Origin of the sequence: Cellulomonas sp. APG4 (genome assembly GCF_009996735.1) — a bacterium.
In the GTDB taxonomy this organism is placed as follows: Bacteria; Actinomycetota; Actinomycetes; order Actinomycetales; family Cellulomonadaceae; genus Actinotalea.
Genome location: NZ_JAACYI010000002.1, coordinates 170,751 through 256,614, shown reverse-complemented (window position 1 = coordinate 256,614; position 85,864 = coordinate 170,751). Strand labels below are relative to the sequence as shown.

Annotated in this window: 79 protein-coding genes and 3 rRNA genes; 70 read left to right on the top strand and 12 right to left on the bottom strand. The window is 72.5% G+C overall.

The window, feature by feature from the left end; genetic code table 11:
- The 20 genes from GXB85_RS03275 to GXB85_RS03180 form a co-directional block, all read left to right on the top strand.
- The coding region (locus GXB85_RS03275; protein ID WP_237727922.1) for a hypothetical protein at window positions 1-414 on the top strand (414 nt) is incomplete at its 5' end.
- Between the two features lie 134 nt (window positions 415-548).
- A complete protein-coding gene (locus tag GXB85_RS03270; RefSeq protein ID WP_202627480.1) occupies window positions 549-2,537 on the top strand; it encodes a penicillin-binding protein 2 in 1,989 nt (662 codons plus the stop codon).
- 41 nt (window positions 2,538-2,578) lie between these two features.
- On the top strand, window positions 2,579-4,153 hold the full coding sequence (locus GXB85_RS03265) for a UDP-N-acetylmuramoyl-L-alanyl-D-glutamate--2,6-diaminopimelate ligase (RefSeq protein ID WP_370523975.1): 1,575 nt from the start codon (window positions 2,579-2,581) through the stop codon (window positions 4,151-4,153).
- Entirely contained in the window at window positions 4,150-5,556 is a 1,407-nt protein-coding gene (gene murF, locus GXB85_RS03260) for a UDP-N-acetylmuramoyl-tripeptide--D-alanyl-D-alanine ligase (RefSeq protein WP_161916185.1), read from the top strand. The genes GXB85_RS03265 and murF overlap by 4 nt, the downstream gene beginning before the upstream one ends.
- Window positions 5,553-6,635, top strand: coding sequence for a phospho-N-acetylmuramoyl-pentapeptide-transferase (mraY, locus tag GXB85_RS03255; RefSeq protein WP_161916184.1), 1,083 nt, complete (start codon window positions 5,553-5,555; stop codon window positions 6,633-6,635). The genes murF and mraY overlap by 4 nt, the downstream gene beginning before the upstream one ends.
- Entirely contained in the window at window positions 6,620-8,086 is a 1,467-nt protein-coding gene (gene murD / locus GXB85_RS03250) for a UDP-N-acetylmuramoyl-L-alanine--D-glutamate ligase (protein ID WP_370523974.1), read from the top strand. The genes mraY and murD overlap by 16 nt, the downstream gene beginning before the upstream one ends.
- 2 nt (window positions 8,087-8,088) lie before the next feature.
- Window positions 8,089-9,351 (top strand): putative lipid II flippase FtsW, encoded by a 1,263-nt coding sequence (gene ftsW / locus GXB85_RS03245; protein ID WP_161916183.1) that lies wholly within the window; start codon window positions 8,089-8,091, stop codon window positions 9,349-9,351.
- 88 nt (window positions 9,352-9,439) lie between these two features.
- Window positions 9,440-10,546, top strand: coding sequence for a glycosyltransferase (locus tag GXB85_RS03240; RefSeq protein ID WP_161916220.1), 1,107 nt, complete (start codon window positions 9,440-9,442; stop codon window positions 10,544-10,546).
- A complete protein-coding gene (gene murC / locus GXB85_RS03235; protein WP_161916182.1) occupies window positions 10,543-11,961 on the top strand; it encodes a UDP-N-acetylmuramate--L-alanine ligase in 1,419 nt (472 codons plus the stop codon). Before GXB85_RS03240 ends, murC begins: the two co-directional genes overlap by 4 nt.
- 281 nt (window positions 11,962-12,242) lie before the next feature.
- Complete coding sequence (locus tag GXB85_RS03230; RefSeq protein WP_370523973.1) at window positions 12,243-12,986, top strand: cell division protein FtsQ/DivIB; 744 nt, start codon at window positions 12,243-12,245, stop codon at window positions 12,984-12,986.
- Between the two features lie 186 nt (window positions 12,987-13,172).
- A complete protein-coding gene (ftsZ, locus tag GXB85_RS03225) occupies window positions 13,173-14,480 on the top strand; it encodes a cell division protein FtsZ (protein WP_161916180.1) in 1,308 nt (435 codons plus the stop codon).
- Between the two features lie 7 nt (window positions 14,481-14,487).
- Window positions 14,488-15,222: a polyphenol oxidase family protein gene (locus GXB85_RS03220; protein ID WP_161916179.1), complete on the top strand. Its 735-nt coding sequence runs from the start codon at window positions 14,488-14,490 to the stop codon at window positions 15,220-15,222.
- Window positions 15,223-15,334: 112 nt separating this feature from the next.
- Window positions 15,335-15,808 (top strand): cell division protein SepF, encoded by a 474-nt coding sequence (locus GXB85_RS03215; protein WP_161916178.1) that lies wholly within the window; start codon window positions 15,335-15,337, stop codon window positions 15,806-15,808.
- 3 nt (window positions 15,809-15,811) lie between these two features.
- Window positions 15,812-16,096, top strand: coding sequence for a YggT family protein (locus GXB85_RS03210; RefSeq protein WP_161916177.1), 285 nt, complete (start codon window positions 15,812-15,814; stop codon window positions 16,094-16,096).
- A 142-nt stretch (window positions 16,097-16,238) separates the two neighbouring features.
- A complete protein-coding gene (locus GXB85_RS03205) occupies window positions 16,239-16,928 on the top strand; it encodes a DivIVA domain-containing protein (RefSeq protein ID WP_161916176.1) in 690 nt (229 codons plus the stop codon).
- A 132-nt stretch (window positions 16,929-17,060) separates the two neighbouring features.
- Window positions 17,061-17,531: a TraR/DksA family transcriptional regulator gene (locus GXB85_RS03200; protein ID WP_161916175.1), complete on the top strand. Its 471-nt coding sequence runs from the start codon at window positions 17,061-17,063 to the stop codon at window positions 17,529-17,531.
- A 2-nt stretch (window positions 17,532-17,533) separates the two neighbouring features.
- Window positions 17,534-18,103, top strand: coding sequence for a signal peptidase II (locus GXB85_RS03195; RefSeq protein WP_370523972.1), 570 nt, complete (start codon window positions 17,534-17,536; stop codon window positions 18,101-18,103).
- The gene (locus tag GXB85_RS03190) at window positions 18,100-19,032 is read left to right on the top strand and encodes an RluA family pseudouridine synthase (protein WP_161916174.1); all 933 of its coding nucleotides are present in this window, start codon (window positions 18,100-18,102) and stop codon (window positions 19,030-19,032) included. The genes GXB85_RS03195 and GXB85_RS03190 overlap by 4 nt, the downstream gene beginning before the upstream one ends.
- A 42-nt stretch (window positions 19,033-19,074) precedes the next feature.
- A complete protein-coding gene (dnaE, locus tag GXB85_RS03185) occupies window positions 19,075-22,620 on the top strand; it encodes a DNA polymerase III subunit alpha (protein WP_161916173.1) in 3,546 nt (1,181 codons plus the stop codon).
- Window positions 22,617-23,069, top strand: coding sequence for a pyridoxamine 5'-phosphate oxidase family protein (locus tag GXB85_RS03180; RefSeq protein WP_161916172.1), 453 nt, complete (start codon window positions 22,617-22,619; stop codon window positions 23,067-23,069). The genes dnaE and GXB85_RS03180 overlap by 4 nt, the downstream gene beginning before the upstream one ends.
- A 37-nt stretch (window positions 23,070-23,106) precedes the next feature.
- On the opposite strand, the gene GXB85_RS03175 is transcribed toward GXB85_RS03180, so the two are convergent.
- The gene (locus tag GXB85_RS03175; protein ID WP_161916171.1) at window positions 23,107-23,328 is read right to left on the bottom strand and encodes an RNA-binding S4 domain-containing protein; all 222 of its coding nucleotides are present in this window, start codon (window positions 23,326-23,328) and stop codon (window positions 23,107-23,109) included.
- A 78-nt stretch (window positions 23,329-23,406) separates the two neighbouring features.
- On the opposite strand from GXB85_RS03175, the gene hisD reads away from it, so the two are divergent.
- Window positions 23,407-24,735, top strand: a complete 1,329-nt coding sequence (hisD, locus tag GXB85_RS03170; protein ID WP_161916170.1) for a histidinol dehydrogenase — start codon at window positions 23,407-23,409, stop codon at window positions 24,733-24,735.
- Window positions 24,736-24,789: 54 nt separating this feature from the next.
- Here hisD and GXB85_RS03165 read toward each other — a convergent pair whose 3' ends face one another.
- Entirely contained in the window at window positions 24,790-26,988 is a 2,199-nt protein-coding gene (locus GXB85_RS03165; RefSeq protein WP_161916169.1) for a RecQ family ATP-dependent DNA helicase, read from the bottom strand.
- Window positions 26,989-27,032: 44 nt separating this feature from the next.
- Between GXB85_RS03165 and GXB85_RS03160 the strand changes: the two genes are divergently transcribed.
- From GXB85_RS03160 to GXB85_RS03125, 8 genes are all read left to right on the top strand, one after another.
- Window positions 27,033-27,878 carry a S9 family peptidase gene (locus tag GXB85_RS03160; RefSeq protein ID WP_161916168.1) on the top strand — a complete coding sequence of 282 codons (846 nt, stop codon included), beginning with the start codon at window positions 27,033-27,035 and terminating at the stop codon, window positions 27,876-27,878.
- Between the two features lie 139 nt (window positions 27,879-28,017).
- On the top strand, window positions 28,018-28,650 hold the full coding sequence (locus GXB85_RS03155) for a YgjV family protein (protein ID WP_161916167.1): 633 nt from the start codon (window positions 28,018-28,020) through the stop codon (window positions 28,648-28,650).
- 93 nt (window positions 28,651-28,743) lie between these two features.
- Complete coding sequence (locus GXB85_RS03150; RefSeq protein WP_161916166.1) at window positions 28,744-29,844, top strand: histidinol-phosphate transaminase; 1,101 nt, start codon at window positions 28,744-28,746, stop codon at window positions 29,842-29,844.
- Window positions 29,841-30,473, top strand: a complete 633-nt coding sequence (gene hisB, locus GXB85_RS03145) for an imidazoleglycerol-phosphate dehydratase HisB (RefSeq protein WP_370523971.1) — start codon at window positions 29,841-29,843, stop codon at window positions 30,471-30,473. The genes GXB85_RS03150 and hisB overlap by 4 nt, the downstream gene beginning before the upstream one ends.
- Entirely contained in the window at window positions 30,470-30,949 is a 480-nt protein-coding gene (locus GXB85_RS03140) for a hypothetical protein (RefSeq protein ID WP_161916165.1), read from the top strand. The genes hisB and GXB85_RS03140 overlap by 4 nt, the downstream gene beginning before the upstream one ends.
- Window positions 30,950-31,008: 59 nt before the next feature.
- Window positions 31,009-31,650, top strand: a complete 642-nt coding sequence (hisH, locus tag GXB85_RS03135) for an imidazole glycerol phosphate synthase subunit HisH (protein WP_161916164.1) — start codon at window positions 31,009-31,011, stop codon at window positions 31,648-31,650.
- A complete protein-coding gene (gene priA, locus GXB85_RS03130; RefSeq protein ID WP_161916163.1) occupies window positions 31,650-32,384 on the top strand; it encodes a bifunctional 1-(5-phosphoribosyl)-5-((5-phosphoribosylamino)methylideneamino)imidazole-4-carboxamide isomerase/phosphoribosylanthranilate isomerase PriA in 735 nt (244 codons plus the stop codon). The genes hisH and priA overlap by 1 nt, the downstream gene beginning before the upstream one ends.
- Window positions 32,381-33,106: an SseB family protein gene (locus tag GXB85_RS03125; protein WP_161916162.1), complete on the top strand. Its 726-nt coding sequence runs from the start codon at window positions 32,381-32,383 to the stop codon at window positions 33,104-33,106. The genes priA and GXB85_RS03125 overlap by 4 nt, the downstream gene beginning before the upstream one ends.
- A 36-nt stretch (window positions 33,107-33,142) precedes the next feature.
- Here the strand turns inward: GXB85_RS03125 and GXB85_RS03120 are convergent, their stop codons facing one another.
- From GXB85_RS03120 to GXB85_RS03095, 6 genes are all read right to left on the bottom strand, one after another.
- A complete protein-coding gene (locus GXB85_RS03120) occupies window positions 33,143-33,547 on the bottom strand; it encodes a spore germination protein GerW family protein (protein WP_161916161.1) in 405 nt (134 codons plus the stop codon).
- A gap of 26 nt (window positions 33,548-33,573) precedes the next feature.
- A complete protein-coding gene (locus tag GXB85_RS03115; protein WP_161916160.1) occupies window positions 33,574-34,317 on the bottom strand; it encodes a S1C family serine protease in 744 nt (247 codons plus the stop codon).
- Window positions 34,314-35,252, bottom strand: a complete 939-nt coding sequence (locus GXB85_RS18040) for a hypothetical protein (protein WP_237727921.1) — start codon at window positions 35,250-35,252, stop codon at window positions 34,314-34,316. The genes GXB85_RS03115 and GXB85_RS18040 overlap by 4 nt, the downstream gene beginning before the upstream one ends.
- A gap of 41 nt (window positions 35,253-35,293) precedes the next feature.
- Window positions 35,294-35,644: a DUF1844 domain-containing protein gene (locus GXB85_RS03105; protein WP_161916159.1), complete on the bottom strand. Its 351-nt coding sequence runs from the start codon at window positions 35,642-35,644 to the stop codon at window positions 35,294-35,296.
- Window positions 35,645-35,703: 59 nt separating this feature from the next.
- Window positions 35,704-37,209, bottom strand: coding sequence for a catalase (locus GXB85_RS03100; protein ID WP_161916158.1), 1,506 nt, complete (start codon window positions 37,207-37,209; stop codon window positions 35,704-35,706).
- 64 nt (window positions 37,210-37,273) lie between these two features.
- Window positions 37,274-37,726, bottom strand: coding sequence for a Fur family transcriptional regulator (locus GXB85_RS03095; protein WP_161916157.1), 453 nt, complete (start codon window positions 37,724-37,726; stop codon window positions 37,274-37,276).
- Window positions 37,727-38,003: 277 nt separating this feature from the next.
- Here GXB85_RS03095 and infC point away from each other — a divergent pair, with 277 nt between their 5' ends.
- The 7 genes from infC (at window position 38,004) to pheT (ending at window position 44,839) form a co-directional block, all read left to right on the top strand.
- Entirely contained in the window at window positions 38,004-38,708 is a 705-nt protein-coding gene (gene infC, locus GXB85_RS03090; RefSeq protein ID WP_370523970.1) for a translation initiation factor IF-3, read from the top strand.
- 87 nt (window positions 38,709-38,795) lie between these two features.
- Window positions 38,796-38,990 carry a 50S ribosomal protein L35 gene (rpmI, locus tag GXB85_RS03085; protein ID WP_161916156.1) on the top strand — a complete coding sequence of 65 codons (195 nt, stop codon included), beginning with the start codon at window positions 38,796-38,798 and terminating at the stop codon, window positions 38,988-38,990.
- A 64-nt stretch (window positions 38,991-39,054) separates the two neighbouring features.
- On the top strand, window positions 39,055-39,435 hold the full coding sequence (gene rplT / locus GXB85_RS03080; RefSeq protein WP_161916155.1) for a 50S ribosomal protein L20: 381 nt from the start codon (window positions 39,055-39,057) through the stop codon (window positions 39,433-39,435).
- 79 nt (window positions 39,436-39,514) lie between these two features.
- Window positions 39,515-40,369: a TrmH family RNA methyltransferase gene (locus tag GXB85_RS03075; protein ID WP_370523969.1), complete on the top strand. Its 855-nt coding sequence runs from the start codon at window positions 39,515-39,517 to the stop codon at window positions 40,367-40,369.
- 1 nt (window position 40,370) lies between these two features.
- Window positions 40,371-40,982 carry an RNA 2',3'-cyclic phosphodiesterase gene (thpR, locus tag GXB85_RS03070; protein WP_161916154.1) on the top strand — a complete coding sequence of 204 codons (612 nt, stop codon included), beginning with the start codon at window positions 40,371-40,373 and terminating at the stop codon, window positions 40,980-40,982.
- Between the two features lie 189 nt (window positions 40,983-41,171).
- On the top strand, window positions 41,172-42,236 hold the full coding sequence (gene pheS / locus GXB85_RS03065) for a phenylalanine--tRNA ligase subunit alpha (protein WP_161916153.1): 1,065 nt from the start codon (window positions 41,172-41,174) through the stop codon (window positions 42,234-42,236).
- Entirely contained in the window at window positions 42,236-44,839 is a 2,604-nt protein-coding gene (pheT, locus tag GXB85_RS03060; protein ID WP_161916152.1) for a phenylalanine--tRNA ligase subunit beta, read from the top strand. The genes pheS and pheT overlap by 1 nt, the downstream gene beginning before the upstream one ends.
- A gap of 63 nt (window positions 44,840-44,902) precedes the next feature.
- On the opposite strand, the gene GXB85_RS03055 is transcribed toward pheT, so the two are convergent.
- Window positions 44,903-45,889: a quinone oxidoreductase gene (locus GXB85_RS03055; RefSeq protein WP_161916151.1), complete on the bottom strand. Its 987-nt coding sequence runs from the start codon at window positions 45,887-45,889 to the stop codon at window positions 44,903-44,905.
- Window positions 45,890-45,969: 80 nt separating this feature from the next.
- Between GXB85_RS03055 and argC the strand changes: the two genes are divergently transcribed.
- The 26 genes from argC (at window position 45,970) to GXB85_RS02930 (ending at window position 75,986) form a co-directional block, all read left to right on the top strand.
- A complete protein-coding gene (argC, locus tag GXB85_RS03050; RefSeq protein ID WP_202627479.1) occupies window positions 45,970-47,025 on the top strand; it encodes an N-acetyl-gamma-glutamyl-phosphate reductase in 1,056 nt (351 codons plus the stop codon).
- The gene (gene argJ, locus GXB85_RS03045) at window positions 47,022-48,185 is read left to right on the top strand and encodes a bifunctional glutamate N-acetyltransferase/amino-acid acetyltransferase ArgJ (protein ID WP_161916149.1); all 1,164 of its coding nucleotides are present in this window, start codon (window positions 47,022-47,024) and stop codon (window positions 48,183-48,185) included. The genes argC and argJ overlap by 4 nt, the downstream gene beginning before the upstream one ends.
- Window positions 48,182-49,174 (top strand): acetylglutamate kinase, encoded by a 993-nt coding sequence (argB, locus tag GXB85_RS03040; protein ID WP_161916148.1) that lies wholly within the window; start codon window positions 48,182-48,184, stop codon window positions 49,172-49,174. The genes argJ and argB overlap by 4 nt, the downstream gene beginning before the upstream one ends.
- On the top strand, window positions 49,171-50,403 hold the full coding sequence (locus GXB85_RS03035; protein ID WP_161916147.1) for an acetylornithine transaminase: 1,233 nt from the start codon (window positions 49,171-49,173) through the stop codon (window positions 50,401-50,403). Before argB ends, GXB85_RS03035 begins: the two co-directional genes overlap by 4 nt.
- Window positions 50,400-51,335 (top strand): ornithine carbamoyltransferase, encoded by a 936-nt coding sequence (gene argF, locus GXB85_RS03030; protein ID WP_161916146.1) that lies wholly within the window; start codon window positions 50,400-50,402, stop codon window positions 51,333-51,335. Before GXB85_RS03035 ends, argF begins: the two co-directional genes overlap by 4 nt.
- Entirely contained in the window at window positions 51,332-51,868 is a 537-nt protein-coding gene (locus tag GXB85_RS03025) for an arginine repressor (protein ID WP_161916145.1), read from the top strand. The genes argF and GXB85_RS03025 overlap by 4 nt, the downstream gene beginning before the upstream one ends.
- A gap of 62 nt (window positions 51,869-51,930) precedes the next feature.
- Window positions 51,931-53,172 (top strand): argininosuccinate synthase, encoded by a 1,242-nt coding sequence (locus tag GXB85_RS03020; protein WP_161916144.1) that lies wholly within the window; start codon window positions 51,931-51,933, stop codon window positions 53,170-53,172.
- A 3-nt stretch (window positions 53,173-53,175) separates the two neighbouring features.
- Window positions 53,176-54,603, top strand: a complete 1,428-nt coding sequence (gene argH / locus GXB85_RS03015) for an argininosuccinate lyase (RefSeq protein ID WP_161916143.1) — start codon at window positions 53,176-53,178, stop codon at window positions 54,601-54,603.
- The gene (locus GXB85_RS03010; RefSeq protein WP_370523968.1) at window positions 54,600-55,154 is read left to right on the top strand and encodes an AAA family ATPase; all 555 of its coding nucleotides are present in this window, start codon (window positions 54,600-54,602) and stop codon (window positions 55,152-55,154) included. Before argH ends, GXB85_RS03010 begins: the two co-directional genes overlap by 4 nt.
- Window positions 55,151-55,831 carry a DNA-3-methyladenine glycosylase gene (locus GXB85_RS03005; protein WP_161916142.1) on the top strand — a complete coding sequence of 227 codons (681 nt, stop codon included), beginning with the start codon at window positions 55,151-55,153 and terminating at the stop codon, window positions 55,829-55,831. The genes GXB85_RS03010 and GXB85_RS03005 overlap by 4 nt, the downstream gene beginning before the upstream one ends.
- A gap of 45 nt (window positions 55,832-55,876) precedes the next feature.
- A complete protein-coding gene (gene tyrS, locus GXB85_RS03000) occupies window positions 55,877-57,139 on the top strand; it encodes a tyrosine--tRNA ligase (RefSeq protein WP_161916141.1) in 1,263 nt (420 codons plus the stop codon).
- 525 nt (window positions 57,140-57,664) lie between these two features.
- Window positions 57,665-59,185: ribosomal RNA gene (locus GXB85_RS02995) — 16S ribosomal RNA — on the top strand.
- 347 nt (window positions 59,186-59,532) lie between these two features.
- Window positions 59,533-62,640: ribosomal RNA gene (locus GXB85_RS02990) — 23S ribosomal RNA — on the top strand.
- Window positions 62,641-62,714: 74 nt separating this feature from the next.
- Window positions 62,715-62,831: ribosomal RNA gene (gene rrf / locus GXB85_RS02985) — 5S ribosomal RNA — on the top strand.
- The 16S, 23S and 5S rRNA genes sit together here, the layout of an rRNA operon.
- 755 nt (window positions 62,832-63,586) lie before the next feature.
- Window positions 63,587-64,036: a hypothetical protein gene (locus GXB85_RS17765; protein WP_202627478.1), complete on the top strand. Its 450-nt coding sequence runs from the start codon at window positions 63,587-63,589 to the stop codon at window positions 64,034-64,036.
- Complete coding sequence (locus tag GXB85_RS02975) at window positions 64,033-65,037, top strand: HAD-IIA family hydrolase (protein WP_161916140.1); 1,005 nt, start codon at window positions 64,033-64,035, stop codon at window positions 65,035-65,037. The genes GXB85_RS17765 and GXB85_RS02975 overlap by 4 nt, the downstream gene beginning before the upstream one ends.
- 136 nt (window positions 65,038-65,173) lie before the next feature.
- Window positions 65,174-65,356, top strand: coding sequence for a hypothetical protein (locus tag GXB85_RS17760; protein ID WP_202627477.1), 183 nt, complete (start codon window positions 65,174-65,176; stop codon window positions 65,354-65,356).
- Window positions 65,353-66,216 (top strand): TlyA family RNA methyltransferase, encoded by an 864-nt coding sequence (locus tag GXB85_RS02970; RefSeq protein WP_161916139.1) that lies wholly within the window; start codon window positions 65,353-65,355, stop codon window positions 66,214-66,216. The genes GXB85_RS17760 and GXB85_RS02970 overlap by 4 nt, the downstream gene beginning before the upstream one ends.
- The gene (locus GXB85_RS02965) at window positions 66,213-67,130 is read left to right on the top strand and encodes an NAD kinase (RefSeq protein WP_161916138.1); all 918 of its coding nucleotides are present in this window, start codon (window positions 66,213-66,215) and stop codon (window positions 67,128-67,130) included. The genes GXB85_RS02970 and GXB85_RS02965 overlap by 4 nt, the downstream gene beginning before the upstream one ends.
- Window positions 67,127-68,848: a DNA repair protein RecN gene (recN, locus tag GXB85_RS02960; protein ID WP_161916137.1), complete on the top strand. Its 1,722-nt coding sequence runs from the start codon at window positions 67,127-67,129 to the stop codon at window positions 68,846-68,848. Before GXB85_RS02965 ends, recN begins: the two co-directional genes overlap by 4 nt.
- 6 nt (window positions 68,849-68,854) lie before the next feature.
- Complete coding sequence (gene steA / locus GXB85_RS02955; protein WP_161916136.1) at window positions 68,855-70,045, top strand: putative cytokinetic ring protein SteA; 1,191 nt, start codon at window positions 68,855-68,857, stop codon at window positions 70,043-70,045.
- Window positions 70,046-70,079: 34 nt separating this feature from the next.
- Window positions 70,080-71,213, top strand: coding sequence for a copper transporter (locus tag GXB85_RS02950; protein WP_161916135.1), 1,134 nt, complete (start codon window positions 70,080-70,082; stop codon window positions 71,211-71,213).
- Complete coding sequence (locus GXB85_RS02945; RefSeq protein WP_161916134.1) at window positions 71,210-72,058, top strand: hypothetical protein; 849 nt, start codon at window positions 71,210-71,212, stop codon at window positions 72,056-72,058. Before GXB85_RS02950 ends, GXB85_RS02945 begins: the two co-directional genes overlap by 4 nt.
- Window positions 72,043-73,686, top strand: coding sequence for a murein biosynthesis integral membrane protein MurJ (murJ, locus tag GXB85_RS02940; protein WP_370523967.1), 1,644 nt, complete (start codon window positions 72,043-72,045; stop codon window positions 73,684-73,686). The genes GXB85_RS02945 and murJ overlap by 16 nt, the downstream gene beginning before the upstream one ends.
- Window positions 73,687-73,725: 39 nt before the next feature.
- The gene (locus GXB85_RS02935) at window positions 73,726-75,393 is read left to right on the top strand and encodes a CTP synthase (protein WP_161916133.1); all 1,668 of its coding nucleotides are present in this window, start codon (window positions 73,726-73,728) and stop codon (window positions 75,391-75,393) included.
- Window positions 75,390-75,986, top strand: a complete 597-nt coding sequence (locus tag GXB85_RS02930; protein WP_161916132.1) for an NUDIX domain-containing protein — start codon at window positions 75,390-75,392, stop codon at window positions 75,984-75,986. Before GXB85_RS02935 ends, GXB85_RS02930 begins: the two co-directional genes overlap by 4 nt.
- A gap of 21 nt (window positions 75,987-76,007) precedes the next feature.
- Here GXB85_RS02930 and GXB85_RS02925 read toward each other — a convergent pair whose 3' ends face one another.
- The 3 genes from GXB85_RS02925 to GXB85_RS02915 form a co-directional block, all read right to left on the bottom strand.
- Complete coding sequence (locus GXB85_RS02925) at window positions 76,008-76,958, bottom strand: heme A synthase (RefSeq protein WP_370523966.1); 951 nt, start codon at window positions 76,956-76,958, stop codon at window positions 76,008-76,010.
- A 79-nt stretch (window positions 76,959-77,037) separates the two neighbouring features.
- Complete coding sequence (locus tag GXB85_RS02920; protein WP_370523976.1) at window positions 77,038-77,847, bottom strand: ABC transporter permease; 810 nt, start codon at window positions 77,845-77,847, stop codon at window positions 77,038-77,040.
- Between the two features lie 2 nt (window positions 77,848-77,849).
- Window positions 77,850-78,821: an ATP-binding cassette domain-containing protein gene (locus GXB85_RS02915; RefSeq protein ID WP_370523965.1), complete on the bottom strand. Its 972-nt coding sequence runs from the start codon at window positions 78,819-78,821 to the stop codon at window positions 77,850-77,852.
- Between the two features lie 280 nt (window positions 78,822-79,101).
- Between GXB85_RS02915 and GXB85_RS02910 the strand changes: the two genes are divergently transcribed.
- From GXB85_RS02910 to GXB85_RS02875, 8 genes are read left to right on the top strand one after another with little or no spacing between them, the layout of a single operon-like run.
- A complete protein-coding gene (locus GXB85_RS02910; protein ID WP_370523964.1) occupies window positions 79,102-79,920 on the top strand; it encodes a helix-turn-helix transcriptional regulator in 819 nt (272 codons plus the stop codon).
- Window positions 79,917-81,347: a Fe-S cluster assembly protein SufB gene (sufB, locus tag GXB85_RS02905; protein WP_161916130.1), complete on the top strand. Its 1,431-nt coding sequence runs from the start codon at window positions 79,917-79,919 to the stop codon at window positions 81,345-81,347. Before GXB85_RS02910 ends, sufB begins: the two co-directional genes overlap by 4 nt.
- 56 nt (window positions 81,348-81,403) lie before the next feature.
- The gene (gene sufD / locus GXB85_RS02900; RefSeq protein WP_161916209.1) at window positions 81,404-82,636 is read left to right on the top strand and encodes a Fe-S cluster assembly protein SufD; all 1,233 of its coding nucleotides are present in this window, start codon (window positions 81,404-81,406) and stop codon (window positions 82,634-82,636) included.
- A complete protein-coding gene (locus GXB85_RS02895) occupies window positions 82,633-82,971 on the top strand; it encodes a non-heme iron oxygenase ferredoxin subunit (RefSeq protein WP_161916129.1) in 339 nt (112 codons plus the stop codon). The genes sufD and GXB85_RS02895 overlap by 4 nt, the downstream gene beginning before the upstream one ends.
- Before the next feature lie 9 nt (window positions 82,972-82,980).
- Complete coding sequence (gene sufC / locus GXB85_RS02890; protein ID WP_161916128.1) at window positions 82,981-83,742, top strand: Fe-S cluster assembly ATPase SufC; 762 nt, start codon at window positions 82,981-82,983, stop codon at window positions 83,740-83,742.
- Window positions 83,742-85,040 carry a SufS family cysteine desulfurase gene (locus tag GXB85_RS02885; RefSeq protein ID WP_161916127.1) on the top strand — a complete coding sequence of 433 codons (1,299 nt, stop codon included), beginning with the start codon at window positions 83,742-83,744 and terminating at the stop codon, window positions 85,038-85,040. Before sufC ends, GXB85_RS02885 begins: the two co-directional genes overlap by 1 nt.
- Window positions 85,037-85,507: a Fe-S cluster assembly sulfur transfer protein SufU gene (sufU, locus tag GXB85_RS02880; protein WP_161916126.1), complete on the top strand. Its 471-nt coding sequence runs from the start codon at window positions 85,037-85,039 to the stop codon at window positions 85,505-85,507. The genes GXB85_RS02885 and sufU overlap by 4 nt, the downstream gene beginning before the upstream one ends.
- Window positions 85,504-85,845 (top strand): metal-sulfur cluster assembly factor, encoded by a 342-nt coding sequence (locus GXB85_RS02875; RefSeq protein ID WP_161916125.1) that lies wholly within the window; start codon window positions 85,504-85,506, stop codon window positions 85,843-85,845. The genes sufU and GXB85_RS02875 overlap by 4 nt, the downstream gene beginning before the upstream one ends.
- Window positions 85,846-85,864: the final 19 nt, after the last annotated feature.

The following is an 85,864-nucleotide window of genomic DNA, read 5'->3' as shown; positions in this document are numbered from 1 at the left end:
GGTGTCGATGTGGCGGTAGCCCCCCTCCCGGCCCGGGCCCCCCCCGCCCCCGGCCCGGCCCCTGCGGCGCGCCCACGCCTCGCCGTCGTGCACGCGCCGCGGCCCGCGCGCACGCGCGCACCGTTCGTCCTGATGTGCATGGCGCTGCTCGCCGCGAGCCTGCTCGGCGCCCTCGTCCTGAACACCTCGATGGCCCAGGGCGAGTACGACAGGTACGAGCTCCAGTCGACCCTCGCGCGCTCGGCGCAGCAGCAGCAGGAGCTGACCGAGCAGCTCGACCGCGCGAGCGCCTCACCCGCGCTCGCGCAGCGGGCGACCGAGCTCGGCATGGTGCCCGCGGGCAATGGTGGCTACCTCCGTCTCTCCGACGGGGCGGTGCTCGGCGACCCGCGGGCCGCGGAGGCGGACGGATGAGCCCGCGCGAGCCCGTGGCGCGCGAAGGCGTCGGGACGGGCTCGCCGCGGACCCAGGGACGGACCGGGACCGGCGGCACGGGTCCGTCGGCGCGCCGCACGCGCCCGCGGGGCCAAGCCGGGCAGGCTCGCCCCATGTCCGACACGGCCTCCTCGCGTGCGGGTGTGCGGCGCGCGTCGGACTCCCCGCAGCGCCGCCCGGCCGCCGGGGCCACGGCTGCCGGACCGGGAGCGCGCGCCGCAGGAACCCGGGTCGGCCGTGGAGGGGTCCCGGACCGTCCGGGCGCGACCACCGCGCCCCGTGGCGTCGTCCCGCGTCAGCGCACGCGTGCCGGGCTCGGCCCTGCGCGGCCGGGCCCGCCGCGTCCCGAGGGCCCGGCGTCGCCGCGGGTCCCGCCGCCCCAGCGACGCCAGGCGATCGTCCTCGTGGCGGTGCTCGCGCTTCTCGCGGTGCTCGCCGGCCGCCTCGTGCAGGTCCAGGTCGTCGACGGGCCGAGCCTCGCGGCACGCGCGTTCGAGAAGCGGCTCGAGACCGTCACCATCCCGGCGGAGCGCGGGGACATCGTGGACGCCGACGGCGTGGTGCTCGCGACCTCGGTCGAGCGGTGGAACATCTATGTCGACCAGGTGCAGCTCGCCGAGGCCCAGCTGCCCGCGGCGCGCGTCTCGGAGGCGGCGGAGGTGCTCTCCGGGCTCCTCGGCGTGCCGGCGGCCGAGCTCGGTGCGCGCCTCGTGGGTGGCGACGAGCCGCGGCGCTTCGTCTACCTCGCCAAGGGCGTCGTCCCGGGGGTCCGCGACGAGGTGCTGGCCCAGCGGATCCCGGGGGTCGCGGGCGAGCGGACGTCCGACCGCGTCTACCCCGCGGGCGCCACGGGCGGCAACGTGCTCGGCTTCGTCGGTGCCGAGGGCTTCGGCCAGGCGGGGCTCGAGCTCGTGCACGACGAGCTCCTTGCGGGGGAAGCCGGTTCGGAGACCTTCGAGCGCGGCGCCAAGGGCCAGCGCATCCCCGCGGGAGAGCACGAGGCGGATCCGGCGGTGCCGGGCCACGACCTCGTCCTGACGCTCGACCGCGACCTGCAGTACATGGTGCAGAGCGCCCTCGACGCCCAGGTCCGCGCGACGGGCGCGCAGTGGGGTGTGGTCGAGGTGCGTGACGTGCGCACGGGCGAGGTCCTCGCCCTGGCCGACTCCGACGCGGTCGACCCGAACGAGCCCGGGGCCACGGAGCCCGGTCTGCGCAACAGCCGCGCGGTCCAGGTCGTGTACGAGCCCGGCTCGACCGCGAAGGTGATCTCGATGGCGGCCGTCCTCGAGCAGGGACTCGCGACCCCGACGTCCCAGTACGTGGTCCCCGACCGGTACGAGGTCGCCAACGGCCAGGTGTTCAAGGACTCGCAGGACCACCCCGACCAGCACCTGACGCTCGCGGGCATCCTCGCGCAGTCGTCGAACACCGGCACCGTCATGGTCGGCCAGGAGCTCCCGCGCCAGGTGCGGCACGACTACCTGCGCAAGTTCGGCTTCGGGAGCAGCACGGGCATCGGCCTGCCGGGCGAGTCGGCGGGTCTCCTGCGGGACGCGGAGGACTGGGACGGCCGCTCGGAGTACGCGGTGCTGTTCGGGCAGGCCGTCGGCTCGACGACCCTGCAGAACACCGGTGTGTTCGCGACCATCGCCAACGGCGGCGTGAGCGTCCCGCCGACCCTGGTCAAGGGCACCCGTGGGCCGGACGGCACGATGCACCCGACCGAGCCCGCCGAGACCGAGCAGGTCATCAGCCCCGACGTCGCCGACACGCTCGTGCGGATGCTCGAGGGCGCCGTGGCCGAGGGGACCGGCGGCAACGCCGCGGTCCCGGGCTACCGGGTCGCCGGCAAGACCGGCACGGCGCAGGCGTTCGAGCCGGGTGGCGGCATCAAGATCGTCGCGTCGTTCATCGGCATCGCGCCCGCGGACGACCCGCGGCTCGTGGTGAACGTCGCCCTGTACGACCCCAAGACGTCCGAGTACGGCGGCGTCGTGGCGGCGCCGGTGTTCAGCGAGGTCATGGGCCACTCGCTGCAGCACCTGGGCATCCCGCCGAGCGGCGTCCCGGCCGACCTGTTCCCCACCGAGGTCGGCTGACGGCGCGGCAGGACGCGCGACGGACGGTAGATTCATCGCCTGTGACGTCGCCCCACGGCCGGATGCGCCCGCTCCATCGCACCCCCCGAAGGCTCGGTGACCTCGCGGACCACCTCGAGCTCTCCCTCACCGCGGGGGCCGACGTCGAGGTGACGGGCGCGGCCGTCGGGTCGGCCGACGTCGAGCCCGGCGACCTCTTCGGTGCCCTGCCGGGGCGGCACGCCCACGGTGCGGACTTCGCCGTCGACGCGGTCGCCGCGGGGGCGGTCGCGATCCTGACCGACGAGTCCGGCCTCGAGCGCGTCCGTGCCGCCGGCGTCCTCGTGCCGGTGCTCGTGTGCCCCGACCCTCGACGCACGCTCGGCACGGCGTCGGCGTGGATCTACGGCCACCCGTGTCGCGGCCTCACCGTGGTGGGCATCACCGGGACCAACGGCAAGACGACGACGTGCTACCTGGTCGACGCGGCGCTGCGGGCGGCCCACCCGACGACGGCCGTGGTCGGCACGGTCGAGCTCAAGGTGGGCGAGACCTCGATCGAGAGCCCACGGACCACCGTGGAGTCCCCGGTGCTGCACGGCCTCTTCGCACTCATGGTCGAGCGGGGCGCCACGGCGTGCGCGATGGAGGTGTCCTCGCACGCCCTCGCGCTGCACCGCGTCGAGGGCGTGGAGTTCGACGTCGTCGGCTTCACCAACCTCCAGCGCGACCACCTCGACTTCCACGGCGACATGGAGACCTACTTCAGCGAGAAGGCGCGCCTCTTCGAGCCCGGTCGCGCGCGTCGCGGCGTGGTGTGCGTCGACGACGCCTGGGGCCGCAGGCTCGCGGCCGAGTCCCGGATCGACGTCGACACCGTGGCGACGCTCGGGGCGGGCGACGACGTGGCGGACGCCATGTGGCACGTGCGGGACGCGCGCATCGGGCTCGACGGCGTGGGTTCGACCTTCGTGCTGACCGGTCCCGCGGGGGAGCGCGTCGAGGCCGCGAGCCCGCTGCCCGGACGGGTGAACGTCTCCAACGCGGCCGTCGCGCTGGTGCTCGCGTACCGCGCTGGCGTGCCCCTCGCGGACGCGGCGCGTGCCGTCGCGGCGGCGCCCGGCGTGCCCGGCCGCATGGAGCGCGTCGTCGAGCGCGACGAGCGCCGTCCCCTGTGCCTCGTGGACTACGCGCACACGCCCGACGCGCTCGAGCTCGCGCTCGGTGCGGTGCGACCCATCACCCCGGGGCGGCTCGTGATCGTGTTCGGCTCCGACGGCGACCGGGACCGGGGCAAGCGACCGATGATGGGCGAGATCGCCGCGCGTCTCGCCGACGTGCTCGTCGTGACCGACGAGAACCCGCGCTCCGAGGAGCCCGCCGCGATCCGTTCGGCCATCCTCGAGGGCGTGCGTCGTGTGCGCCCCGACGCGCTCGACGTGCACGAGGTAGAGCCGCGCGCCGCGGCCGTCCGCCGGGCACTCGAGCTCGCGCGCCCCGAGGACACCGTCATCGTCACCGGCAAGGGGCACGAGCCGACCCAGGAGGTCGCCGGCGTGTTCCACCGCTACAACGACCGCGACGTCCTCCTGGACGCCGTGGCCGGCCCCCACGACACCACGGAGAACCCCGCGTGATCCCCCTCACCGCCGCCGAGGTCGCCGCCGTCACCGGTGGTCGCCTCGTGGGCCCAGCGCACGACGACGTCACGGGCGCCGTCGTGACCGACTCACGTCTCGTCGAGCACGGGAGCCTGTTCGTCGCGCTGCCGGGCGAGCACGTGGACGGCCACGACTTCGCGGCCGGGGCGGTCGATGCGGGCGCCGCCCTCGTGCTGGCCTCGCGTGAGGTCGAGGGCCCCCGCGGCGCGCTGCCCACGGCGGTCGTCGACGACGTCCCTGCCGCGCTCGGCGAGCTCGCGCGCGAGGTGCTCGCACGGCTGCGCGCCGACGGCGGGCCGACGGTGGTCGCGGTCACCGGGTCGGTCGGCAAGACCAGCACCAAGGACCTGCTCGCACAGCTGCTCGCCGCGGACGGGCCCACGGTCTGGCCCGAGAGGTCGTTCAACAACGAGATCGGCCTGCCGCTGACGGTGCTCCGCGCCGAAGCGACGACGCGCCACCTCGTCCTGGAGATGGGCGCGAGCGGCCTCGGCCACATCGAGCACCTCACGCGTATCGCGCCTCCCGACGTCGCCATCGTCCTCGTCGTCGGCCGCGCGCACGTGGGTGAGTTCGGGGGGATCGAGGCGGTCGCCCGCGCCAAGGCCGAGATCGTGCGTGGCCTGCGGGCCGGGGGGACGGCCGTGCTCAACGCCGACGACTCGCGCGTGCGCGCCATGGCCGTCGACGCACCGGGCCCCGTGGTGCTCTTCGGCGAGGGGCCCGAGGCGCAGGTCCGCGCCGAGCAGGTGCGGCTCGACGACGAGGGCCGTGCCTCCTTCGACCTGCGCACGGCCGGCGGCGGCGCGCGGGTGGGGCTGCAGCTCGTGGGCGAGCACCACGTCCACAACGCCCTCGCGGCCGCGGCGGCGTGCCTCGCGCTCGGCCTCGACCCGACCGTCGTCGCCGAGCGCCTCGGGCAGGCCACCCCGCTGAGCCCGCACCGCATGGCCGTCGTCGAGCGGCCCGACGGCGTGACGGTGATCGACGACTCCTACAACGCCAACCCGGACTCGGTGCGCGCGGCTCTCAAGGCCCTCGCCGTGCGCGCCCGGGGGCGCCGCAGCATCGCGGTGCTGGGCGAGATGGGCGAGCTGGGACCCGAGTCGCTGCAGGCGCACGACGAGATGGGCCGCCTCGCGGTCCGTCTCGACGTGAGCCGCCTCGTCGTCGTGGGCGAGGGCGCGCGCGCGATGCACCTCGGCGCGCTCCAGGAGGGGTCGTGGGGTGAGGAGTCCCGCCTGGTGCCCGACGTCGACGCCGCGGCGGCCTGGCTCGAGGACGAGCTCCGGCCCGGGGACGTCGTCCTGGTCAAGGCGTCCAACTCGGTGGGCCTCTGGCGTCTCGCCGACCAACTCACGGGAGGTGCCGCGCGATGAGGGCCGTCCTGATCTCGGGCGGCCTCGCGCTGCTGATCTCGCTGCTGGCCACGCCCCTGTTCATCCGCCTGCTGGTGCGCAAGCAGTACGGCCAGTTCATCCGGCAGGACGGTCCCACCGCGCACTTCACGAAGCGTGGCACCCCCACGATGGGTGGCGTCGTCATCATCGGGGCGACCCTGCTCGGCTGGGCGGGTGCCAGCGTGCTGACCGGCAACGTGCCGAGCGCCTCGGCCGTCCTCCTGCTCTTCCTCATGACCGGGCTGGGCCTGGTCGGGTTCCTCGACGACTACATCAAGATCTCGCGGCAGCGCAGCCTCGGACTGCGGGCCCGGTGGAAGATCATCGGCCAGGGACTCGTGGGCGTGACCTTCGCGGTCGCGGCGCTGCAGTTCCCGAGCGAGAACTTCCGCACGCCCGCGTCGACGAAGATCTCGTTCATCCGGGACACCAACCTCGACCTCGCGTTCGCGGGCGTCACGGTAGGCCTCATCCTCTTCGTGATCTGGGCGAACTTCCTCATCACGGCATGGTCCAACGCGGTCAACCTGACCGACGGCCTCGACGGCCTCGCGACGGGCGTCTCGCTCATCGTGTTCGGGGCCTACGTCATCGTCGGGGTCTGGCAGTTCAACCAGCGCTGCACCTCGATCACGGGCGCCGGCCCCCGGTGCTACGAGGTGCGTGACCCGCTCGAGCTCGCCGTGGTGGCGGCCGCGATCACCGGCGCCTGCTTCGGCTTCCTGTGGTGGAACGCCTCTCCCGCGAAGATCTTCATGGGCGACACGGGGTCGCTCGCGCTCGGTGGCGCCCTCGCCGGCCTGTCGATCCTCTCGCGCACCGAGGTCCTCGCCGCGATCATCGGCGGCCTGTTCGTGCTCGTGGTGCTGAGTGACGTGATCCAGATCGGCTTCTTCAAGCTGACCGGGCGCCGCGTGTTCAAGATGGCGCCGCTGCACCACCACTTCGAGCTCTCGGGCTGGGGTGAGGTCACCATCGTGATCCGCTTCTGGATCATCGCCGGTCTGTTCGTCGCCGTCGGCGTCGGGATCTTCTACGCCGAGTGGGTGGCCGGCTAGTGGTGGACCTCGCCCGGGCGCGCGTGCTCGTCGCGGGGCTGGGCGTGTCGGGTCGGGCCGCCCTCGCCGCGCTCCGCACGCTGGACCCCCCGCCCGACGTCGTGACGTACGACGAGCGGGCGGGCGACGCCGACCACGACGACGTGCCCGACCTCGCGGGGTTCGACCTCGTCGTCGCCTCTCCCGGTCTCGCGCCCGGTGGGGTGCTGCTGCGCGCGGCGCGGGAGGCGGGGGTCGAGGTCTGGAGCGAGGTCGAGCTCGCGTGGCGCCTACGCGTCGACCGCGCTGCGGGCGACGGGCCCGCGCCCTGGCTCGTGCTCACGGGGACCAACGGGAAGACCACCACGGTGGGCATGCTGGCGGCGATCCTGGCCGCGGCGGGCCTGCGCACCGAGGCGGTGGGCAACGTCGGCACGCCCGTCGTCGCGGCGGCCACCGACCCTGCTCTCGACGTGCTCGCCGTCGAGCTGTCGAGCTTCCAGCTGCACGCGACGTCGTCGATGGCGCCGCGCGCGGCCGCGGTGCTCAACCTCGCACCCGACCACCTCGACTGGCACGGCTCGATGGAGGCCTACGGCGCGGCCAAGGCGCGCATCTACGCAGGGGTCGAGCGCGCCTGCGTGTACCCGGTGGGCGACGAGGTCGTCGAGCGGATGGTGCGCGAGGCCGAGGTCCAGGAGGGTGCGCGCGCCGTCGGGGTGGGCACGGGCACGCCACGCGCCGGGGAGATCGGGATCGTGGAGGGCCTGGTCGTCGACCGCGCCTTCCACGCCTCCGACGACGACCCGGCGCGTCAGGGGGCGGCCGAGGAGCTCGCGACGCTCGACGACCTCGCGCACCTCGCCGGTCCCGACGGGCGGCTCGCGCGGCACGTGGTCCTCGACGCGCTCGCGGCGGCCGCCCTGGCGCGTGCGCAGGGTGTGCCCGCACGCGCGGTCGGGGCGGGTCTGCGGGCGTACCGTCCGGGAGCGCACCGCAGCGAGCTGGTCGCCGTGGTCGACGGCGTGAGCTGGGTCGACGACTCCAAGGCGACCAACGCGCACGCGGCCGCCGCGGCTCTCGCGGGCCTGGCCCCGGGCTCGGTCGTGTGGGTCGCGGGCGGTCTCGCGAAGGGTGCGCGCTTCGACGAGCTGGTCGCGAGCCGGGCCGATCGGCTGCGCGCGGTGGTCCTCATCGGCGTCGACACCGAGCCCTGGGACGACGCGCTGCGCCGACACGCGCCCGCAATCCCGGTGGTGCGGGTCGATCCCACGGACACTGGGACCGTGATGGCCCGGGCAGTCGACTCCGCGCGCCGCCTCGCGCCTGCGGGCGCGACGGTGCTGCTCGCTCCCGCGTGCGCGTCGATGGACCAGTTCCGCTCGTACGCCCACCGTGGTGAGGAGTTCGTGGCCGCGGTGCGTGCCCTCGACCCCTCCGGGGACCGCGGGGCCGACGGCTCGGGGCGCTGACCGTGGCCGCGGGCACCCCCGTCGACGTCCCCACCGCCGAGCGCCGTCCCTCCGCGCTCGGCAACTGGGACAGCGCCGTCACGAGCTACTACCTCATCGTCGGCGCGACCGCGCTCCTGGTCGCGATCGGCCTCGTCATGGTCCTGTCGAGCTCGAGCGTCGACGCGCTCTCGCGGGACGAGTCGCCCTACGCGGTGTTCGTGAACCAGGCGCGGTTCGCGCTCATCGGCATCCCGCTCGCCTGGACCGCGAGCCGCGTGCCCCCCGCCACCTACAAGCGGCTGGCCTGGCCCCTCCTCGGGGCCGCCGTCCTGCTCCAGCTGCTCGTCTTCGTGCCCGGCCTCGGGAAGACGGTCAACGGCAACAGGAACTGGCTCGTGCTCGGTGGACAGTCCATCCAGCCGTCCGAGATGGTCAAGCTCGCGCTCGCGGTGTGGCTCGGGGCCGTCCTCGCGCGCAAGCGGCACCTGCTGCACCGATGGCTGCACGTGCTCATCCCCGGCGTCGTCGTCGCAGGTGCCGCCGTCGGTGCCGTGCTGATCGGGCACGACCTGGGCACCGCGATGATCATGCTGATGCTGGTGGCTGGGGCCCTGTTCGTCGCGGGCGTCCCGCTGCGGATGTTCGCGGTGGCAGGAGTCGCGGCGACGTTGCTGGTGGTGCAGCTCGCGCAGCAGAAGAGCAGCCGGCTCGACCGGATCGAGGCGTTCTTCAGCGACGACTGCGACGTGCTCGGGGCGTGCTACCAGACCGCGCGCGGCATGTTCGCGCTCGGCTCGGGTGGTCTGACGGGCATCGGGCTGGGGGAGAGCCGCGAGAAGTGGTCCTACCTCCCCGAGGCCCACAACGACTTCATCTTCGCGATCCTCGGCGAGGAGCTCGGTCTGCTCGGCACGGTGCTCGTGCTCCTGCTCTTCGGCGTGCTCGCGGTCGCGATGACCCGTGTCGTCCGGCGGCACACGGACCCTTTCGTGCAGATCGCGACGGCCGGGATCGGTGCCTGGATCCTCGGCCAGGCCTTCACCAACATCGCCGTCGTCATCGGGCTGCTCCCCGTGATCGGCGTCCCTCTCCCGCTCGTCTCGGCCGGCGGCTCGGCGCTCATCACGACGATGACGGCCCTCGGGGTCGTCCTTTCCTTCGCGCGCAGCGAACCCGGCGCCGCGGAAGCCCTCGCCGCGCGGCCGGGCGTCGTGCGGCGCTCGCTCGCAGTGGTCGGCGTCCCCGCGCGCCCCGCCCACAGAACCCGGAGACCCCGTGACTGACTCACCCGACGTCCCGAGCACCGACGAGCCGCGCGCCGAGGAGGGCCAGGGTCCCCGGTCCGCTCGTCCCACCGGGCGCGTCTCGGTGCTGCTCGCGGGCGGTGGCTCGGCCGGCCACGTGAACCCGCTGCTCGCCGTCGCGGACGAGCTCGTGGCCCGCGACCCGGATCTCGTCGTCACGGTGCTGGGCACCGAGCAGGGTCTCGAGTCGGAGCTGGTGCCCGGACGGGGCTACCCGCTCGTCCACGTCCCGCGCGTGCCCTTGCCCCGTCGGCCCACCCTCGACTGGTTCGCGCTGCCGGCGCGGTTGCGCGCGGCCGTCGATGCGGCCGGTGCCGCGATCGACGAGGCCGGTGCGCAGGTGGTCGTGGGTTTCGGTGGCTACGTCGCGACCCCGGCCTACCTCGCGGCGCGTCATCGCGGGATCCCGGTCGTCGTGCACGAGCAGAACGCACGGCCGGGTCTGGCGAACCGGCTGGGTGCGCGCTGGGCCGCGGCCGTCGCGGTGACGTTCCCGGGCACGCGACTGCCCGGCGCCGTGGTGACGGGCCTCCCGCTGCGACCCGAGCTCGCGGACCTCGTGGCCGAGCGGGCGACGGACGCACGGGCAGCACGGACCCGCGCCGCGGCCGAGCTCGGCCTCGACCCCGACCTGCCGACGCTCGTCGTGACCGGAGGCTCGCTCGGCGCCGTGAGCCTCAACCTCGCCGCCGCCGGCGCCAGTGGCGCGTTGCTGGCCGCGGGCGCCCAGGTGCTCCACCTGACGGGCGCGGGCAAGGCTGACGCCGTCCGCGACCTCGTGCGCGACGGCGTGCAGGGTGCCGGCCTCCCTGGCCGTTACCAGGTCCGCGAGTACCTCGGTCGCATGCAGCTCGCGCTCGCGGTCGCGGATCTCGTGCTGTGCCGCTCGGGCGCGGGGACGGTGAGCGAGCTGGCCGCGCTCGGTCTGCCCGCGGTCTACGTGCCGCTGCCGGTCGGCAACGGGGAGCAGCGCCTCAACGCGCGTCCGGTCGTCGATGCGGGAGGCGGGGTCCTGGTCCCGGACGTCGAGCTGGACGCGGCCTGGGTCCGTGAGCGTCTGGTGCCGATGCTCACCGACGCGAGCGCGCTCGCGGCGATGGGTGCGGCGGCCGCGGGCGTGGGTCGCACCGACAGCGCCGCACGCGTGGCGGACCTGGTCGAGGGCGTGCTGTGAGCGCACCCGTACCGACGGCACCGCAGCTCGGGCGCGTCCACCTCGTCGGGGTGGGAGGGGCCGGCATGTCGGCCGTCGCCCTGCTGCTCGCGCAGCGCGGACTCGCGGTCTCCGGGTCGGACGCACGTGAGTCCGGCGTCCTGACGGCTCTCCGCGACGCGGGCGTCGCGGTGCACGTGGGGCACGACGCCGCGCTCGTCGACGGCGCCGACACGGTCGTGGTCTCGACGGCGGTGCGTGCGACCAACCCCGAGCTGGTGCGCGCGCGCGAGCTCGGCCTGCGCGTGCTGCACCGGTCCCAGGCGCTCGCCGCCCTCATGGTCGGACGACGCGCCGTCGCGGTCGCGGGCGCCCATGGCAAGACGACGACGTCCGCCATGGTCGCGGTCGCGCTCGCGCACGCGGGGCTCGACCCGTCCTGGGCGATCGGGGGTACGGTCCGGACCGCCGCGGGTGCGCAGACGGGCCCGGGGGCGCACACGGGCGCGGGCGACGTCCTCGTCGCCGAGGCCGACGAGTCCGACGGTTCGTTCCTCGCGTACCGCCCGTTCATCGCCGTCGTCACGAACGTGGAGCCCGACCACCTCGACCACTACGGCACGAGTGAGGCGTTCGACGCGGCGTTCGCGGACTTCGCGATGCGGGTCGAGCCGCGTGGCTGCCTCGTCGCGTGCGCGGACGACCCGGGCGCCCGCGTGCTCGCGGAGGCGGTGCGTGACCGTGGTCGTCGGGTGCGCACGTACGGGACCGCCGACGACGCGGACGTGCGCGTCGCCGGGTGGCGGCCCACCGACGACGGCGGGGCGTTCACCGTGACCGCGGACGGCGCCCCCGGGGTCGAGGTGCGCGTCGCCGCCCCCGGCGTGCACAACGCCCTCAACGCCGCGGCGGCCTGGACCTCTGCGCGGCTCCTGGGCGTCGACGCCGCGACCGCCGCTGCGGGCATCGGCGCGTTCCGGGGGACCGGGCGGCGCTTCGAGCACCGGGGCGCGGCCCACGGTGTGCGCGTCGTGGACGACTACGCGCACCACCCCACCGAGGTCGCCGCGCTCCTGCGGGCCGCGCGTCCCGTCGCGGGCGACGGTCGTCTGCTGGTCCTGTTCCAGCCCCACCTGTTCTCCCGCACGGTGACGTTCGCGGACGAGTTCGCGAACGCCCTCGCGCTCGCGGACGAGGTGGTCGTGACGGACGTCTACGCGGCGCGTGAGGACCCGGACCCGTCGGTCACGGGGGCGCTCGTGACCGACCGCATGGCGGCGCTGGGGGCGCGCGCGAGCTTCGTGCCGGACCGTCACGCGGCGGCCCGCGCGATCGGTGCGGCGGCGCGCCCGGGTGACCTCGTCCTCACCGTGGGCGCCGGTGATGTCACCGAGCTCGCCCCCGAGGTGCTCGCCGCCGCGGGGGAAGGGCCGTGAGGCCGCCCGTCCGCCCGCGCAGGACGGCGCCCCTGTCGGCCCCGCCCCGTCCGGCCGTGCGTCACCCTGCCGCGCACAGCCCCTCCGCGCAGAGCCCTGCCGCGCAGACCCCCGCCGCGCAGGGCCCGGCCGCGCAGGCCCCCGCAGGGCAGGGTCCGGCCACACGGAGCCCGGCGGCACGGAGCCGGTCCGCGGACGGCGCGCCGTCGACGGGGGGCGGGGAGGGCGACGGGCGTCCCAGCCGCCCCTTGGCGGCCTGGGCACCCGCCCGGCCCCCGGTGGTGTCGACCGGGTCGGCCGCGAGGTTCGCCGAGCGCGTCGCGCTGCGCAGGCGCCTGGCTCGCCGCAAGGTGGGCTGGGCCGCCGCGGTCGTCGCGGTGCTCGCGGCTGCGGGGTGGCTGCTGCTGCTCTCGCCCGTCCTCGCGCTCGACGCCGCCCGCATCGAGGTGAGCGGTGAAGGGACCGTGGTGGACGCCGCCGTCGTCCGCGAGGTCGTCGCGCGGCACGACGGCACGCCCCTGCCGCGCTTGGACACGGTCGCGCTGCGGCGCGAGGTCCTCGACGTCCCCGGGGTGCGCGCTGCCGAGGTCGCGCGGCTGTGGCCGCACGGGGTGAGTGTCACCGTCGTCTCGCGCGAGCCGGTCGCGGCGGTACCGCACGCAGACGGGGGAGTCGCGTTGCTCGACGCCGACGGCGTGCAGGTCGGTCGGTCGGACGCAGCACCCGAGGGCCTGCCGCTGGTGGAGGTGCCGCTCGACGAGCCGGGGGCGCGCACGCTCACCGCGGTCCTCACGGTGCTGCGCCAGCTCCCGGAGGCTCTGGCGGCCGAGGTCGTCGCGGTCTCTGCGCGGACGCAGGACACGGTGCGTCTGACGCTCGACGACGGCGCGGTCGTCGAGTGGGGGAGCGCGGACCAGGGCGCCCTCAAGGCGCGCGTGCTCGAGACGCTGCGCGCCGCCGAGGCGAGCGCGGGGGTCAGCGTCTACGACGTGTCCGCGCCTACGTTGCCGATCACGCGTTCCTGAGGACCCGTGGTGCGGCACGTGGCCCAGCTCGACCGCCGGGCCGCGGGGAATCGGCGGCGACACGCGCCCAGGTGTTTGATGCGCGAGGCCCGGCGACCTAGCGTCGCTCCCGACAGCATCTGACATAACTCTAACCTTCAGGTAGAACCTGAAGGTTGAGCGAGCAGCAGGACGAGAGGCACCGACGTGGCAGCTCCGCAGAACTACCTGGCGGTCATCAAGGTGGTCGGCATCGGCGGCGGCGGCGTCAACGCCGTCAACCGGATGATCGAGGTCGGCCTCAAGGGTGTCGAGTTCATCGCGATCAACACGGACGCGCAGGCCCTGCTCATGTCCGACGCGGACGTCAAGCTCGACGTCGGTCGCGAGCTCACGCGCGGCCTGGGTGCGGGGGCGGACCCGGAGGTCGGGAAGAAGGCGGCCGAGGACCACGCCGAGGAGATCGAGGACGTGCTCCGCGGGGCGGACATGGTCTTCGTCACCGCAGGCGAGGGTGGTGGCACGGGCACCGGTGGCGCGCCCGTGGTGGCCCGGATCGCCCGCGCGCTCGGGGCGCTGACCATCGGTGTCGTGACGCGTCCGTTCACCTTCGAGGGGCGTCGCCGCTCGGTGCAGGCAGAGTCCGGCATCGACGCGCTGCGCGACGAGGTGGACACCCTGATCGTCATCCCCAACGACAGGCTGCTGTCGATCTCCGACCGCAACGTGTCGGTGCTCGACGCCTTCCACTCGGCGGACCAGGTGCTCCTCTCGGGTGTCCAGGGGATCACCGACCTGATCACGACGCCGGGTCTGATCAACCTCGACTTCGCTGACGTCAAGAGCGTCATGCAGGGTGCCGGCAGCGCCCTGATGGGCATCGGCTCGGCGCGTGGCGACGACCGTGCCGTCCAGGCGGCCGAGCTCGCGATCTCCTCGCCGTTGCTCGAGGCCAGCATCGACGGGGCGCACGGCGTGCTGCTCTCGATCCAGGGCGGCTCCGACCTCGGTCTCTTCGAGATCAACGAGGCCGCGCGCCTCGTCCAGGAGGCCGCGCACCCAGAGGCCAACATCATCTTCGGTGCCGTCATCGACGACGCCCTGGGCGACGAGGTCCGCGTGACCGTCATCGCCGCCGGCTTCGACAGCGGATCGCCCACGGCACGACCGAGCGCACGCGCCCTCGGCCAGGTGAGCGGTGGCGCACGCGCCCCGGCTGTCCAGGCGCCCGAGCAGCACCCCGCCCGACCGGCCGTGAGCGACCTCCCGCCCGCGGCGGTGCTCCCGGAGCCGACCCCGGCGTGGGGCGGCCCCGAGCACCGCGACCCCGAGCGGCTCGCGACGCCGGCCGAGGCAGGTGAGCGTACGGAGGAGCCCGTACCGTCGTTCCTCGCCGACGAGCGCGACCCGTCGCCGCGGACCGGCGGGGTCGACGTCCCGCCGGTGCTCGAGGAGCGTCCCGCGCGTCGCCCGAACGACGACCTGGACCTGCCGGACTTCCTGAAGAACCCCTGAGGCGCCCGTGCCGTCCACGGCTCTCCCGCTCGACGAGGTCGACCTCGGGCCCGGCGTGCGCGCGGGCTTCACACGGGCGGACGGCGGCTTCGACCTCTCGACGACGCTCGGGGCCGATCTCGCCGACGTCGCGGCGCGACGGTCGGCGCTCGCGCAGTGGCTCGGAGCTCCCGTCGCGTTCGCGTGGCAGGTCCACGGCGACCAGGTGCTGGAGTGCGGCGGCCGGCTGCCGCCGCCCGCGCCTGAGGTGGTCGGCGTGGCTGACGCGCTCGTGACCGTGGAGGAGGGCGTCGCGCTCGGCGTGCTCGTCGCGGACTGCGTCCCCGTGCTCCTCGCCGACCCGAGGGCCCGCATCGTCGCGACCGTGCACGCAGGCCGGCGCGGGCTCGTCGCCGGCGTCGTCCAGCGCGCGCTCGACGCGATGTGCGCCCGTGGTGCCGTCCCCGGGGACGTCCGCGCGGTCGTCGGGCCCGCCGCGTGCGGGCGGTGCTACGAGGTGCCTCCCGAGATGCGGCAGGAGGTGGCCGACGTCGTCCCCGGGACCTGGGCGACCACCCGCACCGGGACGGCCGCCCTCGACCTGCCGGGAGGGGTCGCCCGCGTGCTCGTGTCGGCCGGGGTCGCGGCGGTGACGCGCACCACCGCGTGCACCATCGAGGACGCGTCGTGGTTCTCGCACCGCGCGGCCGCCGGGGGGCACCCCGCGGGTCGCTTCGCGGGGGTCGTCCGACTGCTCCCGTGACGCGGGCGTGTCGCGCAGGTCTGCGCAGGCGGCTGGGTTAGCGTGAGCAACGACCGGATCGCCCCACCTGGGAGCGGTCCACCGGGACCGCTGGGGGATGGGAGGCCGCGCGATGGCCGGAGCGCTGCGCAAGACGATGCTGTACCTGGGCCTGGCCGAGGACGAGCGCGGGCACGTCGACGAGTACGTGGACGAGTACGTGGAGGAGTACGACGTGCCGCACGAGCCGGAGCACCATGCCGAGGTGACGCCGCTGCACCGCGGCGCGTCGCACGAGGCTCCCGTGGCACGCCCGTCGGGGGACCTGCGTCGGATCACCACGATCCACCCGCGCTCCTACAACGACGCGCGCGTCATCGGTGAGGCCTTCCGGTCGGGTACTCCCGTGATCATGAACCTCTCCGAGATGACGGACGCGGACGCCAAGCGGCTGGTGGACTTCTCGGCGGGCCTCATCTTCGGCCTGCACGGGGCGATCGAGCGGGTCACCACCAAGGTGTTCCTCCTCTCCCCGGAGCACGTCGAGATCACGGGCGAGGAGCAGGTCGCCGGGGGCGACCCGCGCGGCTTCTTCAACCAGAGCTGACCGGTGGGCCTCGTCACCGACCTGCTGGCGTTCGTCGTCCTGCTCTTCGTGGTGCTGATGCTCGTACGGCTCGTGCTCGAGTGGATCCAGGTGTTCGCCAGGGACTGGCGCCCGCGCGGCGTCGTGCTGGTGGTGGCCGAGGCCGCCTACACGGTGACGGACCCGCCGCTGCGCGCGGTCCGCAAGGTCGTGCCGCCGCTCAACCTGGGCGGCCTGCGGCTCGACCTCGCCTTCGTCATCGTGATGTTCGTGGCCTGGATCCTCCTCTCGGTGCTCTCCGCCCTCTGACCTCCGCTCGCGCGACCCTGCCGACACGCCGGGCGCTCGTGGGCCCCAGCCCGTGCACCATCGACGATGTCCGCTACCGTGAGGCGTGGCGGTCGGCGGACTGCCCGGGCCCGACCAGCACGACTCAAACCGAGGTGACAGCATGGCTCTGCTCACGGCAGACGACGTCCTGAACAAGAAGTTCCAGGCGACCAAGTTCCGCGAGGGCTACGACCAGGACGAGGTCGACGACTTCCTCGACGAGGTCGTCAACACGCTGCGCGCGGTCACCGCCGAGAACGAGGACCTGACCAGCAAGCTCGCTGCCGCTGAGCGCCGCATCGCCGAGCTCAGCCGCGGTGGGGGTGCCGCCCAGGCCGCCCCGGCCCCCGCGCCCCAGCCCGAGCCGGCACCGGCGCCCGTCCCGACCCCCGCGCCGGCGCCGGAGCCCGCGCCTTCGGTCTCGGACCGCGTCTCCGCGGCCGCGGCCCCGTCGCAGCGCGTGAGCGAGCCCGAGTCCGCCACCGGCATGCTCCAGCTGGCCCAGAAGCTGCACGACGACTACGTGCGCTCGGGCCAGGAGGAGGGCGACCGGATCATCTCCGAGGCCAAGAGCCAGGCGACGCGCATCGTGCGTGAGGCCGAGGAGACCTCGAACCGGACCCTCGCCCAGCTGGAGCAGGAGCGGAGCCTCCTCGAGCGCAAGATCGACGAGCTGCGTGTCTTCGAGCGCGACTACCGCACGCGCCTCAAGAGCTACCTCGAGAACCTGCTCGGCGACCTCGACGCGCGTGGCAGCTCCGTCGCTCCCCGCCAGGGCGGCGAGCAGGGGCAGTCCCCGTTCAACGGCTGAGCCGAACCTCGCGGAGGCCGCCCGGGCCCGCTGCGACCACCGCACGACGCACCACACCCTCGCGGTGTGGTGCGTTGTGCGTCGTGCGTGGGAGGTCTACTCTCGCGTGACCTTCTGCACACAGGGAGTGCCATGGCGATCGAAGACCCGGTCAGCTCCGCGGTCGTGCCCGAGCCCGTCCACGAGATGCCGGACCTCGCGACCGCTGTCAAGGGATTCCCGGTGCGCGAGGGCGAGAAGGCGTGGACGGTCAAGGAGGTCCGCGAGATCGCGGACGGTCTCACGGCCGAGATCGGCCGGCTCAGGGTCGAGCTCGCCGAGGCGGACGCCGAGCTGTCGGCGCTGCTGCGCTACTCGGGCGACGGCGCCGGGGACGACCAGGCCGACTCCGGCTCGAGCGCGCTCGAGCGCGAGCAGGAGCTCACCCTGGTGAACAACACCCGGGACCTGCTCGAGCAGAACCTGCACGCCCTCCACCGTGTCGGCGCCCCAGGTTTCGGCGCGTGCGAGTCGTGCGGGAGCGCGATCGGCAAGGCGCGCCTCCAGGCGTTCCCGCGCGCGACCCTGTGCGTGACCTGCAAGGCGAAGCAGGAGCGTCGCTGAGCGTGCGTGCCGCTCGTCCCACGCTCGTCGTGCTCCTCGTCCTGCTCGCGGTCGCCGTGCTCGTCGCCGACCAGCTCACCAAGGTGTGGGCGGTGGCGACCTTCGTCGAGGGTGAGCGGACCCCGATCGTCGGCGACCTCCTCGGCCTCACCCTGCTGTACAACCCGGGCGCCGCCCTGAGCCTCGCGACCGGCATGACGTGGCTGCTCACCGTCGTGGCCGTCGTCGTCGTGATCACGATCATCCGGGTCGCGCCGCGTCTCGGGTCCCGCGGCTGGGCCTGGGCGCTCGGTCTCCTGCTCGGGGGTGCCGCGGGCAACCTCGTCGACCGGCTCGTCCGAGAGCCAGGGGTCGGTCGCGGTCACGTGGTCGACTTCATCGCGTACGGGGACCTCTTCGTGGGCAACGTCGCCGACATCGCGATCGTCGCCGCCGCGGTGCTGATCGTGCTGCTGAGCCTGCGCGGGATCGGTGTCGACGGCTCGCGGCCTGGCCCTGACCCCACGCACGAGCAGCTCGACCGGACGGCGGACGACGACGCCGTCGGCTCGGGCACCGCGGACGATCGATGAGCGAGCTGCGGTCCCTGCCCGTCCCCGACGGGCTGGCCGGTGAGCGGGTCGACGCGGGCATCGCCCGGTTGCTCGGGGTGTCGCGCACCCGTGCGGCGGATCTGGCGGCGGCCGGGGCCGTCCTCGTCGACGGGCGCGTCGTCGGCAAGAGCGAGCGGCTGACGGCGGGCGCCTGGCTCGAGGTCGACCTCGCGGACATCGCGCCCGCGACCCCGGTGGTCCGGGCCGAGCCGGTCCCGGGGATGCGCGTGGTGCACGAGGACGACGACGTCGTGGTGGTGGACAAGCCGGTCGGGGTCGCGGCGCACCCGTCGCCGGGATGGACCGGGCCCACGGTGGTCGGCGCCCTCGCGGCAGCGGGCTTCCGGGTCGCGACGTCGGGAGCCGCCGAACGGCAGGGCATCGTGCACCGGCTCGACGTCGGCACCTCGGGGCTCATGGTCGTCGCCAAGAGCGAGGCGGCCTACCGCGTGCTCAAGCGCGCCTTCAAGGAGCGGACGGTCGAGAAGGTCTACCACGCCGTCGTCCAGGGCCATCCCGAACCGACCACCGGGACGGTCGACGCGCCGATCGGCCGTCACCCGACGGCCGACCACCGCTTCGCCGTGACGGCGGACGGCAAGCCGTCGGTGACGCACTACGAGGTCGTCGAGATGGTGCCGGCGGCCTCGCTCGTCGAGGTCCACCTCGAGACGGGGCGCACCCACCAGATCCGGGTGCACATGGCGGCGCTGCGGCACCCGTGCGTGGGTGACCTCACCTACGGCGCCGACCCGCGACTCGCCGCCCGCCTGGGCCTGACGCGGCAGTGGCTGCACGCGGTGCAGCTCGGCTTCGACCACCCGACGACCGGCCGGCGGCTGACAGTGCGCAGCGACTACCCGCACGACCTCGCCGACGCCTGGGCGCGGCTGCGCGACACCCGGTGACGGGCGTCGGTCGTGTCGGCGCCGCCACCTAGAATCGACGGCATGGCTGACGCAGGTGGCTCCGACTTCGTCCACCTCCACGCGCACACCGAGTACTCGATGCTCGACGGCGCCGCCCGCCTGGACGACCTGTTCGCCGAGGTGAACCGGCTGGGCCAGACCGCGATCGCGATGACTGACCACGGCTACCTCTTCGGGGCCTTCGAGTTCTGGAGCAAGGCGCGCAAGGCCGGCGTCAAGCCGATCATCGGCCTCGAGGCGTACGTGACGCCCGGCACCAGCCGCCACGACCGCACGCGCGTGCGCTGGGGAGACCCGGACCAGAAGTCCGACGACGTCTCGGCCAACGGTTCGTACACCCACATGACCCTGCTCGCGAAGTCCACCGCGGGCATGCACAACCTGTTCCGCATGGGCTCGCTCGCGTCGCTCGAGGGCCAGATGGGCAAGGCTCCCCGCATCGACCGCGAGCTCCTCGAGACCTACGGCAAGGGGCTCGTCGCGACCACGGGCTGCCCCTCGGGCGAGGTGCAGACGCGCCTGCGCCTCGGTCAGTACGACGAGGCGGTGCGGGCCGCTGGCGAGTTCCAGGACATCGTCGGTCGGGACAGCTTCTACGTCGAGCTCATGGACCACGGCCTCGACATCGAGACCCGCGTGCAGAAGGACCTGCTGCGCATCGCGCAGGACATCGGCGCGCCGCTGCTCGCGACGAACGACCTGCACTACGTCACCCGTGAGGACGCGTCGTCGCAGGAGGCGCTCCTGTGCATCAACTCCGGCTCGACGCTGACGGACCCGGACCGCTTCAAGTTCGACGGCGACGGCTACTACGTGAAGTCGGCAGCCGAGATGCGGCACCTGTGGCGCGAGCTCCCGGAGGCCTGCGACAACACGTTGCTCGTGGCGGAGCAGTGCGAGGTCGAGTTCAACACCGGCGCGAACTACATGCCGCGGTTCCCGCTCCCCGACGGCGAGGACGAGACGTCGTGGTTCGTCAAGGAGGTCGAGGCCGGCCTCGCGTTCCGGTACCCCGCCGGTGTTCCCGACAAGGTGCGTGCGCAGGCGGCGTACGAGGTCGAGGTCATCACGCAGATGGGGTTCCCGGGCTACTTCCTCGTCGTCGCGGACTTCATCAACTGGGCCAAGCGGAACGGGATCCGCGTCGGCCCTGGTCGCGGGTCGGCCGCCGGGTCGATGGTGTCCTACGCGATGGGGATCACCGAGCTCGACCCGCTCGAGCACGGCCTCATCTTCGAGCGCTTCCTCAACCCCGAGCGCGTGTCGATGCCCGACGTCGACATCGACTTCGACGAGCGCCGGCGCGGCGAGGTGATCCGCTACGTCAGCGAGAAGTACGGCGACGAGCGCGTCGCGCAGATCGTGACCTACGGGACCATCAAGGCCAAGCAGGCCCTCAAGGACTCGAGCCGCCTGCTCGGCTTCCCGTTCGCGATGGGGGAGAAGCTCACCAAGGCCATGCCCCCTGCGGTGATGGGCAAGGACATCTCGCTCGCAGGGATCTTCGACACCGCCGACCCGCGCCACGCCGAGGCGGAGGAGTTCCGCCAGCTGCACGCGGGGGACCCGGACGCGCAGCGGGTCGTCGAGCTCGCCCGGGGCATCGAGGGCCTGAAGCGCCAGTGGGGCGTGCACGCCGCCGGGGTCATCATGTCGAGCGATCCCCTGATCGACATCATCCCGATCATGCGTCGGCCGCAGGACGGCGCCGTCATCACCCAGTTCGACTACCCGACGTGCGAGGGCCTCGGGCTCATCAAGATGGACTTCCTGGGGTTGCGCAACCTCACCATCCTCGACGACGCCCTCGTCAACATCGAGATGAACGGCAAGCCGCCGATCGAGGTCGAGACGCTGCCGCTGGACGACCGGCCTACGTACGAGCTCCTCGGCCGGGGCGACACCCTCGGGGTCTTCCAGCTCGACGGCGGCCCCATGCGCGCGCTGCTGCGCCAGATGCGACCCGACAACTTCGAGGACATCTCGGCCGTCATCGCGCTGTACCGGCCTGGCCCGATGGGCATGAACTCGCACACCAACTACGCGCTGCGCAAGAACGGGATGCAGCAGGTCACCCCGATCCACCCCGAGCTCGCCGAACCCCTCGCGGAGGTGCTCGACGAGACGTACGGCCTGATCGTCTACCAGGAGCAGGTCCAACGCGCGGCCCAGATCCTCGCGGGCTACTCGCTCGGTCAGGCCGACCTGCTCCGCCGCGCCATGGGCAAGAAGAAGAAGGAGGTCCTCGACGCCGAGTTCGTCCCCTTCCAGGCCGGCATGCGTGAGCGGGGCTACTCGGACGGCGCGATCCAGGCGGTGTGGGACACCCTCGTGCCGTTCGCGGGGTACGCGTTCAACAAGGCGCACTCGGCCGCTTACGGCGTCATCTCGTACTGGACCGGGTTCCTCAAGGCCAACTACCCGACCGAGTACATGGCCGCGCTGCTCACGAGCGTGCGGGACGACAAGGACAAGCTCGCGCTCTACCTCGGCGAGTGCCGGCGCATGGGGATCACCGTGCTGCCGCCGGACGTCAACTCGTCGGCGGCCAACTTCACGGCCGTCGGTGAGGACATCCGCTTCGGCCTGACGGCCGTGCGCAACGTCGGCGCGAACGTCGTCGACGCGATCGTGACCACGCGCGAGGCCAAGGGCTCGTTCTCGTCGTTCACGGACTTCCTCGACAAGGTGCCGGCGGTCGTGTGCAACAAGCGCACCATCGAGTCCCTGATCAAGGCGGGTGCGTTCGACTCGCTGGCTCCCAGCCGCCGCGCTCTGCTGCTCGTCCACGAGCAGGCCGTCGACTCGGTGGTCGGGGTGAAGCGCCGCGAGGCCGAGGGCCAGTTCGACCTCTTCGCCGGGCTCGGCGGAGGCGACGACGCAGACCCGACGATGACGTTCAGCGTCGAGGTCCCGGACGTCCCCGACTGGGACAAGAAGCAGCGGCTCGCCTTCGAGCGCGAGATGATCGGCCTGTACGTGTCCGACCACCCCCTGTCCGGTCTCGAGCACGTGCTCGCGGCCGCCGGTGACTGCTCGATCGCGACGCTGAGCACCGACGAGACGCGCGCCGACGGCTCGATGGTGACGGTGTGCGGTCTGGTGACCTCGCTCCAGCGCAAGATGTCCAAGAACGGCAACCCGTGGGCCGCCGTGACGCTCGAGGACCTCGACGGGTCGATCGAGATCATGTTCTTCGGGGAGACGTACCTGGCGTACTCGACGGCGCTCGCGGCCGACGCCGTGCTCACGGTGCGCGGCCGGGTGCGGCGCCGGGACGACGCGATGCAGCTGCAGGCGGTCGAGGTCTGGCTCCCGGACGTCTCGGACGTCGAGTCGCGGCCCGTGACCATCAGCATGGCGGTCTCCCGGTGCACGCCACCCGTCGTCGAGCGGCTGCGCGAGATCCTCGCGACCCATCCTGGCGTGACCGAGGTGCACCTCAAGCTGACGCAACCCGGGCGGTCGACGATGATGCGTCTCGAGGAGGGACTGCGCGTCGAGCGTTCCCCTGCGCTCTACGGGGACCTCAAGGCCCTCCTGGGACCCGGGTGCCTGGACGCATGACTGGTCGCCCTTCCCCTGCCTCGTCGGCCGCCGCGCATGCGCGTCGAGACGTCCGGCTCACCCCCGAGCAGCACGTCTTCGTCACCGAGCGGCACCTCGCCACCCTCACGACGCTGCGTGCCGACGGCAGCCCGCACGTGGTCCCCGTGGGCTTCACGTGGGACCCGGAGGAGTGCGTGCTGCGGATCACGAGCCGCGGGACGTCGGTCAAGGTGCGCAACATCGAGCGTGCGGGTGACGAGGGCCTGCGCGTGGCGGTGTGCCAGGTCGACGGAGGCCGCTGGCTGACGTTCGAGGGGCGGGCGACGGTCTCGCGGGACGCGGACGAGGTCGCCGAGGCGATGCGACGCTATGCCCGCAGGTACCGCACCCTCGAGCCTGACCCGCGACGCGTCGTCGTGCGGGTCGCCGTCCGTCGCGTGCTCGGGTCGGCGTACATGACGCGCTGAACGAGGCGTCGCGCGGTCTGTCTGCGCGGGCCGGGGCTCAGGTGAGTCGGACCGTGAGCTCACCCTCCGGCCGCGCCACGGTGACCACGTCGCCCGCCCCCAGCTGGCGTCCGCGCCGTTGCTCGAGCTCGCCGTTGACGTGCACCTCACCCTCGTCGAGCAGGTGGCGTGCGTGCGCGCCCGACTCGGCCGCGCCGGCCAGCTTGAGGAGCTGACCGAGGCGAATCACATCGGTCACGTGCACGGTCTCCTCGTCCATGGTGACCAGTGTGCCCCGAGCTCGCCGTGGAGGTGGACCCGGGGCCGCTCGGGTCGGTCGCGCGCCTAGACTCGCCGCATGATCTCGCGCATCGACCTGCGGGGGCAGCGGCCGGACCGGCGCGCGCTCACCGCGGCGCTCCCTCGTCCCGAGCTCGACGTCGCGGGCGCGGCGGAGCAGGTGGCCCCGCTGATGGAGCAGGTCCGCCTGCACGGCGCCGCCGTTCTCCGCGACCTCGCGGAGCGCTTCGACGGCGTGCGGCCCGAGCACCTCCGCGTACCCCCCGAGGCCCTCGAGCGCGCACTCGACGGTCTCGACCCGCGCGTGCGCGCGGCGCTCGAGGAGTCGATCCGGAGGGCGCACGCGGTGCACGCGGCCCAGGTGCCGAGCCCGACGTCGGTCGACCTCGCGCCGGGTGCGCAGGTGCGGCAGCGCTGGATCCCCGTGCGGCGAGTCGGTCTGTACGTCCCCGGGGGCCTCGCGGTCTACCCGTCCTCGGTCGTCATGAACGTCGTGCCCGCCCAGGCCGCAGGCGTCGCGTCGCTCGCCGTGAGCAGCCCGCCCCGTGCCGAGCACGGCGGGCTGCCCCATCCGACCATCCTCGCGGCGTGCGCCCTCCTCGGGGTCGACGAGGTCTACGCCGTCGGCGGGGCCCAGGCGATCGCGATGCTCGCCCACGGCGCGGTCGGCGACACGCCGGGCGAGCAGCTGTGCGAGGCGGTCGACGTCATCACTGGCCCGGGCAACCAGTACGTCACGGCGGCCAAGCGTCTCGTCCGCGGTCTCGTCGGGATCGACTCCGAGGCCGGGCCGACCGAGATCGCCGTGCTGGCGGACGCGTCCGCCGACCCGCTGCACGTAGCGGTCGACCTCATCTCGCAGGCAGAGCACGGGCCCACGTCAGCGTCGGTCCTCGTGACGGACTCCTCGGTTCTGGCCGGCGCCGTCGAAGAGCTGCTCCCGCGCCTGGTGGCCGCGACCCGGCACCGCGACCGCGTCGCGACGGCCCTCGCGGGTCCCCAGTCGGCCGTCGTGCTCGTCGACGACCTGGACCAGGGCCTCGAGGTCGTCAACGCCTACGGTGCCGAGCACCTCGAGATCCAGACCGCCGACGCCTCCGCGGTGGCCGAACGTGTCACGAGCGCGGGTGCGATCTTCGTCGGGCCCTTCTCACCCGTGTCGCTCGGGGACTACATGGCCGGGTCCAACCACGTGCTCCCGACGGGCGGCTGCGCGCACTTCTCGAGCGGCCTCGGGGTGCACAGCTTCCTGCGCCCGGTCCAGGTGATCGAGTACGCGCGCGAGGCGCTCGGCGAGCTCGCCGACCGCATCGACGCGCTCGCGCAGGACGAGGACCTCCCCGCCCACGGTGAGGCCGTACGAGCGCGCTTCACGGCCGGAGGCTGAGCGCTCGACCGCGGTCGCCGGCGGCCGACCACCCGGGGGCCGTACCGGTGCTCGTCAGCCGAGCGCGAGGGCGAGCGGGAGCACCTCGGCGGCGCCGGCCCGCCGCAGCAGGCGCGCGGCCACGGTCATGGTCCAGCCCGAGTCGACCCTGTCGTCGACCAGCAGGACCCGTCGGCCCGGAAGCCCTTCGAGCGCCGCTGGTGACAGCGCGAGCGAGAGCCTTCGGCCCACGCCTGCGAGCCGCTGGGCGGAGTTGACGTCGTGCCGACCAGGAGGGGACTCCGGATCAGGGCGGACCTCACCGACCACGGGGACCCCGAGGTGGCCCGCTGCCCCGCGCGCGAGGTGCTCGACGAGTCCGGGACGGGACGCCGAGGGGATGAGCACCACGCCCTCGACGGCCGGACGCCACGCCTCGAGGACCTCGATCACGCCGTGCGCGAGAGCGTCAGGGACCTCGACGGCCCGCTGCTCGGCCGTCGGTGCGTAGAGGGCGCGGACCACGCCGCCCAGGCCCAGTCCGTCGCTGCGCGCGACCGCGCGACCCGGCGCGTGCTGCTCGGCGGGCGGGATGCGACCGCTGAGACCGAGGCCGAGCCTGCCCAGGCCGCTCGGCCACTGTCGCCGCGGCGCGATCTCGACACCGGGCACGGCGAGGCGGGCCCGGGCGACGGCGATCGCCTCGTCGTCGGGAGCGTCGGCCGCCGAGGTCCCGCCGCACCGGTCGCACCTGCCGCACCGCCAGTCGGGAGCGCCGTCCATGCCGGGGTCGTCGAGAGCTCGGCGCAGGTGGGCCATGCGACAACCGGGCGTGCGTACGTAGTCGAGCATGAGCTGCTGCTCGGCGCGGCGGGTCTCCTCCACGCGGGCGTAGCGCTCGGCGTCGTACTCCCACCCGGCCCCGGTGGCCACCCAGCCCCCGCGCTCGCGCCGGACCGCCCCGTCGACGTCGAGGACCTTGAGCATCAGCTCGAGCCGCGTGCGCCGCAGGTCGACCAGCGGTTCCAGCGCGGCCGTCGACATCGGCCCCGACGCCTCGCGGAGAGCCGTGAGCGCACGACGCACCTCGGCCTCGGGCGGGAACGCCATCGAGGCGAACCAGTCCCAGACCGCACGGTCGTCCCGGCCGGGAAGCAGCACCACGTCGGCCCGGTGCGTGGCGCGGCCCGCGCGCCCCACCTGCTGGTAGTACGCGATGGGGGAGGCGGGCGCACCGAGGTGGACCACGAAGCCGAGGTCGGGCTTGTCGAAACCCATCCCGAGGGCGGACGTCGCGACGAGGGCCTTGACCCGGTTCTCGAGGAGGTCGGACTCGCACGAGAGACGTTCGGCCGGGTCGGTGCGCCCCGTGTAGGCCCGCACGGTCAGACCGGCGGCCGCGAGGTGCGCGGTGACCTGTTCGGCCGCGGCCACCGTGAGGCAGTACACGATGCCCGAACCCTCGTAGGTCGGCAGGGTCCGTGCGAGCCACGCGAGCTGGGCCGCGTGCGAGTCGAGCTCGCGTACCGCCAGGTGCAGGCTCGGCCTGTCGAGCTCGCCGCGCAGGACGGTCACGGCACCGGCGTCGTCGGCGGTCGAGGCACCGAGCTGCTCGGCGACATCGGCCGTGACGCGCGTGTTCGCCGTGGCCGTCGTCGCGAGCACGGGGGTGCCGGCAGGCAGCTCGCCGAGCAGGGTGCGGATCCGTCGGTAGTCCGGGCGGAAGTCGTGACCCCAGTCCGAGACGCAGTGCGCCTCGTCGACCACGAGCAGTCCTGTGCCTGCGGCGAGGCGGGGGAGCACCTCGTCGCGGAAGCCCGGGTTGTTGAGCCGCTCGGGGGAGACGAGGAGGACGTCGATCTCTCCGGCCGCGACGCGTGCGTGGACCTCGTCCCACTCCTCGGTGTTCGCAGAGTTGATCGTCTCGGCACGGATCCCGGCCCGCCGCGCGGCGTCGACCTGGTTGCGCATGAGGGCGAGCAGCGGCGACACGATGACCGTGGGACCGCGCCCTGCGGCGCGCAGCAGCGCCGTGGCGACGAAGTACACGGCGGACTTCCCCCAGCCGGTGCGCTGGACCACGAGGGCCCGCCGACCCGCGAGCAGGGCCTCGATCGCGGTCCACTGGTCGGTGCGAAGGGTCGCCTCGGGCTGCCCGACGAGGCGGCGGAGCACCTCCTCGGCGGCCGCGCGCTGAGCGCCCTCCGCGGGTTCGTCGAGGCCGGTCGACGGCGACGAGGACGGCTGGGTGACGTCGGGCTCGGATCGGGGCACCGCACGAGTGTTCCAGCGTGCCCCGACACTGCAAGACTTGCCCCATGGCTCCTCGCGCACGGCGCGTCGTCCCGGCGTTGCTGGCCCTCGCGCTCGTGGCCGGCGTCGCCGCCTGCACCGGTGAGGGGGCCGAGGGCGGCCCGCCGGGCGACGGCGCGCGAGCCGAGGTCGTCGTGGCGGAGGTCGAGTACCGCACGGGCAGGGCCGGCAGGCTCCAGGTGCCCGCGGGGCCCGACGCGGTCGTCGTGCTCGTCCCGGGTGGCTCGTGGCGGTCGGCCGACCCGGCGGGCATGCACGTGCTCGCGGACGCCCTGGGCAGTGCCGGGCTCGCCACCTTGACCGTCACCTACGGCACGGACGGCACCGGCGACCACCACCCGGTCCCGGTGCAGGACCTCACGTGCGCGACGGCCTTCGCCGCCGCGCGCGTCCCGGACGTCCCCGTCGTGCTCCTCGGTCACTCGGCCGGAGCGCACCTGGCGGCGCTCGCGGCCCTCGCCCCCGACCAGGGCGCCGCCTGCGCCGCACCCGCGCACGACGCCGACGCCGTGGTCGGGTTCGCCGGACCGTACGACGTCGAGCGCGTCGGGCCCGTCGCGGGAGCGCTCTTCGACGCGCCTCGCAGCCAGGAACCGGAGCTGTGGGCCGACGGCAACCCGCTCACCTGGGTGTCGGAGCGTCCCGAGGTGCCGTTCCTGCTCGTGCACGGCGAGGACGACGCGGTGGTGCCGCAGGCGCTCACCGACGACTTCGGGGCGGCGCTGCACGAGGCGGGGCACGAGGTCACCGTCGTCACCTACCCTGGCGTCGACCATCTGCAGGTCATCGACCCGAACGTCGTCGCCGACGACGTCGTGCGGTGGGTGACCGGGGCGGTCGTGGACCGGTGACGCGGGGCGTGGGACCTCCTGCTGCCTCGCGCGGTCCGAGTGCTCCGGAGTGCGTCGACCCGACGACCTCCGGCCCCGGCCGCCCATCCCCGCGGCCACCCCGCCGCACGTCACGTGCGCCTGTTCCCGGAGGTTCTCGGTGCCCGTCCTCGAAGTGATCGGCTGGGCCGGTTCGGCCCTGCTCGTGCTGTCCCTGCTGCAGACCCGCGTCATGCGCTTCCGCGTGCTCAACGCCGTCGCGTGCGTCGTCCTGGTGGGCTACAACGCCGCCGTGGGCGTCTGGCCGATGGTCGGCATGAACGTCGTGCTCGTGGGCATCAACCTGTGGGTGATCCGCAAGCTCCTCCGTGAGCGGCACGACGCCCGGGTGTACGACGCGGTGCCGATCGGGGTGCACGAGCCGCTGCTGCGGCGCCTCCTCGAGCGCCACGGTGAGGACATCCGTTCGTTCAACCCGGGCCTGCCCGCGGACGTCACGCACGAGGCCGAGCACGCCTTCGTCGTGACCCTCGGGGACGAGGTGGTCGGCGTCGTGCTCTCGCGCACCGGGGCCGCTCCCGACGAGCAGCAGGTGCTGCTCGACTACGTCACCCCTGCCTACCGCGACTTCACGCCCGGCGAGTTCGTCTTCCGGCCGGACGGGCCGTTCGCGGCGCTGGGGACCCGGCGCGTCGTCGCCTCGCCGGGCATGGCGGCCTCCGAGCGCTACCTGCGCACCGTCGGCTTCGTCGAGCAGGGCGGCCACCGCGTGCTCGAGCTCGGCCGGGCCTGACGCCGGGCCGGACGCGTTCGGGTGGTGCGGGACCCGCGGGACGAGGAGCGGACGACACCCCCGTCGGCCTCGTGCCCTGACTACGATCGCGGCGTGACCGAGCCGACGCTTCCCGTGCGCCCCGAGCTCGCCGGGCTCGAGCCCTACGGGGCCCCCCAGCTCGACGTGCCGGTGCTGCTCAACGTCAACGAGAACCCGTACCCGCCGTCGTCGACCGTCGTGGACGACGTCGCCGAGGCGGTCCGCCGCGCCGCGGGCGGCCTCAACCGCTACCCGGACCGGGACTTCCCGGCGCTGCGCGCGGACCTGGCCGACTACCTCACGCGTGAGTCGGGCGTGCCGGTCGAGGCCGCGCAGGTGTGGGCGGCCAACGGGTCCAACGAGGTCATGCTCCACCTGCTCCAGGCGTTCGGTGGACCCGGCCGTACCGCGCTGTCGTTCGCGCCGACGTACTCGATGTACCCCGAGTACGCGCGCGACACGTCCACGCGCTGGGTGGTCGGCCGTCGCGCCGAGGACTTCACGCTCGACGTCGAGCAGGCCGTCGCCGCGGTCGCCGAGCACCGACCGTCGGTCGTCCTGCTCGCGAGCCCGAACAACCCCACGGGCACCGCCCTCGACCTCCCCACGGTGCGTGCCCTGCTGGATGCTGCCCGTCAGGTACCTGGCGGCTGCGTCGTCGTGGTCGACGAGGCGTACGGCGAGTTCCGCCGGGCGGGGGTGCCCTCGGCGCTCGAGCTCCTGGCGGACCATCCGCACCTCGCGGTGAGCCGGACCATGTCCAAGGCGTTCGGGCTGGCCGGTGCGCGGCTCGGCTACCTCGCGGCGGCTCCGGCGCTGGTCGACGCGCTCCGGGTGGTCCGGCTGCCGTACCACCTGTCGGCGGTGACGCAGGCGGTCGCGCGTGCCGCGCTCGCCCACGCGGATGAGCTGATGGCCCAGGTCGGCGCGTTGCGTGCCGAGCGTGACCGCACCGTGGAATGGTTGCGGTCACGCGGTCTGCGGGTCGCGGAGACCGACGCGAACTTCGTGCTCTTCGGCACGTTCGCCGACCGCCACGCCGTGTGGCAGGGCCTGCTCGACCGCGGCGTGCTGATCCGCGAGACGGGACCGGACGGCTGGCTGAGGGTGTCGATCGGCACCCCGGCGGAGATGGCGGCGTTCCAGGACGCCCTCGAGGAGGTGGCACTGTGAGAGGACGCAGCGGTGACGAGACGGTGGTCACCCACCGCACGGGCCGGGTGTCGCGCACCACGTCGGAGTCCGACGTGCACGTCGAGCTCGACCTCGACGGCACGGGGCGCACCGAGATCTCGACGTCGGTGCCCTTCTACGACCACATGCTGACGGCGCTCGGCAAGCACGCCCTCGTGGACCTGACCGTGCGTGCCACGGGTGACGTGGAGATCGACGTCCACCACACGGTCGAGGACGTCGCGATCGCGCTCGGTGAGGCGCTGCGCGAGGCCTTGGGGGACAAGGCCGGGATCGCGCGGTTCGGCGACGCGCTCGTGCCGCTCGACGAGGCGCTCGCCCAGGCGGTCGTCGACGTCTCCGGCCGGCCCTACCTGGTGCACGACGGCGAGCCTGCGGGCCAGGAGTACCACCTGATCGGCGGGCACTTCACGGGCTCCCTCACACGCCACGTGCTCGAGTCGATCGCCCACCACGCGGGCATCTGCATCCACATGCGCGTGCTCGCGGGCCGGGACCCGCACCACGTCGTCGAGGCGCAGTTCAAGGCGCTCGCCCGCGCGCTCCGCGCCGCCGTGGCCCGCGACCCGCGCGTCGAGGGGATCCCCTCGACCAAGGGCGCGCTGTGACGGACGACGCTCCCGGCGCGGACGACGTCCCGGCCGGGCTCGCCCCGGTCGCCGTCGTCCTGACGAAGGTCGCGGTGCCCGAGGGGCTCGCGGCCGCGTGCGCCCTGAGCAAGGTGCCGGTAGACGCGGTAGCCACGGAGATCGGCGCGGTGGCGGTCTGCCGCTCGACGGAGGCGGGCGACCCCGAGCGGGCGGCCCAGGTGATCTCGCAGCTGCTGCAGAACACCCCTGTGGTGCTGCTGGTGCAGCGGGCGGGCAGGCTCACCGCGACCCGGTGGAGCGCTGGTCGCGAGGACGAGGAGGTCCCCGCGGCCCTCATGCTCGACGGCGCCCCGCCCGAGATCGAGCACCTCCTGCTCGGCGGCCTCCAGGTCGGCGAGATCGCGGGAGCGGTGAGCTCGGTGGGCATGTCGCGCTGGCGTGCCATGCGTGTGCTTGCGGCCGCGGCCAAGGTCGGGCGGGGCCGACGCGGCTGACGCGTGTGCAGCATCCGGACGTCGGAGAGCGTCCGACGCCCCGCGTCTAGACTCGTGCGGTGACCTCCCCAGACGTCGTCGTGCTCGACTACGGCTTCGGCAACGTGCGCTCCGCGGTGCGTGCCCTCGAACGCGTGGGCGCGACGGTCGAGCTCACGGCCGACGCCGACCGGGCGGCGGCCGCCGACGGTCTCGTGGTGCCGGGGGTCGGGGCGTTCGCCGCCGTCATGGCCGGGCTGCGCGCCGTGCGCGGTGACCAGATCATCGACCGTCGCCTGGCCGGGGGTCGTCCTGTGCTGGGCATCTGTGTCGGGATGCAGGTGATGTTCGAGACGGGTGAGGAGCACGGGCAGCGGACCGAGGGGCTCGGCGAGTGGCCGGGGGTCGTCGACCGCCTGGCAGCCCCCGTCGTGCCGCACATGGGCTGGTCGACCGTCGAGCCTGCCGAGGGCTCGGTGCTCTTCGACGGCCTCGACGGCGCGCACTTCTACTTCGTGCACTCCTACGCCGCGCGCTCCTTCGCGCAGCTCGGCGGAGGACGCTTCACCCCGCCCCAGGTGACCTGGGCGGATCACGGTGGCCGCTTCGTCGCGGCCGTCGAGAACGGCCCGCTCGCGGCCACGCAGTTCCACCCCGAGAAGTCGGGGGACGCCGGAGCGCAGCTCCTCGCCAACTGGGTCGCGACCCTGAAGGGACTCTGATGTCTGCTGCTCGCCTCGAGCTCCTGCCCGCCGTCGACGTCGCCGACGGTCAGGCCGTCCGACTCGTCCAGGGAGAGGCAGGGTCGGAGACGTCCTACGGAGACCCCCTCACGGCCGCCCTCGACTGGCAGGCGGGCGGCGCGGAGTGGATCCACCTGGTCGACCTCGACGCGGCGTTCGACCGTGGGACGAACGCGGACCTGCTCGCGCGGGTCGTCGCGGCCGTCGACGTCAAGGTCGAGATGTCGGGCGGCATCCGGGACGACGCGTCGCTCGAGCGTGCGCTCGCGACAGGGTGCGCACGCGTCAACCTGGGTACCGCCGCTCTCGAGGACCCGCAGTGGACGGCCCGCGCGATCGCGGAGCACGGCGAGCGGATCGCCGTCGGGCTCGACGTGCGCGGCACGACCCTCGCGGCACGCGGGTGGACCCGGGACGGCGGCGACCTCTGGGAGGTGCTCGAGCGTCTCGACGCCGCGGGGTGCGCACGGTACGTCGTCACCGACGTGACCAAGGACGGCACGCTGCGTGGGCCCAACGTCGACCTGCTGCGCGAGGTGTGCCGCCGGACCCACGCACCGGTCGTGGCCTCGGGCGGGATCTCGAGCCTCGAGGACCTCGCCGCGCTGCGCGAGCTGGTCGGCGAAGGGGTCGAGGGCGCGATCGTCGGGAAGGCCCTGTACGCCGGCGCCTTCACGCTGCCGCAGGCGCTCGAGGTGGCCGGCCGGCCGTGAGCGGTCGTGCCCTGCCACCCACGTCGGGGTTCGCGGACGACGACGGTCGCGCCGCCCCGGCCCTCGTCCGTGCGCTCGCACGCGCGGCGGCCGACGGCGCCCGGGTCGTCGACGTGGTCGCGGCGCTCGCGGAGGCGCGCGTCCTGGTCCCCGTCCTCGCCGAGGCCGAGGTGGTGGAGAAGGGCGCCGAGGGCCTCGCGGTCGACCGGACTGCCTCGACCGGTGTCGTCGCCCTGCGGACGCCCGACGGCCGTACGGCCCTGCCCGTCTTCTCGGACGTCGCGGCGATGGCCGCCTGGCATCGCGGTGCGCGGCCGGTGCCCGCGGAGGGCCCGCGTGCGGCCGCGTCGGCGCTGCAGGAGGGCTGGGAGGTCCTCGTCGTCGACCCCGCAGGGCCGGCCGTGGTGGTGCCGCACCCGGCGCTCCGGGCGCTGGCCTCGGGACGACCATGGACCCCTGCGGTGGTCGACGGCGGCGTCCGCAGGGAGCTCAGCGACGTCGTGGCGACGGCCCTCGCCGATGTCGAGGAGGTGCGTCGCGCCCATCTCGAGCCGGGCAGGCGTGCCGAGGTCGCCGTGGTGCTGGCCCTGCGGCCGGGCCTCGACCGCGCACGCCTCGACGCGGTGCTCGCACGGGTCGGCGAACGGCTCGCGGAAGCGGAGCTGGCCGCACAGGTCGACACACTCGAGGTGCGTGTCGTCACCGCCACCGCACGGCCCTGAACGCCGGGGGCCGGAGGCGGCCGCCGGGAAGCGCGGTCAGCGCGTCCGACGGCGCACGCGCCACGCCCACGCGAACGCGACGAGCGCGACGGCGCCCACGACCTGCCCGCCCAGGATCACGCGACCGAGGTCGAGCGCGGGCTGCCACGTGACCCGGGCCCCGTCGACGACGTAGGCGCCCAGCGGTCGCACGTGTACTCCGTAACCTCCGCCGCCGCCCTCGCCGGCCCCCTCACCGCGGTCGGCCTCGCCGATCGTGCCCGTGCCCCACCCGGCGCCCGAGCCCCCGGTGACCCGAGCCACGGGGACGAGGGTCACGGAGCCCTCCGTGATCGGTTCCCCGAACGCCCGGCGCACCGTCAGCAGGTCGGACGCGGTCCGCAGGGCGTCGCTGCCGCGGCCCTGGGGGGTCGCGCGGCTCGTGCCGTTCGTCTCGCTCATCGCAGGCTCCTCGTGGTCGTGGTTCCTCACCCGTCGCACCCGGGCGCGGGCACGAACGCCTCGTCGTCGGCCAGCAGGTCGACCAGCGTGCTCACCGGGACGATGAAGCTCTGCCCGGCCGCGCTCTTGGCGTAGACGACGCCCACCACCTCGCCCGCGGCGTTGAGGACCGCCGAGCCGGAGCTGCCCGGCTCGACGGGGGCGTCGGTCACGAGCACCTGACCGAGGTTCTCGTTCAGCGGGTCGGTCGTGGCGCCGATCACCTGGCCGTCGGTCACCGTCAGCAGGCCGCCCTGGGGGTAGCCGACCACGGTGACCACGTCCCCGCGCGCAGGGTCGGCCTCCGCGAGGCGCGGCGAGGACGGGAGCTCCTCGGCCGTCCGCACCACGGCGAGGTCGGCGAGGTCAGCGGTCTCGGCCGCGGTCACGTCGATGTCGCGCCCGTCGTAGGTCGAGACCTGTAGGTCCGCGGAGTCCGCGACGACGTGCTTGTTCGTGATCAGCGTCGTCGCGTCGATCGCGAAACCCGATCCGGTCGACAGCGAGCTGCACCCGACGTTGCGGATGCGGACGGCCATCCGTTGAACCGCGTCGAAGCCGTCGGGGGAGAGGCTGTCCCGGCCGTTCGGTTCCACCGCCGGTGCCTCGCTCGGCACGAAGTCCGTCTGCGCGGGCGGGGGCATCCGGGGGACGTCCTCGACGACGCCGCAGCCCGCGAGGACCAGGCCGAGACCGGCAGCGGCGAGCGGTGCGCGCAGGTGACGGGTCATCGCTCGAGCTCGGTCTGCAGGGTCGCGTTGGCCTCGGTCGCGGCCTGGCACAGCGTGTCGACGTCGGTCGCGTACTGGGTGAGGGCGGCCTCGTCGTACGGCTTCTGGTCCGGCGGAGCATCCGCCTGGGCCCGCAGGTACGTGATCAGCTGCTGCTGGCCCTGCACGCACTGGTCGAGCGCCAGCGCGACGTCGCCTGCGGCCTCGGTCACGCGTTCCTGGTAGTCCGCGAGCTGCCGCTGCGCCTCGCGGTCGTCGCCCACCTGTGCCTTCTCGTTGGCGAGCTCCGCGATGCGTGTGTTGGCGGTCGAGAGCTGGTCCCGGACGGCCGCGAGCTCGGACCGGGCACCCTCGAGCTCCGCCCGGGTGGTCGCCAGCTCGGTGCCGAGCTCGGCGGCCTCGCCCCGGTAGGCCTCGGCGCGCCCCTCCCAGGCATCACTCGTGCGCCAGAGGTAGGCGATACCCGTGCCGGCCAGGGCGACCAGCACGGCGAGCGTGACGACCGCGACGGTGAGCCGTCGCCGTCGCCTGCGCTCCCTCGCGTCGTGGTGGGCGCGCTGGCGGTGGTGGCCGGCCGACGGCCGGGACCCCGGCCCTGCAGAGTCGTCGCCGGCAGCTCCGGGGCACGGCACGTCGTCGTCCGCGCCGGCAACGCTGGGTGCTGACGCAGCGTCCTCCTCGACGGGATGCGGTGCCGCGGGAGCGCTCTCGTGGGTCGCCGACGCCTCGGACGCGGGGGCCGTGTCCTCGTCCACCGACGACGTGTCCTGCGGTGCCGACCCGGCGCCCTGCGAGGCACGACCGTCCGAGTCACCGTCGTCCGCGCGGGGGACGGTGCTCTCCTGGACGTCGAGCGACGCCGTCGCGCCGAGCCGCTCGTGCGGCTCGCCGGCGGTGTTCGAGGCCGTCCGCGCACGGTCCGAGGGCTCGGTCATGCTCCCAGGATAGGGAAAGTCACCACCGGGGTGACGGCCGCTCAGGACACGGGGCCGGTGAGGGCCTCACCAGGGCCTTCGCCAGGGGGGTCGGGGTACGGCGAGGCCTCACGGAACGCGAGCTGGAGCGAGCGGAGGCCGTCGCGCAGCGAGCGGGCGTGCTGGTTGCCGATGTCCGGCGCGGCAGAGGTCACGAGGCCCGCGAGGGCCGTGATGAGCTTGCGCGCCTCGTCGAGGTCCATGAGCTCGGCACCGCTGCGACCGTCTTCGTCCGGCCCCAGGCCGCACTTGACCGCGGCGGCACTCATCAGGTGCACGGCAGCGGTCGTGATGACCTCGACGGCCGGGACCTCGGCGATGTCGCGGGTCGGGCTGCTCGGGATGTCGCTCATGGCCCCGATCCTCTCACCGTGGTGGGGGCGCGCCTGACGCGCGCCCCCACCACGTGTGCTCAGCGCGTGGGCAGCGTGGCTGTCGCGGGCTGCCCGGTCTCGAGTGGCGCCGTGCCGGCGAGGTTCTCCCGCAGGCGTGCACCGAGGTCGCTGTCGACCTGCGTCCAGTAGGCGATGGCCCGGTCGCGGATGCCGGCGTCCTTCACGCCGCCCACGTGACCGGTGATCGTGTCGAGGAACCGGGCGCGTGCGGCGTCGTCGAACACCTCGCGGTACAGCGTGCCCGCCTGCCCGAAGTCGTCGTCCTCGGCGTGCAGCGTCGCCGACGCGCGCACCAGCTCACCGTCGGCCTCCCAGCCGGGCGACTCCGCGGCACGCTGCGGGTCGGCGTGCGCCCCGCCGCGGGAGTTCGGCGCGTAGACGGGGACCTCCGGTGCGTTGAAGGTGTACCGGGCGGCGCCGTCCTTGGAGTAGGTGTGCACCTGCTCGGCCCCGTGGGGGTAGTTGACGGGCAGCTGCGCGTGGTTCGTGCCCACGCGGTAGCGGTGGGCGTCGGCGTAGCTGAAGATCCGGGCGAGGAGCATCTTGTCGGGGCTCGTCGAGATCCCGGGTACGAAGTTGCTCGGCGCGAACGTGGCCTGCTCGATCTGGGCGAAGTAGTTCTCGGGGTTGCGGTTGAGCTGCATCGTCCCGACCTTGAGCAGCGGGTAGTCCGTGTGCGGCCACACCTTCGTGAGGTCGAACGGGTTGAAGCGGTAGGTCGCCGCGTCGGCGTAGGGCATCACCTGGACGTACAGCGTCCAGCTCGGGTGGTCCCCGGCCTCGATCGCCTCGTACAGGTCACGGATGTGGATGTCGGCGTCGGAGCCGGCGAGCTGCGCGGCCTCCTCGTTCGACAGGTTCTTGATGCCCTGGTCGGTCTTGAAGTGGTACTTCACCCAGAAGCGCTCGCCGTCGGCGTTGATCCACTGGTAGGTGTGCGAGCCGAAACCGTCCATGTGGCGCCACGACGCGGGGATGCCACGGTCGCCCATGAGCCAGGTCACCTGGTGGGCGGACTCGGGCTGCAGGCTCCAGAAGTCCCACTGCATGTCGTTGTCACGCAGGTGGGAGCCGGGGAGCCGCTTCTGGGAACGGATGAAGTCGGGGAACTTGATGCCGTCACGGATGAAGAAGACGGGTGTGTTGTTCCCGACGAGGTCGTAGTTGCCCTCGCTGGTGTAGAACTTCAGGGCGAATCCTCGCGGGTCGCGCCACGTGTCGGGGGAGCCGAGTTCTCCGGCCACGGTCGAGAACCGCGCGAGCATCGAGGTCGTGGCCCCGGGCTGGAAGAGTGCGGCACGCGTGTAGCGGCTGACGTCCTCGGTCGTCGTGAAGGTGCCGAACGCGCCGCCACCCTTGGCGTGCACCACACGCTCGGGCACGCGCTCGCGGTTGAACTGCGCGAGCTTCTCGACCAGGTAGTGGTCGTGCAGGACGATCGGGCCGTCGGCCCCGACGCTCTGGGAGTGCCCGTCCGAGGCGACGGGGGCCCCGGCGTTGGTGGTCGTGTACGGGTGGGTCACGGCGTTCCTTCCTGGTGGGTGCGACGGTCCCGCGGTCGCGGCCGTCGGACGAGCGGGTGCGCGGTCAGTGCGCAGGGGCGACGACGTCGTGCACGGGGGCCGGGGTGGTGCCCCCGGCGCATGCGGGGCAGGTGCCCCAGTAGGTGACCTCGGCGCTGTCGACGGTGAAGCCCGAGGTGGACGAGGGGGTGAGGCACGGGGCGTGTCCCACGGCGCAGTCCACGTCGTCGACGGCACCGCAGCCCCGGCACACCACGTGGTGGTGGTTGTCCGCCACGCGTCGTTCGTAGCGGGCGGGGTGGCCGGCCGGCTCGATGCGCCGCAGCAGTCCTGCGTCGGTCAGCGCGTGCAGGACGTCGTAGACCGCCTGGACGGAGACGGTCGGCAGGTCCTCGCGTACGGCGCGGAGCACCGTCTCCGCGGTCGCGTGGGGGAGCCGGCCGATCGTCGCGAGCACGGCGCGCCGCGGAGCGGTCACCCGCAGGCCGCGGTGGCGGAGCAGCTCGACGTCGTCCATGCGCTCGAGCCTGGCAGAGTTTCTGGAACAGTTCAAGAATGTACGCATCCGTCGTGTCGCTGCGGCTCGGCAGGGGTCGAGTCCCGGCGGCCCGGGTGGTAACCTGGGCGCGACCGATCGTCGTCCCGTCGTGGTTGCGGTTCCTCCGTCGTGAGGGCCCGTCGCTGCAGGCGTGACGGCGATGTGAAGCGGAGCCACTCCCACCCAGGTGCCGACAGCCCTCGAGGCGACAGGTGTCGGGTTCGGTCCGGACGGCGTCTCGTGCGCCGTAGGTGTCGTGCCCCGTTCGCGGGGGCGACCGACGGATCAGGCCTCCGCGCGCTCGGCAGCGGGGGCCTTTCTCGCGTCCGGCGGTCGCCACGACGAGCACGAGGAGCAGCACATCAGCGAGCCCCGCATCAACGATCGGATCCGCGTCGCCGAGGTCCGACTGGTCGGCCCCAACGGCGAGCAGGTCGGCATCGTCCGCGTGGAGGACGCCCTCCGGCTGGCCCAGGAGGCCGACCTCGACCTGGTCGAGGTCGCCCCGGACGCACGGCCGCCCGTCTGCAAGCTCATGGACTACGGCAAGTTCAAGTACGAGGCCGACATGAAGGCGCGTGAGGCCCGGCGCAACCAGGCCAACACGGTCCTCAAGGAGATCCGCTTCCGCCTCAAGATCGACCCGCACGACTACGGCACCAAGAAGGGCCACGTCGAGCGGTTCCTCCGGGCGGGCGACAAGGTCAAGGTCATGATCATGTTCCGCGGGCGTGAGCAGTCGCGTCCCGAGATGGGTGTGCGCCTGCTGCAACGCCTCGCGGACGACGTGGCCGAGCTCGGTTTCGTCGAGAGCATGCCCAAGCAGGACGGCCGCAACATGACGATGGTGCTCGGCCCGGTCAAGAAGAAGGCCGAGGCCAAGAACGAGCGTCGCCGTGCCAAGGAGGCCGCCGCCGCGGGCGGAGCGCCGAGTGCCGACGAGGCCCCCGCGGAGTCCTGAGCCGTCGTCCCGAACGTGTGCGGGCCCGCCGGCCCGCACCTCGAACGCGTCGCCCCGCCGGGCGGCCTGAAGGAAGAGAGCACACCAGTGCCGAAGAACAAGACGCACTCCGGTGCGAAGAAGCGGTTCCGGATCACCGGCAGCGGCAAGGTCATGCGCGAGCAGGCCGGCGCCCGCCACCTGTTCGAGCACAAGTCGAGCCGTCGCACCCGCCGCCTCGCCTCCGACCAGGTCGTCTCGGCCGCCGACACCCCGAAGATCAAGAAGCTGCTCGGCAAGTGAGCCCGTGGGTGTGCACCGCACACCCCGAGCCCACCTGTGAGCCCCCGAACCCAAGGAGCATCACGTGGCACGCGTGAAGCGGGCGGTCAACGCCCAGAAGAAGCGCCGGACGACTCTCGAGCGCGCGAGCGGCTACCGCGGTCAGCGGTCCCGCCTGTACCGCAAGGCCAAGGAGCAGGTCACCCACTCCCTCGTCTACGCCTACCGCGACCGCAAGGCGCGCAAGGGCGACTTCCGCCGGCTGTGGATCCAGCGCATCAACGCTGCGGTCCGCGCGCAGGGCATGACGTACAACCGCTTCATCCAGGGCCTCAAGGCCGCGGGTGTCGAGGTCGACCGTCGCGTCCTCGCCGAGCTCGCCGTCAACGACCCGACCGCGTTCAACGCGCTCGTCGTCGTGGCGCGCGAGGCGCTGCCGGAGGACGTCAACGCCCCCGCGGCCTGACGCGACGCACCCGCACGACGAAGCCCCTGGGACCGGGTCCCAGGGGCTTCGTCGTACCCGGCCCTGGCACACTGGCGCCGTGACGTCTGGCACGGGCCCGGGGGCCGACCTGCTGAGTACTCGCTCCGACCGGGTGCGGTGGGTGCGGGCGCTCGCAGGCGCGGCAGCACGGCGTCGGCACGGGCGCTTCCTTGTCGAGGGGCCGCAGGCGGTCCGTGAGGCCGTGCGGGACCGGACCGCGCGGCCGCTCGACCTGTACGTGGGTCCGGTCGCGGCTGACCGCTACCCGGAGCTGCTCGCCGAGGCGGTCGGCGCGGCCGGCGTCCACGTGCACCGGGGGACGGCCGACGTCCTCGAGGCGATGAGCGCCGACGCGCAGCAGCTCGTGGGCGTGGCGCCGCTGCGGCGGCACGACTGGTCCGAGGTCATCGCTGAGAAGCCCGGGCTCGTCGCGGTTCTCGCGCACGCCCGCGACCCGGGCAACGCGGGAACGGTCATCCGGGCCGCCGACGCCGCGGGCGCCCGCGCAGCGGTTCTCACCGACGCGAGTGTCGACGTGCACAACCCGAAGGTCGTGAGGTCGACGGCCGGCTCTCTCTTCCACCTCCCGGTCGTCACCGGACTGCCTCTCGCTCGCGCCGTGACCGACCTTCGCGCGGCAGGGCTGCTCGTCCTTGCGGCGGACGGGACCGGCGCGCACGATCTCGACGACCTGCTCGACGTCGCCGGCGCCGCCCCGCAGGGCGTCCCCGATCTCTCCCGGCCCACGGCGTGGGTCTTCGGCAACGAGGCGTGGGGGCTGTCCGCAGAGGACCGTGCCCTCGCGGACGACGTCGTCCGCGTCCCCATCCACGGGCGCGCGGAGTCGCTCAACCTCGCGACCGCGGCGACGGTGTGCCTCTACGCCTCGGCGCGAGCCCAGAGGGCGCGCTGACGTGCGTCTCTTCGCAGCCGTCCGGCCGCCGATCCCTGTCCTCGAGCACCTCTCGGGCGCCCTGCTCGGCGTCCTCGGGCCGTCGCGTCCCGACGACGTCCGGTGGACGGCCGAGGAGAACTGGCACCTCACGCTCGCCTTCTACGGTGAGGTGCCTGAGGGCGCCGTCGAGGAGCTCACGGCCGACCTCGCGGGTGTCGCGCGCGCGACCGCGCCGTTCGAGCTGAGCCTGCGCGGCGCGGGGGTCTTCTCCCACCGGACGCTGTGGATCGGCGCGTCCGGAGACGTCCAGGCCATGACCGGTCTCAGCGCGGCGGCCGCGGCGGTCGGCGCGGACGTCACGGGTCGGGAGGACGACCGGCCACGCCATCGCCCGCACCTCACGGTGGGTCGGGTGGTCGCCGGGCGGGGCGGGCGCGCGCGCCGGACGGGTCGCGCGGTTCCACAGGTGCAGGCCCTCGTGCATGCGCTGTCGCTCTACGAGGGGCCCACGTGGGAGGTCGACCACGTCCTCCTCGTCCACTCGCGTCCGGGGGCCGGTCGCGGCGGGGGACCCCTGTACGAGGACGTCGCCCGGTTCGACCTCACCCCGGACCTGGCGACGCGTCCATGAGGGGCTGTGGCAGCATGGCCTCATGCAGCGCACGACGCCGGTGGTGCGCCGCCGATTTCCGCGGCCCTGACCGGGCCGCGCGCACGCTGCACGCATCCGTTCGCCGATGAGGCGGCGGCAGGGTCCGGGACGGGCGCCTCGCTAGACTCCCCGACGGCCGCACGGCCCCCACCCTCCCGGAAGGTCCGCATGTCCCACGCTGACCCCCTGTCCCCGCTCGACGACGACGCCGTCGAGGCCGCCGTCCTCGAGGCGATCGCGGCGTTCGAGGCCGCCGGCGACCTCGCCGAGCTCAAGACCGCACGTCTCGACCACCTGGGTGACCGCAGCCCCGTCGCCCTGGCCAACCGTTCGATCGGTGGGCTCCAGCCCGCCGAGAAGGCTGACGCGGGTCGGCGCATGGGGACCGCTCGCGCACGGCTCCAGGCGGCCCACGACGCCCGTCAGGCCGTGCTCGAGGCGGAGCGCGACGAGCGTGTGCTGCGCGAGGAGACGGTCGACGTCACGCTGCCTGTCGACCGTGCCCCGCGTGGGGCTCGCCACCCGCTCGAGGTGATCTCCGAGCGCATCGCCGACGTGTTCGTCGCGATGGGCTGGGAGATCGCCGAGGGTCCCGAGGTCGAGGCCGAGTGGTTCAACTTCGATGCCCTGAACTTCGGGGTGGACCATCCGGCGCGGCAGATGCAGGACACGTTCTACGTCGCCCCCCAGGACGGTGCGACGGCGTCGTCGGGTCTCGTGCTGCGCACGCACACCTCACCCGTGCAGGCGCGGTCCATGCTCGAGCGCGGCGTGCCGGTCTACGTCGCGGTCCCGGGCAAGACCTTCCGCACGGACGAGCTGGACGCGACGCACACGCCCGTGTTCCACCAGGTCGAGGGACTCGCGGTGGACAGGGGACTCACGATGGCCCACCTCAAGGGCACGCTGGACCACTTCGCACGGGCGATGTTCGGGCCCGAGGCACGCACCCGCCTGCGTCCGTCGTTCTTCCCGTTCACCGAGCCGAGCGCCGAGATGGACCTGTGGTTCCCGCAGAAGAAGGGCGGGCCCGGCTGGATCGAGTGGGGCGGGTGCGGGATGGTCAACCCGAACGTCCTGCGCTCGTGCGGGGTCGACCCCGACGAGTACTCGGGCTTCGCGTTCGGCATGGGCATCGAGCGGACGCTGATGCTGCGCCACGGGATCGCCGACATGCACGACATGGTCGAGGGTGACGTTCGCTTCTCCCTCCAGATGGATGGGGTGGTCTGATGCCGCGCATCCCTCTCGGCTGGCTGGCCGAGCACGTCGAGCTGCCTGCGGGCACCACGGCCGAGCAGCTCGCGACCGCCCTGGTGCGGGTGGGCATCGAGGAGGAGGCCGTCCACCCGGCGGCCGTCACGGGCCCCCTCGTGGTGGGTCGGGTCGTCGAACTGACGCCTGAGCCCCAGAAGAACGGCAAGACGATCAACTGGTGCCGCGTCGACGTCGGGCCCGAGCACGGCGAGGAGCGCGAGGACGGCACCCGTGGCCCGCGCGGCATCGTCTGCGGCGCGCACAACTTCGGCGTGGGTGACCAGGTTGTCGTCGCCCTGCCCGGCGCGGTGCTGCCGGGCGGCTTCGCGATCGCGAGCCGCAAGACGTACGGCCACGTGAGCGACGGCATGATCTGCTCCGCGCGCGAGCTCGGTCTCGGCGAGGACCACGCCGGCATCATCGTGCTGGCGGAGCTGGGGTACGACGACGTCGTGCCGGGCCAGGACGCGCGTCGGCTGCTCGGTCTCGACGCCGAGGTGCTCGAGGTCAACGTGACGCCCGACAGGGGTTACTGCTTCTCGATGCGTGGGCTCGCACGCGAGTACGCGCACGCCACGGGCGCCGTCTTCACCGACCGGGGCCTGCCTCGCGACGGCGAGCCGGCGTGGCGACCGGGTGAGGCCGGGTTCGCGGTCGCGCTCGAGGACACCGCGCCGGTGCACGGGCAGCCGGGCTGCGACCGGTTCGTCGCGCAGGTGGTGCGCGGCGTGCGGGCCTCTGCGCCGTCACCCGCCTGGATGCAGCAGCGCCTCACGCAGGCGGGCATGCGCCCGATCTCGCTCGCTGTCGACGTCACGAACTACGTGATGCTCGACCTGGGGCAGCCTCTCCACGCGTACGACCTCGCGCGCGTGGCAGCACCGATCGTCGTGCGTCGCGCGCGAGCGGGGGAACGGCTCACGACCCTCGACGACGTCACGCGCACGCTCGTGGACGAGGACCTGCTGATCACCGACTCGCCCGGCGGCGATCGCGGCGGCCGCGTGCTGGGTCTCGCCGGCGTCATGGGCGGGGCCGAGAGCGAGGTGTCCGAGCAGACGACCGACCTCCTGGTCGAGGCCGCGCACTTCGACCCCGTGACGGTGGCGCGCACCGCTCGCCGGCACAAGCTCCCGACCGAGGCGGCGCGACGCTTCGAGCGGGGCGTGGACCCGCAGCTCCCGCTCGTGGCGGTGCGCCGCGTCGTCGAGCTGCTCGTCGAGCACGGCGGGGGCGAGGCCGACGCCGCCGTGACGGACGTCGGCGAGCCGGCGCTCCCCGCCGTGGTGACCCTGCCGCTGGATCTCCCCGGTCGGCTCGTGGGGGTTGCCTACACGCCCGAGCAGGTGCGCGAGACGCTCGTCGAGATCGGTTGCGTCCTGGGCGAGGAGCATCCCGGGGGCGGCCGCCACGCGGTCGGCGCGGTGGACGTCACCCCGCCGTCGTGGCGACCCGACCTGCTCACGCCGGTCGACCTCGTCGAGGAGGTCGCGCGCCTGCGCGGCTACGACGCGATCCCCTCGATCCTGCCGACAGCACCCGCCGGGCTCGGTCTGACCGAGGCGCAGCGCCTGCGCCGGGCGGTCGCTGGTGCGCTCGCACGCACGGGCTTCGTCGAGGTGCTCAGCTACCCCTTCGTGGGTCCGCACCAGTACGACGAGCTCGGCCTGGCCGCGGACGACCCGCGTCGTGGTGGCCTCAGGCTCGTGAACCCGATGTCGGAGGAGCAGCCGCTGCTGCGGACCGACCTCCTCGTGACGCTCCTCGACACCGCGCGGCGCAACGTGGCACGGGGCAACGAGGACGTCGCGCTGTTCGAGACCGGGCTCGTGACGCCGGCACCGGCGCCCGCGCCCGCGCCCGCGCCCGTCGGCGGCGTTCGCCCCGCGGACGAGGTCCTCGCGCAGATCGTCCGCGCCGTGCCGCCCCAGCCGAGGCACGTCGCGGGCGTGGTCATGGGTGATCGCGAACGCGCGGGCTGGTGGGGCGAGGGCCGACGCGGCGACCACACCGACGCGATCGCGGCGGCGCAGCTCGTGGCGCGCACCGCCGGTGCGCCGGTCACGGTGTCCGCCCAGGGCGCGCCCATGCCGTGGCACCCGGGGCGGACCGCCCGGCTCGAGCTCCCGGACGGCACGCTCGTCGGCTACGCGGGTGAGCTCCACCCGACGGTCGTCGAGGCGCTGCGCCTGCCGGTCCGGGCGTCGGCATTCGAGGTGGATCTCGACGCCCTGCTCGCCGCGCGACCGTCCGAGCCGGTCCAGGCGCGCCCGGTGTCGACGTTCCCGGTCGCGAAGGAGGACATCGCCCTCGTCGTCGACGACACCGTCGCGGGGGCGGAGCTCCTGGCCGCGGTGCACGACGGCGCCTCCGGGTCGTCCGCGGGCGACGTCGTCGAGGAGGTCCGTCTGTTCGACGTGTACACGGGGCCGCAGGTCGGCCAGGGGAGGCGTTCGGTGGCTTTCTCGCTGCGCCTGCGTGCCCCCGACCGGACGCTCACGGCCGCCGAGACGCTCGCCGTGCGGGAGTCGGCGGTCGCCGAGGCGTCCCGGCGGTGCGGGGCCGAGCTACGGGCCTGACCTCCTCACGACGCGCGGGCGTCCTCGTGGCCTTGCAGTGCCCCGGGGACGCCCGCGCGTGCGTCAGGGGAGCAGCAACACCTTGCCCGTCGTGGCGCGTCCCTCGAGTGCGCGGTGCGCGTCGGCGGCCTCGTCGAGCGCGTACCGCGCGCCGATGCGGATGTCGAGACGCCCGGCGGCGACCTCGGCGAACAGCTCGTCGGTCCGGCCCACGAGCTCCTCTCGGGTCGCGACGTACGGCCCGATGCTGGGCCGGGTCAGGTACACCGAGCCGGCCGAGTTGAGCCGCTGCGGGTCGAGCGGCGGCACCTGACCCGAGGCGCCGCCGAAGAGGGCGAGCCCGCCCCTCGGGCGCAGCGAGGCCAGCGAGGCGTCGAAGGTCGCGCGTCCGACGCCGTCGAACACGGTGTGCACGCCCTCCCCGTCGGTGATCTCGCGCACGAGCCTCGGCAGCTCGGTGCTCAGGTCGTCGAGGGCGTCGTACCGCAGCGCGACGTCGGCGCCCGCGGCCCGCGAGAGCGTCGCCTTCTCGTCGGTCGACACCGTGCTGAGCACCCGGGCACCCCTGGCCACCGCGAGCTGCGTGAGCAGGAGGCCCACGCCGCCGGCTCCGGCGTGGACGAGGACGGTCTGCCCTTGCTGCACCGGGAAGGTCGAGGTCGCGAGGTAGTGCGCCGTGACCCCCTGCAGCATGAGAGCGGCCGCGGTCTCGAGCGTGACGTCCTCGGGAACGGGGACGAGGTGGCGTGCGGCGACCGTGGCCAGCTCGAGGTACGAGCCGGCCGAACCGTCGAGCCACGCGACGTGGTCGCCCTGGCGCACGTCGGTCACGCCCTCACCCACCTCGGTGACCGTCCCCGCGCCCTCACCCCCGACGACGTGCGGGAAGGGCATCGGATAGGTACCCGAGCGCCGGTAGGTGTCGATGAAGTTGACCCCCGCCGCGGCGACGTCGACCACCACCTCGCCGGGCCCGGGCCGCGGATCGGGCAGGTCGCTCGCGGTCAGGACGTCGGGCCCGCCGGGGGCCATGGCTCGGATGGCGCGCATGTACCGTCGAACCACGCCGGTCGACATCCGATTCCCGTGTCGCCTCGCGCCACCATGCAGGCCTGTGTATATTCATGCACATGACGGTGCGGGTAGCGGTGTCCGGTGCGAGCGGGTACGCGGGTGGTGAGGTGCTGCGTCTCCTCGCGAGCCACCCGGAGGTCGAGGTCGGGACCGTGGCGGCGCACTCGTCGGCCGGTGACCTGCTCGGCGCGCATCAGCCCCACCTCCGCTCGCTCGCCGACCGCGTGATCGCGCCCACCGACGCCGCGAGCCTCGCAGGCCACGACGTCGTCGTCCTCGCGCTGCCGCACGGGGCCTCGGCGGCCGTCGCCGCGGAGCTCGAGGCGGGTGGCGAGGACGTGCTCGTCCTCGACTGCGGCGCGGACCATCGTCTCTCGGACCCCGAGGCGTGGTCGAGCTTCTACGGCACGGAGCACGCCGGGACCTGGCCGTACGGGATGCCCGAGCTCATGCTTCGTGACGGCCGTCGGCAGCGGGACGTCCTCGCGGGCGCGCGCCGGGTCGCGGTCCCGGGCTGCAACGTGACGGCGGTGACGCTCGGGCTCCAGCCGGGCGTGGCCGCCGGGGTGGTCGACCCGCACGACGTCGTCGCCGTTCTCGCGGTCGGGTACTCGGGTGCGGGCAAGGCCGCGCGCACCCACCTGCTCGCGTCCGAGGGGCTCGGCGCCGCGGTGCCGTACGCCGTCGGGGGCGCCCACCGCCACGTCCCGGAGATCGAGCAGAACCTGCGTGCGGTCGGGGCCGCCCACGTCGGGCTGTCGTTCACCCCCGTCCTCGTCCCGATGTCGCGCGGGATCCTCGCGACGACGACGGCACCGCTCGCCGCCGGCGCGGACGCCGCAACGGTCCGCGCCGCATGGCACGAGGCGTACGCCGACGAGCCCTTCGTGCATCTCCTCCCGGAGGGCCAGTGGCCGAGCACGGCCTCTGTCGCCGGTGCCAACACGGCCCTCGTCCAGGTCGCCGTCGACGAGCGCGCAGGCCGCGTCGTGGCGGTGTGCGCCGTCGACAACCTCGTCAAGGGCACCGCGGGTGCGGCCGTCCAGTCCATGAACGTCGCCCTGGGCCTGCCCGAGACGCTCGGGCTCCCCGTCGAAGGAGTTGCACCGTGAGTGTCACCGCACCTGCCGGGTTCCGGGCCGCCGGGGTCGCCGCGGGTCTCAAGTCGTCAGGCGCCCCCGACGTGGCGCTCGTCGTCAACGACGGTCCGCTCGACGTGGCCGCCGCCGTGTTCACGGCGAACCGGGTCGTGGGCGCCCCCGTGATCTGGTCACGCCAGGCCGTCGCGGACGGCGTCGCCCGTGCCGTGGTGCTCAACTCGGGCGGGGCGAACGTCGCGACAGGTGCCGAGGGCTTCGCCGACGCCCACCGCACGGCCGAGCACGTGGCCGAGCTGCTGGACGTCTCCGCGGGCGACGTCGTGGTCTGCTCGACGGGACTGATCGGCGAGCGCCTGCCGCGTGAGCTCCTGCTCGACGGCGTGACGGCCGCCGCCCGGGCGCTCGGGTCCGAGGGCGGTCCGGATGCGGCGGTCGCCATCATGACGACGGACTCGGTACCCAAGACGGTGCACGTGCGGCGCGACGGCTGGTCGGTCGGCGGCATGGCCAAGGGCGCCGGGATGCTCGCGCCGAGCCTCGCGACCATGCTCAGCGTGCTCACCACCGACGCGGTGGTCGACGCGGCCGCGGCCGACGCAGCGCTGCGCGGCGCGACCCGCACCACGTTCGACCGCGTCGACTCCGACGGATGCATGTCGACCTCTGACACCGTGACCCTGCTCGCGTCCGGGGCCTCGGGGGTCGAGGTGTCCGTCGACGAGCTGCGCGACGCGGTGACCGAGGCGTGCGCGGTCCTCGCGCGCGCGCTCGTGGCCGACGCCGAGGGATCGACCCACGACATCGCTGTGACGGTGCGTGGCGCCGAGGACGAGGACGCCGCCGTCGCCGTCGCGCGCGCAGTCACCCGCTCGAACCTGGTCAAGGCTGCGGTGTTCGGCAACGACCCGAACTGGGGGCGCATCATCGCCCAGGTGGGCACGGTGCCCGAGGAGGTCGCCGCGTTCGACCCGGCCCTGCTCGACGTGTCGGTCAACGGGGTCCAGGTCTGCCGGGCCGGCGGTCCCGGCGCCCCGCGCGAGGAGGTCGACATGGCCGCGCACCGCGAGGTGCACATCGACGTCGACCTGCACGCGGGCGACGCGTCCGCAACGGTCTGGACCAACGACCTGACCCACGCCTACGTCCACGAGAACAGCGCGTACTCCACATGAGCGAGCAGACCCCTGCCACCCCGCACGTCGACGCCCCGTTCGAGGGCCTCGACGTCCGTACCGACCTCCGCCCCGATCAGAAGGCCGAGGTGCTCATCGAGGCACTGCCGTGGCTCGAGGAGTTCTCGGGCGCGCTGTTCGTCGTGAAGTACGGCGGCAACGCGATGGTCGACGACCGGCTCAAGCGCGCCTTCGCCGAGGACATGGTCTTCCTCCGCCGTGTCGGCCTGCACCCCGTCGTCGTGCACGGAGGCGGCCCGCAGATCTCCGCCATGCTCAACCGCCTCGGCATCGAGAGCGAGTTCCGCGGCGGCCTGCGCGTCACCACACCCGAGAGCATGGACGTCGTCCGCATGGTGCTCACGGGCCAGGTCTCGCGCGAGCTGGTGGGCCTGCTCAACGCGCACGGACCGCACGCCGTCGGGCTCTCCGGTGAGGACGGCGGCCTGTTCAGCGCACGCCGCCGCACCGCGACCGTCGACGGGCGTCCGGTGGACGTCGGCCAGGTGGGCGACGTCGTGGGCGTGGACCCGCGTGCCGTCCAGGACCTGCTGGACGCCGGCCGCATCCCGGTGGTCTCGACGGTCGCGCCCGACGTGGACGACCCGACCCAGGTGCTCAACGTGAACGCCGACACGGCCGCCGCCGCCCTCGCGGTCGCCCTCGGGGCGACGAAGCTCATCGTGCTGACCGACGTCGAGGGCCTCTACACCGACTGGCCCGACAGGTCGTCGCTCGCGCGGACCATCCGCGCCTCGGCGCTCGCCCAGCTGCTCCCGTCCCTCGAGTCGGGCATGGTCCCGAAGATGGAGGCCTGCCTGCGCGCGGTGCGTGGGGGAGTGCCGCAGGCGCACGTCGTCGACGGTCGCCAGGCGCACTCGGTGCTGATGGAGGTGTTCACGCAGGCCGGTGTGGGCACCATGGTCCTGCCCGACGACGTGCGGACGGGTTCCGTCCCGGTCGTCCCGGCCGCGGGGGGTACGCCGTGAGCGCAGTCGAGCCCGGGTCGTCGACCGGTGGTGAGGTCGGCGGCTCGGTCGCCGAGTGGACGGCGCGGTACGGCCGCGCCCTCATGAACACGTTCGGCCCCCCGCGACGCGTGCTGGTGCGCGGCGAGGGTGCCTACGTCTGGGACGCGGACGGGCGTCGCTACCTCGACCTGCTCGGCGGCATCGCAGTGAACGCCCTCGGCCACGCGCACCCCACGCTGACGGCGGCGATCGCCGCTCAGCTCGGGACGCTCGGGCAGGTGTCGAACTTCTTCGCGACGCCCACCCAGGTGGCGCTCGCGGAGCGTCTGCTCGAGCTCGCCGAGGCTCCGGCGGGCTCGAGGGTCTTCCTCAGCAACTCCGGGTCCGAGGCCAACGAAGCGGCGCTGAAGATGGCGCGTCGCACGGGGCGCCCGCGGGTCCTCGCTCTCGAGGGCGCGTTCCACGGCCGCACCATGGGCGCGCTCGCGATGACTCACAAGGCGGCGTACCGCGAGCCCTTCGAACCGCTCCCCGGCGGCGTCGAGTTCCTGCCCTTCGGCGACGTCGACGCCCTCGCGCGGGCGATGGGCCCTGACGTCGCGGCGATCGTGGTCGAGCCCGTGCAGGGCGAGGCGGGGGTGCGTCCGCTGCCTCCGGGCTACCTCGCGCAGGCCCGGCGCCTCGCCGACGAGCACGGCGCCCTCCTCGTGCTCGACGAGGTGCAGACGGGCATCGGGCGGACGGGCGCGTGGTTCGCGCACCAGCGTCCCGAGATCGGCGGCGGCGTCGTGCCGGACGTGATCACACTCGCCAAGGGCCTCGGCGGCGGGTTCCCGGTCGGAGCCGTCATCGGACTCGGGGAGCGTGCGGGTTCGATCCTCGGTCCGGGTCAGCACGGCACGACGTTCGGGGGCAACCCGGTCGCCGCGGCAGCGGCGCTGACGACCCTCGGGGTGATCGAGCGCGACGGCCTCCTCGCGCACGTCCTCGACATGGGTGACCGGCTGAGCACGGCCCTCTCGCAGGTGCCGTGCGTACGAGAGGTCCGAGCTGTCGGTCTGCTCGTCGCGATCGAGCTGACCCGCCCGTCGGCGCCGGTCGCCGGTCTCGCGCTCGAGGCGGGCTTCGTCGTCAACGCCGTCACGCCGACGGCGTTGCGGCTCGCACCGCCTCTCGTCGTCACGTGGGAGCAGCTGCGCTCCTTCGTGGAGATGCTCGCGACGGTGCCTCCGGAGGAGGAGCCGTGACCCGTCACCTGCTGCGCGACGACGACCTGAGCCCGGCCGAGCAGCGCGACGTGCTGCACCTCGCTGCCCGGCTCAAGGCCGAGAGGTTCGCGGCACGTCCGCTCGCGGGGCCGCGCACGGTCGCCGTGCTCTTCGACAAGCCGACGCTGCGTACCCAGCTGTCCTTCACGGTCGGGATCGCCGAGCTCGGCGGCCACCCGATGCTGGTCGACGGCAACCTCGCGCAGGTGGGGGTGCGCGAGTCCGTCGCGGACACCGCGCGTGTCCTGGGCCGCCAGGTGGCTGCGATCGTGTGGCGCACCTTCGCACAGGGCCGGCTCGAGGAGATGGCGGCGCACGCCGGCGTCCCGGTCGTCAACGCGCTCACGGACGAGTTCCACCCGTGCCAGGTGCTGGCTGACCTCCTGACGATCGCCGAGCACGTCGCGGGGGGAGTCGACGGCCTCGGGGGCCAGGTGCTCACGTACCTCGGCGACGGCGCCAACAACATGGCGCAGTCCTACCTGCTCGGCGGAGCCACGGCCGGCCTGCACGTCAGGATCGCGACGCCGGCCGACCGCCATCCGCAGGTCGCCGTGGTCGAGCGCGCCACGGAGATCGCCCGCGGCACTGGTGGTTCGGTCGAGGTCACCACCGACGTCGAGGAGGCCGTCGCGGGCGCCCACGTGCTCGCGACGGACACGTGGGTGTCGATGGGCGACGTGACGTCCGGGGAGGACGCGGAGGCGCTCTTCGGGCCCTACCGCCTCGACGCCGCACGCCTCGCTGCGGCACGGCGCGACGCCGTCGTGCTGCACTGCCTCCCCGCCTACCGCGGCAGGGAGATCACGGCCGAGGTCATCGACGGCCCGGCCTCGGTCGTCTTCGACGAGGCCGAGAACCGCCTGCACGCCCAGAAGGCGCTGCTCGCGTGGCTCCTGGAGGCGCGATGAGCGACGCCGACCTCCGTAGCGCGGAGCCCGTCGGTGCGGCCGTGCCGACGACCAAGGCGGCGCGGCACGCGCTCATCACCCGGGTGCTCACCCGCACCGCCATCCGTTCGCAGGGCGAGCTCGCGGCCGCGCTCGCGGCCGAGGGGCTCACGGTGACGCAGGCCACCCTGTCGCGAGACCTCGTCGAGCTGCGTGCGGAGAAGGTGCGCTCGGCGGACGGTGCGCTGGCGTACGCGTTGCCACCCGAAGGAGGGGAGCGGCGACCCCAGGCACCGCTCGCGGGTGAGCAGCTCGCGGCGCGTCTCGCGCGCCTGTGCGTCGAGCTCCTCGTGACCGCCGAGGCCTCCGGGAACCTCGTCCTGCTGCGCACCCCGCCGGGAGCCGCGCAGTTCCTGGCCTCGGCGATCGACCACTCGGTGCTGCCGGGTGTGCTCGGCACCATCGCGGGCGACGACAGCGTGCTCGTGATCGCCCGCGAGACGGACGGCGGCGAGGCCGTCGCACGTCGGTTCCTCGAGCTCGCCGGCAGCTGAACCTCCACGAACCCCCTGAACGGACGAGCGCACCGACGCTCCCACCTAGAGAGAGACCTGAGATGACTGAACGTGTGGTGCTGGCCTACTCCGGAGGTCTCGACACCTCTGTCGCGATCGGCTGGATCGCCGAGGCGACCGGTGCCGAGGTGATCGCCGTCGCGGTCGACGTCGGCCAGGGCGGGGAGGACCTCGAGGTCATCCGTCGCCGCGCCCTGGACTGCGGCGCGGTCGAGGCCTACGTCGCCGACGCGCGGGAGGAGTTCGCGGCCGAGTACTGCATGCCCGCGCTCCAGGCGAACGCGCTCTACATGGACCGCTACCCGCTCGTGTCGGCGCTCTCGCGGCCGGTGATCGTCAAGCACCTCGTGCGCGCGGCGCGGCAGTTCGGTGCCTCGACGGTCTCGCACGGCTCGACCGGCAAGGGCAACGACCAGGTCCGCTTCGAGGTGGGCATCACCTCGCTCGCCCCGGACCTGCGCTGCATCGCGCCGGTTCGCGACCTCGCGCTGACGCGCGACAAGGCGATCGAGTACGCCGAGCGCAACGGGCTGCCGATCGAGACCACGAAGCACAACCCGTTCTCGATCGACCAGAACGTGTGGGGCCGCGCGATCGAGACAGGCTTCCTCGAGGACATCTGGAACGCTCCGACCAAGGACGTCTACACCTACACCGACGACCCGACGTTCCCGCCCGTCGCGGACGAGGTCGTGGTGACGTTCGAGCAGGGCGTCCCGACCGCGCTCGACGGCGTCCCGGTCACCCCGCTCGAGGCGATCCAGGAGATGAACCGCCGTGCGGGCGCCCAGGGCGTGGGCAGGATCGACATCGTCGAGGACCGCCTGGTCGGCATCAAGAGCCGTGAGGTGTACGAGGCGCCCGGTGCGATGGCTCTCATCGCGGCGCACGCCGAGCTCGAGAACGTCACCCTCGAGCGAGAGCAGGCGCGATTCAAGCGTGGCGTCGAGCAGCGGTGGACCGAGCTGGCCTACGACGGCATGTGGTTCTCGCCGCTCAAGCGCTCGCTCGACACCTTCATCGCCGACACCCAGCGCTACGTCACGGGCGAGGTCCGCCTGGTGCTGCACGGAGGTCGCGCGACGGTCACCGGTCGGCGCAGCGAGGCGAGCCTCTACGACTTCAGCCTCGCGACGTACGACACGGGCGACGCGTTCGACCAGTCGCACGCCAAGGGCTTCATCGAGATCTACGGCCTGCAGGCGAAGCTCTCGGCGGCGCGCGACGTGCGCTTCGGCAACGGGGTCGACCTGGGTACCGGCGAGCTGCCGACGGAGGGCTGAGCGATGACGGAGAGCGGCGCCGAGGGCGCGCGGGTGAGCCTGTGGGGCGGCCGGTTCGCGGGCGGCCCCGCGGACGCTCTCGCGGCCCTGTCGAAGAGCACGCAGTTCGACTGGCGTCTCGCGGGCCAGGACATCACTGGCTCGCGCGCTCACGCACGCGTCCTCCACCGCGCAGGTCTGCTCGACGACGACGAGCTCGCTCGCATGCTCGACGCACTCGACCGCCTGCACGAGGACGTCGCCTCCGGTGCCTTCGCCGCGGCAGACGACGACGAGGACGTCCACACGGCCCTCGAGCGCGGGCTCATCGAGCGGGCGGGGCCGGATCTGGGCGGCAAGCTGCGCGCTGGCCGTTCGCGCAACGACCAGATCGCCACGCTGGTGCGGATGTACCTGCGCGACGAGGCGCGCACGATCGCCGGGCTGCTCCTGGACGTCGTCGACGCCCTGGTCGCCCAGGCGGCCGCGCACCCGGGGGCCCCGCTGCCGGGCCGCACGCACCTGCAGCACGCGCAGCCCGTCCTGCTCGCTCACCACCTGCTCGCGCACGCGTGGCCGGTCCTGCGGGACGTCGAGCGGCTGACCGACTGGGACCGCCGGGCTGCGCGTTCCCCGTACGGCTCGGGCGCACTCGCAGGCTCGTCGCTCGGCCTCGACCCGGCCGCCGTCGCCGCCGACCTGGGCTTCGACGGCCCGGTCGAGAACTCGATCGACGGCACGGCGGCCCGGGACGTGGTCGCCGAGTTCGCGTTCGTGGCTGCGATGACGGGCGTGGACCTCTCGCGGCTCGCGGAGGAGGTCGTGCTCTGGGCGACCAAGGAGTTCGGCTTCGTCCGCCTCGACGACGCGTACTCCACCGGGTCGAGCATCATGCCGCAGAAGAAGAACCCCGACGTCGCCGAGCTCGCCCGCGGGAAGGCGGGTCGGCTCGTGGGGGACCTCACGGGCCTGCTCACGACCCTCAAGGGCCTGCCGCTCGCGTACAACCGCGACCTGCAGGAGGACAAGGAACCGGTGTTCGACCAGGTCGACACGCTCGAGGTGCTGCTCCCGGCCTTCGCGGGGATGGTCGCGACGCTGAGCTTCGACACCGCGCGCATGGCCGAGCTCGCGCCCCAGGGATTCTCGTTGGCGACGGACGTCGCTGAGTGGCTCGTCCGTGCGGGCGTGCCGTTCCGGGTCGCGCACGAGGTCGCGGGGGAGTGCGTCCGTGAGTGCGAGGACCGCGGGATCGAGCTGTGGGACCTGTCCGACGACGACCTCGTGCGGATCTCGCCGCACCTCACGCCCGAGGTGCGCTCGGTGCTGACGGTCGAGGGGTCGATCGCCTCGCGCTCCGCGACCGGCGGCACGGCGCCCGTCAGGGTGGCCGAGCAGCTCGCCGCCGCCCGGGCGCGCTCGGCCGAGCTCCGGACGTGGTCGCGGCGGTGACCTCGGTGCAGGAGCTCGCCGACGCGGTGCGAGGACGCCAGGCGCGGCTCGGTGGTATCCGGCTGGTGTGCGTCGACGGCCCGGCCGGCTCCGGTAAGACCACCCTCGCAGGGCGCCTCGCCGGCGCTCTCGACGGGCCGGTGATCCACCTCGACGACGTCTACGAGGGCTGGTCAGGGCTCGACGGCGTCGAGGACCGGCTCCTCGCCCAGGTGATCGAACCCCTCGCAGCGGCACGGCCGGCCCGCTACCGCCGCTACGACTGGGTCGCCTCCGACTGGGCCGAGCTCGTCGACGTGCCGAGGAGCGACGTCCTGGTGATCGAGGGCTGCGGGAGCGCCTCGCGCCGCGTGCGTGCCTTCGCGAGCCTCGTCCTGTGGGTCGAGGCACCGCGCGACGTGCGCCTCGAGCGAGGCCTGGCGCGTGACGGCGAGCAGATGCGTGACGAGTGGCAGCGGTGGATGCGGGGCGAGGCGGAGCACTTCGCACGGGAGGGGACGCGAGCAGCTGCTGACCTGCGGGTGGACGGTACTGCCCCGGTGACGCCGTGAGCGACCTCCATGAGGTGCTCGCACGCCCGGTCCTCGAGGTCGCCCCGCTGCTCCTCGGGGCGTACCTCACGTCGTCGTCCCCCGAGGGTGACGTGACCGTGCGCCTCACGGAGGTCGAGGCGTACGACGGCGAGTGCGACCCGGGCAGCCACGCGTTCCGCGGCCCAAGCCGGCGAAACCAGGTGATGTTCGGCCCAGCCGGCAACCTGTACGTGTACCGGCACATGGGGCTGCACACGTGCGCCAACGTGGTCACGGGGCGCAGCGGGCTGGCCTCGGCCGTGCTGCTGCGGGCCGGCGAGGTCGTCGACGGCGTGGCGCTCGCGCACGAGCGCCGCACGCGCGCGGGGGTCGCGCGCAGCGAGGTCGACCTCGCGCGCGGCCCCGCTCGCCTCGCGGTGGCGCTCGGGATCGCCCTCGACGACCTGGGCACCGACGTCGTCGACGGGGAACGCCTGCGGCTGCGGCTCGCCCCACCGGCGCCGGACGGCCCGCGGATCCGCACGGGCCCGCGGGTGGGGGTGTCGGGCGAGGGCGGTGACGCTGTGGCGTTCCCGTGGCGCTTCTGGCTCGACGGCGAGCCCACGGTGTCGGTCTTCCGTCCGGGCCCGTCCGCACCCCGCGCGCGCCGCGGGACGGACGTCGGTCGGAGCGGCGGCGCAGGGACGGCACACTAGGCACCGCACCTGCCCGCGGTGGGCGGACGACGAGACGAGGAGCACGTGGTGCACATCCTGGACGAGCTGCGGTGGCGTGGCCTCGTGGCCCAGACGACTGACGAGCCCGCCCTGAGGCAGGCCCTCTCAGCGGGGCCTGTGACGCTCTACTGCGGGTTCGACCCGACGGCGCCGAGCCTGCACCACGGGCACCTCGTCCAGCTGGTCCTGCTCCGGCACCTCCAACGCGCAGGCCACCGGGTGCTCGCGCTGGTAGGTGGCGCGACGGGGCTGATCGGTGATCCGCGCATGTCGGGGGAGCGCGTGCTCAACACGCCCGAGACGGTCGCCGAGTGGGTCGAGCGGCTACGGGTGCAGATCTCCGCGTTCCTCGACTTCGACGGCGAGAACCCCGCTCGCATGGTCAACAACCTCGACTGGACCGGTGACCTGTCGGCGATCGACTTCCTCCGTGAGGTCGGCAAGCACTACCGGCTCGGCACGATGCTCACGAAGGAGACCGTGGCACGGCGCCTCGCGAGCGACGAGGGGATCAGCTTCACGGAGTTCAGCTACCAGATCCTGCAGGGCATGGACTTTCTCGAGCTGTACCGGCGCCACGGGTGCACCCTGCAGACGGGAGGCAACGACCAGTGGGGCAACCTGCTGTCCGGCGTCGAGCTCGTGCGCAAGAGCGAGCACGCTGCGGTGCACGCCTTGACGACACCGCTGATCACGAAGTCGGACGGGACCAAGTTCGGCAAGTCGGAGGGCGGCGCTGTGTGGCTGGCGCCTGACCTGATGACCCCGTACGCCTTCTACCAGTTCTGGCTCAACACCGAGGACGCGGACGTCGTCGGCTACCTCAAGACGTTCACCTTCCGCAGCCGGGAGGAGATCGCGGAGCTCGAGCGGGCGGTCGCCGAGCGCCCGGCGGCTCGCGAGGCGCAGCGAGCGCTCGCAGACGACGTGACGACCCTCGTGCACGGCCGAGGGGCGACGGCGGCCGTGGTCGCCGCGAGCCGGGCACTCTTCGGCAGAGGAGATCTCGGGGACCTCGACGCAACCACGCTCGGGGCAGCGGTCGAGCAGCTCCCGCACGCTGAGGCCGTCCTCGGTGCACCGATCATCGACGCACTCGTGCACGCTGGTCTCGTTGCGGGGCGTAGTGCCGCCCGGAGGGCGATCGATGAGGGTGGGATCTCCGTCAACAACGTGCGGGTGACTGACCCCGAGGCGGTCCTGGAGGCGGCCGACCTCCTCCACGGACGGTGGGCCGTGCTCCGTCGGGGCAAGCGCACGCTGGCCGTCGTCGAGCTCGCCCCGTGACCGGTGTCGTGGCGACGACGGCCGGATGAACGGCGGGCCACGCCTGGTTTGACGCTCGCGACGGCGTGTGCGTAGAGTCCTACCTGTTGCTCCGGACGGGAGGAACGGACGAGAGGCGCCAAGCGCCGCGGCCGGTCCCAGCGGAGGACTCCCCGAAGACCAGCCGGTGACACTCATGTCGCCGGCTGAGACGCGGGCCCAGACGTCGGGTCGATCCTCACGGATCATAACGGCCCGCCGATGGGGTAAGATTGAGAAGTTGCCTCCGGATGGGCCGAAGGGTCTGGATGGATGAGCGTTCGTTCCTTGAGAACTCAACAGCGTGCCGAAAGTCGATGCCAAGTTGTCGTCGTGTTCGGGTGTGGTTCGTGCCGTTGTGGTGCGGGTCTGCCTGGCTCGGTGACTTGGTTGAGACGAATGTTTTACGTCAGTTGAACATTTGATCGAGGCCAGATGAGAACAGGTCCTTCGGGGCCGCTTCGTGTGTCGGTCGTCCATGCCTTCGGGTGTGGGTGCCTATAGACATCTACGGAGAGTTTGATCCTGGCTCAGGACGAACGCTGGCGGCGTGCTTAACACATGCAAGTCGAACGGTGACCTCGGAGCTTGCTCCGGGTGATCAGTGGCGAACGGGTGAGTAACACGTGAGTAACCTGCCCCAGACTCTGGGATAACCCCGAGAAATCGGAGCTAATACCGGATACGAGACGCACGGGCATCTGTAGCGTCTGGAAAGAATTTCGGTCTGGGATGGACTCGCGGCCTATCAGCTTGTTGGTGAGGTAACGGCTCACCAAGGCGACGACGGGTAGCCGGCCTGAGAGGGCGACCGGCCACACTGGGACTGAGACACGGCCCAGACTCCTACGGGAGGCAGCAGTGGGGAATATTGCACAATGGGCGCAAGCCTGATGCAGCGACGCCGCGTGGGGGATGAAGGCCTTCGGGTTGTAAACCCCTTTCAGCAGGGAAGAAGCGAAAGTGACGGTACCTGCAGAAGAAGCGCCGGCTAACTACGTGCCAGCAGCCGCGGTAATACGTAGGGCGCAAGCGTTGTCCGGAATTATTGGGCGTAAAGAGCTCGTAGGCGGTTTGTCGCGTCTGCTGTGAAAACCCGAGGCTCAACCTCGGGCCTGCAGTGGGTACGGGCAGACTAGAGTGCGGTAGGGGAGACTGGAATTCCTGGTGTAGCGGTGGAATGCGCAGATATCAGGAGGAACACCGATGGCGAAGGCAGGTCTCTGGGCCGCAACTGACGCTGAGGAGCGAAAGCATGGGGAGCGAACAGGATTAGATACCCTGGTAGTCCATGCCGTAAACGTTGGGCACTAGGTGTGGGGCTCATTCCACGAGTTCCGTGCCGCAGCAAACGCATTAAGTGCCCCGCCTGGGGAGTACGGCCGCAAGGCTAAAACTCAAAGGAATTGACGGGGGCCCGCACAAGCGGCGGAGCATGCGGATTAATTCGATGCAACGCGAAGAACCTTACCAAGGCTTGACATATACCGAAAACTCGTGGAGACACGGGGTCCGCAAGGGCGGTATACAGGTGGTGCATGGTTGTCGTCAGCTCGTGTCGTGAGATGTTGGGTTAAGTCCCGCAACGAGCGCAACCCTCGTCCTATGTTGCCAGCACGTCATGGTGGGGACTCATAGGAGACTGCCGGGGTCAACTCGGAGGAAGGTGGGGATGACGTCAAATCATCATGCCCCTTATGTCTTGGGCTTCACGCATGCTACAATGGCCGGTACAAAGGGCTGCGATACCGCAAGGTGGAGCGAATCCCAAAAAGCCGGTCTCAGTTCGGATTGGGGTCTGCAACTCGACCCCATGAAGTCGGAGTCGCTAGTAATCGCAGATCAGCAACGCTGCGGTGAATACGTTCCCGGGCCTTGTACACACCGCCCGTCAAGTCACGAAAGTCGGTAACACCCGAAGCCGGTGGCCCAACCCTTGGGAGGGAGCCGTCGAAGGTGGGACCAGCGATTGGGACTAAGTCGTAACAAGGTAGCCGTACCGGAAGGTGCGGCTGGATCACCTCCTTTCTAAGGAGCTTCTTGGCACCGCAAGGTGTCCAGGGCCTACTACTCGGACGTTCGATCCGAGGTGGGTAGCTCATGGGTGGAACATCGACCAGTTGCTCGGTGTCTTCGTGTTCCCAGTACACCCTTCGGGGTCGGAACCGGAACACGGGAGTCGAGCTAGGCACGCTGTTGGGTCCTGAGGGAACGGGCGAGAGCCTGGACCTCGGGCCGACCGGGAGGTCGGTGCGTCGGACCATCTGGACCGGAGGAACCGCTTCGCTGTTGCGGGGTAGGCGCCGGGAAAGGGTGGGACCGCCCGTAGCTTGAGAACTGCACAGTGGACGCGAGCATCTTTTAGTAAGTCTTTGTGGCAAGTTTTTAAGTGCATACGGTGGATGCCTTGGCACCAGGAGCCGAAGAAGGACGTAGTAGCCTGCGATAAGCCTCGGGGAGTTGGCAAACGAACCGTGATCCGAGGATCTCCGAATGGGGAAACCCAGCTGGAGTCATGTCCAGTTACCTGCGCCTGAATATATAGGGCGTGTGGAGGGAACGTGGGGAAGTGAAACATCTCAGTACCCACAGGAAGAGATATTCCGTGAGTAGTGGCGAGCGAAAGCGGAGAAGGCCAAACCGATTGCGTGTGATAGCCGGCAGGCGTTGCGTAGTCGGGGTTGTGGGACCTTTCAGGGAGTTCTGCCGAGCTCCCAGGGAGTCAGAAAGTCGCGTCATAGTCGAAGGGCATTGAAAGGCCTGGCACAGAGGGTGCAACCCCCGTAGACGAAATGGCGTGGCCTCCCGAGAGGTATCCCAAGTAGCACGGGGCCCGAGAAATCCCGTGTGAATCTGGAGAGACCACTCTCTAAGCCTAAATACTCCCTGGTGACCGATAGCGGACAAGTACCGTGAGGGAAAGGTGAAAAGTACCCCGGGAGGGGAGTGAAATAGTACCTGAAACCGTGTGCATACAATCCGTCGGAGCCTCCCTAGCAGGGGTGACGGCGTGCCTTTTGAAGAATGAGCCTGCGAGTTAGTGGTACGTGGCGAGGTTAACCCGTGTGGGGAAGCCGTAGCGAAAGCGAGTCCGAATAGGGCGTCACAGTCGCGTGCTCTAGACCCGAAGCGAAGTGATCTAGCCATGGGCAGGTTGAAGCGCGGGTAAGACCGCGTGGAGGACCGAACCCACCTGGGTTGAAAACCGGGGGGATGACCTGTGGTTAGGGGTGAAAGGCCAATCAAACTTCGTGATAGCTGGTTCTCCCCGAAATGCATTTAGGTGCAGCGTCACGTGTTTCTTACCGGAGGTAGAGCTACTGGATGGCCGATGGGCCCCACAAGGTTACTGACGTCAGCCAAACTCCGAATGCCGGTAAGTGAGAGCGTGGCAGTGAGACTGCGGGGGATAAGCTCCGTAGTCGAGAGGGAAACAGCCCAGACCACCAGCTAAGGCCCCTAAGCGTGTGCTAAGTGGGAAAGGATGTGGAGTTGCACAGACAACCAGGAGGTTGGCTTAGAAGCAGCCACCCTTGAAAGAGTGCGTAATAGCTCACTGGTCAAGTGATTCCGCGCCGACAATGTAGCGGGGCTCAAGTACACCGCCGAAGCTGTGGCATTCACACATCAGCCAGGTCTTCGTGATCCAGGCGTGTGGATGGGTAGGGGAGCGTCGTGTGGCGAGTGAAGTCGCGGGGTGACCCAGCGGTGGACGCCACACGAGTGAGAATGCAGGCATGAGTAGCGAAAGACGGGTGAGAAACCCGTCCGCCGAATGACCAAGGGTTCCAGGGCCAGGCTAATCCGCCCTGGGTAAGTCGGGACCTAAGGCGAGGCCGACAGGCGTAGTCGATGGACAACGGGTTGATATTCCCGTACCGGCGAAGAACCGCCCATACCGAGCCCGGTGATGCTAAGTGCCCAAAGCCATCTAGATCCCTTCGGGGACGTGATGGTGGCGCGCACGACCCGAACCGGTAGTAGGTAAGCGTATTAACAGGGGTGACGCAGGAAGGTAGCCCAGCGTGGCGATGGTTGACCACGTCCAAGGTTGTAGGGCGAGCTGTAGGCAAATCCGCAGCTCACATAGCCTGAGAACTGATGGTGACCGCTTATGCGGGATGATTGGGTGATCCTATGCTGCCAAGAAAAGCCTCGACGCGAGGTTCTAGCCGCCCGTACCCTAAACCGACTCAGGTGGTCAGGTAGAGAATACCAAGGCGATCGAGAGAATCGTGGTTAAGGAACTCGGCAAAATGCCCCCGTAACTTCGGGAGAAGGGGGGCCTGAGGCGTGAAGGCACTTGCTGCCGGAGCGTTTGAAGGCCGCAGAGACCAGGGAGAAGCGACTGTTTACTAAAAACACAGGTCCGTGCGAAGTCGCAAGACGATGTATACGGACTGACGCCTGCCCGGTGCTGGAAGGTTAAGAGGACGGGTCAGCTCTTCGGAGCGAAGCTCAGAATTTAAGCCCCAGTAAACGGCGGTGGTAACTATAACCATCCTAAGGTAGCGAAATTCCTTGTCGGGTAAGTTCCGACCTGCACGAATGGCGTAACGACTTCTCCGCTGTCTCAACCGCGAACTCGGCGAAATTGCACTACGAGTAAAGATGCTCGTTACGCGCAGCAGGACGGAAAGACCCCGGGACCTTTACTATAGCTTGGTATTGGTGTTCGGTACGGCTTGTGTAGGATAGGTGGGAGACTTTGAAGCCGGCACGCCAGTGTCGGTGGAGTCATCGTTGAAATACCACTCTGGTCGTTCTGGATTCCTAACCTCGGTCCGTAATCCGGATCAGGGACAGTGCCTGGTGGGTAGTTTAACTGGGGCGGTTGCCTCCTAAAATGTAACGGAGGCGCTCAAAGGTTCCCTCAGCCTGGTTGGCAATCAGGTGGCGAGTGCAAGTGCACAAGGGAGCTTGACTGTGAGACTGACAGGTCGAGCAGGGACGAAAGTCGGAACTAGTGATCCGGCGGTGGCTTGTGGAAGCGCCGTCGCTCAACGGATAAAAGGTACCCCGGGGATAACAGGCTGATCTTGCCCAAGAGTCCATATCGACGGCATGGTTTGGCACCTCGATGTCGGCTCGTCGCATCCTGGGGCTGGAGTAGGTCCCAAGGGTTGGGCTGTTCGCCCATTAAAGCGGTACGCGAGCTGGGTTTAGAACGTCGTGAGACAGTTCGGTCCCTATCCGCTGCGCGCGCAGGAAACTTGAGAAGGGCTGTCCCTAGTACGAGAGGACCGGGACGGACGAACCTCTGGTGTGCCAGTTGTTCCGCCAGGAGCACGGCTGGTTGGCTACGTTCGGAAGGGATAACCGCTGAAAGCATCTAAGCGGGAAGCCTGCTTCAAGATGAGGTTTCCACGGGGTTCGCCCCGAGAGGCTCCCAGCTAGACCACTGGGTGAATAGGCCGGATGTGGAAGAGAGGACTAGCGACTCTCGCAGCTGACCGGTACTAATAAGCCGACAACTTGACACACCTTACTATTGCTACGCGTCCACTGTGCGGTTCCCGAGATACGGTCGGGACACCGATTGACATCTCCATAGAGTTACGGCGGTCATAGCGAAGGGGAAACGCCCGGCTCCATTCCGAACCCGGAAGCTAAGCCCTTCTGCGCCGATGGTACTGCACGGGAGACTGTGTGGGAGAGTAGGTCGCCGCCGAACATCCTTTCAGAAAGGGCCACCCCACCGGGGTGGCCCTTTCTGCATTCAGCCCTCCGACCATGAGATGATCTGCCGACAGGCCTCGAAAGGACACTCCACACGTGCAGCAGGATCAAGACGACCGCGGTCGCGGTGACGAGAGGTCGCGGCCCAGTGTCGACAGCACGCCCGGCGACCGCGGTCGGGATGGGGCACGGTCCGACGTGCGCGACGCAGGTCGTTCAACGGCGACGGCGGGTGAGGGCCGAGGACGGCCCGCGCGCGGTCAAGGCGAGGGTGGTGCGTCCGCCGTGGGCCAGGGAGCGGACGGACGCAGGTCACGCGGAGGTACCGCCGGGGCCCGGCGAGGACGAGCCGATCGCGACGGAGCGACCCGAGCGCGCGACGGTCGTAGAGAGGCTGACGACGACGCGTCAGCCCGGTTGCACGCTCGACGAGGAGGTTCAGGCTCCGACGCCTCACCTCGCGGTCCGCGTGCGCCAGAGATTCCCGACGAGGTCCAGGCGAGCGATCTCGACAGGGCCGCTCGGGCGCGTCTGCGGACGCTCAGCAGGGAGAATGCGGACGGGGTCGCGCGGCACCTGGTCATGGCCGGGCGCCTCTTGGACGACGATCCCGAGCTTGCATACGCGCACGCGCAGGCGGCGGTGCGACGTGCCGGGCGGGTTGACGTCGTGCGTGAGGCCGCTGGCATCACGGCGTACCGAACGGGTCGCTACGCGGAGGCTCTCCGCGAGTTGCGGACCGTCCGGCGCTTGAACGGGTCGAACGAGCACCTGCCGTTGATGGCGGACTGCGAGCGCGGACTCGGCCGCCCGGAGCGCGCCCTGGCCATCGCGCAGGACGAGGTCGTGCGTGAGCTCCCGCCCGAGCTGCAGGTCGAGCTCGCACTTGTCGTCAGCGGGGCCAGGCTCGACCTCGGGGATCCGGAGGCCGCTCTGGCAGTTCTCGACGGTCCCGTGGTGGCCCGCGCGACGGCGGAGCTGCGCGCGCGCGTAGTGATCGCACGCGCGGCCGCCCTCGAGGCTGCGGGTCGCGCGGAAGAGGCCTCGTCGCTCCTCGCGGCCGAAGGGGCCACGGGGCGCGACGAGGAAGACGTCGTCGTGTACGACCTCGAGTCGGAAGCTTCTGCGCCTCGTGCAGGAGCCGTCGTCGACCGGAGATCACGGACGGCTGAGGGTGGGCAAGCGGAGGACGAGGCATGATGCTGGCGGAGTCGACTGAACCGCTGTGCGAGGCGTTCGACCTCGCCCTGGTCGATCTCGACGGAGTGGCGTACCGGGGGCCCTTGCCGGTCGATCACGCGGCGTCGAGCTTGGGCGCGGCCCGAGCTGCCGGGCTGCGCCTGGCCTTCGTCACGAACAATGCATCGCGTGAGCCGGAAGAGGTCGCCGACCACCTCTCGAGGCTCGACATCCCCGCCGGCGCCGATGACGTGATGACCGCCGCCCAGGCCGCCGCCGAGGTGCTCGCGACCCGACTTGCGCGCGGCGATCGGGTCTTGGTCGTCGGTGGTGCTGGTCTGGTCACGGCTGTGCGGGCCAAGGGCTTCGCGGTCGTGTCGTCGGCCGACGAGGAACCGGTTGCCGTGGTGCAGGGCTTCGCGCCCGACGTCGGATGGCGCCACCTTGCGCAGGCGGCGTACGCGATCCAGCGCGGCGCATGGCACGTCGCGAGCAACCGGGACATGACGCTGCCGAACGAGCTCGGTCTCGCGCCCGGTAACGGCGCGCTCGTCGAGGTCGTCCGCGCTGCGACCGGTGTGGAGCCGGTGAGCGCGGGCAAGCCGTCGCCCGCGTTGTTCCGTCTTGCGGTCGAGCGCTTCGGAGGTAAGCGCACCTTGGTGGTCGGAGACAGGCTGGACACCGATCTTGCGGGAGCTCGCGCGGCGGGTTTCCCGGGACTCCACGTGCTGACGGGTGTGAGCACGGCTCGGGACGCGGTGCTCGCCAAACCCGGCGAGCGTCCCAGCTTCCTCGGCGCCGACCTGCGCAGCCTGCTCGAGCCGCATCCTGTCCCTGTGCTTCGCGACGGCTGGTGGGCGTGCCGCGATGCGGCCGCACGGGTGGTCGACGACTCTCTCGAGATGAGAGATGCGGGCGACTCGCTCGACCGTGTGCGCGTCGCGTGCGCCGCGGCGTGGAGCGCCGCAGACGCCGGGCGCGCGCTCACGGCCGGGACGCTGCCGGATCTCGGCGTCGTCTAGCACGAGACCTGCGCGGCTGCGCCTTGTCGGCTCCGGTGCGGGGGTGTCTGTGGAAGGGAGACCGACGCGCGCGTGTGCGGGCGGTAGCGTGGCACGGAGAACGTGTGCGCAGGGCGACGGGACGAGGAGGCGAGCGGTGGATCAGGTCGAACGGCACGAGGATGGCGGCCCGACCGTGACCGCGACGGGGGATTCCTCCGTCGACGCCGCACTGAGCGTTCTCGACGGCCTGCACGCGCGGCCGGTACGCGAGCACGTCGCGGTCTACGAGGCGGTGCACGGTGCTCTCTCCGACCGGCTGGCCGAGACCCGCGAATGACGTCGAGGACCACGTCGAGGCTGGACGCGGAGCTCGTGCGGCGCGGGCTCGCACGATCTCGCGCGCGCGCTGCGGAACTCGTCGTCGACGGCCGCGTGAGCGTGGCCGGCGCGACTGCGCGCAAGCCGTCCCAGGGCATATCGTCGGACGCGGAGGTCGCCGTCTCCGCCGGGCCGACAGAGTACGTCTCGCGCGCCGCGCTGAAGCTCGTCGGCGCGCTTGATGCGCTCGACCGGCTCGGGGTGCCCGTCGTCGTCGAGGGTGTCGACGCGCTCGACGTCGGTGCGTCGACCGGGGGGTTCACGCAGGTGTTGCTCGAGCGTGGGGCGCACCACGTCGTCGCGCTCGACGTGGGTCACGGTCAGCTCGCACCTGAGCTGCGCGGCGACGAACGTCTGACCCTCCTCGAGGGTGTCAACGTGCGCGACCTCCGCCCGGGTGTGCTGCCCGGCCCCGAGCCTTCGCTCGCCGTGGCGGACCTCTCCTTCATCTCGCTGACCCTCGCCCTCCCTCCCGTCATGGAGGTCTGCGCGCGCGGCGCCGTGCTGCTCGCGATGGTCAAGCCGCAGTTCGAGGTCGGGCGGGCGCGACTGGGAGCGCGCGGGGTGGTCTCGTCGCCGTCCTTGCGTTCCGAGGCGGTGCTGTCAGTGGTCGAGGCGGCGCGGCGGTGCGGCGGTCTCGTACGCGCAGTCGTGCCGAGCCCCGTCCCTGGCGAGCACGGGAACGTCGAGTACTTCGTGCGGGTGGACGTGGGTCATCGCGGCGAGGCTCTCGAGGGCGGGGCGTCGCCTCGGATCGTGGTGGCCGTCCGCAGCGCGGTCGTCGACGGGACTGCCGTGCTCGTCGAGGAGCACGCATGAGATCGGTCCTGGTGGTGACGCACAGCGGGCGACCTGAGGCGGTCGCGGCGGCCCGCGAGGCCGTCGATTCGCTCCGGCGCGCGGGCCTGCAGCCTGTCCTCGAGCACCAGCTCACGGGGACCGACGACCTCGCGATGACGATCGTGCTCGGCGGTGACGGCACGATCCTGCGCGCGGCCGAGCTCACGTACGGCATGGACGTCCCCCTGCTGGGTGTGAATCTCGGGCACATCGGCTTCCTCGCAGAGAGCGAGCGCGAGGACATCGACGAGGCGGTGCGGCGCATCGCGGCAGGCGAGTTCGACGTCGAGGAGCGCGGGACGATCGACGTGCGGGTGATGCGGCCCGGCGCACGACCCGAGAGCTACTGGGCCATCAACGAGGCGACCATCGAGAAGGCCGATCGCGCTCGCATGGTCGAGGTCGTCGTCGAGGTGGACGGGCGCCCCCTGTCGTCTTTCGGCTGCGACGGGGTGGTCATGGCGACGTCGACGGGGTCGACGGCGCACGCGTTCTCCGCCGGAGGGCCCGTCGTGTGGCCGGACGTCGACGCGATGCTGCTCGTGCCGATCTCGGCGCACGCGCTCTTCGCCCGTCCGCTGGTCGTGGGGCCACGGTCGGTGCTCGCGGTCGAGATCCTGGCCAGGTCGTCGAGTGCCGGCGGGCTGACCTGCGACGGGCGCCGCAGCGCCGAGCTCCCGGTGGGGACGCGGATCGAGGTGCGGCGCGGGGAGACCCCCATCCGGCTGGCCCGGTTGAGCCATGCGCCGTTCACGGATCGGTTGGTCTCGAGGTTCGCGCTCCCCGTCAGCGGGTGGCGTGGGCGCGCGCCGAACGGCGTCCCGGACGTCGGCGACGTGAGCCCGGGCGCGGACGGAGCCCGCGCCGAAGACCCGCGGGGGCGGAGCACGTGATCGAGGACATCCGGATCGAGAACCTGGGCGTCATCACGAGCGCCCACGTGCCCCTCGGGCCCGGCCTCACGGTGATCACCGGCGAGACGGGGGCCGGCAAGACGATGGTCCTCACCGGGCTCGGGCTGATCCTCGGCGGTCGCGCCGACGCCGGTGCGGTGCGGGCGGGCGCGACCCAGGCCAGCGCCGAGGGGTGCTTCGTGCTGCCGCACGGGTCACCCGTCGCCGCGCGCGCTCTCGAGGCCGGCGCGACGGTCGACGACGACGGCTCCCTCGTGGTCGCACGTACGGTCGCGGCGGCCGGACGCTCGCGTGCAGTTCTCGGGGGTCGCACGGTGCCGCAGGGACTGCTCGCCGAGCTCGCCGACCAGCTGGTCACGGTGCACGGGCAGGCCGAGCAGAACCGCCTGCGCTCGCCGCAGCGACAGCGTGAGGCGCTCGACGCCTTCGCCGGGCCCGACCTCGACGAGGCGCTGAGCGCGTACAGGCGTGCGTGGGCCGAGCGTCGGCAGCTGGCGGCCGAGCTCGACGAGATCCTGACCCACGACGCCGAGCGTCGGCACGAGGCCGAGCTGCTCCGGGTGGGGCTCGCCGAGGTCGAGCGGGTCGACCCGCAGCCAGGTGAGGACCACGAGCTCGCCGCCGAGGCGCAACGCCTCGACCACGCAGAGGCGTTGCGCACGGCCGCGCGCTCCGCGCACGACGCCCTCGGCGGAGGCGGCGACCTGGGGGACGTCGGCGGGGCGGCAGTCTGTGTCGACGACGCGCGGCGTGCACTTGAGCAGGTGTCCGAGCACGACGACCAGCTGGCACAGCTCGCGACGCGGGTGGCGGAGGTCGGGTACCTCGTCGCAGACCTCGTGACCGAGCTCGCCGGCTACGGCGAGGACCTCCAGGCCGACCCTGCACGGCTCGACGTCGTGCATCGTCGCCGTGCCGAGCTCACGGCCCTCGCCCGCACCCACGCCGGGACCGTCGACGACGTGCTCGCCTGGGCCGAGGGCGCCGGCCGCCGCCTGCTCGAGCTCGATGGCGGCGAGACGCGGACCGAGGAGATCCGCGAGCGGCTCGCCGACCTCGAGACCGAGCTGCTCGCGTGCGCAGCGCGAGTGACCCAGGTGCGACGCTCGGCCGCCGACGTCCTCGCCCGAGCGGTCACGGACGAGCTCACGGGCCTCGCGATGTCCTCGGCCCGCCTGGTGGTGGAGCTCGAGACGCTCGACGAGCCCGGCCCGTGGGGCGCCGAGGAGGTACGCATGAACCTCGAGCCGCACGCGGGCGCCCCGGCGCGTCCGCTCGGCCAGGGTGCATCGGGAGGCGAGCTCTCGCGCGTCATGCTCGCGATCGAGGTCGCGCTCGCGACCGCGCCCGGCTCAGGGGCGGCGCGGCCCGACACGTTCGTCTTCGACGAGGTCGACGCGGGGGTCGGCGGGAAGGCCGCCGTCGAGGTGGGCCGGCGTCTGGCGGAGCTCTCGAAGCAGGCGCAGGTCGTCGTGGTCACCCACCTGGCGCAGGTCGCGGCGTTCGCGGACCAGCACCTCGTCGTGAGCAAGTCGGTCGAGTCCGGGGCCGACGTCGTCACCGCCTCGGACGTCCGGCGGGTCGACGGCGACGACCGGGTGGCCGAGCTCGCACGCATGCTGTCCGGTCAGGAGGACTCCAGCACGGCGCGGGAGCACGCCGCTGAGCTCCTCGAGCGCTCCGTCGTGGGACGATGACCCGCGATGAGACCGCTTCGTAGGACGCAGCAGACCCCCGCGACCGAGCCCGACGGGCTGGCAGGGGTCGTCCGCGTCGACCCACGGACCAAGAACCTGACCAAGCGGCTGCGTCCCGGTGAGATCGCGGTGATCGACCACCTCGACATCGACCGGGTATCGGCCGAGGCTCTCGCGGCGTGCAAGCCCCTCGCGGTGCTCAACGCAGCCCGCTCGACGTCGGGCCGCTACCCGAACCTGGGACCGGACATCCTGGTGCAGGCGGGGATCACCCTCGTCGACGACCTCGGCCCCGACGTGCTGACGCTCACCGAGGGGCGTCGGGTGCGCGTCGTGGACGGCGCCGTGCACGACGGCGAGACCGTGGTCGCCGAGGGCACGGTGCAGGACGCGGCGTCCGTCGCCGCCGCGATGGAGGAGGCGCGTGCGGGCCTCGCCGTCCAGCTCGAGTCCTTCGCCGCGAACACGATGGACTACCTCCGCCGCGAGCGCGAGCTGCTGCTCGACGGGGTCGGGGTGCCGGACGTCGCGACACCGATCGACGGGCGCCAGGTGCTCATCGTCGTGCGGGGCTACCACTACAAGGAGGACCTCGTGGTCCTGCGGCCCTACATCAAGGAGTACCGCCCGGTGCTCGTGGGCGTCGACGGCGGCGCAGACGCGATCCTCGAGGCGGGGTGGACCCCGGACATGATCGTCGGTGACATGGACTCGGTGTCCGACCGCGCGCTGACCTGCGGGGCCGAGGTCGTGGTGCACGCCTACCGCGACGGCCGTGCGCCCGGGGTCGAGCGCGTCGAGAAGCTGGGCGTGCCCCACGTCGTCTTCCCGGCCACGGGCACGAGCGAGGACGTCGCGATGCTCCTGGCGGACGACAAGGGAGCTGAGCTCATCGTCGCCGTGGGCACCCACGCGACCCTCGTCGAGTTCCTCGACAAGGGACGCTCAGGCATGGCGAGCACCTTCCTCACCCGACTGCGCGTGGGGTCGAAGCTCATCGACGCCAAGGGCGTCTCCCGGCTCTACCGCCAGCGGATCTCGAGCTGGCAGCTGGGGCTGCTCGTGATCGCGGGCCTCTTCGCCCTGACCGTCGCGCTGGCCTCGACCGCGGCCGGCCAGACCTTCTTCATCCTGCTCGCGGCCTGGTACGACGGCGTGTGGTCGTCCGTCCGTGGCCTGTTCGGCGGTGGGGTGTGACCACCTCCACCGCTCCCGACCGAGAGACCTCATCGTGATCGACTTCCGTTACCACCTCGTCTCGCTCATCTCGGTGTTCATGGCGCTCGCCGTGGGCATCGTGCTCGGCGCCGGCCCGCTCAAGGAGTCGATCGGCGACGCCCTGACCGGGGAGGTCGAGGAGCTGCGCAACCGCTCGGGCGACCTGCGGGCCGAGCTCGACGCCCGGACCACCGACCTCGAGCAGGCACGCGCGGCCATGACGGCGCTCGCACCCGACGTGCTCGACGGCGTGCTGACCGACCGCCGCGTCGCGGTGATCGAGCTCGCCGACGTGGACCCCGCGGTGCACGAGTCCGTGCTCACCCTCGTCGACCAGGCGGACGCGACCGTGACGAGCGCCGTGGAGGTCACCGACACCTGGGTCGACCCCACGCAGCAGTCGTTCCGTGCCTCCCTCGCCGGGAGCATGATCGACTTCCTCGAGCCCGTGCCCGCCGACGACGCCGGGACCGAGGCCGAGCTCGCCGAGGCCCTCGTGCAGTCGCTCACGCGCGCGGACCCGACCGACCCGGACCGGCTGGCCCAGGAGAGCGAGGTGCTTCTCCAGATGCTCCTCGACGCAGGGCTCGTCACCTATGACGCGGCGCCGGGCGTGCCTGCCGACGTCGTCCTGCTCCTCGCCGGCCCCACGGTGAGCCTCGAGGAGGTCGAGGCCGAGCAGGAGCAGGTGGCCTCGGCCGATCCCGAGGAGGCCCAGGCGGAGACCGAGCAGCAGGAGGCACGCGTCGCCGCAGGGATCGCCATCGCGGTCGCGGCTCAGGCCCGGTCCGGCGCAGCCGTGGTGGCGGGCGGTGAGCTCACCGACCCGAGCGTCGTACGGTCCGTGCGTCAGACCGGGGACCTGGCCGAGGAGATCAGCACCGTGGACTCGGTCAACGAGGTCGCCGGCCAGGTCGCGGCGGTGCTCGCGCTCGGTGCCCGCATCGACGGCACCGTGGGTCACTACGGGTTCGGCGCGGGTGCCGGGACGCCCATGCCACCACGCGTCCAGCTCGAGCCGCCTGTGCGCGTGGCCACGGGGGAGGGCACGACACCCGAGGGCGGGACCGGCGACGGCGAGGCGGACGCGGGCGCCACGGAGGGCGGCCAGGGCGAGGAGACCGCCGACGACGGGGCCACCGGATGAGCCGCGCCGGTGCGGTGCTCACAGGCTCCCTCGGGGCAGCGGCCGCGACCCTGGGGGTGCGGGCCCTGCTGGACCGCACGACGGGCATGGGCGACGCGGCCCGACGCTGGACGCGCGTGAACCACCGGGGTGCCGACATCAGCCTCCTCGAGGGCCCCGCCGTCGGGGCGGGCCTGGTGGCGGGAGCGCTCCTGGGTGGAGGCGGCGGACGCCGGACGGCCCTCGCAGGAGCCCTGGCGGCGGCAGGAGGAGCGGCCTTCGGCCTCGTCGACGACCTCTCGGAGGACGCGTCCCGCACGCGCAAGGGCCTGCGCGGGCACCTAGGGGCGCTGGCCCACGGCGAGCTCACGACGGGTGGGCTCAAGGTGCTCGGGATCGGCGCGACGTCCCTCGTGGCCGCCGCGGTGCTGCACGGCCGTCCGGTGCGGGGGCAGCGCGCGGGCTGGCTGGGCGACGTCGTCGTGTCGGGTGCTCTCGTCGCGGCCGCCGCGAACCTCGTCAACCTCCTTGACCTGCGGCCAGGACGGGCACTCAAGGCCGGGGCTATCGCCGCGGCCCCCGCGCTCGTGGGCGCCGGCGCACCCCTCGGCGCGGCGTGCGTCGGGGCAGCGGCCGCGGCGCTCGGGCCCGACCTGGCCGAGCGCGACATGCTGGGCGACGGCGGGGCGAACGCGCTCGGCGCGCTGGTCGGGACGGCGGCCGTGGCGTCCTCGCCGCGTCCGGTGCGGCTCGCTCTGCTCGCGGGAGCGGTCGGCCTCACGCTCGCGAGCGAGCGCGTCAGCTTCACCGACGTCATCGCGCGCACGCCCGCGCTGCGCACGATCGACGAGTGGGGTCGGCGCTGACCACGGACGAAGGCGCCTCGGCCCGGCCGGGCGCGCGGCACCTGGTCGCGGGCCTCGCTGGGGCCGCCGCACTCATCGCGCTCGTCAACGTGGCGAGCAGGATCGTCGGCTTCCTCCGCTGGCTCGCCATGGCGGACCAGGTGGGGCCGAACGCACTCGGTACCGCGTACACCTCGGCCAACACGCTCCCGAACGTGCTCTTCGAGGTGGCCGCCGGAGGCGCGCTCGCGGGAGCGGTCGTCCCCCTCGTCGCAGCCCCGCTCGCTCGATCGATCCGCGCCGATGTCGATCGGACGACCTCGGCGCTCATCGGTTGGGCCATGGTCGTCCTGGTGCCGATCGCGCTGGTCGTGGCCGTCGCCGCCCGGCCTCTCGTGGCGGTCTTCCTCGACTCCGGCGATCCCGGTCAGCTCGACGTCGCCGCCCGGTTCCTCGCGATGTTCGCCCCGCAGATCCCCCTCTACGGTCTGGGCGTGGTGCTCACGGGGGTGCTGCAGGCGCAGCGACGCTTCCTCGCCGCCGCCATGGCCCCGCTGCTCAACAGCCTCGTCGTGATCGTCGTCTTCTACGTCTTCGGTGCCATGGCGCCGGGTGCGCGCGACGCCCCAGGGGCGATCGCCGCCCCGGCGATCGCCGTGCTCGGGTGGGGCACCACCGCTGGGGTCGCCGTGATGAGCCTGCCCCTGCTGTGGCCGGTGCACCGCTCGGGGGTTCGCCTGCGTCCGACGCTCCGTTTCCCGGACGGCGTCGCTGCACGTGCCCGCGCCCTCGCGCTCGCGGGGCTCGGTGCGCTCGTCGCGCAGCAGGTCAGCGTGCTGGTCGCCCTTCGCCTCGCGAACGAGCACGGGGGTGACGGCGCCTTCCCGGTCTTCCTCTACACACAGGCCGTCTACCTCCTGCCTTACGCGGTGCTCGCGTTCCCGCTCGCGACGGCCACCCTGCCGCGTCTCGCCGAGCGCGCGGCTCAGGGCGACCGCGACGGGTTCGCGCACCTGAGCGCGATCACGACCCGCACCGTGCTCGTGGTCGCCGTCGTGGGGGCGTCGGCGCTCATCGCGGTCGCACCGGCGGTCGAGCAGGTGTTCGCGCCCATCGCGGACGGCGACGTCACGGGCATGGCGTCCGGGATCACCTGGATGGCGCCGGGCCTGCTCGGCTTCTCACTCATCCTGCACCTGTCGCGCGCCCTCTACGCGCTCGACCACGGACGCGCGGCGGTCATGGCGACCGCCACCGGGTGGCTCACGGTCGCGGCGGCCTCGGCGGTCGTCGTCGTCGCCCTGACACCCGGGGGGCCCGACCAGGCCGGGACGCTCCGAGGACTCGGTCTCGGGACGAGCGTCGGGATGGCGGTCGCGGGTGCGGGGCTCGTGCTCGGCGTCGTCCGGGCGGCGGGCGCTGCGAGCACCCGGGGAGTGGCGCGGACGTTCGCGGTCGCGATCGCGGGCGGCGCGGCGGGAGCCCTTGCCGGCCGGTGGTGCGTCGACGCGCTGGCCCCCACCGGGCCCCTGGGTGCTGTGGGCGCCGGGGCGGTCGGGGCAGCTGTCGCAGGCGCCGTGGTGCTCGTCGCGGTGGGTGCCGCGGACCGGGCCACGCTGCGCGGGCTCACGGCGGCGCGCCGCAGCTGAGGGCGAGACCTCGGCGGCCGTCGGGTAGAGTGGAAGCCCGTGGCAGAGCGCGCGAATCGACTCTCCGGGCGGTCGGACAACACGACCCGGCACATCTTCGTCACCGGAGGCGTCGCCTCCTCTCTCGGCAAGGGACTGACGGCCTCGAGCCTCGGCCGGTTGCTGAGGTCCCGGGGTCTGCGGGTCACGATGCAGAAGCTCGACCCGTACCTGAACGTCGACCCGGGCACCATGAACCCGTTCCAGCACGGCGAGGTCTTCGTGACCGCGGACGGTGCCGAGACGGACCTCGACATCGGCCACTACGAGCGGTTCCTCGACGTCGACCTCACGGCCGAGGCCAACGTCACCACCGGCCAGATCTACTCGAGCGTCATCGCCAAGGAGCGTCGGGGCGAGTACCTCGGCGACACCGTGCAGGTGATCCCGCACATCACCGACGAGATCAAGGCCCGCATGCGCGCGCAGGCCGGTCCGGAGGTCGACGTCATCATCACCGAGATCGGCGGCACGGTGGGTGACATCGAGTCGCAGCCGTTCCTCGAGGCGGCGCGCCAGGTGCGCCACGACCTCGGACGCGACGACGTGTTCTTCCTGCACGTCTCACTCGTGCCGTTCATCGGGCCCAGCGGCGAGCAGAAGACCAAGCCCACCCAGCACTCGGTCGCCGCGCTGCGCTCGATCGGCATCCAGCCCGACGCCCTCGTGCTGCGCGCCGATCGCGACATCCAGGAGAGCACCAAGCGCAAGATCGCGCTCATGTGCGACGTCGAGAACGAGGCCGTCATCGCCTGCGTCGACGCGCCGAGCATCTACGACATCCCGCGCGTGCTGCACAGCGAGGGTCTCGACGCCTACGTCGTGCGCCGCCTGAACCTGCCGTTCCACGACGTCCAGTGGGACGGGTGGGAGCGCGTCACGCGTGCCGTGCACCAGCCCTCCCACGAGGTCGAGGTCGCGCTCGTGGGCAAGTACATCGACCTCCCCGACGCCTACCTCTCGGTCACCGAGGCGCTGCGCGCGGGCGGGTTCGCCAACGACGCGCGGGTCCGGATCCGTTGGGTCGCGTCCGACGACTGCGACACGCCCGAGGCCGCCGAACGCGCCCTGGGCGGGGTGGACGCGGTGCTGGTTCCCGGAGGCTTCGGCGTGCGGGGGATCGAGGGCAAGGTCGGGGCCCTGACGTGGGCGCGGACCCACGGCGTCCCGACGCTCGGCATCTGTCTCGGCCTGCAGGTGATGGTCATGGAGTACGCGCGCACCCAGCTCGGCCTCGCGGACGCGTCGTCGTCCGAGTTCGACCCCGGCACCGAGCACCCCGTCGTGGCCACGATGGCCGAGCAGCTCGCCATCGTCGGCGGTGAGGGCGACCTCGGCGGGACGATGCGGCTGGGCGGGTACGAGGCCGTGCTGACCCCTGGGTCGGTCGTGGCGAAGGCGTACGGCACGGAGCGCGTGGTCGAGCGCCACCGCCACCGCTACGAGGTCAACAACGCCTACCGGGCGCAGCTCGAGGAGGCCGGGCTCGTGGTGAGCGGCGTGAGCCCGGACTCGTCGCTCGTGGAGTTCGTCGAGCTTCCGGCCGACGTGCACCCGTACTACGTGGCGACGCAGGCCCACCCTGAGTTCATGTCGCGGCCCACGCGCCCGCACCCGTTGTTCGCGGGGCTCGTGCGGGCGGCGCTCGAGGTGCGCGGGGAGGCATGAGCTCGCCGCTCGCCGACCGGCCCGCCCACCGTGAGGTGCGCGGTTCCGAGGTCGTGTTCTCTGGGATGATCTGGGACGTCGTGCGCGACACCGTCGACCTCGGTCACGCAGAGGTGCGTCGAGAGTTCGTGCGCCATCCCGGAGCCGTCGCGGTGGTCGCCCTCGACGACGAGGACCGGGTGCTGCTGCTCCAGCAGTACCGGCACCCGGTGCGGGCAGAGCTGTGGGAGCCGCCCGCGGGGCTGCGCGACGTTCCCGACGAGGACCTGAGGGTCGCCGCCGAGCGTGAGCTCGCCGAGGAGGCCGACCTCGTCGCGCAGTCGTGGTGGGTGCTGACCGAGTACCTCACGAGCCCGGGCTCGAGCGACGAGTCGATCACGGTGTTCCTCGCGCGAGGACTCGCCGAGGTGCCGCAGGACCGGCGGCACCAACGCACCGAGGAGGAGCGCGACATGGTCGCGCGGTGGGTGCCGCTCGACGAGGCCGTGGGTCACGTGCTCGCGGGTCGGCTGCGCAACCCGTCGGCCGCCGTGGGGCTGCTCGCGGCGGCGGCGGCCAAGGCGCGCGGCTGGACGGACCTCCGCCCAGCCTGACGGCGCCTTGTCCGGCGCGGCTCAGGCCAGCACGGCGCGCTCGCGCAGGCTCGTGGTCTGGCGCACCTGCGCGACGACGAGCAGCGCTGCGCCGAGCATGTGGCTCGCGACGAGCACCTCGGGCAGGTCGGTGAAGTACTGCACGTACCCGATCAGCCCCTGTGCGAGGGTGACCGCGAGCAGGACGACCGTCGCGCGACGCGTCGTCGTGGGCGCGTCGGTGCGGCGCAGCAGGACGAGGCACAGCACGACCAGGGCGATGTACGTCCAGACCGACAGCGCGTGCACGCGGGCGACCGCGACGGGGTCGAGGGGCCAGCGCTGGGCGAGCTCGGCGTCGCCCGAGTGCGGCCCCGCACCCGTGACGACCACGCCGAGCGTGAGCACGACGGCCAGCACCGGCCAGAGCAGCGGTGTGAGCCGGCGCACCTGCGGGGTCACCACCGGGGTCGGTGCGACGTCGGGCTCGCGATGCCGCACCAGGAGCAGCGTGGACGCCGCGACGAGAGCCATCGAGACCAAGAAGTGACCACCGACCCAGCCCGGGTGCAGGTCCACGAGTACGGTCAGCCCACCGACGACCGCCTGGACGGCCGTCCCCGCGAGCGGCACGAGCGCGAGCCGTCGCAGACCCGGGGCACGGCGCCGATCGCGCCAGACCACCCACACGACGGCGACAGCGAGGACGCCGAGCACCCCCGTCAGGGTGCGGTTGCCGAACTCGATGAACGGGTGCCACGAGGTCGCCTCGTGCAGGACGGGCGTGAACTGCCCGGGCTCGCACTGGGGCCAGGTCGAGCAGCCCAGGCCGGAACCGGTGAGCCGCACCGCACCACCCGTGACGACGATCCCGATCTGCGCGACGAGATTCGCCCACAGGATGCGCCGGACCCAGCGGTAGGCCGGGATGCCGCGTGGCCGACCGGCCTCGTGCGCCGTCGCGGACGGGTGGGGACTCGTCGTGCTGGTCACGGCTCCACGGTAGTCGCCGCCCGGAGCCTGTCAGGAACGTGAGCGTGTGACGTGCACCGGTCGCTCGTGCTGACGCGCCTCAGCTCCAGCGGAAGAAGCGCGCGGTCGCGCTCCCGGCGACGAGCGTCCACACGGCGAGCACGAGGACAGACCCGGGCCGCAGGACGCCGTCGGCGAAGGCGGACCGCAGGCCCTCACCGAGCGCACCGCTGGGGAGCAGGCCCGCGAGGTCACCGAGGGGTCCGGGCAGGACCTCGGCGGGGAGCAGCACGGCGCCTCCGGCGAGCAGCAGCACCCAGACGAGGTTGGCCACCGCAAGCACGGCCTCGGCGCGGAGCACGCCCGCGAGGAGCAGAGCGAGCGAGCTGAAGGCCGCCGTGCCGAGCACCAGCATCACCAGCGCCGCGGGCAGCCCTGCGAGCTCGGGACGCCAGCCGAGGGCGACGGCGATCCCGGCGAGCACGACCATCTGCAGCGCCGCGATCGCCGAGATCCCCACGACCTTGCCGAGCACGAGCCCGCTCCGGCCGAGCGGCGTGGTGGCGAGCAGGCGGAGCACGCCGTTGCGTCGGTCGAAGCCCGTGGCGATCGCCTGCGACGTGAACGCGCTCGACATCACCGCCAGGGCGAGCACCCCAGGAGCGACCAGCGAGAGACGGTCGTCCGTACCGAGGTCGACGAGGTCCGTGCGCGTCAGCACGACGAGGAGGAGCGTCGGCAGCACGAGCGTGATGACGAGCTGCTCGCCGTTGCGCAGGACCGTCCGCATCTCGGCGAGCGCCTGTGCGCCGACGCGCCGCGGCCATGGCGCGGCGCCCGCGTGCGGTCCGTCGAGCGCGAGGCCCTCCGCGTCTGCGGTGGCCGCGGGCCCGGGGTGCGGGGCGGGCACGGTCACCGCAGGCTCCGTCCGGTGAGGTCGAGGAAGACGTCCTCGAGGGTACGACGGCCCGTGCCGAGCGAGGTCAGCACGACGTCGGCGTCGACCGCCCAGCCCGTGACGAGGTGGAGCAGCCGCGGGTCGGCCGGGCTCGCGAGCTCGAGGCCGTCGTGCGTCGGCGTCACGGCGACGGGGATCCCCGCGCCGCGCAGGGTGTCGGCGAGACCGGGGGCGAGTCGCGGCAGGTCCGGCGGGGCGCCGTCGGGGCCGCGCAGCGTGACGCGCACACGCTCACCCTCCTCGGGACCGAGCACCTGGGTGAGGGACCCTGCGACCAACGCGCGGCCGTGGTCCACCACCACCACGTGGTCGGCGAGCGCCTCTGCCTCGGCCATCTGGTGCGTCGTCACGAGGACGGTCGCGCCGCTGTCCCGGAGCTCCCGTACGAGGTCCCAGACGGCGAGGCGCGCCTGCGGGTCCATCCCGGCGCTCGGCTCGTCGAGGAACACGACCTCGGGCCGACCGACCAGGGCGGCGGCGAGGGCGAGGCGCTGCCGTTGACCGCCCGAGAGTCGTCGCACCTGCGTGCGGGCGAACGACCCCAGGCCCAGGCGCTCGGTGAGTTCCTCGACGGGGCGTGGCCGCGCGTACATCGCGGCGACGTGACGCAGCGCCTCGGCGGAGGGCACGGTGGACGGCAGGCCGCCGTCCTGGAGCATCACGCCGACCCGCGGGCGCAGGGTGCGTGCGTCGCGCACGGGGTCGAGACCGAGCACACGGACGCTGCCCGCGTCGGGCGAGCGCAGGCCCTCGCAGCACTCGACCGTGGTGGTCTTGCCCGCGCCGTTGGGGCCCAGCACGGCGGTGACCCGCCCACGGGCGGCGGTCAGGTCGAGGCCGTCGACGGCGGCCGGTGCACCCCGGCCGTAACGCTTGACGAGGCCGCGCACGACGACGGCGTCCTCGGGGGCGGTGGTGACGGGCACGAGGACGCAGTCTAGGTCGCGAGGGTCGTGCCGGGACCCTCGGGTCGTGTGCCCGGGCCCCCGCCGGCGGGTGCGTGTCCCCGGGACGGGCGAGACATGCGTCACAGCCCGGGTCAGGTGAGGTCGGCCTTGGTTGCGGGGAAGCATTTGAGCAACAAGCATGTTGCCTTATTCGACGGTCACCTCGGTGCTGCCCTCGGGCGCTCGAGGGCGCGAGCCGGGTCCCTAGCGGGCTCGCACGCCTGGACCGACACGACCGAAGCGACGGAGGGAGATGCACGTGCCCACGACGGTGCCGCGCACGACCTCTGCCGCTCCCGGCCGCCCCGTCCACCGGGGGGATCTCGACGGCGCCGCACACGTGGGCGAGACCGAGCAGACGACGCGCGAGCGGATCCTGCGTCTCGTGGTCGAGGCGGGCCCCGTCTCCGTGCACGACCTCGCGCGCGACCTCGAGCTCACCCCGGCCGGCGTGCGTCGCCACGTCGTCGCCCTCGAGGAGTGCGGCCAGATCGCGGAGCACCGCGTGGGAGCGGCCGGCCCGGCCCGCCGTGGCCGGCCGGCGCGCAGGTTCGTCGCGACCGAGCGCGGACAGGCCGGTCTGACGAGCGCGTACCCCGACCTCGCCGCACAGGCGCTGCACTACCTCGCCGAGGTGGTCGGCACGCGCGCCGTCGAGGCGTTCGCCGGGCGCCGTGCGGCCGAGCTCCGCGAACGGCACGCGCGCCACGTGTCGGGCCGCACGCCGGCCGAGCGGGCCGAGTCGCTCGCCGCGACCCTGTCCGACGACGGCTTCGCAGCGTCGGTGCGTCCCGTCCCTGGCGGACGTGCTCTCCAGCTGTGCCAGGGCCACTGCCCGGTGCAGGACGTGGCGGCGCAGTTCCCCCAGCTGTGCGAGGCCGAGACCCGAGTCTTCTCCGAGCTGCTGGGCGTCCACGTCCAGCGGTTGTCGACCCTGGCCACCGGGGGGCACGTGTGCACGACGCACGTCCCGTTGGCCGCCGGCTCCGACCCGCCCGGGCGGACGCCGTCCAGCCTTGACCCCGACCAGGCAGCATCCGAGGGCCCCGCACGCGGGGCCGTGGAGGGAACACGATGAGCGCACCCACCGAACCGATGACCACCGACGAGGAGATCATCGCCTCGATCGGCAGCTACGGGTACGGGTGGCACGACGCCGACCCCGCCGGGGAGACCGCCGAGCGCGGGTTGTCCGAGGCGGTCGTGCGTCGCATCTCCGCACTCAAGAACGAGCCCGAGTGGATGCTCACGATGCGGCTCAAGTCGCTGCGCCTGTTCGACAAGAAGCCCATGCCGAGCTGGGGCGCGGACCTGTCGGGCATCGACTTCGACAACATCAAGTACTTCGTCCGCTCGACCGAGAAGCAGGCGACGAGCTGGGACGAGCTGCCCGAGGAGATCAAGCGGACCTACGACCGCCTGGGCATCCCCGAGGCCGAGAAGCAGCGCCTCGTCGCCGGCGTCGCCGCGCAGTACGAGTCCGAGGTGGTCTACCACCAGATCCGTGAGGACCTCGAGGAGCAGGGCGTCCTCTTCCTCGACACCGACACGGCGCTGCGCGAGCACCCGGAGATCTTCGAGCAGTACTTCGGCACGGTCATCCCGCCCGGGGACAACAAGTTCGCCGCGCTCAACACGGCGGTGTGGTCGGGCGGCTCGTTCGTCTACGTGCCGCCGGGTGTGCACGTCGAGATCCCGTTGCAGGCCTACTTCCGGATCAACACCGAGAACATGGGCCAGTTCGAGCGGACGTTGATCATCGCCGACGAGGGCTCGTACGTGCACTACGTCGAGGGCTGCACCGCCCCCATCTACTCGAGCGACTCGCTGCACAGCGCCGTCGTCGAGATCATCGTCAAGAAGAACGCCCGCGTGCGCTACACGACGATCCAGAACTGGTCGAACAACGTGTACAACCTCGTGACCAAGCGCGCGACGGCCGCCGAGGGCGCCACCATGGAGTGGGTCGACGGCAACATCGGATCGAAGGTCACGATGAAGTACCCGGCGATCTACCTCATGGGCGAGCACGCCAAGGGCGAGACGCTCTCGATCGCCTTCGCGGGTGAGGGCCAGCACCAGGACGCGGGCGCCAAGATGGTGCACGCGGCTCCGCGCACGTCGTCGTCGATCATCTCGAAGTCGGTCGCCCGCGGCGGTGGCCGCACGTCCTACCGCGGCCTGGTCCAGGTGCTCGAGGGTGCCGAGGCGTCCGCCTCGAACGTGCTGTGCGACGCGCTGCTCGTCGACCAGGTCTCGCGCTCGGACACCTACCCCTACGTGGACGTCCGCGAGGACGACGTGTCGATGGGGCACGAGGCGACGGTGTCCCGCGTGAGCGAGGACCAGCTGTTCTACCTCATGTCGCGCGGCATGGAGGAGACCGAGGCGATGGCCATGATCGTGCGCGGGTTCGTCGAGCCGATCGCGCGTGAGCTGCCCATGGAGTACGCCCTCGAGCTCAACCGCCTCATCGAGCTCCAGATGGAAGGCTCCGTCGGCTGATGCCCGAGCCGAGCACCGCGACCCACGCACCCCACGGAGAGGTTCCCCCGGACGAGATGACCACCGACCTGTCGACCGACCACAGCCGCGCCGTCGCCGACGGCGCGCACGCCCACGGGGTCGGCACCGTCCCCGAGACGTCGCGAGCCGCGCGCCGCACCTCGTTCGAGCTCGCGGACTTCCCGGTGCCGAGCGGGCGCGAGGAGGAGTGGCGCTTCTCCCCGGTCTCGCGTCTGACGTCGCTCTTCGCCCACGCGGAGGGGCTGACCGGCGGTGGCGTGCGCACGACCGTGGTGAACCCGCCCGAGGTCGACGTCGAGATCGTGCCGCGGGACGACGCGCGGCTCGGGACGGCCGGCCGGCCGGGGGACCGCACCGCGGCTGCCGCCTGGGCGTCGTTCCCGGAGGCGACGGTCGTGACGGTCCGGCGTGAGGCGGTCGCCACGGCGGCCACGAGCGTGCGGGTCGAGGGGACGACGGACGACGCGTCCGCCGAGCCGAGCGCGGCACACCTGCTGCTCCACGCCGAGCCCATGTCGCAGGCCGTCGTCGTCGTCGACCACGTGGGCGCCGCGACGCTGACGGAGACCGTCGAGATGGTGGTCGAGGACGGTGCGCACCTGACGGTGGTCACGATCCAGGACTGGGCAGCCGGGTCCGTCCACGCGGCCTCGCACCGCGCGCGGATCGGCAAGGACGCCACCCTCAAGCACATCGTCGTGACGCTCGGGGGCGACGTCGTGCGCGTCACGCCCGACGCCGAGTTCACGGGCGAGGGCGGCGAGGTCGAGATGCTCGGCCTGTACTTCGCCGACGCGGACCAGCACCAGGAGCACCGTCTCTTCGTGGACCACGCCGTGCCCTCGTGCCGTTCGCGGGTCACGTACAAGGGTGCGCTGCAGGGTGCGGGTGCCCACACGGTCTGGGTGGGCGACGTGCTCATCCGTGCCGCCGCCGAGGGCACCGACACCTACGAGCTCAACCGGAACCTCGTGCTCACGGACGGGGCGCGTGCCGACTCGGTCCCGAACCTCGAGATCGAGACGGGCCTGATCGAGGGCGCCGGGCACGCGTCGGCGACCGGTCGGTTCGACGACGAGCAGCTGTTCTACCTGCGCTCGCGCGGCATCCCCGAGGTCGACGCACGTCGTCTCGTGGTCCGCGGCTTCTTCGCCGAGCTCGTCCAGCAGATCGGCGTGCCCGAGGTCGAGGAGCGGCTCATCGCGGCGATCGAGGCCGAGCTCGAGAAGTCCATGAGCGAGATCGCGGGCGTGGCGGTGCAGGAGTGACCGCTCAGCTCGCCTGCATGGTGGACGACGTCGCCCCGGCCTCGGCGCTGCGCGTCGAGCTCGAGGGCGAGGCCGGACCCGTCGAGGTCGCCGTCGTGCGCGACAGCGACGGCACCTGGCACGCCATCTCCGACATCTGCTCGCACGGACAGGTCTCGCTGTCCGACGGCGAGGTCGAGGACCGCACGATCGAGTGCTGGCTGCACGGATCGACCTTCGACCTGCGCACCGGGGAGCCGCTGGCCCTGCCCGCGACCCGCCCCGTCCCCGTGTACCCCCTGACCATCGACGGCGACCGCGTGCTCGTGGACGTCGACACGACCGTGAACGCCTGAGGAGAAGCCATGTCCACTCTCGAGATCCGTGACCTGCACGTCAGCGTCGAGACCAAGGAGGGCGCCAAGCCCATCCTGCGCGGTGTCGACCTGACCGTCCGCAGCGGTGAGACCCACGCCATCATGGGGCCGAACGGCTCCGGCAAGTCGACCCTCGCCTACTCCCTCGCGGGCCACCCGAAGTACGAGATCACCTCGGGCACCGTGCTGCTCGACGGCGAGGACGTGCTCGAGATGAGCGTCGACGAGCGTGCCCGCGCGGGCATGTTCCTCGCCATGCAGTACCCCGTCGAGGTCCCGGGCGTCAGCGTCTCGAACTTCCTGCGCACGGCCAAGACCGCGATCAGCGGTGAGGCCCCCGCCCTGCGGCACTGGGTCAAGGACGTGCGCACCGCGATGGAGAACCTGCGCATGGACCCGACCTTCGCCGAGCGCAGCGTCAACGAGGGCTTCTCGGGTGGCGAGAAGAAGCGCCACGAGATCCTCCAGATGGAGCTCCTGAACCCGAAGTTCGCCATCCTGGACGAGACCGACTCGGGCCTCGACGTCGACGCGCTGCGCATCGTCTCGGAGGGCGTCAACCGGGTGCGCTCGAGCGGTGAGGTGGGCGTGCTGCTCATCACCCACTACACGCGCATCCTGCGGTACATCCAGCCCGACTTCGTGCACGTGTTCGTCGACGGCCGGATCGCCGAGGAGGGCGGCCCCGAGCTCGCCGAGCGCCTCGAGGCCGAGGGCTACGACCGCTTCCTCACCGCGAGCCAGGCCTGATGCTCACGGCGGCCGAGCTGGCGGCGGTCCGCGCCGACTTCCCGCTGCTCCAGCGCACGGTGCGCGGGGGCCGGCCGCTGGTGTACCTCGACTCGGGGGCGACGTCGCAGAAGCCCGACGTCGTCCTCGACGCCGAGCAGGACTTCTACCTGCAGCGCAACGCCGCGGTCCACCGCGGCGCGCACCAGCTCGCCGAGGAGGCGACGGACGCGTTCGAGCAGGCGAGGGCCGAGGTCGCGGCGCTCGTCGGCGCGCCCGCGGACGAGATCGTCTGGACGGCCAACGCGACGGCCGGGATCAACCTGGTCGCGTACGCGATGTCGAACGCGAGCCTCGGCCGGGGTGGTGCGGCCGCGCGCCGCCTCGCGCTCGGGGAGGGCGACGAGGTCGTGGTGACCGAGGCCGAGCACCACGCCAACCTGGTCCCGTGGCAGGAGCTGTGCGCCCGCACCGGCGCGACCCTGCGGTGGGTCGGCGTGCACGACGACGGGCGGTTGCGGACCGAGGACCTCGCGACGGTCGTGACCGACCGCACCAAGGTGCTCGCGTTCACCCACGCGTCCAACGTCACGGGTGCGGTCACGGACGTCGCGGCGTTCGTCGCGCGCGCGGCCGAGGTGGGCGCCCTGACGGTGCTCGACGCGTGCCAGAGCGTGCCGCACCTCCCGGTGGACCTGCCGGCGCTCGGGGTCGACCTGGCCGTCTTCTCGGGCCACAAGATGCTCGGCCCCACGGGGGTGGGCGCGCTCTGGGGACGACGCGAGCTGCTCGAGGCGATGCCACCGTTCCTCACCGGCGGCTCGATGGTCGAGGTCGTGACGATGGAGAGCACGACCTACGCGCCGCCGCCGCAGCGGTTCGAGGCCGGGACGCAGATGGTGGCCCAGGCCGTCGGGATGGGGGCCGCGGCGCGCTACCTGCGCGAGCTTGGCATGGACGCCGTGGCCGCGCACGAGCGGGAGATCGCTCGCCTGCTGCTCGACGCCGTCGCCGCGGTCCCCGGCGTGCGGGTGCTCGGCCCGACGGACACCGAGGCCAGGCTCGCGGCCGTGTCCGTTGTGGTCGACGGCGTGCATGCGCACGACGTGGGCCAGGTGCTCGACGACGCAGGTGTCGCGGTGCGCGTGGGTCACCACTGCGCGCAACCGCTGCACCGGCGGCTCGGGGCGACTGCGAGCACGCGTGCCTCGGCGGGCATCTACACGACGGCGGAGGAGGTCGCGGCGTTCGGCGAGGCCCTCGCCCGCGTGCGACCCTTCTTCGGTCTCGACGAGGTGAGCGACGGAGGCCCGGCATGAGCAGCTCGATGGAGCAGCTGTACCAGCAGCTGATCCTGGACCACGCGAAGAACCCGCACGGCAAGGGCCTCGCCGACGGCTCGGCCGCCGAGTCCCACCAGGTCAACCCGACCTGCGGGGACGAGGTGACCCTGCGCGTGCACCTCGGTGAGCAGGGCGGTCTCGAGAAGGTGAGCTGGGAGGGCCAGGGGTGCTCGATCTCCCAGGCCTCGATCTCGGTGATGTCCGAGCTCGTGACGGGCGTCCCCGTCAGCGAGGCGGAGGAGCTCGGCACCACGTTCCGCGAGCTCATGCACGCACGCGGCGCAGGGCTCGACGAGGCGTCCGAGGACCGGCTCGGGGACGCGACCGCCTTCACCGGGGTCGCGCGCTACCCCGCCCGCATCAAGTGCGCGCTGCTCGGCTGGATGGCGCTGCACGACGCCCTGGTGCAGTCCGGGGCGGCCACGACCAAGGAGGACGCATGACGACGACCGACCAGCAGCCCGTCCCGGGACCGCCGACGGCCGCCGACGTCGAGGAGGCCCTGCGCGACGTCATCGACCCCGAGCTCGGGATCAACGTCGTGGACCTGGGCCTCGTCTACGGGGTCACGGTGGACCCGAACAACCACGCCGTGGTCGACATGACGCTCACGTCGGCCGCGTGCCCGCTCACCGACGTGATCGAGGACCAGTCAGCCGCTGCGCTCGACGGCCTCGTCGACGGGTTCCGGATCAACTGGGTGTGGATGCCGCCGTGGGGTCCCGAGAAGATCACGCCTGACGGCCGCGAGCAGCTGCGCGCCCTCGGCTTCAACATCTGAGACCGCGCCCGACGCCCTG

What these genes read in the sequence shown, in the direction of transcription:
- GXB85_RS03055 (WP_161916151.1), bottom strand. Translation starts at nt 45,889, where the DNA reads ATGCGCGCCATCCGAGCCATGGCCCCCGGCGGGCCCGACGTCCTGACC.
- pheS (WP_161916153.1), top strand. Translation starts at nt 41,172, where the DNA reads ATGTCCCACGCTGACCCCCTGTCCCCGCTCGACGACGACGCCGTCGAG.
- GXB85_RS02945 (WP_161916134.1), top strand. Translation starts at nt 71,210, where the DNA reads ATGAGCCGCGCCGGTGCGGTGCTCACAGGCTCCCTCGGGGCAGCGGCC.
- GXB85_RS03270 (WP_202627480.1), top strand. Translation starts at nt 549, where the DNA reads ATGTCCGACACGGCCTCCTCGCGTGCGGGTGTGCGGCGCGCGTCGGAC.
- argB (WP_161916148.1), top strand. Translation starts at nt 48,182, where the DNA reads ATGAGCGAGCAGACCCCTGCCACCCCGCACGTCGACGCCCCGTTCGAG.
- hisD (WP_161916170.1), top strand. Translation starts at nt 23,407, where the DNA reads ATGATCTCGCGCATCGACCTGCGGGGGCAGCGGCCGGACCGGCGCGCG.
- GXB85_RS02885 (WP_161916127.1), top strand. Translation starts at nt 83,742, where the DNA reads ATGCTCACGGCGGCCGAGCTGGCGGCGGTCCGCGCCGACTTCCCGCTG.
- argC (WP_202627479.1), top strand. Translation starts at nt 45,970, where the DNA reads ATGACGGTGCGGGTAGCGGTGTCCGGTGCGAGCGGGTACGCGGGTGGT.
- GXB85_RS02970 (WP_161916139.1), top strand. Translation starts at nt 65,353, where the DNA reads ATGACGTCGAGGACCACGTCGAGGCTGGACGCGGAGCTCGTGCGGCGC.
- priA (WP_161916163.1), top strand. Translation starts at nt 31,650, where the DNA reads ATGTCTGCTGCTCGCCTCGAGCTCCTGCCCGCCGTCGACGTCGCCGAC.
- GXB85_RS02875 (WP_161916125.1), top strand. Translation starts at nt 85,504, where the DNA reads ATGACGACGACCGACCAGCAGCCCGTCCCGGGACCGCCGACGGCCGCC.
- steA (WP_161916136.1), top strand. Translation starts at nt 68,855, where the DNA reads ATGAGACCGCTTCGTAGGACGCAGCAGACCCCCGCGACCGAGCCCGAC.
- GXB85_RS03190 (WP_161916174.1), top strand. Translation starts at nt 18,100, where the DNA reads ATGAGCGAGCTGCGGTCCCTGCCCGTCCCCGACGGGCTGGCCGGTGAG.
- GXB85_RS03115 (WP_161916160.1), bottom strand. Translation starts at nt 34,317, where the DNA reads ATGACCCGTCACCTGCGCGCACCGCTCGCCGCTGCCGGTCTCGGCCTG.
- GXB85_RS03160 (WP_161916168.1), top strand. Translation starts at nt 27,033, where the DNA reads ATGGCTCCTCGCGCACGGCGCGTCGTCCCGGCGTTGCTGGCCCTCGCG.
- GXB85_RS03095 (WP_161916157.1), bottom strand. Translation starts at nt 37,726, where the DNA reads ATGGACGACGTCGAGCTGCTCCGCCACCGCGGCCTGCGGGTGACCGCT.
- argH (WP_161916143.1), top strand. Translation starts at nt 53,176, where the DNA reads ATGACGGAGAGCGGCGCCGAGGGCGCGCGGGTGAGCCTGTGGGGCGGC.
- GXB85_RS02930 (WP_161916132.1), top strand. Translation starts at nt 75,390, where the DNA reads ATGAGCTCGCCGCTCGCCGACCGGCCCGCCCACCGTGAGGTGCGCGGT.
- pheT (WP_161916152.1), top strand. Translation starts at nt 42,236, where the DNA reads ATGCCGCGCATCCCTCTCGGCTGGCTGGCCGAGCACGTCGAGCTGCCT.
- GXB85_RS03215 (WP_161916178.1), top strand. Translation starts at nt 15,335, where the DNA reads ATGGCCGGAGCGCTGCGCAAGACGATGCTGTACCTGGGCCTGGCCGAG.
- GXB85_RS03120 (WP_161916161.1), bottom strand. Translation starts at nt 33,547, where the DNA reads ATGAGCGAGACGAACGGCACGAGCCGCGCGACCCCCCAGGGCCGCGGC.
- GXB85_RS02965 (WP_161916138.1), top strand. Translation starts at nt 66,213, where the DNA reads ATGAGATCGGTCCTGGTGGTGACGCACAGCGGGCGACCTGAGGCGGTC.
- mraY (WP_161916184.1), top strand. Translation starts at nt 5,553, where the DNA reads ATGAGGGCCGTCCTGATCTCGGGCGGCCTCGCGCTGCTGATCTCGCTG.
- GXB85_RS18040 (WP_237727921.1), bottom strand. Translation starts at nt 35,252, where the DNA reads ATGACCGAGCCCTCGGACCGTGCGCGGACGGCCTCGAACACCGCCGGC.
- GXB85_RS03025 (WP_161916145.1), top strand. Translation starts at nt 51,332, where the DNA reads ATGAGCGACGCCGACCTCCGTAGCGCGGAGCCCGTCGGTGCGGCCGTG.
- sufD (WP_161916209.1), top strand. Translation starts at nt 81,404, where the DNA reads ATGACCACCGACCTGTCGACCGACCACAGCCGCGCCGTCGCCGACGGC.
- sufB (WP_161916130.1), top strand. Translation starts at nt 79,917, where the DNA reads ATGAGCGCACCCACCGAACCGATGACCACCGACGAGGAGATCATCGCC.
- sufU (WP_161916126.1), top strand. Translation starts at nt 85,037, where the DNA reads ATGAGCAGCTCGATGGAGCAGCTGTACCAGCAGCTGATCCTGGACCAC.
- GXB85_RS03175 (WP_161916171.1), bottom strand. Translation starts at nt 23,328, where the DNA reads ATGGACGAGGAGACCGTGCACGTGACCGATGTGATTCGCCTCGGTCAG.
- sufC (WP_161916128.1), top strand. Translation starts at nt 82,981, where the DNA reads ATGTCCACTCTCGAGATCCGTGACCTGCACGTCAGCGTCGAGACCAAG.
- GXB85_RS03180 (WP_161916172.1), top strand. Translation starts at nt 22,617, where the DNA reads ATGACTGGTCGCCCTTCCCCTGCCTCGTCGGCCGCCGCGCATGCGCGT.
- GXB85_RS02975 (WP_161916140.1), top strand. Translation starts at nt 64,033, where the DNA reads ATGATGCTGGCGGAGTCGACTGAACCGCTGTGCGAGGCGTTCGACCTC.
- GXB85_RS03020 (WP_161916144.1), top strand. Translation starts at nt 51,931, where the DNA reads ATGACTGAACGTGTGGTGCTGGCCTACTCCGGAGGTCTCGACACCTCT.
- dnaE (WP_161916173.1), top strand. Translation starts at nt 19,075, where the DNA reads ATGGCTGACGCAGGTGGCTCCGACTTCGTCCACCTCCACGCGCACACC.
- GXB85_RS03105 (WP_161916159.1), bottom strand. Translation starts at nt 35,644, where the DNA reads ATGAGCGACATCCCGAGCAGCCCGACCCGCGACATCGCCGAGGTCCCG.
- GXB85_RS03205 (WP_161916176.1), top strand. Translation starts at nt 16,239, where the DNA reads ATGGCTCTGCTCACGGCAGACGACGTCCTGAACAAGAAGTTCCAGGCG.
- GXB85_RS03200 (WP_161916175.1), top strand. Translation starts at nt 17,061, where the DNA reads ATGGCGATCGAAGACCCGGTCAGCTCCGCGGTCGTGCCCGAGCCCGTC.